We start from the raw sequence: 115,343 nt of genomic DNA on the forward strand, positions 1-115,343 counted from the left end.
ATAAACCCAAAAAAGGTCGATTTCTTAAAAAAATGAGTCGTTTGTAACATAAAAGTAATAGTACAGACATATTTTTGTGGTCTATATGTAACGGCACTCCCTCGTTTTGTCATGTATATTAATCTCAGTTAACAAACACGAAACAATGATGGAGGAGAAAATACATGATGAAACGGATGCTCGCAAGTGTTTTAACGGTCGTGTTAGCACTCAGTTCGTTCGCAGGTCTTCAAGCAGAGGCTGCAACTAAGAAAAGCGTCAAGTCAACAGTCGATAGCCTAGTCATTCGCCAGAAAGCTACTACTTCTTCGAAAAAGCTCGGTCTTCTATATAAGAACCAAACGTTATCATACAAAGCAAAAACAGGTAACTGGTACAAAGTAAGCTACAAAGGTAAAACAGCTTACCTTAGCGCAAGCTACTCGAAAGTCGTGACATCAAGCAGTTCGAAAAAACAATCGACAGGTGGTTGGAAAACAATCACGAACGTAAGCGCAACAGCTTACACACCGTATGATCCAGGTAGTGGTAATCTGACAGCAATCGGTTGGAACATTAAAAGCTCGAAAAAGAAAGTCGTAGCGGTTGATCCACGTGTCATTCCACTTCGTTCGACAGTGAAAGTGTATTACAAAGGGAAATTAAAAGGGACGTATACAGCTGCTGATACTGGTGGTGCCATCAAAGGGAAGAAGATGGATATCCTTTACTACTCTCGTTCAGAAGCATTCAACTGGGGTCGTCGTACGGTCACAGTAAAATACAAATGATTGCAAACCATCGGACATTGGTTCGATGGTTTTTTGATTAAGCAGGTCGTCAAAAAGAGGCTGACTCAAAAAAAGAATGATGCGTCTTTTCACGCCCTTTCCTCAGGCGAGACACAAGCCAGTTTTCCTGCTTCATTCAAGCAGGGAATCGGGTCTTGTTTGTCTCTGACAGCGCATAATGCGCTTTTTCCTATAGGAGTGGCGTGTGACGCGTCATTCTTTTTGTTACGAGATAAGGGTGGTAGATCATCATTCTGCCACCCTTATTTTTGTAGAGACTGACTTTTGAGTCAGCATCTTTTTATAGAAGAGTGATTCATAAACGGACGATCAAGACGTCACATTTTGCGTAACGCGTAATGCTTTCAGAGACACTACCGATGAAGAAACGCTCGACAGCGTTTAAACCAGTTGCGCCACAGATGATTAAATCGGCATCGTGATTAGGAGCAAGTTTTTTAGCGATCGTTACTTTAGGTGAACCGTATTCAATCGCTACTTCGACTTCCTGTACACCACGATCTTGAGCGGTCTTGACATATTCGTCTAGCAATTCCTTCGCGTAAGATTCGGCACGCTCCGTAATGGTGCGGTCATAGGCTTCTACTGTTGCGAATGTCCGTGTATCAATGACATGTGCGATGATCAATTTTGCGTCATTTCGCAATGAAACATCGATTGCCGTCTCGAAGGCACGTTCTGCCTCTTTTGAGCCATCTACTGCTACGAGTACATTATGATAGACGATTGCCATGATGAATCCATCCCTTCGTAATCGATATTATGAGTACACCCTAATTATACCATTCTCTTACTGGGAGCGGATGAAACATTCAGTGAGTTCTAAAAATTGTCCTTCCTTTCCGTTCCGTCGTAAGATGGAGTCAGTGAAAGGGGGCGATGCCAAGATGAGGCACGCGTTAATTACAGCAGGTACAAAAGGACTGGGAGAACGAGTGACGCGCCAGTTACTGGAAGAAGGTTGGAAAGTGACAGCGTTTCATCGTTCCGAACCCGAATTTACACATCCGAATCTTATAACGATTCAAGCCGATGTGACGAATCAAGAAGAATTGGAACGTGCAACCCAACAAGCAATCAATGAGCAAGGTCGGATTGATGCGTTGATACTTAATGCAGGACCTTATATATTCGAACGAAAAGCGTTAGTGGATTACACGGATCAGGAATGGAATGAAGTGATCACCGGAAATCTGACAGCTAGTTTTTGGCTGTTGCGTCAAGTATTGCCCGTCATGCGTAAGCAAGCCTACGGTCGAATCATTACGTACGGTTTCCCGGAAAGTGCAACAGCGCCAGGATGGGTATGCCGGGCAGCGTTCGCTGCTGCTAAAAGCGGGATGGTGAGTTTGACGAAGAGTGTAGCGCTTGAAGAAGCGGAACACGGCATCACGGTCAACATGGTCAACCCGGGAAACATCGTTGGTGACAATAAGACGAAGCAAATTTCTGAAGCGGAGCAAGATGAGGCGACGCCGGTCGGAAGAACGGGAGTCGGAGAAGATATCGCTCGCGCGATCTCCTTCTTGCTGGCAGAAGAATCAAGTATGATCACGGGAGCAATCCTCGATGTGACTGGTGGCGTCAATGTCGTCCATCAATCCCGTAAGTAAGAGAAAATGAGGTTGACTCAAAAAAGGATGACGCGTCTTTTCACGCCCTTTCCTCAGGCGAGACACAAGCCAGTTTTCCTGCTTCATTTAAGCAGGAAAGCGGGTCTTGTTCGTCTCTGGTAGCGCATCAATGCGCTTTTCCTGTAGGAGTGGCGTGTGACGCGTCATCCACGAGATAAGGGTGGCAGATTATCATTCTGCCACCCTTATCTTTGTAGAGACTGACTGTTGAGTCAGCTCCATTTTTCTTGAGTTAAGATGACGGAATGGATTGAAGATGTTTTGGTGTGCGAGTTAACGCAACTGGACCTTCCGCAGTGAGATGAATATCATCCTCGATGCGGACGCCACCGACACCTGGAACATAAATGCCTGGTTCGAGTGTGTAGACGATACCAGCTTCAGCCGTCAGTAAGTTGTTTGACGCGAGAGATGGGAATTCATGAACCTCGATTCCAAGTCCGTGACCGACACGGTGCGTGAAGTACTGCCCGTAGCCAGCGTTTGTAATAACGTCACGGGCTGCCTTATCTAACGAACCGAGTGTCGTGCCGATCTGACTCGCTTCTGTCGCGGCTTCAAGTGCTTGGCGAACTGTTTCATAGATCTTTTTCTGTTCTTCGTTCGCTTCGCCATAAATGAAGGTCCGTGTAATATCGGAACAGTAGCCTTTCCATACGACGCCGAGATCGAATAAGACGAAGTCGCCTTCTTGGATGACGCGGTCGCCGGGTACACCGTGCGGATCAGCGCTGTTTGCGCCAAATAGGACAAGCGTATCAAATGACATCTCACGAACACCTTTTTTCTTCATTTCATATTCGATTTCCGCAATGACTTCGATTTCCGTGATCCCTGGGCGGATCGCTTGTTTACCGATTTCGATTGCTTCGTCCGCAAGTGCTGCTGCTTCTTGAAGAATAGCGATTTCTTCCGGTGTTTTCTTCAGACGAAGTCCTTGTAAAGACTCACCGATATCAAGAATGGCTGCGTTTTCGAGACGTGAGCTTAGTTCCTGATAGCGACTGAACGTCATGTGTTCTCCTTCGATACCGATTCGGTTATTCGAGTGTTCGAATGTCGCGAATAATTCTGCTAATCGATCAAATGGGTTTTCGTGATCCTCATAGGTCACGACGTCTCCTTCCCAAGGACTCGCTGCAACGATACTTGCTTCGAGTGCCGGACAGAATAATACATGCTTACCGGTTACATCGACGAGAACCGCCATAACACGTTCGTGGGGTTCAGCGTAGACTCCTGAGAAATAAAAGACATTTGCCTTCGAAGTGACGACGGCTAAGTCGATTCCTTGTTCTTTCAGGAATTCACTGATTTGATTCGTACGTTCGCTCATATATGATTCCACCTCTCTACTCATTTTCTACATAAGTATATCATCGTCCGGTTCGAAAAACATTTATCGTAAATCAGACTAGTACACGTTTTCATCTTTAGAGTAGTACAGTATAATGACAGGAGAGTAGAAAAAAGGAAAAGAAGGGATACAGTATGCCTACGAAACACGAACAGATCATTCGACATATCGAAGATCTTGATGTCGGAACAAAGATTTCCGTCCGACAAATCGCGAAGGATTTGACCGTATCCGAGGGGACGGCTTATCGCGCCATTAAGGAAGCAGAAAATTTAGGGTTCGTTTCGACGATTGAGCGAGTTGGAACGATTCGGATTAAAAAGAAACAAAAAGAAAATATCGAGAAGCTGACATTCGCGGAAGTCGTGAACATCGTCGACGGTCAGGTGCTTGGTGGTCGAAATGGATTACACAAGACGCTGACGAAATTCGTCATTGGTGCAATGAAGCTCGAAGCCATGATGCGCTATATCGATGTCGATAGTCTCGTCATCATCGGAAACCGCGAAAAAGCACATGAACTCGTGCTTGAAGCAGGAGCTGCTGTATTGATTACCGGTGGCTTTGATACGACAGAAGATGCAAAACGACTGGCAGATGAAATGGAGTTGCCGATCATTTCGACGTCCTACGATACGTTCACGGTCGCGACGATGATCAACCGTGCGATTTATGATCGATTGATTAAAAAGGAGATTTTACTCGTTTCGGATATTTTAATTCCGTTGCATGATACGTTCTATTTACAGACGACGGATCCGATTTCACGCTGGCACGAGTTGAATGAGCAGACGAAACACAACCGTTATCCCGTCATCGATGAACAAATGAAGGTCGTCGGTGTCGTGACAGCGAAGGACATCATTGACCGCCCACATGACTGGGCTGTTGAAAAAGTCATGACCCGTCATCCGATCACGGTCGGTATTCGAACGAGTGTCACGAATTCTGCGCATCAGATGGTCTGGGAAGGAATCGAGATGCTGCCGGTCATCGACCAGTACGGTCGATTGCTCGGGATCATTAGTCGGCAAGATGTCCTCAAGGCACTGCAACTCGCGAATCGTCAGCCACAAGTCGGAGAGACGTTCGACGATCTAATTACAGGACAGATCAAGGCGGCAGAGGACGAACGGGGACCGTACTTATCGCTTGAGGTCTCGCCGCAAATGACGAACTTCATGGGGACTGCCTCGAGTGGGGTATTGACGACGCTTCTAGTCGAAGGAGCGACGCGAATGTTACGCCATATGAAAAAAGGTGATCTTGTCATCGAAAACGTCAGCATCTATTTCATTAAACCTGTTCAAATCGAGAGTACGGTAACGATTCGGGCGAATGTCTTTGACGTCGGTCGAAAATTCGGGAAAGTCGATGTCGAAATGTATCAAGGGACACAAATCGTTGCAAAGGCACTCGTGACATCCCAACTCATCGATCGTTAAATGAATCAAAAAGAACCGAAGTCAATGGACTTCGGTTCCTCTGAATCTAGCTCAGGATTGCTCCATCTCGCGGACGACATACGGATAAATCTTTTTGTAACGGATGAATCCGGCGATGAATGAAGCAACACCGACGATGATTAAAATGGAACAAACGATTTTCCCGACGAGTGTCGTTAATCCGTTTCCGGAAACGAACTGGTTGACGGCAAATAGGATGACGAACAAGCTCAACCAAATGCTCGCTTGCGTATTGAACAAGTATTTTCGGTTCGTGCTTTTCGTATGGAACGCGCGGCGTTTTGCTAACAAATACCCACCAAGCGAGAAAACGATGAGGGCGATGAGGATGAATTGCATGTTAAAAGGACCTCCTTTTTGTCTTCATCTCATATCATATCAAGATTAGAGGAGCTGTGCACAGTGAAAGAGCAAATCAAACAAATGATTGAAGTGGCAGATACAATCATCATTCATCGTCATGAACGTCCAGATCCCGATGCACTCGGTAGTCAATTCGGTTTGCAATTGACGTTACAACATCAATTCCCTAGCAAAACGGTATTAACGGCCGGAGAGATGGCGACATCATTGTCATTCATGGGAGAGCTCGATCAAGTAGACGATGAATTATACAAAGAGGCGTTAGTCGTGATTCTGGATACAGCGAATCAAGCGCGGATTGACGGGAAGGTCGCAATGACAGGAAAAGACGTCATTAAAATCGACCATCATCCGGATGAAGATCCATACGCACCAGTGCAACTCGTTGATACGACGATGAGTTCGACATCGGAATTGCTCGTTCATTTATTGAACGAATGGGGATACGAGATTCCAGCATCAGCTGCCATTCAATTCTACGCTGGAATCGTCGGTGACACGGGACGCTTCCAATTCCGTGGTACGACGAAACGAACATTTGAAGTCGCTGCACAATTGATTGATGCAGGAATCGATACGGACTGGTTGTATCGCAATATGTACGAAACAGAACTTGCGGCGCTTCACTTACAAGGATACGTCCTTCAACATATTCAATTGACGGATCAAGGTGTCGGTTATGTCGTATTGACACAAGATACGTTGAAGGAGTTTGGGGCGACGGTTGAGCAAGCATCGTTGCTCGTCAATAGTTTTGCCGGTTTAAAAGGTATGAAGTGTTGGGCATTGTTCCTTGAAACGGACACGGAGGTTCGCGTCCGGATTCGTTCGAAGGGTCCCGTCATCAATGAAGTAGCAAAAGAATTCAATGGTGGTGGACATCCGATGGCGTCTGGTGCAACGATTGGACAGTTGAGTGAAGTCGAACGTGTCATCCGTCGTCTGGACGAGGTCGCTGCTAACTTCCAGTTTTAAATGGAAAAAAGGCTGCTCGGTCTCACTCCTCTCATTGAGGAAGCGAAGCGAACAGCCTTTTTACGCTTATTGCGTTTTTGTTTCGTCTTGCGGAATGAACCAAACGCCACGATCTGTGTGATCTTCAATGACATTCAGTTGAAGTTCAGCGACAGATTTGCGAATCTTCTCAGCGATTTCTTCCGTTTCAGTAAAAGCGGTAACACCGAGCTTTAATTGTTCGACTTTTTCACGTGCGATTTGACTGCGATTCAAAATCATGAGAAACGCTCCTTCCGTACCCGTCATGATATTTCTATACTTATTGTATCGAATAATAAATCAGATGGCGAGTACTTGAGTCAGTTAGATATGAATGTTCTGAAAACTTTTAAAAACATCCATCAGAAGAGAAAGGAGAATGGAAGATGCATATAAATGTTCGAACGCAGTTTAGTCCATTGCAGAGTTTAGTTCGAATCGAGTCCTATCTTGATGAACTAGTCCGTCGACACATCGGACGAGCGGTCATCTGTGAGACGACATTGACAGGAGTTCCCGCATTCATCGATGCATGTCAGCGTCGAAATATGCAACCGATCGTCGGATGGGAGCAGCGAATCGAAGAAGAAGAATTTTGTATCTTATGGTTTGCTTTTTCTTCTGATGGACTGCGTCAACTGTATCGACTAGCCAGTCAACAAGGGGAGACTGAAGTTTCATCACTGATCGCGGTGCTCGTACCACTGCGTCAAGCCTCTGAAGATGCGACGCGTCTACGTCGTTCCTTCGTTCAATGGATGGGACACGTTCAAGGAGCGCGTACATATATGGGTGTGACCTCTAGCCGCTCAACGGTCGAACGAGAGAGTCGTGCGCGTTACCGCGAAGTAGCAGCAGCGCTTGGTGTTGAGACTGTTCCAGTCGATCCTGTTCGTTACATTCGTCGAGATGAAGCGCCAGCGTATCAAGCGATACGTGCGATTGGTGAAGCGACGACGTTCCAAGACCAAAAGACAGATCGTCTGATGCATTTAAAGACCCGGGAAGAGTTACTCGAAGACTTTACCGAGCGAGAAATTACGATGGCGGAGCAGTTTGCTACGACATCTGAACGCTTGGAATTACCGTTTCAACAACGTCCACTGCCGCGTGTCGCGGAAGACTCGAATGCGTTATTACGAAAACGTGCTGAGGAAGGATTACTGGCACATGGTCATGAAAGTAACGAAGCGCGTGAACGTCTCGCTTATGAACTATCAGTCATCGATAAGACGGGATTTGCCGATTATTTCTTAATCGTTGAAGAACTCGTACGTAGTGCGAAAGCCAAAGGCATCTTCGTTGGACCCGGTCGAGGCTCAGCAGCTGGATCACTTGTCAGCTATGCGCTTGGGATCACAACGGTGGATCCATTGAAATATGGATTACTATTCGAACGATTCTTAAATCCCGAGCGGATTTCGATGCCGGATATCGATATCGATATCGAAGATGAACGACGCGAAGAAGTATTAGAGGATCTCGTGATGCGTTACGGAAAAGATCACGTTGCTCAAATCGGTACATTGTCGACGCTCGGTGCCAAAGCCGCTCTGCGAGACGTCGGACGGACGCTGGAGTTTTCGAAGGATGAGTTAGATGCTGCGGTCAAACAGCTTGGAAAATCAACGACGTTACAAGGGATCGAACAAAATAAACAGACATATCGTTGGTTCTCTGGAAGTGAAAAGCGCCGGCAACTGTTGCAACTAGCGCAAGCGGTCGAGGGTCTCCCGCGACAACGTTCGGTTCACGCGGCCGGTGTCGTCATTGGATCTGAACAGCTCGTCGAAACGACACCCGTTGAAACCGGACCAAATGAACGGTATGTGACGCAGTTCTTGATGCAGGCGTTGGAACGTCAAGGATTGTTGAAAATCGACTTGTTAGGATTACGAAATCTCAGTCGTTTGCGTCGGATGGAAGAATTGATTCGTCGAGAACAGTCATCCTTTACGCTCACACAAATTCCGGAAGAAGACCGCGCGACATTTCAAGTCTTTGCCCGCGCCGAGACGGATGATATTTTCCAATTCGAGTCGACAGGTATGAAACAGACGTTGCGCGAAGTCAAACCGAATCGGTTCGAAGATTTGGTGGCAACGATGTCACTCTATCGTCCGGGGCCAATGAAATTCATTGATCTGTACGCGAAACGAAAAGCTGGTCAACCTTATCAAATGCTGCATCCCGTATTAGAAGACGTACTTGCACCAACGTATGGCATCATCGTCTATCAGGAGCAAGTCATGGAAATCACCCGTCGAGTGGCTGGATTTACACTCGCGCAAGCAGATTTATTACGACGTGCGATTTCTAAAAAAAGTACGGATTCGCTCGAACAGGAACGGGTTCGTTTTCTTGAAGGAGCGAAGTCGAACGGATTCGATGATGCGATCGCACAATCACTTTATGAACAAATTGAGCGATTCGCTGGGTATGGATTCAACCGAAGCCATGCGGTCGCCTATTCAAAGATTAGTTATGCCCTCGGATATATCAAAGCACATTTCCCGCACATTTTCTTACTCGTCTCGGTCGAACAACCGGAGCGTCTCGTCCGATTGATGCGCGAACGCCGTCTCCCGGTCCTATCGCCGGATGTCTGGATTTCGGATTACCGTTCTTCACTAGAAGGCAAAGGGATTCGACTGGGTATCCATGTAATTAAAGGTATTTCCGAGCGAGAGTTCGAGCGTGTGAAGGAAGCATCGAAGCACACGGCGACGATTGCTGATCTATTGACCCACGTTGGATGGGGCAAGAAGGAGCGCGCAAAAATTGAATTGTTACTATACAGTGGTGCGCTAGACCGAGCGACGCACGGCGATCGCGGACTCGCTGAACAAGAGGTGCTCGAGTATTTCACCGAGTCGTCGAATACATTACTTCCAGACGAGTTGGCAATTCTCGGGAAACGGCGGACACAGAAGTCATCGAAACGAAGTGATTCTGACTGGGCACGATTAGAACGGGAAGTGCTTGGATTCTGGTTGACGTATTCGCCGTTGACGACAGCAATGAAAGCTCCGGTTGAATCTGCTTATTTCCATGACCTTGGCGTCGGTTCGGAAACACATTATTTAGTCTGTTATATTGATCAGATCCGAGAGTTCAAGACGAAACGCGGTCAAACGATGGCGGTCATTCAGGCAGTCGATGGGTATTCGAATGAAGAGGTCGTCGTCTTCCCGAATCAATATGAACGATTCCGTCGATCACTTTATTTAGGGAACGTCTTACTGATTGAATTAAAGGTGCAGGATCGCGAAGGGGAGCGTCAGTTCATTTTGGAACGTCTTCGTCCGCTTGGACAAGATGTGCTATTCGTCAAGTTAACATCAAAAAATGAGCTGGCCGCACTCGAACAGTTGCTTGAAGCAGTACCAGGCGATATTCCAGTCGTCGTCCGCTACGCAGATTCACGCGAGACAAAATCGTTACCGCCGCTTTATGCAGTGCAACATGATGAGGAATTACTAGCTCGGCTACGTATTCGGTTTGGTGAGGATCATGTCGTCCTGAAAAATGTCCCCCGCTCAAACTAGTACTAGGTAATAAGATTTGTTATAATAAGGGGTAATTGGTCTGACCAATGCCACCGATTGAAGCAACCGACTGAAGGGTCAGAAAGGTGGTGCCGTATCGATATGGAGAAGAAACGAAATGCGTTTGAAGCCAATATCGCGGCGATTAAATTGATGATCGAACAAGATGGATTAGTTCCAGGAGACCGTATTCCATCGGAACGGGAACTGGCAGAACGACTATCCATCAGTCGACCGTCCGTACGAGAAGCATTACGGACGCTCGCTTATTTAGGGATCGTCGAGACACGACATGGAGGCGGAAGCTTTCTATTGAACCGTGACGATCATACCTATATTCAAATCATCGCTCAATTCTTAGTGACTGGCGATTCGAAGTTCGAAGACTTGGCAGGAACGCTCCGCTTGCTTGAGCAAGCAGCGCTCGCGCAGCTGGATGACCTTTCGGTGCTTGCACCAGTCGTATCATCCGATGCAGCGTTTCGTGAGACGTTGATTCAGACGGTCGATAACGATTTGTTTGAACGAATCTGGCGACAAGTCAATGCCTTCCATAAAAGCTTCGGTCAAGGGGAACTCTATACGCAGGCGGAACGGGAACAACTCTTGAACCGCCCATAGGATGACAAGGGGGAACTGAACGTGCAAGCATTTTTTCGAAAACCTAAAAAGTTCGTCACGCTGACTTCGAAGGAGCAGCGTGTCGATGTGCCAGTTGGCTTAATGACGAAATGTCCGAAATGTAAATTAATCCAATATACGAAACAACTGGAGGCGAACTTACGTGTCTGTTCATGTGGGTATCATCACCCGTTGACCGCGCAAGAACGTTTTACGCAATTATTCGATGAAGGTTCGGTGACGTATTTCGACTTACCGGCAGTCCAAGCGGATCCGCTCGGATTCCAGGATTACCCGGAAAAATTAAAAGGCGACCAAGTCAGAACGGGTCTTGAGGAAGCGATCGTCTGTGGCGTCGGGAATGTGAATGGTCACCCACTCGTCGCTTGTGTCATGGATGCACGATTCCGGATGGGCTCGATGGGTGCAGCGGTCGGTGCTGCGATTTCTGAAGCAGTTCGTTACGCAACGAAACATCGTCTACCTGTCACGATTTTCTCTGCTTCAGGTGGAGCACGGATGCAAGAGGGAATGGTAAGTCTCATGCAGATGGCGAAATCGAGTCTCTTCTTAAAACAGCATTCAGATGCTGGATTACTTTATATTTCTTGTATGACTCATCCGACAACCGGCGGGGTATCAGCAAGTTTTGCGATGCTCGGTGACTTTAATATCGCTGAACCGGGGGCGTTGATCGGGTTTGCAGGTCGCCGGATCATCGAACAAACGATTCGTGAGAAACTACCGGAAGATTTCCAAACAGCAGAATTCTTATTACAAGCAGGTCAACTGGACGATGTCGTATCACGACATGATCTGAAAACGTACTATACGCGAATCTTAAAGCTACATGCGGAGGGAACGAACCATGCAACCATTTGACCAACCAGTCATCGCGTTACGCGAAAAAATTCTTGAGCTCCATGATATGGCGGAAACACAAGGACTAGACTTCAAGGAAGAACTCCAACTTCTTGAGGAACGACTTCATCGGTTAGAACTTGATATTTACGGGAATATGAAAGCGTGGAATCGTGTTCAATTGGCACGTCATCCAGAACGTCCAACGACACTCGATTACATTGAATCCATTTGTGAAGACTTCATCGAACTACACGGCGATCGTCATGGATATGATGATGCGGCAATCGTCGGTGGAATCGGAACACTGAATGGTCGTCCGGTGACGATCATCGGTCATCAACGCGGGAAAGATACAAAAGAAAACATTCGTCGTAATTTCGGGATGCCACATCCGGAAGGGTATCGAAAAGCACTACGTCTCATGCAACAAGCGGAGAAATTCAATCGACCGATCATTACGTTCATCGACACGAAAGGGGCTTACCCAGGACGTGCAGCAGAAGAACGTGGTCAGAGTGAGGCCATCGCGAAAAACTTATTTGAGATGGCTGGTATGACGGTTCCAATCATCTCGATCGTCATCGGTGAAGGTGGATCAGGTGGTGCTTTAGGAATCGGAGTATGTGATCAACTCTTGATGCTCGAGAATTCAACGTATTCGGTCATCTCTCCTGAAGGTGCTGCAGCATTGTTATGGAAAGATGCAAGTCTCGCGGAGAAAGCGGCAGAATCGATGAAGATCACAGCACCTGATTTATTACGACTCGGGATCGCGGATGCCATCATTCCAGAAGTCGTCGGAGGGGCGCATCTCGATGTGTCACTACAGGCAGATAAATTAAAAACTGTATTGGTACAGAAGCTCGAATCATTGGTTCATCTGACCAAGGAAGAGCTCATCGATCAGCGGACCGAAAAATATCACCAAATTGGCACATAAGCACCATGTAATCGCTATCATGATTGATATTCCTCATTTCCGGAATCGATGATGAAAAAGCTAGTGAAAGTTTATGCAATCTGCCCTGTTGTAAAACAAGAAAACAACGTGCTATTTTAGATTCAGATTAATGGAGAGGTGATTAACGTGAGTTTAAAACGGATTGCTGTCTTAACGAGTGGCGGCGATGCACCAGGTATGAATGCCGCGGTGCGTGCTGTCACGCGTAAAGCGATTTTTCATGGCTTAGAAGTATTTGGTGTTTATAACGGCTATCAAGGATTAATCAACGGGGACATCGTCCAGTTGAACCTTGGATCAGTTGGTGACATCATTCAACGAGGCGGAACGTTCCTACGTTCAGCACGTTGCCCTGAGTTCCGTACAGAAGAAGGACGAGCAAAAGCGGTCGTCAATCTTAAGAAATTTGAAATTGATGCACTCGTCGTCGTAGGTGGAGACGGGTCGTATCGTGGTGCCCAAAAATTGACGGGACTTGGTTTCCCGACAATTGGACTTCCAGGTACGATCGATAACGATATCCCTGGAACGGACTATACGATCGGTTTTGATACAGCGCTCAACACGGCGCTTGAAGCGATCGATAAAATCCGTGATACGGCATCGTCGCATGAGCGGACGTATGTCATTGAAGTCATGGGACGCGATGCGGGTGATATCGCATTATATGCAGGACTTGCTGGTGGAGCAGAATCGATTCTTGTTCCCGAGCGTCCTGAAGATCTAACAGAAGTCCTCGATCGCATTCAAAGTGGTGTCAATCGTGGTAAGAAACACTCAATCGTTATCGTCGCTGAAGGCGCAGGTCGTGCTCAGGACGTTGGGGACGCTATCGCAAAAGAAACAGGTCTCGATACACGCGTCACGGTTCTTGGTCACGTTCAACGTGGGGGAGCACCAACGGCAGCGGACCGTGTACTTGCAAGTCGGATGGGGGCACATGCCGTCGAAATCCTACTTCAAGGAAAACAAGGACGTGTCGTAGGCGTGCGTGGTGGTAAGATGATCGATCTCGATATCGATGAGGCACTCGACGAAAATAAACATGAGCTGGACCTTGAAATCCTCGAGCTTTCAAAACAGCTTTCGATTTAACGAACGTCGATAGGATTGAAATGGGCAAGAGAACTTGGCCAAACACCGTAGGAGGTTTATGGAATATGCGTAGAACTAAAATTGTATGTACGATTGGACCGGCGTCAGAAAAACGTCTTCCAGAAATGATTGAAGCAGGTATGAACGTCGCTCGTTTGAACTTCTCACACGGCGATTATGAAGAACACGGTGCACGTATCACGGATATCCGTCGTGCAGCGAAAGAAGCAAACAAAATCGTTACGATTCTTCTTGATACGAAAGGACCAGAAATCCGGACACATTCGTTTGAAGAAGGAAAAGCGCTTCTCGCACGTGGTCAAGAAGTCATCATCGTCAGCGGAGACGCAAACGAAATCGTCGGAACGAAAGATAAATTCTCTGTCACATATGAAGGACTCTATGATGACGTCGAAGTTGGTTCGATGATCATGCTTGATGACGGTCTCATCGGTCTTCGTGTCACTGAAAAACTTCCGAACCGTGAGCTTCGTTGTTCAATCGAAAACGAAGGCGTCATCAAGACGAAAAAAGGCGTTAACTTGCCAAACGTAAAGGTTAACCTTCCTGCTTTGACAGAAAAAGATATTGCGGATATCGAGTTCGGTATCAAGAGCGATATCGATTTGATCGCGGCATCTTTCGTACGCCGTGCGTCAGACGTCGTTGCGATTCGTCAATTGCTTGAGAAAAACAACGCGAGCCACATCAAAATCTTCCCGAAAATCGAGAACCAAGAAGGTGTCGATAACATCGAAGAAATTCTTGCGATTTCGGACGGTTTGATGGTAGCGCGTGGTGACCTCGGTATCGAGATCCCAACGGAAGAAGTCACGCCAACTCAAAAAGACTTGATCAAGCTTTGTAACGACTTCGGTAAACCAGTCATTACAGCAACACAAATGCTTGATTCGATGCAACGTTTCCCACGTCCTACACGTGCTGAAGCATCAGACGTCGCGAACGCGATTCTTGATGGTACGGATGCAATCATGCTTTCAGGTGAGACAGCAGCAGGGGACTACCCAATCGAATCTGTCCAAATGATGCACTCGATCGCAAAACGTACAGAAAAAATGCTCGACTACAAGCTCTTGTTGAAAGATCGTCAGACACGTAGTGAGCACACAGTAACGGATGCAATCGCTCAAGCGGTTACGCATACTGCGATCAACTTGGACGCAAAAGCAATCTTGACTCCGACACAATCGGGTTACACGGCTGCACGTATCTCGAAATACCGTCCAGAGCCAAACATCGTTGCGGTTACACCAAGCGCACGTGTCGCACGTCAGTTGAACATCGTATGGGGCGTGTACCCAATCGTTGTTGATCATCTTTCAGACAACACGGATGACATGTTGACACTTGCTGCGGACACAGCAAAAGACGCTGGTTTCGTCACAGATGGTGATCTCGTCGTCATCTCAGCAGGTATCCCTGCTTTGACTGCTGGTACAACGAATATGTTGAAAATCCACATCGTCGGTAAAGAGATCGCAAACGGTCGTGGGATCGGTGAGCGTGGAGTCGTTGGCGAAGTTGTCATCGCAAACAACGCTGAAGAAGCAAACGCGAAAGCGAAGCCAGGCATGATCCTCGTTACGAACTCTACTGATCGTGACATGATGCCTGCAATCGAGATGGCTGCAGCGATGATCACAGTTGATGGCGGATTGACAAGCCATGCTGGAATCGTTGGACCATCACTCGGTAAACCAGTCATCGTTGGTGTCGAAGATGCATTGACAGTCTTCAAAGACGGTCAAATGATCTCAATCGATCCATTGACAGGTAAACTATATAACGCATAATCCATTCATGACGGACGTGACTTAGGTCATGTCCGTCTTTTTTTTGTATGAGGAGGACGTATGGAAGCTTATCTTTTTTTGATTGCCCTCGTCTTCATCGGGGTCATTGCACAAAATAAATCATTAATCATCGCTGCAGCCTTCCTGCTGATCATCAAGGCAATCGGGCTGGATGGTAGATTGTTTCCTTCCTTGCAGGCAAAAGGGATCACGTGGGGCGTCACATTGATCACGGCAGCGATCCTCGTACCGATTGCAGCAGGGGATATCGGATTTAAGGAGTTGCTCCAAAGTATTCGGGGACATATCGGCATCATCTCATTTTTATCAGGAATTTTTGTTGCAATCGTCGCGGCACACGGTGTTGGACTGATGAAAGAAGATCCACTCGTGACGACAGCCTTGCTAGCTGGAACGATTCTTGCAGTCGGACTTTTCCGAGGGGTACCGGTCGGACCATTGATTGGTGCTGGAATCGCGGCGCTCGTCATCGGAATGTGGGATGTCATCGCAAAAGCGTTCACAGGATAAGCCGAATCAGCAAAGTTACTGAATTAATTTTTTGATAATAGTATGCAAGTTCATTCACTTTTTGGGTATTTTTGTTTATACTAAGAACAGAAACAAGATGGTCTATTCAAGAGTACAGCGCTACAAGCATGGGGAACGGCTCTTGAGTGGACGTCTTTTTTTCAATACGGAAATGAAAGCGTTTTAAATTTCTGGGGGAAAAAGGGGGATTATTGTCATGACGCAAACTAAAGGTTTAGAAGGAATCGTCGCGACTTCATCGAAAATCAGTTCGATCATCGATGGTCAATTGACGTATGGCGGTTATACGATTGATGATTTGGCGGAGCACGCCTCATTTGAGGAAGTCGTCTTCTTATTGTGGAACGACCGTCTACCAAAAGAAGAGGAATTGAAGCAACTATCGGAAGCACTCATTTCCGAAGCAACGGTTGCGACTGCCGTTCTTGAAACGATGAAGGCAGCACCGAAGTCGGCGAATGCGATGGCAACGATTCGAACAGCGCTCTCTCAACTCGCGCTTTACGATGAGACATCGGAAGATATGTCGACTGAGGCGAATTACGCTAAAGCCATCAAATTACAGGCACAAATCGCAACACTCGTCACAGCTTACGCCCGTATCAAAAAAGGACAAGAGCCGATTGCACCTAAAACAGGTCTTTCATACGCAGGAAACTTCTTGTTCATGTTGACGGGTGAAGAGCCAACGGAAGTTGCAGAAAAAGCCTTCAACCAAGCGCTCGTTCTTCATGCTGACCACGAGTTGAACGCTTCGACGTTCACAGCACGCGTGTGTGTCGCGACACTCTCTGACGTCTACTCAGGTGTGACGGCAGCGATGGGCGCATTAAAAGGACCACTTCACGGTGGCGCGAACGAAGCCGTCATGAAGATGTTGTTAGAAATTGATTCGGTTGAAAAGGTTGACGAGTATGTTCATAATAAACTTGAGAACAAGCAAAAAATCATGGGCTTCGGTCACCGTGTCTACAAGGACGGCGACCCACGTGCGAAGCATCTTCAAGAAATGAGTCGTCAGCTGACTGCTCAAATCGGGGAGCCGAAATGGTATGAGATGTCAGTTAAGATTGACGAAATCGTCCAATCGGAAAAAGGATTGAAACCAAATGTTGATTTCTATTCTGCTTCTACGTACCATGCACTTGGACTTGATACAGAGCTATTCACTCCAATCTTTGCAGTAAGTCGGATGTCAGGTTGGTTGGCGCACATTTTAGAGCAGTATAGCGATAACCGTCTGATTCGCCCGCGTGCAGACTACACGGGTGAAACGCACCGGACATACGTGTCCATTCAAGAACGTTAAAAGGACGGGGAGGAGTAATCCTCTCCTGATTTTTGATGTAGATTACAATTACTTAAGGGGGATTTTTAGACATGGCTACACTTCAAGGCGAAAACATCACAGTAACTAACGGTACACTTCAAGTTCCAAACGCTCCAATCATTCCGTTCATCATTGGTGACGGAACAGGACCTGATATCTGGAACGCAGCTGTACGTGTGTTTGATGCAGCAGTTGAAAAAGCATACAACGGTGAGAAGAAAATCGAATGGAAAGAAGTCTACGCTGGTGAAAAAGCATTCAACAAAACAGGCAACTGGTTACCAGAAGAGACACTCGATCTCATCCGTGAGCACATCATCGCAATCAAAGGACCACTTACGACACCAGTCGGCGGCGGAATCCGTTCGTTGAACGTTGCTCTACGTCAAGAACTTGATTTGTACACATGTCTTCGTCCAGTTCGTTACTTCACAGGTGTTCCTTCACCGGTTAAACGCCCAGAAGATACAGACATGGTCATCTTCCGTGAAAATACTGAAGACATCTACGCAGGAATCGAATACGCAGAAGGTAGCGAAGGCGCTGCAAAACTGCTTGAGTTCCTTCAAAACGAAATGGGTGTCAATAAAATCCGCTTCCCTGAGACATCTGGTCTTGGAATCAAACCGATTTCAAAAGAGGGAACAGAACGCCTCGTTCGTGCAGCAATCGAATACGCACTTGAGCACAAGCGCGCTTCATTGACGCTCGTTCACAAAGGAAACATCATGAAGTTCACTGAGGGAGCTTTCAAAAACTGGGGTTATGAGCTTGCTGAGCGTGAATACGCAGAGCACGTCTTCACTTGGAACCAGTACGATCGCATCAAAGAAGAAGAAGGAACAGACGCTGCGAACAAAGCACAAGCAGACGCAGAAGCTGCTGGTAAGTTGATCGTGAAAGACTCAATCGCTGATATCTTCTTACAACAAATTTTGACTCGTCCAAAAGAGTTCGATGTCGTTGCGACAATGAACTTGAACGGTGACTACATCTCGGATGCACTTGCTGCACAAGTCGGTGGTATCGGAATCGCACCTGGAGCAAACATCAACTACATGACAGGTCATGCGATCTTTGAAGCCACTCACGGTACAGCACCGAAATACGCTGGACTTGATAAAGTCAACCCATCGTCTGTCATCTTGTCAGGTGAAATGATGTTCCGTCACCTCGGCTGGAACGAAGCGGCAGATCTCATCATCAAATCGATGGAAACATCGATTGAATCGAAAGTCGTCACATACGACTTCGCACGTCTCATGGATGGTGCGACTGAAGTGAAGTGTTCTGAATTCGCGGACGAACTCATCAAAAACATGTAATCCGATCAGGAGGAATGAGTCGATGAACAGACGGAAGAAGATCGCAGTCATAGGAAGTGGCTTTACGGGCGCAACGACAGCACTCTATCTTGCTCAGCGAGAGCTAGGAGATGTCGTCCTCGTCGACCGACCTGAGCAAGAGAATCCGACGAAAGGAAAGGCGCTCGATATGCAAGAGGCAGCGCCGATCCTCGGGTTTGATGCTTCAGTAAAAGGGACATCGAACTATGCCGACATCAACGGTGCGGATATCGTCGTCATCACTGCCGGTATCGCTCGGAAGCCGGGTATGAGCCGCGAGGACCTCGTGAGTACGAATGCTGCCGTCATGACAGCTGTGACGAAGGAAATCGTTGCGCATGCACCGGAATCGATCATCATCGTTTTGACGAATCCTGTCGATGCGATGACGTATACGGTCTATCAAGCATCTGGTTTTCCGAAAGAGCGTATCATCGGTCAATCCGGTGTCCTCGACACAGCACGCTTCCGGACATTCTTAGCAGAGGAACTGAACGTTTCTGTAAAGGATGTATCGGGATTCGTACTCGGCGGACACGGGGATGACATGGTGCCGCTACTGCGCTATTCTCAGGCGGGAGGCATTCCAATCGAGAAACTGATATCCAAGGAGCGGTTAGATGCGATCGTTGACCGAACACGTAAAGGCGGCGGTGAAATCGTTCAGTTACTCGGAAACGGTTCCGCTTACTACGCACCGGCAGCAGCAATTGCTGAGATGGTCGAGGCGATCTTGAAGGACCAGCGACGTATTCTACCTGCCATTGCTTATCTCGAAGGCGAATATGGATATGACGATATGTATTTCGGTGTACCGGTCATTCTTGGCGGAAACGGTGTCGAGCATGTCTATGAACTCGAACTGACGACTGAGGAGCAAGAGGCTTTGAATCGCTCTGCATCTACAGTCCGCTCTGTACTCGACTTATTAAAATCTTGATTCTAAAAAAAGACGAACTTGTCACTTTCGACAAGCTCGTCTTTTTTCATCTCGTCATAATCGATGGGGAGAAGCATAGTGCGATAACTTGGCATACCAAGGGCAGACCAGTATAAGAAGAAATGTCAGCCAAGGAATCAAGTATCCGATTCGAAGGAAGTAACCTTGGTGTTCCATATGTAGGTGTTGTGAGTTTTGACAATGTGGACAGGGCAGTCCGTGAGCAGACCAGATTAAACGATAGATTGTTCGAGCAGACCAGGATTGACGACAAACGGTGCATCGTGCCACGTAAGTGCCTCCTTTCATTCATAGGTTTATTTTGTAAAGTGTGTTTTTCACAACATACGATACACATAGGCGAAAAGTTCCAATTTTAATAAACATGTAGAAAAGATGATTGTATTAGGGTAAGGACAAAGGTACGTCATTTTATTCCACTAAGGGGGATGCCACATGCGCGCCGTAACGTACCAAGGAGCAAAAGATGTTCAAGTCAAACAAGTCCAGGATCCATCGATTGATAAAAACGATGATATCATCGTTAAAATCACATCGACTGCAATTTGTGGATCAGATTTACACATCTATCAAGGAAATATGCCGGCTCACAAAGATTATGTCATTGGTCATGAACCGATGGGCATCGTTGAAGAGGTTGGACCAGGTGTGACGAAGGTCAAGCGTGGCGACCGCGTCGTGTTACCGTTTAATGTTGCTTGTGGTCACTGTTTCTTTTGTGAACATGATATGGAGAGTCAATGTGATAACTCGAACGGAAATCCCCATGTCGATACAGGTGGGTACTTCGGTTTTACAGAAGAGTTTGGTGGACATCCCGGTGGTCAGGCGGAATATTTAAAAGTTCCGTTCGGGAATTTCATGCCACTCGTGATTCCTGAATCATGCGAATTAGAAGATGAGGCATTATTGTTCTTATCTGACGTTTTACCTACGGCGTATTGGAGTGTCCTGCATGCGGGTGTGAAAAAAGGAGATACAGTCGTCGTACTCGGATCAGGACCAGTTGGACTAATGACACAAAAATTTGCATGGATGCAAGGAGCAAAGCGAGTCATTGCGGTGGATGATCAAGTGTATCGATTAAATCATGCTAAAGTCACGAATAAAGTCGAGACAGTAAATTTCTCGGATCACGCAGAAAGTGGTGCGTATATTAAAGAGCTGACACAAGGTGGAGCAGACGTCGTAATTGATTGCGTCGGTTTTGATGGGAAGATGTCTCCTGTAGAAAAAATTGAACAAAAGATTGGTCTGCAAGGTGGAACGTTGAGTGCCATTGACATTGCAAAGGACGCTGTCCGGAAATTTGGTACTGTGCAGTTGACAGGCGTCTACGCTAAAAAATATAATCAGTTTCCGCTTGGCGATTTCTTTACCCGAAATATTACGCTGAAAATGGGACAAGCACCAGTCGTTCATTTGATGCCGGAACTGTTCCAGAAAATCATCAATCAAGAATTTGATCCGACGGATATCGTGACACACCGAGTGGCACTTGATGATGCTGCTTCTGCCTATCAGACATTTAATGATCGGACAGATGGATGTATCAAGGTCGTCTTGAAACCATAAGCTATATCATACTCAAACAGCCCATCCGATTTTTGGATGGGCTGTTGTACATCATAGGATTAAAAGAAGAAGACGGGCCACAGAATACCGACGGCTAGTCCGAGTAACAGACCGACGAACACCTGAAACTCGGTATGACCGACGAGCTCATTCAGGAGAGGGGTCTCGTGTCGGATCCCTTTAAAATAATCATTGAGTAATTTTGCCTGAACACCGACTGCTTGTCTGACACCCGTTGCGTCATACATGATGATCGTGGCAAATATAGCAGCTAGTGCGAAGAGTGAGGACGAGAAGCCTTCCTGAAAACCGATGACAACGGCTAAGGCGACGACAGTCGAGCTATGTGAACTAGGCATACCACCGGAAGCAAACATGATTTCCAGGTCGAACTTACGTGTCCGTACCAAACTCGTGACAAGCTTCGCTGCTTGAGCGATGAACCATGCCGTGATGGCTGCAAAAAGGGGATGGTTCCATTCCATACATTCTACCTCCTACAATTAACGATATGTATTGTTTCCCCGTTTTATTAGCTTTTACACGAACGATCTAGTTGGATTCGGCATCTCCTTTAAAGATTATGTAAAGAAACAGCAGAAAGATTTGTGATTTTCCTGTGAAAGTCGGTAAGATGAAGACAGACGAAGCGGATTCCACGGAATTCCTCATTCGAAAGAACGAAACTTGAGGGGGATGCAAGGTTTGAAAGATAAAATTATCGTGGTAGATGATGAATTGTCGATTGCAACACTATTGAAGTTTAATCTAGAACAGGCTGGTTTCGTTGTCGAAACGGCACATGATGGGATGTCAGGCTTAAAATTAGCGGAAAAACAAGATGCCGCACTGATCGTACTGGATCTCATGTTGCCGGAACTCGATGGTCTGGAAGTATGTAAACGGCTACGCCAACAGAAAATCAATACGCCGATCTTGATGCTGACGGCAAAGGATGATGAATTCGATAAAGTTCTTGGTCTTGAACTCGGTGCGGACGATTATCTGACAAAACCCTTTAGCCCACGTGAAGTCGTCGCCCGTGTGAAAGCAATTTTACGACGAATGAGTCATCAGACAACACCTTCGGAAGAAGTGACGGATGGGACGATTCTGATTGGTGATGTCAAGATCGTTCCAGATAACTACGAAGCTTTCAAAGCAGAAGAGCGTCTTGAACTGACACCTAAAGAATTCGAATTGCTCGTATATCTTGCTAAAAATAAGGGACGTGTCCTGACACGAGATCAACTGTTATCCGCAATCTGGAACTATGATTTCGTCGGCGATACACGAATCGTGGATGTGCACATTAGTCATGTCCGTGAAAAAATCGAGCCGAATACGAAAAAACCGATTTATATCAAAACGATTCGTGGTCTCGGGTATAAGATGGAGGAGCCGAAACCGGAATGAGTAAGTATCGCAAGCGATTCATCTTCAAAATGTTTTCGTTCATCAGTCTCGTGCTGATTGCACTCGGTTTCTTACTTGGACAATCCTTCAAAGAGTTCTATGTCCAAAATGAAAAAGAAAAATTGATGGATGAGACTTCTCTTGTCGAGACGATCTTACAAGGACGCGATATTTCGGAGATGGCCCAGTACGTGAATCAGTTGTACGCTGAATCGAACTTCGACATGATTTTATTCAATGGTCGGGGTGAGATCATTGCCGGTACACCGGTTGATGTGACGAAACTAAAAGTCGCGACCCTCAATTTTTCAGCGATTCCTGATGAGGGGACGTTTGAATCGAAAACAGATGACAGTGTCGTCCAATTCACGAAGCCTGTTCCGACAGCGGACGGTGGCGAGGTGTACGTCAGTTTCATTCGTTACGCAAAAGACTTAAACGTCATTTATTCACGGATTTGGACGGTCATCATCCTTTCTCTCGTTGCGTCGTTATTGGTTATATTCTTGACGATTTATCGGTCGACGAAACGATTCCTTCGACCGATCGCGGAGGCAACCGATGTCCTGCACGAACTGTCGCATGGAAATTACAAGTCACGCGTCTATGAGTTGTCGGCACCCGACGAATCACGCGATTTAGGGCGCTCCATCAATCTACTAGCGCGAAATCTCGAGAACGCATCGTCTGGTGAAGCGATGCAACGGGCACGTCTCGAATCCTTGATTGAATACATGGGAGCCGGTCTCATGTTGATTGATGAAAAAGGATACGTCCTGCTCGTCAACCGGACGTATCGGGAAATGTTCAATATTCATGAACCGTCTAGCGGGAAGCTGTACTATCGTGTATTGCCAAACGAAAAGATGAGCCAGGTGATTGAAGATGTTTATCTGACGGAAAAACCGAATCGAAAGCAGTCGAGTGTTCGATTCGGTATCAATAGTCGGACGTTCATGGTCAGTGCCGCTCCGATTTTCGATAAGAACGGTCGCGTGCAGGGAACGACCGTCGTCTTTAACGACATCACGGAAATCAAAAAGCTGGAACAGATGCGTAAAGACTTCGTCGCGAATGTCAGCCATGAATTAAAAACACCACTGACGTCCATCAAAGGGTTTGCGGAAACGTTACTTGATGGCGCGCAAGAGGTTCCGGAAATCCGTGAACAATTTTTACAAATCATTCATGACGAGTCGGAACGAATGCAGACATTAGTGGAAGACTTGCTTGAACTCTCTCGTCTGGAACAGGATAATTATCAGCTCGAGACCGCAATCGTTGATGTGACAAGTCTTGTTCGGGAAACGGCAGCACTCCTAGACCGACGAGCAACAGAAAAAGAGATGACGATTCATATCGAAACGGAAGAAGAAGTCTTCATTCGGGCAGATTTGAATCGATTAAAACAGGTCGTCGTCAACTTGGTAGCGAATGCGTTGAATTATACGCCAAATGGTGGCAACGTCTGGATTCAGCTCGAGGATGGAGAAGAGTCTGTCCAGCTCATCATCAAAGATGACGGAATTGGTATCCATCCGAAAGAAACCCAACGGATCTTCGAACGTTTCTATCGCGTCGATAAGGCACGAAGCCGTAATTCCGGGGGGACGGGTCTCGGACTAGCTATCGTCAAACACATCGTCGACCTTCATCATGGTGAAATCGAAGTCACTTCAGAAGAGCAGAAAGGAACGACATTTACGATTCGTTTACCAAAACATGGCTGAATTTCACAATGGATTCACATTTCCTTAATAGACGTATCTTATGATGAAAGTACCTTCTTCATCATCTGTATGGCGACTGGATCAGCTCCCATGTCGTCATGCCCTTGGCGATTGACTCCCTGCGAGTCAATCGTCTTTTTTTGGTCATTTTTAGCGAACAAATGTGTGTAGAGTGATACAATAGGAACAGAAAATCGATTAAAGGGGCGTAGATGATGGAAAATAAATTGCTATTGATTGATGGGAACTCGTTGACCTATCGGGCGTTTTTCGCCTTACCACCAATGACGGATGCGCAAGGACGAAATACGAACGCAGCTTATGGCTTTACGATGATGTTATTGAAGTTGCTCGAGGAAGAACAACCGACACATATGCTCGTTGCCTTCGATGCTTCGAGTGAAACATTCCGTCATGATGTCTATCAGGAGTATAAAGGGAGTCGGGAAAAGACACCGTCCGAACTACGTGAGCAATTCCCGATCGTCCGGGACATCTGTGAAGCGCTCGGTATTCAAATGATGGAACTCCATCGCTATGAGGCAGATGATTTGATTGGTACGCTCGCACGGACGATGCCGACGGATCGGACGCGGATCGTCACAGGTGATAAAGATTTACTTCAACTTGTCACGGATAAGGTCGAAGTCTTGATCACGAAGCGTGGGATCACGGACGTCCAGTGCATGACGGAAGAACTGTTCGCAGAGACATATGGTGGTCTCAAACCGATTCAAATGATTGACCTGAAGGGATTAATGGGGGATAAGTCGGATAATATTCCAGGGATTCCTGGGATTGGTGAAAAGACGGCGGTCAAATTGATTTCGGCATATGGTTCTGTCGAAGGACTGTATGAGCACGTTGAGGACTTAAAAGGGAAGCAGAAGGAAAAAGTCATCGCGAACGAAGAGCTAGCACGACTATCGAAAGAACTCGCGACGATTAAAGTCGATGTCCCGCTCGAGACGACACTAGAGGATTTGCAAATTCGCGACGTTGATACCCAAGTGCCGTATTCGTTGTTCCAGTCGCTTGGCTTCAAGTCGTTGACGAATCGATTCGCCCCTGTCGTCAAAGAAGAGGATAAAGAGCAGTTGAACGTCGTGACGATCACTTCACTTCCTGAAGACGTCACCGATGCGGTGTTGCTTGCTGAACAGCTGCGAGAGGATTACATGGAAGAAGACATCATCGGGTTTGCGATTGCAACGCCTGACAAGATCTATGTTGCTGCCCCAACGCTCGTCGAGGATCCGGCATTCCGCCAATGGATCGAGTCGGAACATCGGAAGATTTGTCTCGATGCCAAACAAGTCGCATTCGCATTGCGTAAACATGGCTTGACGTTGAATGGATACGAGGATCTGTTATTAGCGGGTTACTTATTGAACTTAAGTGGCGGCACGACGCTCGCTTCAATTGCTGGTCATTATGCATTGATGGCACCGAACGAAGAAGCAGTCCTCGGTAAGGGAGCCAAACGTCTAGCGCCAGCGGATGACGTATTACATCCTTACCTTGCAGAGAAAGCACGGATGATCGAATTATTGTTCCCGAAAGTCCGGGAAGAGTTGAAGGCGAATCAGCAATATGAGCTGTATGAAACACTAGAGCGCCCATTGTCAGGTGTCCTCGCTGAGATGGAGTGGACCGGGATTCGTGTCGACGTCGCGACGCTCCAATCGATGCAAGCAGATCTTGCCGGGCGTCTTACGGAACTTGAGACGTTGGTCTTTGAAGAGGCAGGTGAGTCGTTCAATATCAATTCACCGAAACAACTCGGTGTGATTCTGTTTGAAAAACTCGAACTGCCCGCCTTCAAGAAAACAAAGACCGGCTATTCGACTGCCGCAGACGTTCTTGAAAAACTACGCCCATTGCATCCGGTCATCGATCACATCATGTTATACCGGGAGCTCCAAAAATTACAGTCGACGTATGTCGAAGGTTTACAAAAAGTCATTAAGGAAGACGGAAAGATTCATACCCGTTTTGCTCAGACGATTGCTCAGACAGGCCGTTTAAGTTCGGTCAACCCGAACCTTCAGAATATCCCGATTCGGATCGAAGAAGGACGGAAGATTCGAAAAGCCTTCGTTCCGAGTGAAGCAGGCTGGTCACTGTACGCTGCCGATTATTCACAAATCGAATTACGTGTCATGGCCGATATGTCGCAGGATCAGACGCTTGTCGATGCATTCTTACATGATGAGGATATCCATACTCAAACGGCAAGTAGTGTCTTTGGTGTCGAACCGGAAGATGTCACAGGAAACATGCGGCGTCAGGCGAAAGCTGTCAACTTTGGTATCATTTACGGCATCAGCGATTATGGACTGTCGCAAAACTTGAACATCACGCGTAAGGAAGCACAATCGTTCATCGATCGTTATTTCGAGCTGTTCCCGCAAATCAAACAGTTCATGGATACGGCGATTGAGACGGCACGAGCAAATGGATTCGTCGAAACGTTGATGAACCGGCGCCGTAACATCCCGGATATCAATTCGAAAAACTTCAACTTACGTGGTTTTGCGGAACGTACGGCAATCAATACGCCGATTCAAGGTTCGGCGGCGGATATCATTAAAAAAGCGATGCTTGATGTGCATGCTGCCTTACAGGCATCTGATCTGAAAGCACGTTTGTTACTACAAGTACACGATGAATTGATTTTTGAAGCACCAGACGAAGAACTCGATGCGTTACAAGCGCTTGTCAAACAAGCGATGGAGCAGACCGTCGAACTATCCGTACCGCTACGCGTCGATGGGGGCGCAGGACATACGTGGTACGAAACGAAGTAAGCAAGGAGGAATAGACGTGCCTGAATTACCTGAAGTCGAGACCGTTCGCCGCAGTTTAGAACGTTCGGTCTCTGGAAAAACAGTCTCTTCCGTCAAAGTCTACCATCCGAAAATGATTCGGGGGATGGAAGTGGCACCATTTGCAGATGCCTTACATCAAGAACGGATCGAACGCGTCGAACGTCGCGGTAAGTTCCTACTCTTTGATTTTGATCGTTTTTATCTCGTCAGCCATTTGCGGATGGAAGGGAAGTACTTCCCGTATCCGCAACCGGTCGAGCGGGATAAACATACTCATGTCGTCTTCCGATTCACGGATGGTTCGGAGCTGCATTACAATGATGTCCGGAAGTTCGGAACGATGGAATTGCGTGATAAGGAAACAGCGATGCAGACTGCTCCACTGGCACAGCTGGAGCGTGAACCGTTTGATCCGGAGTTCACAGCAGAAGTGTTAGCGGAGAATTTAATTCGTAAAAAAAGAAGTCCAATCAAAACGGCACTGCTCGACCAATCGATTTTCCTTGGTCTCGGTAACATCTATGTCGATGAGACCCTTCATGCGGCACGCGTCCATCCATTAACGAAGGCTGGCGCCTTGACGCTTGATGATATCTCACGCATCCATCAAGCCGGTGTCGACGTCTTACGACAAGCGGTGGAAGCGGGAGGAAGTACGATCCGAAGTTATGTCTCACCTTCCGGAAAAGGTGAGTTCCAGCTTCAACTCGCGGTATACGGTCAAAAGGGCGAACCGTGTCCCCGTTGCGGCACTGCCATTGAAAAAATCAAAGTCGGTGGACGGGGAACACACTTCTGTCCAACGTGCCAACAGGTCGCCTTATGAGGGTTGGTCTGACGGGCAGTATCGCCACCGGTAAAAGTACGGTCTCTAGTTATCTGAAGCAAAAAGGAATAGCAGTCATCGATGCGGATCTCGTTGCGCGAGAAGTCGTTGAGCCAGGAGGGCGAGCCTATGAGGCAGTCAAGACGGTCTTCCCGGAAGCATTCGAAGAAGGACGTCTCGTTCGTCCAAAACTTGGACAAATCATTTTTCAGGATAGCGAAAAACGACAACAGCTGAATCAGTTGATGCACCCAAGTATTCGACGACAGATGCTTGATGAAGCAGATGCCTATGAACGTTCAGGACATGCGCTCGTCGTATTTGATATTCCGTTGTTACTCGAAGGCGATTGGCGGACGCTGTTCGACCGTGTCGTGGTCGTGTATTGTCCGGAGAGCATGCAGTTAAGACGATTGATGCAACGTAATGATCTATCTGAAGAAGAAGCATATGCACGTATTCATTCGCAACTTAGCATTGAACAGAAAAAAGAGCTTGCGGATGATGTGTTCTTCAATGATGGGAGTCTTGATTCGTTATATCAACAAATCGATAAATGGTTAGTATTATATGACACAGATAAGCATGAGAGTGGTGCGTGAAAAGTGTGAAGTGAGAGAAGTTTCCATCTTCTCTCACTTTTTTTAGAGAACATAATGAAATCGCTTACATTTCGTGATATAGTTCTATCTGTAAACGGAGCTACATCCGTCACATTGAAGGGGGATCCGCACATGGGAGTCAAGGTGGCAGTCAATGGTTTTGGTCGAATCGGTCGAATGGTCTTTCGACGTCTGATCGCTGAGGGGAAAAGCGAAGTCGTAGCAATCAATGCAAGTTATCCAGTCGAAACACTCGCACATTTAATCAAGTACGACACGGTACATGGGAAATTCAATTATCCGGTCGACATCATCGATGGGGCGTTGATGGTTGACGGAAGACAAATTCAAATCGTCAGTGAACGCAATCCTGAGCTATTGCCGTGGGGGGAACTCGGCATCGATATCGTCGTCGAAGCGACAGGAAAGTTCAACTCAGATACGGGTGCTGCGAAGCATTTGGTAGCAGGCGCAAAAAAGGTCGTCATCACGGCACCTGCTAAAGGGGATGTCCGGACGATCGTCATGGGTGTCAATGACGACATGTATGATCATGAAACGGATGCTATCGTCTCGAACGCATCGTGTACGACGAACTGTCTCGCACCTGTCGTGCAAGTCATCGACCGGGCATTCGGAATCGAATCGGGTCTCGTGACGACGGTTCACGCGTTTACGAACGATCAAAATAATATTGACAATCCACATAAGGATTTACGACGCGCCCGCGCATGTGGATCATCCATCATTCCAACATCGACAGGTGCGGCAAAGGCGATTTCTCTCGTCTTGCCTCACTTGGAAGGAAAATTGAATGGACTCGCGCTTCGTGTTCCGACACCAAACGTCTCACTCGTCGATCTCGTCGTTGAAGTCAGTCGCGATACGACAGTTGCTGAAGTGAACGAAGCGTTCACGAAAGCAGCGGACGGTGCGCTTGAAGGGATTCTCGGAATGACGATGGAACCGCTCGTTTCGATCGACTTCAACGGAGAAGAGCGTTCGACGGTCGTCGATGGACTCTCGACGATGGTCATGGGCGGTCGTCAGGTGAAGGTCCTCGCTTGGTACGATAATGAGTGGGGTTACTCCTGCCGCGTCGTCGACCTCGTACATCTTGTTTCGGCGCACTTAGAGGCAATGGGAACGGTTGAAAAAGAACTCGAATTGAATTAATGACAACGGGCAGATCCCAGTAACGACGGGATCTGTTCCGTTTTTTTTCTAGAAATGTATTAATTTTTGAAATTTATCCTTGTGTATCTTTTTGATACTCGCTATAATTCAAATCGTGAACTTCAATCGGTCTGGCAATCGCAGCTTAAAGGGTTAGGACCTCTCTGGACTAACTTTCCCCCGTGGGTGCGAACGACTCAGGCGCAAAGTAAGTGATCAACTACTTTGAAGACCATTGAATGTAGGGGGGATCCACAAATGGATACTATGGGAAGACACATTATTGCAGAACTTTGGGATTGTAATCCTGAAAAATTGAACGACATGGAATTCGTTGAACGACTTTTCGTTGACGCAGCACTTCAAGCAGGTGCAGAAGTACGAGAAGTAGCATTCCACAAGTTTGCACCACACGGCGTCAGTGGCGTCGTCATTATCTCTGAATCGCACTTGACGATTCACAGTTTCCCAGAGCACGGGTATGCATCGGTTGATGTCTTTACTTGTGGGGATCGGATCGATCCAGCCATCGCAGCGAACTACATTGCTGAAAAGCTCGATGCGAAAATCCGTGAAAATGTCGAAATTCCACGTGGTATGGGACCAGTTCAAGTTCCAGCGGCTACTGTCCAGCACGTCAACTGACAACACACACGAATTCGTCAAGCCCTCGTCGTTCAGACGAGGGCTTTTTAATATGTCTGACGTCTGTTATTCTTAATAGTAGAAGAAACAAAGAAAAGAGGATGACCATGGGACTGAAAGAACGCTTGCAAAAACAGCTAGAGACATCCGATACACATAAAAACGAAAATTTACGCACACACTACTATGCGGCAACAGTCGAGATGTTGTTTGCTGGTTTAGAAAATATCTTAAAGCAAGAGGGCGGAACGGTGCGTCGTGTTGACGCGGAACGTGGAGAACTCGCTTTTACATTAAAAGAAGTCGACGGACTCGCGACCGTCATCATGGTGGCGGGCGGACGTACGGCCGTCGATCTATTCTTACACCGTGAAAGTCTTCTCGGACCTGATCTCGAAAAACACATTGAGCGAATCTATGCATCACTTGATGCGGGATACCGATTAAAAATGATTGGAACAAAAGAAATCACCTGAACGGAGGTACGGCATGCGCTGTCCAGCCTGTAATTTTAACGGAACAAAAGTACTGGACTCAAGACCAGTCCAGGATTTCGGTTCGATTCGAAGAAGACGTGAATGTGAGTCTTGCGGCTATCGCTTTACGACTTTCGAAATGGTCGAACAGACCCCTTTAATCATCGTAAAGAAAGACGGAACGCGCGACGAGTTCAATCGTGATAAAATTTTGCGGGGACTAGTGCGTGCCTGTGAAAAACGACCGATTTCGATTGAACAGCTAGAAACAGTCGTCAGTCGGGTCGAAAAGGCATTACGGGCGACAGCTCAGCATGAGATTCCAAGTGAGCAGGTCGGACGTCTTGTGCTAAATGAATTAGCTTCCGTCGATGAAGTAGCATACGTCCGCTTTGCGAGTGTCTATAAACAATTCAAGGACATCAATGTCTTCTTCCAAGAGCTCTCTGAGCTGATGGAGCGACATCAAGAAAATGATCGTGAAAATTGAACGTGATATAAGAGAGGTCGTCTGTCCGGTCAGCGCACCTCTCTTTTTCTCCCTAAGGAAAGGACGAGTCAGATGGTAGAACGTGAACTTTCCGGTACCGATCTTTGCTTAGTGATGAGCAATGGTGTCGTCGACCGTGAAGCCTATCAATCTTTATATTATTTGTACCAGCCAATCATTGGTGTCAAAGCACTTGGACTCTATCAAACGTTTTGGAGCGAGATGATTCCTGGGAAAACAAAGTCCCAATACATCTCCCATGCAGAACTCGGAACGCTACTCGGTTTTTCCGTCGATGAGTTCAAGGAAGAGTTATTCAAGCTAGAAGGGATTGGGTTGATCCGGACGTTCGAAGCGCGCCAAGCCGCGTATCGCTACATTTATCAAATCCGGGTGCCGCTTGCGCCGAACACTTTCTTAAATGACGGGGTGTTATCGAGTCTGCTATTCTACCGTGTCGGTGAAATCCGGTTCCGCTCCCTCCAGCATCGTTTCCGGACAGAACCGCTTCCGAAGAACATCGTTGATCGGACGGTCCGGTTTGATCAAGTGTTCGATGTGAAAGCTGGTCTTGCTTCCGCGCATCAGCCGAAGGCCTATGCGAAACAGGAACGAGCAGTATATGAATTCGATTATTCGTTTGATTTAGAAGAGATGAAACGTCAAACCGATCGCTTTTTGCCACGCTCGTTTTATTCAAAGGCAATCGATCATCTGCTCGTAAAGCTTGCTTACGTCACGCAGTCGAATGAAGCATTGATGGCGGAACTGTTGAATGCCCGTTTCCGTCACGAAGCATATCTGCCGATGACCGATGCTGAGAAACAGGAACGTTGCAAACAGATGATGTTGTCAGCGAAACAAAAACTCAGCCGCGAGAAAAAAGCAAAAGTCGCCTCACTCGACACGATCGAGGTCGGAGACGTCGAAGCAACGGAGACGATGGAAAGTACCCATCCGAAGCATTATGTCGCGAAGTTGCGAAAAGTCAAAGCGCTGTCTGAACGAGATGAAGAGTTGATCCAGCAATTGATCATCGATTATGAAATGTCATCCGGGATTGTCAATGCCGCCTACTACTATGCGCTCGTCGTTAAAAAGGATAATCGCTTCAGTAAGAACTTCCTCTTATCGATTGTTGATGATTGGAAACAGAAGGGGTACGTGACAGCATCTGAGGCGCTGGCGAAGACGCAGGAGCAGGATGACTTGATTGCGAAGAAGCAGGAGCAAAAACAAGAACGCGCGCGTCAGACCGTTGGTGGACGTCGGGGACGGACAAGCAATACGAACGGTGGTCCGAATCCGAAGTGGTTGCAAGAAGAGAAGGCGAAACAGCAACAGTATGAAGCCTCTAAAAAAGCGAGTTTCGAAGCAGACGTTCCAGACGATGAAGAAATGGAACGAATCTTACGAGAACTGAAGGGGAACTAAAGGAGTCGGGACATGGAACATATCCAATCATCTATCGAAAAAATATTAAGTCGACCGGACGTCGCAGAATCGGTTCGAGCGATTCAACAACGGGTGTTGTCTCATCCGGGGGTCGTCATGTTCTTACGGACCCATCCAGAGATTGATCAACGGATGATCGAGCGGGGCATGCTCAAACTGAACGAATACGCGGAACAGATGGATGGGAATCGACTGATCGAAAGTAAAGCCGTCATCGAAGGATATCAGCCGATCCTGCACGTCGAAAAAGGACAAATCGTAGTTTCGTATGAGAAGTCACAAGCGCTCAAAGACCGAGAAGATGAACGTGCACTTGAGAAAAAGTTCAAGAGTCTGTTCCTGCCGGACGAAGTGCGCGATGCGAACTTCAGCGATTTCGACTTGTCGACGACGGACCGGAAGCTCGCTTTACGTGCGGCGTCGCAGTTCCTCAATCATTTGCGCTCAAAAGAGCATGTAAAGGGACTGTACCTGCACGGTAGCTTTGGTGTCGGGAAAACGTATCTCTTGGCTGCGATCGGGAATGCACTGAAGAAAGAACGGATTGCAACGATTCTCGTCCATGCCCCGGGATTCGTTGCTGAAGCGAAACGGCGGATCCGATCGGACTCGTTCGATACGTTCCTCGAAGGATTCCAAACGATTCCAGTCTTGTTGATTGACGATATCGGTGCAGAATCGATCAGTCCGTGGGTACGGGATGAATTGTTCGGAATCATTTTGCAATACCGCATGATGCATCGTCTCCCGACATTGTTCAGCTCAAACTTATCGTATGATGAACTTGAGCTCCATTTCGGGATTACGAACGACCAAGGTGATAAATTAAAGGCCGCACGACTGATGGAGCGGATCCGGACGACGACGCAACCAATTGAGTTCCTTGGTGAAAATAGACGTCGCTACTAATTTTCCTTGTCAAGGAAGCGACCGATTCGTTATACTAATGACACGTCAATAGACGATGCAACGATTGAGGATATGAAGTATGAAATGAACCAAACTAGCGAGAGAAGAACGGTGGAAGCTTCTCATGGCATCATTCATGTCTTTACTCCCTCATAGCACGAACGGGGCTAATCCGTTTGCGCCTCACGCCCGTTAACGCGTGTTCGAGCCGAACCAGCATATGGTCCGGGAACGAGGGTGGTACCACGAGATTAAGACTCGTCCCTTTTTAGGGATGAGTCTTTTTTATTTTGTTAAAGGGGGAAACAGTCATGTCAAACATCGCACTTACATTTCCAGATGGCGCCGTAAAGGAATTCGCAGCCGGCACGACAGCAGAAGAAGTCGCTGCATCAATCAGCCCAGGACTTCGTAAAAAAGCATTTGCTGCCAAACTAAACGGGCACGCCATCGATTACCGTCGTCCAATCGAAGAGGACGGCACAATCGAATTGATCATGCCGGATTCAGAAGAAGGGCTCGACTTGATTCGTCACTCTTCAGCTCACTTGATGGCACAAGCGATCAAACGTCTGTATCCAGATGAAACGATTCATCTTGGGATCGGACCGACAATCGAGAATGGTTTCTACTATGACATCGATATGGAACGTCGTCTGACAGAAGAAGACTTACCAGAAATCGAGAAAATGATGAATAAAATCGCGGGTGAGAACTTGCCGATCGAACGCGAAGTCGTTTCGCGTGACGAAGCACTTGCAATCTATAAAGAACTCAATGATCCGTTGAAAGTCGAATTGATCGAATCGATTCCTGCTGATCAGGATTTGACGATTTACCGTCAAGGCGAATTCTTCGATCTCTGCCGTGGACCACACGTTCCAGCAACAGCGAAGCTACAAGTCTTCAAATTGATGAGCATTGCTGGTGCTTACTGGCGTGGGGATTCAAAAAACAAGATGTTACAACGGATTTACGGTACAGCATGGGCGACAAAAGATCAGTTGAAACAACATCTCCACTTCCTTGCTGAAGCGAAAGAGCGGGATCACCGTAAACTCGGGAAGGAACTTGGCTTGTTCTTCACTTCTCAAGAAGTCGGTCAAGGACTCCCGATGTGGCTACCAAAAGGAGCAGCGATCCGTCGGACGGTCGAACGTTATATCGTCGATAAAGAACTCGAACTTGGATATGAGCACGTCTATACACCGGTTCTCGGTTCAGTCGATCTATACAAGACATCGGGTCACTGGGATCACTATCAAGATGACATGTTCCCGAAAATGGAGATGGACAATGAAGAACTCGTTCTTCGTCCGATGAACTGTCCACACCACATGATGGTCTACAAGAACGAACCGCGTTCGTACCGTGATTTACCGCTTCGTGTCGCGGAGCTTGGTGGTATGCACCGTTATGAGATGTCTGGTGCCTTGACTGGTCTTCAGCGTGTTCGTTATATGGTCCTTAACGATGGACATACGTTCGTCCGTCCTGACCAAATGAAAGATGAGTTCAAAGCCATCGTTCACCTCATTCAAGAAGTCTATGCTGACTTCGGAATCACGGATTACAAATTCCGTCTTTCGTACCGTGACCCAGCGGATAAAGAGAAGTACTTCGATAACGATGCGATTTGGGAAATGGCGCAACGTGAGTTGAAAGAAACAATGGATGAGCTCGAACTCGAATACTTCGAAGCAGAAGGCGAAGCTGCTTTCTACGGACCAAAGCTTGACGTGCAAGTTCGGACAGCACTTGGTAAAGATGAGACGCTTTCGACAGTCCAACTCGACTTCCTCTTACCAGAGCGATTCGAATTGACGTACAAAGGAAATGACGGACAAGATCACCGTCCGGTCGTCTTACACCGAGGTGTCGTTTCGACGATGGAACGATTCGTCGCATACTTGATCGAAGAATACAAAGGCGCGTTCCCAACATGGCTTGCACCGGTCCAGGTGAAATTGATTCCGGTTTCTAAAGTGCATGAAGACTATGCCCGTGAAATCAAAGCGATCTTGCTGAAAAAAGGAATTCGTGTCGAAACAGATTTCCGTGACGAGAAACTCGGATACCGGATTCGTGAAGCACAAGTCAACAAAGTACCAGTCATGCTCGTTTTAGGTGACAAAGAAGTCGAATCGCGCGAAGTCAACATTCGTCGCTACGGTTCAAAAGACTCAAGCAACGCATCACTTGAACAATTCGTCGCTGATTTAGAGCAAGAAATCGCGAACCGTTCAAAATAATTCTAGCCTCATGAAAGAGTTCGTCCTGCTACTGTAGGGCGGACTTTTTTTGTGATGTGATACTAAAAAGAAGGAAGCGGTATGCCGATGACAAAGGTAGATCATTCAGCTGAATCTATTCAACATAACCGAAAATTATTTTTCCTTTAATTGGATAAATGCTATAATAAACCTTCATTGGATGGAATGTTTTGAAGGATAGGAAGGAAGTTGCAAAAAATGAAACAGACGACTCTTGCTGTGTTCATCGCCTCTTCACTTGTAATCGGTATTCATCCGGGTGAAGCAGATGCGGCGACGACTAAAAAGACGTACCGGATCACACCAAAAACAGAAGCGATTGACCCGACGATTCGTAAATATACGACCTATAATGCAAAGACGCGCAACCATTATACGATGCGCTCTTATTTGGAGCGCCTTGAAAAAGAGGGTGGCGGGACACTTGTCTTGACGAAAGGAACATATCTGTCTCCACTACGTGTCGGTATTCCTTCCAATACGACGGTGATCTTGGAAGATGGCGTCATCATCAAGAAGACGACGGAGACAGGAACGACGAAGATTAGTTCAACGACCAGTGTATTTGATCTTGTTGCTCCATCCGTGTTGCGTTTGAACAAAAAGGTCGGAAAGTATGATGGCTCACAGAACGTTAAAATCATCGGGAAAGGGAATGCGCAAATCGACTTGAATCGATATACGCGTGGTTCAGCGTTCGCCATTGCTCATAATCAAAACTTGTATATTGGTGGCATCACAGTACGGAATCAAAAGGGTTCACATGCAATGGAACTTGATGCGACGAAAAAGGCAGTCATCGAAAACATGAAATTCGTCGACGCCGTCATGATACCGAATACAGGTCCGAATGAATCGATTAATCTCGATACACCAGACCCAATCACGAAGGGGTTCAACTGGAAGTGGTCGAAACAAGATGGAACTCCGAATGCAGATATCACGATTCGTAATAACTTGTTCCGTAACATCAACGTGGCAATTGGCACACATCAATACACAGAAAATCGATTACACACGAATGTGCGGATCGAAAAAAATACGATTGATGGAACAAAGGATTATGCGATTTCGATGATGAACTGGAAGAATCCAACGGTCCGTTACAATACGATTCGAAACGTGCACCGGGCGGATGGAAAAGCGATGACGATTCTCGGTAGAGGAGTTGTCGGAGGAACGATTCGCTACAACCGATTTGAAGACGCGGATCGGGCGATTCAAATGCAACCGTTCCAAAGCAATGGCTATGCTCCGATCTATAATACGTTCACGGCAGAGCAAAAACGTTACATGCAACAAAATACAGTCAAGCAGGTTGGACTCGATCAAATCGTCCTATTTAAAAAACTCAATGAGTTCACGTACAAGACGGCAGAACGCTACGATTTCATCCCATACTAAGGCATAAAAAAAGCACCCAAGACTAGCGTCGAGGGTGCTTGTGCCATATTATGAACGCATTTGTTGCAAGAACGGTTCGATATCGACTTGAAGCGCTTCTGATAGTTTCTGACCGAGTGAAGCATCAGCACGGTAGAAGTTGCAGATTGCGAGCAAGACCGTGTTCTCATGACGAACCTGCTCGAGATCATTGACGAGGTTCTTCAGAAGAGCTGCTTGCTCGTCTTCTGTCAGACGACGGTATACTTCGCCGGCTTGACCGAAGTTGTTCGTCTTCTCGATTTCGAGACGGCCGTGTTTATCATCAAGTAACGGTTGGTTTTCTTCCGTATACTCTGGTGTTTCTTTTGGTTCTTCTTGATAACGGTTCGGTTCGTAGTTCACCGGACTCGTTTGCTGACCGACTGGCATTGCACCATCACGTTGGTAGTTGTTCACTTGTGCGAACGGACAGTTGATCGGAAGTTGTTGGTAGTTCGTTCCGATACGGTAGCGTTGTGTGTCCGAGTAAGAGAACAGACGACCTTGTAACAACTTATCTTCAGATGGTAACATCCCTGGAATCAAGACACCTGGGTTGAAGCCGACAGATTCTGTTTCAGCGAAGTAGTTGTCGACGTTTTTGTTCAGTGTCATCGTACCGACGTGTTGGAACGGGATGACATCTTCAAACCAATCCTTTGTTGCATCGAGCGGATCGAAATCGAACTGATCGACGTCAGCCGGATCAAGCACCTGTACGAACAGATCCCATTCCGGATAATCTCCGTCTTCAATCGCTTGGAACGTATCGTTTGAAGCGTGGTTAAAGTCTTTTCCTTGAATCTCCGTTGCTTCTTCTGCTGAGAGATTATGAATGCCAGCTTTCGGTACCCAGCGTAGTTTAACGTAAACCGTATTGCCATGAGCGTTCACCCATTTGAATGAATGGACGGAAGAACCACGCATTTTACGGTAGCTTGCAGGAATGCCCTCATCCGTAAAGAGATGCATGAGCATGTTCGTCGATTCCGGACGAAGTGTCATGAAGTCCCAGTAGCGGTCAGGATCTTGAATGTTCGTGCGTGGATCTGGTTTAAGTGAATGGACCATATCCGGGAACTTCATAGCGTCACGAATGAAGAAGACAGGAAGGTTGTTCCCGACGAAATCCCAGTTTCCTTCTTCTGTATAGAACTTGACAGAGAATCCACGTGGATCGCGGAGTGTCTCTGGAGAATGCGTGCCGTGAATAACAGTCGAGAAACGGGCGAAAACAGGAACTTCTGTCCCTTCTTCTTGTAAAAACGCAGCTTTCGTGTACTTTTTCATTGAGTTTTTGACAGTGAAGACACCGTGAGCACCGAATCCACGAGCGTGTACGACACGCTCAGGTATACGTTCCCGGTCGAAATGGGCCATCTTTTCAATTAATTGATAGTCTTCTAATAGCGTTGGTCCGCGACGTCCAGCCGTACGTGAATTCTGGTTGTCTCCGATTGGTACACCTTGGTTGGTCGTTAATCGTTTTTCAGTCATCTGTTATTCTCCCCCTTATGTAAGATTAAATTGATTATAAAACAATAATCATTCTAAATAAACAATTTTGCTTGCGAATGTTCTGAATCTTTTTTTCCATGTTAAGAGTGTACCCGTGAAAAACAGGTTAGAAACTTCTTGCTTATCCGTTAAAGGATTGCTATTATAATCAAGTATGTGAGCAACGTTCTGTAAGAACATAGAAAGCGGCTTGACATCACGGGAAAACAAGTGCTATGATAGCAAAGTGAAATGACAACAAAGCAGAAGCATCCCGCTTCTCACCATGTATGACGACTCGTACTGGTTCATCATGAAGATACGCAACGTGTAGCGACTGCTATGCTTTGACGTTCCTTATGAGTGTGGGCGGGAAGAACTGCCGACGCTTTTTTTATAGCGTTTTCTATCATTCATTTTTCGTGCAATGCACGATGGAGGTGCTAACCATTAGCAAAGATCTGTTAATCAATGAAAGCATCCGTGCCCGGGAAGTTCGTCTTATCGGAGCGGATGGTGCTCAACTAGGTGTCCAATCACGCAACGAAGCGCTACGTCTCGCAGAGGAAGCGGAACTTGACCTCGTCATGGTCGCTCCACAAGCGACGCCGCCAGTTTGTAAGATCATGGACTACGGTAAATACCGTTTCGAGATGCAAAAGAAGGACAAAGAAACTCGGAAGAATCAGAAAGTGATTCAGATGAAAGAAGTTCGTCTTAGCCCGACGATCGAGGAGAACGACTTCCAAACGAAATTCCGTAATGCGAAGAAATTCTTGGAGAATGGTAACAAAGTGAAAGCGAGCATTCGTTTCCGCGGTCGTGCCATCACTCACTCGGAAATCGGTAAACGCGTTCTCGAACGCCTCGCAACGGATTTAAGTGAGTTCGGTGTTGTGGAACAGAGACCGAAGATGGAAGGACGCAGCATGTTCCTCGTGCTTGCTCCTAAGAAAGAAGACTAATCGAATCGAAGTAGGAGGGAATCTCTCATGCCTAAAATGAAATCGCACCGCGGTGCTTCTAAACGTTTCAAACGTACTGCTTCTGGCAAATTGAAACGTGGTCGTGCTTACACAAGCCACTTGTTCGGTAACAAATCAACAAAAGCGAAACGTAAATTACGTAAAGCTAGCATGGTATCTACGGGTGACTTCAAACGCATCCGTCACATGATCGCGAAGTAATTTATCCAATCGTATACAGATTTAGGAGGGAATTTATATGCCACGCGTAAAAGGCGGATATACGACTCGTCAACGTCGTAAAAAACAACTCAAATTAGCTAAGGGCTACTACGGCTCGAAACATACACTCTTCAAGGTTGCGAAACAGCAAGTCATGAAATCTCTCATGTACGCTTACCGTGACCGTCGTCAAAAGAAACGTGACTTCCGTCGCCTCTGGATCACTCGGATCAATGCGGCAGCACGTATCAACGGTCTTTCTTACAGCCGCATGATGCATGGTCTTAAATTAGCAGGTATCGACGTTAACCGTAAGATGCTCGCTGACCTCGCAGTTACAGATGCAACTGCATTTGCTTCACTTGCTGACACAGCAAAAGCAAAATTGAACGCTTAAGTTCTACAATTCGTCGGGGAATTTAATTCTCCGACGTTTTTTTCGATTTAATGATAAAATAAGAAGGCACGTCGATGAGACGGTCATATGATTTTTTTAGATAGAAGGAGAATTAAAGATGGATTGGTTGACACTTTTTGAGATGCAAGAACAGTTGGATAAACGGATTCAGTCAGAACATCAATTGACAGGCAATCAATTCGACGAGCGTCTGCTCGCCTTATTGGTCGAACTCGGTGAACTTGCGAACGAGACACGTTGCTTTAAGTTCTGGTCGAAGAAGGGACCATCCGCTCAAGTCACAATTCTTGAGGAATATGTCGATGGCGTCCATTTTCTACTCTCACTAGGTCTAGCACTTGATTACAAGAAAAGTCATTTTACAGAAGGTGACTTCTATTTGACAGCAACAGATGCTTTTTTAGACGTCTATAACAAAACGAACGTCTTTGCGATTTCGCGGACGGAACAAAGTTATGATGTTCTGATTGGTGCATACCTTGCATTAGGTGCTACACTAGGCTTTACACAGGATATGATTTTCAAGGCTTACATTTCTAAAAATGAAGCAAACCATGTGCGACAAGACAACGGTTACTAAGGAGGAAATCAGATGAACGAACAATTACATATGCTAAAACGTCTCACGGACGCAACAGGTGTACCGGGGAACGAAAAAGAAGTCCGGAGTCTCATGCGTGAATATCTAGAACCTCATGCAGAAGCATTCCACCAGGATGGTCTCGGTAGTCTCTTTGCTGAACATAAAGGCGCAGGCGAAGATGCACCACGTGTATTGATTGCGGGTCACATGGATGAAGTCGGATTCATGGTCACGAAGATTGATGAAAAAGGATTCCTTCGTTTCCAACCACTCGGCGGTTGGTGGGGTCAGGTCCTCTTGGCACAGCGTATGAATATTGTGACGTCATCTGGTGAAGTCATTCCAGGTGTAATCGGTGCAAAACCACCTCATGTTTTACCACCGGAAGCGCGCAATAAGCCGGTCGACATTAAAGACATGTTCATCGATATCGGTGCTTCATCAAAAGAAGAAGTCGACGGTTGGGGAATTCGTCCAGGTGATACGGTCGTTCCGCATTGCGAATTTACTGTGATGAAAAATGAGAACTTCTTGATGGCAAAAGCGTGGGACAATCGGATTGGTTGTGCCATCGCAATTGAAGCAATCAAGCGCTTAAAAGCAGACGGACATCCGAACACGATTTTCGCGGGTGCGACTGTTCAGGAAGAAGTCGGGTTACGTGGGGCTCAAACTGTCGCACACCTGCTCAAACCATCGATTGCCTTTGCTGTCGATACAGGTATCCCGGGTGACACGCCAGGAATGACCGATCGTGAAGCATTGTCGAAATTAGGTGAAGGCGTTCAAGTCATCATGTTCGATGCAACGATGATCGCGCATCGTGGATTGATCGATTTCGTGACGAAAGTCGCAACAGAAGAAAATATCAAGTATCAACTGGACTTAACACCAGGTGGCGGAACGGATGCAGCGAAGTTCCACTTATCGAATACAGGGGTTCCATCACTTGCCTTGACTGTACCGATCCGTTACCTGCATACGAACGTCTCAATCATGCATAAAGCCGATTTCGAAGCAGCCGTCGATTTAGTCGTTGCTGTGACAAAACGTCTGGATGCGGAGACTGTCCAAGCGATCTACGAGGGGTAATAATATAATGAAGCACATCGCATCAGCAAAGAACGAAATCGTTAAACAATGGAAAAAACTCTTAACGAAAAAAGGACGTCTGCAGACGAACCGTTTCTTGATTGAAGGAGAACATCTGATTGAAGAAGCTGTTCGCGCCGGAATCGTCAAAGAATTGATCGTGCGTGAATCGTACCAAGTACCCGGTTCTTGGAAACGAAATGCCGATGTCTTTACGATCGATGAAGCCGTCATCAAAGTACTGGCTGAAACGGAAACGTCGCAAGGCATCTTCGCTGTCTGTGAGATGAAACAAGCTTCGGCACAATTAGAGCGAGGACGCTATTTGTTGCTCGATCGTCTGCAAGATCCAGGGAACGTCGGGACGATGATTCGGACAGCTGACGCAGCTGGATTCGATGGGGTCGTCGTCGGACCGGGAACAGTTGACGTCTATAACGGAAAAGTCATCCGTGCGACGCAAGGATCGCTGTTCCACTTACCAGTCATCTCCATGCCACTCGAAGAGGCAGTCAATGCCCTGCACGAACAAGGAATTGCGGTAATCGGCACAGCGTTAGAAGGAGCGACGTCTTATCAAGCGATCGCACCGATGGATGCACTCGGTTTAATCATCGGGAACGAAGCGCAAGGCGTTGCGCCAGAATTGCTCTCTTACTGTGATGAGCGTGCCTACATCCCGATTCGTGGTAAAGCGGAGTCATTGAATGCGGCAGTAGCGGCGGGCATTTTGCTCTATCATTTTGCAAGCGTGGATTGAAACCGGCAAGCGTTCATGCTAAAGTGAACATCAGGAATACATCATGGACGTTGATGGAACAGAGTACGTTAGGGAACGATTCAATCAGGGAGAAGCGGTCGTAGACTGAAAACTGCTTCGTGAATCTGCTAACCGAATTCACTCCGGAGTCGCACGAGAGATCGTGACGGGATGCGCCCGTTATCGCGCAATTGGAGGACTTTTCGATTGAAAAGTCAAACAAGGGTGGTACCACGGTGTTTACATCGTCCCTTCGGCATTTGCCGGAGGGGCGTTTTTTTATATCTTCAACTAAAGGAGTGGGAAAGATGCGCGAGCAATTAGAAGCATTACGCGATGAAGCGTTGACATTAGTCGATCAGGCAACAACTCAAAAAGATCTCAATGACGTCCGAGTCAAGTATCTCGGGAAAAAGGGACCGATCACAGAAGTATTACGAGGAATGGGAAAGTTATCAGCGGAAGAACGACCAGTCGTCGGTGAAATCGCAAATACGGTCCGTCAAGCGATCCAAGAGCAATTGGAACAACGTCTGGCAGCTGTCAAACAACAAGAAATGGATGCGAAACTGGCAGCGGAAGCAATTGACGTCACGTTACCAGGACGTCCGAAAAAGGTCGGTCATGCGCACCTCTTGCAACAGGTGACGGATGAGATCGAAGACATCTTCGTCGGACTCGGTTATACGATTGCGGAAGGTCCAGAAGTCGAGCAAGATCTGTTCAACTTCGAGATGTTGAATTTACCGAAGGATCACCCGGCACGTGATATGCAAGACTCGTTCTACATCACGGAAGAAATTTTGATGCGAACGCATACGTCACCGGTCCAAGCACGGACGATGCTCGCTTCTAAAGGTGAACCGATCCGCATTCTCTGCCCAGGTAAAGTCTATCGTCGAGACGAAGATGATGCGACGCACTCGCACCAATTCATGCAAGTCGAAGGACTCGTCGTCGGAGAATCGATTTCGATGGCAGACTTAAAAGGAACGCTTGAAGCCTTCGCGAAGCAGATGTTCGGTGAAGCACGTGAAGTCCGCTTACGCCCAAGTTTCTTCCCGTTCACAGAGCCGTCTGTCGAAGTCGACGTCTCGTGCTTCAAATGTGGTGGTAAAGGATGCAACATCTGTAAACAGACAGGCTGGATTGAAATTCTGGGTGCGGGAATGGTTCATCCTCACGTTCTCGAAATGGCTGAGTATGATAGCACGAAAATGTCAGGCTTCGCATTCGGGATGGGGATCGAACGGATTGCCATGTTGAAATACGGTGTCGATGATATTCGTCACTTCTATACGAATGACGTTCGCTTCAGCGAACAGTTTTAAGGGGGAACGCAGATGTTAGTCTCAAAACAATGGTTGAACGAATATGTGGATGTCAGTCATACATCAGGACAAGACTTGGCTGATTTGATTACAAAGAGCGGAATCGAAGTCGAAGGCGTCGATGTCCGGGATGAAGCGTTAAACAACATCGTCGTCGGACGTGTGTTAACGAAAGAAAAACATCCAGAAGCAGATAAATTGAACGTCACGACGGTCGATATCGGACAAGACGAACCGGTCCAAATCGTATGTGGTGCACCGAACGTCGAAGCCGGACAAGATGTCATCGTCGCGCGCGTCGGAGCTCGCCTGCCAGGTATTAAAATCAAACGTGCCAAATTGCGCGGTGTCGTCTCGGAAGGGATGATCTGTTCACTCGAAGAACTCGGATTCGAAAAGAAATACATCCGAGAAGATGAGCAGGACGGGATCCATACATTCCGTGAACCAGTCACACCGGGACAAGATGTTCTAGAATTACTCGGTCTACGCGATGAAATCCTCGAACTTGGGTTAACGCCGAACCGGTCAGACTGTCTTAGCATGTATGGTGTCGCACACGAAGTGGCGGCGCTTTATGATACGACACCGACTTTCCCGGTCGTTGAAGTCAAAGAAGCAGAAACTGCGACGACAGTCGACGTGACGCTTGATTCAGAGGACTGCCCGTTCTATGCGGCACGAGAAATTCAAGGCGTGACGATTCAAGAATCACCGACTTGGTTAAAAAACCGCTTGATCGCGAACGGCATTCGTCCGATCAACAACGTCGTCGACGTTACGAACTTCGTCTTACTCGAGACAGGTCAACCGCTGCATTCGTTCGATGCTGAAAAACTCGGAAAACGGATTGTCGTGCGTCAAGCGCGCGCAGGGGAATCGTTCACGACACTCGATGAAGTCGAACGGACGCTCGATTCTTCGATGCTCGTCATCACAGACGGGGAACGTCCGGTCGCGCTTGCTGGTGTCATGGGTGGAGCGAATACTGAAGTTGACGGAAAAACGACATCGATCATTTTAGAATCAGCTTATTTCGCACCGATTTCCGTCCGGAAGACGAGCCGTGTTCTTGGACTCCGTTCGGACTCGAGTGCCCGTTTCGAAAAGGGTGTTGATCCACGTCGTGTCTTGTTAGCCCTCGATCGGGCTGCAACTTTGATTGCTGAACTCTCGGGTGGAACGGTTCAGGCTGGCATCGCTCAAGCAGGAACGCTCGAGCTTGATGATCACTTGATTGAAGCGAGTGTCTCGTACATCAATCACCGTCTTGGTATGGAAATCGAAGGAACGGTCATGCAAACGTTACTCGAACGGCTTGGTCTCGGTGTTGAGTTATCGGGTGATGCCTTGACGGTCAGCGTACCGACTCGTCGTCAAGACTTGAAAATTCCAGCAGATTTAGCGGAAGAAGTGGCACGTCTTTATGGATATGATGCCCTGACTTCAAGCTTACCGTCTGAAGCGAGCCGTGGTTTCTTACCAAAACGGAACATCCACCGTCGTCATTTACGCCGGACATTGCAGGGAGCGGGTCTTTCGCAAGCGATTACGTATTCATTGACGAGCGAACAACGCGCGATGCAATTCAATGAACGGGAAGATTTGCATCCGGTCAAACTGGCGATGCCAATCAGTGAAGCACGTTCGACACTGCGGACGTCACTCATTCCGGGACTCCTTGAAGTCGCGCAGCATAACGTCGCACGACAGCATGCCGATGTCGCGTTTTATGAACTCGGCAGTGTTTATCTGCAACGGGATGCGTCACTTGAAACGCTCCCGATTGAACAAGAAATGATCGGTGGCGTCGCAGTTGGTGTATCAGAACAACATCGAGCCCATGGAACACTTGTCAAAACGGATTTCTTCGTCATGAAAGGAATTGTCGAGACACTCGCTTCTGCAGTCGGTGTCACGTTGGCGTTCGAGGCAGCGAACATTCCATCGATGCACCCAGGACGGACGGCGCGCATTTTGCTTGACGGAGAAGCAATTGGGTTCGTCGGTCAAGTGCATCCTGGTCTGTCAAAAGAACAGTATGGTCTAAAAGAAGTGTACGTCTTCGAATTAGAGGCGATGGCACTACGTTCGAAAGAAGAGCATGTCTACTCGGAAATCTCACGTTTCCCATCAATGACACGCGACTTAGCAATCGTCGTCGAGCGATCAGTGACGGCACAATCCATCGTCGATGTCATGACGGAAGCAGCCGGTCCACTTCTACAGACGATCGAATTGTTCGATGTCTACACGGGTGAGAACGTCGGAGAGAATGAAAAATCATTCGCGTTCTCCCTCCGTTATCAAAACAAGGAACGGACGTTAGTCGATGAAGAAATCACGACAGCGCAACAGCGAGTCGTAGATGCAGTGAAAGAAACATTCAATGCGGAACTTCGCGCATAATCAGGATAAACAAACAGCCGCTTTCCTTTCAGAGGAAGGCGGCTGTTTTCGTTTGACGACTGATTCAAGAAGCAAGTTCTTCTGTTTCAGATGACGCAGCTTGTCGTTTCGTAAAGGTGAAATACAGTAGACCACTTACGAGAACGATCAGACTACAGGACAAGAACATATTGGAATAGCCGATACCGCTTGCGACCGTAGCGAGAATCAAGGCACCGATTCCGAAACCTGTGTCGTAAGCAAGGAAAAAGGTCGAGATGGCTTTCCCTTTCTGTGCAGGAGGTGCGAAATTCAAGAGGACCGTTTGAAGACCCGGGAAGATGGACGCAGAACCGATACCAATGATGACGGCAGCAGTCAATAAACCGGCAAACGAAGGATACATGCCGAGAATGACAAAGCCAATCATATAAAGGGCGTACGAGGGCAACAACACGAATGCAGCCCCTCGCTGGTCGAACAGTTTCCCAGCAATCGGTCGAATCGCGACCATTCCGAGAGCGACTAACGCATAAAAATAAGAAGCATATGCGATATGTCCGATCGAGTCCGTATACAGTGAGATGAACGCTGACGTACTAGAAATCGCGACGCCTGCCAACAGAGTCGCCACCAACAAAAGCGGACGCGATAAGAAGAGGGATTGGCTTAGACGAAACGCGGACGTGCTTGGAATATGTTGGCTCGTCAGCGGTAGACGCGTCATTAACAAGAAAGCAATGATTGCTAGGACGGCGACCGTCACGAAGTACAGAACGAATGCTTTTTCTTGAATAAAGGCAAGACCGATGACAGGACCAAGGACGGATGCCAAGTTCATCGAAAGGACGAAATACCCCATACCTTCGCCTTGACGTGTTTTTGGAATCAATGTCGTGACGGCGAGGCTGATCGAAGAAGATAACATCCCGAAACTAAATCCGTGGATGATACGGATAATGATTAGATAGAAAAATGATTCCAAAGGTAGGACGAGCATGTAGCAGATACTCATGACTGTAAAGAGACTTGCAGAGATCATCAAGACGCGCTTTAAGTCGTAACGATCTAACCAGTGACCAATCAATGGACGAGAACAGACGGTTGCCAGGATGAAACTCGTCACGATCCACCCGAGTGCTGAAGCGGAGACTGGAAACTGTTTAGCAGCGAGTAAAGGAAGTGAGGCATTGAGTAGATAAAACGTGATGAAGAGCAATAGGTTAATGATCAGCGTCATGACATAATGACGCGAGAATAACCGAGCGGTCATGAAGATTCCTCCTGTCGATGTAGAGTAAGTAGGTGCGTCATCCATTCACCAAGCTGTTGCTGATCGGTAAGGGAGAAGGAGGCGAGTAAGCGTTGGTGGGTCTCTTGGACCGCAGCATCGATTTGGTCGAACCGTTCAATGGCTAAAGGTGTCAACGAGACAAAGTGTGTTCGTCCTTCTTTTATCCGAGTGATGAAACCAAGCGTCTCAAGACGTGAGACGGTTTTCGTCACAGCTGGTTTTTCAATGATTAAATAATCGGCCAGTTGGACTTGTGAAACAGGTTGTAGTAATGCGACTGCTTTTATTAGTGCCCATTGACCCGTATGTAACGAGTAGGGAAGCAAGGTAGCATCAATTTCTCGTTTAACGAGACGTGAGACTTTTGATAGTTGTCCGAGTACATCTTCTTGTGTGTAGAGCATCCTATTTCTCCTTTTAGTTAACTAGTTAACTTTAAGAGTGTATCAAAGCTGATTAAGAGGTGCAAGGGAAGAAACACTCGTTTCGTGCATTGAAGAGAATAATTTTCTAGCATGATAAAAGATTAAGCAAGTCTTAAAGCGGGTATGTTCCGTAAAAGAGTATTTGATTTACTTGAAACAGTGGATACAACTGCTGATGTGATCGGTTGACTAATTCATCTTGACATAGAGAAGAGACAAGAAGGGAAGAGTACATCATGAATCGACTAGCGAAGCTCCTGACTGAACTATTACCATTCACTATAAAGGAAGCAATCAATCCACTCATTTCGAATATCGCAACCGATTCGCGACAAATCACACCTGGCGGATTATTCATCTGTATCAACGGCTACACGGTTGATGGTCACGATTATATCAATCAGGCAATCGAAAACGGGGCTGTGGCGATTTTAGCTGAACGATCGTTTCTGGATTGCCCGATTCCCGTCATTACTGTGCCGGATACGAAACGACTTGCAGGTCAAGTCGCGAATCGCTTTTACGATCAACCGAGTCAAAAAATGCGCGTCTACGGTGTAACCGGAACGAACGGAAAAACGACGACGACGAAATTGGCGTATGATCTCTTTCGAGCAACAGGTATAAAAGCCGGCATGATCAGCACGGTCGGTGCACGAATTGATGAGGAACTCATTGAGACGCCGAATACGACGCCTGAAGCCATCATCTTACATCGACTGTTGTATGAAATGGTTGAAAAAGGCGTGACGGATTGCATCATTGAAGTGTCCTCTCACGCATTAGCTGAAGGTCGAGTCGAAGGAGTGTCTTTCCACTCGGCGGCATTTACGAACCTGACGCATGATCATCTGGATTACCACCATTCAATGGAGGATTACGCCAAGACGAAAGCGTTGTTGTTTCAACAAGTCGCTGCGTCAAATGGTCGGACTATCGTCTTGAATCGAGAAGATGGTTGGAGTCGCGTCATGCGGGAAGCTGCGCCTTTACAACCTGTCATCTGGTATACGACGCAACCACATCGGACGTCACAAATCGCGGTCGAATGGTTAACAGACACCGTCAATGTGCGGATCGACGAGACGACGACACGTGTGCCGACAGCTTTACTAGGTGAATTCAATGCAGCGAATTTAGCGGCGGCGATGGGATTATTGCGGGCAGGCGATGCCAATCTCTATAATTTGATTCGTCATATTCCAGAACTGGAATTGCCGAAAGGACGACTCGAACGACTGGACTGGGCACCTTGTGAGATTTATATCGATTATGCCCATACACCGGATGGTCTGGAAAAATGTTTACAGGCACTCACTTCTTCCGGAGACTCGCTATCGGTCGTCTTAAGTGCAGCTGGAGAGCGTGATCGAACAAAACGAGCGGAGATGGGGCGGATTGCAAGCAAATATTGTGAACACATCATCGCAACGGTCCATGATGCGAGGACAGAGAATCCGGATCGAATCATCGAAGAGCTAATCGTCGATATTCCACGTGAACAGTTGGTAGGGTGTCATACATCCCGTCACGAAGCGCTCGTACAAGCAGCGCATCTGGCGCACGAAGGAAAACGCATCGTCATCGTCGGGAAAGGTCATGATGAGGTAGAACGAATCGGTACAAAAACGATTCCTTTTAATGAAAAACACATACTGCTTGCGGAACTAGAACGGTTGTCTGAAGGGAAGTCCGTCATTTAAAAAACCGACCATTCCGTTAAGGTCATGGTCGGTTTCGTTTCGCAGCCAGTTGTTGTGCCTTTTTCGTATTTGCAAAATGGGCTTTCGTCCAGTCACGAAGTTTGTCAGCTCCATAACGTAAAATCAGTGAAGCGGCGACTTGATCGACCTTGGCACCAGCACCTTTCGGAATGACGACACCTGTTGTTTCACTCAACTTGTCCATTTCCTTCAAAAAGATGGCGCGAGCAATGATCGAGGAGGCAGCGACGGCGACATGAAGTTGTTCCGCCTTGGTCGAGAAGTAGACATTTTCTCGAACGGGATTGACGACACCAGACAAGTGTTTGTAGTAAACGTTCTTTTCAGCGAACTGATCAATCAAGATCGCTTCTGGTTGCGTCTCCAGTTGGTCAAGTAGCCGCTGCAGGACATCATTATGCATCAGGGCAGTCATCTTTCCTTGTGTCATCGTGCGTTGCATTTGATTGTATTCTGGATTGTGTAGGATACGATATGTGTACGGAATGACAGCATGGAGATCACGGGCGATCTTTCGAATCTCCGTGTCATTCAAGTGCTTGGAGTCACGTACACCCAGCTCCTGAAGAAGTGCAATCTGCTTTCGATCAACGAAGGAAGCGACGACGACGAGTGGACCGAAGAAATCGCCTTTTCCGACTTCGTCACTGCCGGCAACGGACCATTCTGCAAAACCATTTGGTAACGTTGAAACAAGTGGTTCCTTCGATTTAGTCGGTGTAGCCGTGCCGAAGCGTGAAGCGATGGTTTCAGCTTCGGTTCCTTGAAACATCACTTTTCCAGAATTGTAAATCGTGATGACACATCCAGGTACTTTGGCGGCGAAACGGGCATACGGTGGACTCTTCGTCTGTCCTTGTTTAAACTCTTGTATGACGAGGTCTTGCTTTTCTTTAGATAAGCGTAAAACGGTAGTTCCCACGAGATAACCTCCCTTTCCGGGATTAAGCATACCATCCTTAAGACCGATGGGGGACTTCTTTTCCTAAAACGAAAATGATGGTACTATATGAAAGAAGCAAAGTATGAGGAGGACAGAAAAATGGCTGATTCAGAAGGGTTGAACCGGACGACGATTCATATCGCAGGCAATGATTATACGATTGTCGGAACGGAGTCGCCAGAACACGTACGCGAAGTGGGTCTCCTCGTCGATACGAAAATTCGAGAAATCCGAGAACAAGCACCACAACTCGACGTTCGTCAAATCGCCGTCCTAGCGGCGCTTAATATTGGTAGTGATTACGTAAAAATAAAAAAGAATTTGGGTGAACTATAAACTATGATTTCTTTCGTTATCTTATTACTTCTCGCCTTAGGCGTCATGACGGGTGTCCGACGGGGAGTCGTATTGCAGGCCGGGCATTTGCTCAGCCTGATCATTTCCTTCATCGTCGCCTTGTCGTTCTATGAGGAACTGGCGACGAAATTCCGTTTGTGGGTTCCATATCCGTCGACACTGGATGATGCGGGAATCGACTTGACGATGTTCGCAATTCCAAGTTCAGCACGACTCGATGAGGTGTTCTACAAAGCCTTTTGGTTCGTCGTCCTGTTCTTCGGTACAAAAATCATCTTAGCAATCTTGTTATCGATGTTTGATTCGTTGACGAACATTCCGGTTTTAAAACAAGTCAAAGGATTATTAGGTGGCGTCTTTGGCTTCATCGAGATGTACATCTTCATTTTCTTACTCTTGTTCTTAGCGGCATTCGTTCCGATTCAGTCGATACAGGATGCCATCGCAGACTCGAGTTTGGCAAGCTTCATCATCCAACATACACCGCTCCTTGCGAATTGGCTGATGGATCAAGTTGGATTGATAAAATAAACATGCTCCCGCTAAATGGGAGCTTTTTTTGAGGGGAGAATTGCAGATGCGTACGATTCAAGATGCAATGCGTCACTTGGAACGAATCTCAGTCTATCTAGAGGTGAAAGGGGAAAATCCGTTTAAGATCAATGCTTTCCGAAAAGCAGCAAGTATCCTCGAGGCATCGGATGCTGACTTCATGGCAATCGACGATTTTACGGCGATGAAGGGGATTGGTAAAGGAACGGCCGCTGTTCTTGAGGAGTACCGGGAAACGGGAACGAGTACGACACTGACGGAACTCGAACAAGAAGTACCGGAAGGACTGATTGCTTTACTGAAGATCCCGGGTCTTGGTGGGAAGAAACTTGCTAAATTACATGAAGTCGGCGTTATTGATGCGGATTCCTTTGCAGAGAAATTAGCGGATGGTACAGTCGAAGCGATGCCTGGATTCGGTAAGAAGACGGTCGAAAAGTATGTCAAAGCGCTCGAAACGTTTGAAACACGACCGGAACGATTACCCTATGGTGTCATGCGGAAGGTCGTTGCGGAATTAAATCAGACCCTTGCGTCGTTCGATGAAATCATTCGCTTCGAAGTCGGTGGAAGTTTCCGCCGAGCAGAAGAGACGTGCAAGGATCTTGATTTCATCCTCTCGACAAACGAACCGGAACGGATCAAGGAGCAACTCTTGGAACTGTCGCTCATCGATGAAGTCATCGCTGCCGGCAGCACGAAAGTATCACTCGTCTTAAAACGAGACATCCATTATATCGCGGTTGATTTCCGAATCGTCGATGACGCGGCGTACGCATCCACATTACATCACTTCACGGGTTCGAAGGATCACAATGTCCGGATGCGTCAGCTCGCCAAAGAACGGGGAGAGAGCATTTCTGAATATGGCGTTGAGACCGAGCAAGGATTAGTGCAGCCGAAGACGGAAGAAGAATTGTTTGCGCGGTACGACTTACCGTTCATCGCACCTGAATTACGAGCAGGGCGTCAAGAGTTCGAACAGGATTTGTCACGCCTTTTGACGGAACAGGATATTCAAGCAGATGTGCACATGCATACGACATGGTCAGATGGCACATTATCTGTTGAAGAACTGGTCGATGCGTGTGCTGCACGAGGGTATACATGGATGGCGATCACCGACCATAGTAAATATATGAAGTTCGTCAATGGATTGACGGAAGAACGTCTACGTGCGCAACGTGTCGAAATCGAAGCAGCACGCAAGAAACATCCCGAGATGACGATTTTATGTGGCGTCGAGATGGATATCTTGCCTGATGGGTCGCTCGATTATGAAGATGATTTCTTAAAAGAGATGGATTACGTCATTGCCTCGATTCACTCGAAATTCGATCAGACGGAAGAAGAGATCATGCAACGGCTAGAGAATGCGTGTCGTAATCCTTACGTTTCTCTGATTGCCCATCCGACAGGACGAATCATTGGTAGACGTGAAGGGTATGCGGTTAACGTCGATCGCTTGATCGAACTAGCAGCCGAGACAGGAACAGCGCTTGAGATGAATGCAAACCCGGCACGATTTGATTTGACGGCAAGTTCCCTAGCAAAAGCGAAGGCTGCTGGTGTGAAAATTTTAATCAATACGGATACACACCGACCAGAAATGTTAGAAGATATGAAACTTGGAGTCCTCCATGCACGTAAAGCCTATTTGGAGGCGTCTGATGTCATCAATACGTGGAGCGCTGAAGCAGCACTTGCCTTCTTCGGTCGAAAACGTTTAGGAGTGGATTAAATGAATGCCAACGCATTACGCGTCTTAGAATATGAGAAGTTAAAAGAAAACATGTTATCGTTCACGGCAAGCTCACTTGGAGCACAGTTCGTTCGAGCGATGCGCCCAGCGGAAGAGTTCGAGCAGGTCAAGGAATTATTGGCTGTCACGACGGAAGCAACGACGGTTTACCGGTTGCGTGACCGTTATCCGTTCGGTGGATTGACAGATGTCCGCAGTGAAGTGAAACGGGCAGAGATTGGTTCGGTCCTCTCGACGAGTGAACTCTTAGCCGTTGCAGACGTCGTTTATTCAGGACGTCAAGTGAAGGCGTTCCAAGAACGATTGCATGAAGATCATCCGGATTTACGATTACCACGACTCGATAGCCGCATCGAACAGATTACGAAGCTCGTCGAGATCGAACAGGGGATTCGTCATGCCATTGACGACCAAGGAACTGTCCAAGATTCAGCAAGTGATAAATTACGAGCGTTACGTAGTCAGTTGCGTTCGCTCGAAGGACAAGTTCGTTCGAAAATCGATAGTGTCTTACGCAGTAAAGCGAAAATGCTGTCTGACGCCATCGTGACGATGCGAAATGATCGCTACTGTGTCCCGGTCAAACAAGAATATCGTCAAGCGTTCGGTGGGATCGTCCACGATCAGTCGGCGTCCGGTGCGACGTTGTTCATCGAACCACAAGCCGTCGTTTCTGCGAACAACGAGATTCAAGAAGCGCGTTTGAAAGAACGGGCGGAAATCGAACGAATCCTCGCCCAATTATCAGCACTTGTCGGGAGTGTCGGTGACTCGCTGCGCATCAATCTTGATGTATTAGCAGAACTTGATTTCATCATGGCGAAAGCGTTGTATGGTCATCAAATCGGAGCAGTCGAACCACGCTTGAATGAAAATCGCCATATCATTCTGAAGGAAGCACGACATCCCTTCATTCCAAAAGAAGAGGTCGTACCAATCACTGTCTCACTGGGTGGCGATTTTACATCACTCGTCATCACCGGACCGAACACCGGTGGTAAGACGGTTACCTTAAAGACGATCGGTCTTCTGCAATTGATGGTGCAATCAGGACTATACGTACCGGCAGCAGATGAGACGGAGCTCAGTGTCTTCGATGCGATTTATGCCGATATCGGGGATGAACAGTCGATTGAACAAAACTTGTCGACGTTCAGCTCGCATATGACGAACATCGTCTCGATGATGGAGAAAATCGATTTCATGAGTTTAGTGCTGTTTGATGAATTAGGTGCGGGAACGGATCCGACAGAAGGGGCTGCCCTAGCGATCGCGATTCTTGATGAAGTGAAACGCCGCGGAGCACGTGTTGCAGCGACGACGCACTATTCGGAGTTAAAAGCGTACGGCTATAATCGAGAAGGAGTCGTTAACGCGTCGATGGAATTCGATGTTGAATCCCTCAGTCCGACGTATCGCTTACTCATCGGCGTGCCGGGACGCTCGAACGCGTTCGAGATTTCAAAACGTCTTGGACTCGAAGACCGGATTATCGATGCAGCACGTGGTCAAATTGGTAGCGACGCACAGTCTGTCGAAACGATGATCGAACGACTGGAAGAGGCGAAACAGCGTGCTGAAACGTTAGAGGCTCAGTTGCTAGAAGAGAAGAAACGACTCGTTGCAGAGCGTGAGCAATTTGAGCAAGAACAAGCAGAAATTCAAGAAGAGAAAAATGAGATTCTAGCAAAAGCGGAAGAAAAAGCAGCGCGTGCAGTCGAACGTGCCCAAAAAGAAGCGGAAGGCGTCATTAAACGTCTGAAGGAATTACGAGACGCTGGTGCCGTCAAAGAGCATGAATTGATCGAGGCACGTAAAAAACTTGAAGATGCGAAGCCGAGTCTGCAAGAGAAACGGATCGCTAAAGTAAAAGCAAAATACGATCAAACGCCACGGTTTGATAAAGGGGAAGAAGTTAAAGTCACGACCTTCAATCAAAAAGGCTATATCATCAACCAACAGGCGAACGGCGAGTACACCGTTCAAGTCGGCATCATGAAAGTGAATGTCAAACCGGAAGATCTTGCGAAGATCGGCAGTACTCCAAAACGTCCTCAAACAAAAGGGCGTTCTGGTGGTACGAGTGTGACGAAACAATCGGCGCCTTCAGCTGAACTGGATTTACGTGGCGTCCGTGTTGAAGAAGGATTATCGAAGCTCGAACGCTTCATGGACCAAGCTTTGTTATCGAACTACGACCATATTCGTGTCATTCATGGTTTGGGTACGGGAGCGATGCGTCAAGGTGTCCAAGAATTCTTGAAAGGTCATCGTCACGTCAAAGGTCACCGTTTAGGTGGTCAAGGTGAAGGCGGACACGGTGTGACGATCATCGAACTGAAATGAGGAAAGCAGGATGAACATTTTTGAGAACGTCTATGTCTATACGACAGCGCTCTATTCGGTCGCGGGATTACTGATCATTTTAGGACTTGCACTTTTTGAGTTGACAACCCGGTATAAAAACTGGGAACATATCAAGAGTGGCAACATCGCCGTTGCGTTAGCAACAGGTGGAAAAATCATCGGACTCGCCAATATCGTTCATTTCGCTGTTCAAGGGGAAGAACGAGTCGGGTCGATATTTCTTGAAAGTGCTTTTGGCTTCTTACTGTTGATATCGACATACTGGATCTTTGAATTCCTGACACCGAATTTGCCGGTAGACCGTGAAATCGAGAACGGCAACATTGCTGTCGGTATTATTTCATGTGCCTTATCGATCGGCATGTCCTACGTCATCGGATCAGCGTTAGTGGGGTGAATCCGTGTTAGAACGTTTAGCGAAAATCATGTTCGGGGTTTCGATCGCCTTTTTGGTCGTCGGTATCCTCTGGATTGTATTTAATTAAAAGAACCGGTCTTACCGTGTGATCATTCCGTACTGACATCGTTTCAGTACGGAATTTTTATTGGAAGCCACGCCTAATCAAAAAAGGAGGAACGCATATGAACGTACGAAAAACATCAACAACGACAGAAACGAGACGCCGTGCTTTTGAGGCGATGCAATTGATTTCTTGGAAGGATATCTTCTGGGTCATCATCGGGTCGGCGATTCTCGCCTTTGGAATCAACTACTTTACGATTCCGAACGATTTATCTGAAGGTGGATTGATCGGGATTACGGTCATCTTCTACTATCTCTATGGCTGGGATACGGGACTTGTTTCCCTGATTGCGAACGCCTTGCTGTTCGTCGTCGGTTATCGATTCCTCAGTCGGAAGACGATGCTTTACTCCGTCATTTCGGTCGCCGTCACATCATTTGTCCTCTCTTCGACTGCTAGTCTAGCGACATCATCAGACAGCCGTTTAATCGGTACGGTCTATGCGGGAATTCTGATTGGCGTCGGAATCGGACTTGTCATTCGTGCTGGAGGAACGACGGGCGGGGGAGTCATCATCGCTCGACTGATGAATAAGTACTTGAATCTCAGTATCGCGGTCTCGATGTTCATCATCGACGTCGCGGTCGTCGGTGCATCAGGATTTCTGTTCGGAGAAGAGACGATGTTATACACGCTGATTGCGATCATCATCGGCTCGTATTTGATTGATCTCGTCAGTGAAGGATTGAATGTCCGCGAAGCGGTCACGATCATCAGTCATCGCCAAGAGGAAATTGCGACGATCCTGACAGAGACGCTTGGTCGTAGCGCGACGGTCATCCACAGTCACGGTCATTTCACGAAACAAAAGAATGATATGTTGTATATGATCGTCGATAAACGACAACTGGCACCGTTGAAACAAATCGTCGAAGCAGCGGATCCCCGCGCCTTCGTCGTCATTCATAAAGTGCGCGAAGTCATTGGAGAAGGATTCACGTATCCATCCCGGTGATGTCTATTAAAAAGCAGTGCTGCTTCTTTTTCGGAAACGAGAAAGGGAGGTGCTGCTTTTTTGTATGATGATCTCGGATGAAAGAATAGAAAAAAACAAGCAGATTTGATTTCTTTTTTTGGATTTTACTGGCATGTCGAATTCGATTCAACGTATAATAAAAATGAATAGTAATTCATTATCTGGGAGGGAAACGTATGGAATCCGTTTGGTTATCTGATTATCCCGAGCAAGTGCCCGCATCGATTGATTATCGAGAATTACCTCTTTATGAGGCACTCGATGAGGCGGCGACCGATTTTCCAGAACAACGTGCCTTGAGTTTCTTAGGAAAACGTATGACGTTTCGTGAAGTACGTGACGAGGCCCGCGCACTTGGGAGCCTATTACAAGAGCACGGACTAAAAAAAGGGGATCGCGTCGGACTGATGTTACCGAACTGTCCCCAGTATATGATCAGTTATTATGCGGTTCTCTATGCAGGTGGCATCGTCGTCCAAGTGAACCCACTCTATACGGATCGTGAACTGGAACAGATTCTCGTTGATTCAGGAGCACATCTACTCGTAACGCTCGATCTACTTTATCCGAAAGCGTCACGTGTCAAGGCGTCGACGACACTTAAGACGGTCGTGACGACAAGTATCGCGGATTATCTTCCCTTCCCTAAAAATAAACTGTATCCGATTAAAGCACGGAAAGATAACAACATCATCATCGATACGACAGGTTCGATTCCGTTTTTATCTTTGCGGGGGTATGAGCCGATTACACCAGTCGCGATTCAACCGAAGGAGGACGTCGCGGTTCTTCAATATACGGGTGGAACGACAGGCGCACCCAAAGGTGTCATGTTGACACACTTCAATTTGAGTGCAAACGTCGAACAGATTGACAACTGGTTCTATAAATATAATCGAGGAGATGGACGGAAGCTGTTAGCAGTCGTTCCTTATTTCCATGTCTATGGCATGACGTGTAACCTCAATTTCGGCATATTTAATGCCTATGAACAAATCATCGTTCCAAAATTCGATATCGAACAGGTACTCAAGACGATTCATAAGGAAAAACCGAATCTGTTCCCAGGTGCTCCGACGATGTATGTCGGTCTATTGAATCATCCGAAGCTGAAGAAGTATGATCTCTCTTCGATTGAAGCCTGTATTTCTGGTTCAGCTCCACTACCAGTCGAAGTGCAGGAAAAATTCGAAGCACTGACAGGCGGACGGATCGTTGAAGGATACGGTCTATCTGAAACGAGTCCGGTGACGCATACGAATTGTATCTGGGATCGTCGGATTCCTGGGACGGTCGGTATTCCGGTACCCGATACGCAAGCGAAAATCGTCCAAGCAGACGGAGAGACACCAGCTGCTCCAGGTGAGATTGGTGAGATCATCGTCACAGGTCCGCAAGTCATGAAAGGATACTGGAAACGACCAGAAGATACGCAAGCGGTTCTGCGAAACGGTTGGTTGCATACAGGAGACCTTGGATATATCGGTGAGGATCATTATTTCCGAATCGTCGATCGGAAAAAAGATTTAATCATTGCTTCTGGATTCAACATTTATCCACGTGAAGTCGAAGAAATCCTATATGAACACCCAGCCGTCAAAGAAGCGGTCGTCATCGGTGTTCCGGATGTCTACCGCGGAGAGACCGTCAAGGCGTTCATCGTCGTCAAGGATGAGATGACGATCACGGAAGAAGAACTCGATCAATTCTGTCGTAAACAGTTAGCATCGTTCAAAGTGCCGAAGCAGTATGAATTCCGGCAAGAGCTACCGAAGACGTTCGTGGGTAAGATTCTCCGCCGTGTTCTCGTTGAAGAAGAACGTGCCAAACAACTCGAAGAAAGCAGTTGACAGGATAAAATGGCATGATAGAATAAATATGAATGAACCATCATTCATTTTATGCGTTAGGAGATAGTGGAATGAAACGAACAATGTCAAAGAGTGACCGCATCATTGATGCCGCCGTAAAAGTCATCGCTAAGAACGGCTACCATGGAGCGAAAGTGACTGCCATTGCAAAGGAAGCCGGAGTTGCGGATGGAACGATTTATCTATACTTCAAGAATAAAGAACATCTCTTGATTTCGCTCTTCCAAGCGAAAATGGGAAGCTTTATCGAATATTCCGAAGGACAAATCGCGAGCCATACGTCAGCAACGGAACAATTGGCAGCATTGATCGAGGCACACCTCGAGCAATTATCCGTCGACTATGATTTAGCGGTCGTCACGCAGATCGAATTGCGTCAATCGAACCAAGACATGCGTCAAAACATCGCTGCCGTCTTGAAACCGTACTTGCATCTGATTGACCGAGTCGTCAAGCACGGGATGACGACAGGTGAGTTTTCAAACGAACTCGATTATCGATTAGCACGTCAGATGATTTTCGGAACGATCGATGAGGTCGTGACGAGCTGGATGGCAAGTGGATTCAAATATGAGTTGCTTGAGACACGTGACGGGATTCATCGGATGTTGATCAAAGGGCTGAGTTAAGCCCTTTTCATGACAACAATCATGTAAGCGGATACAAAGAATGATGGTGAATAGACGACAAGGGGGAGCATGAGATGGAAATCTATGTACTGTTGAAACGCACGTTTGATACGGAAGAAGCAATCCAACTCGAGAATGGTCAAATCGATGAGGATGGCGCTGAGTTCATCATTAACCCGTACGATGAGTATGCGGTGGAAGAAGCGATTCGTGTCCGTGATGCACAAGGGGGAACGGTGACGGTCGTGACGGTCGGACCGGAAGATGCGGACAAGGAATTACGAACAGCACTCGCAATGGGAGCGGATCAAGCAGTTCGCATCTCGATTGAAGATGATATCGAAGAGGCAGACCATTTCACGATTTCTGAAGTGCTCGCTGGTTATTTGAAGGAACAGACGGTTGATCTCGTCATCGCCGGAAACGTCGCAGTCGATGGCGGAAGTGGTCAAGTGGCACCGCGCGTCGCAGAATTACTCGATATCCCTTACGTGACGACGATCACGAAACTAGAGCTCGACGGTACGAAAGCTGTCGTGACACGCGACGCTGAAGGGGATACGGAGACGATCGAAACAACACTTCCGTTACTCGTCACTGCGCAACAAGGGTTGAACGAACCACGTTACCCAAGTCTTCCGGGGATCATGAAAGCGAAGAAAAAGCCGCTAGAAGAACTCGAACTCGATGATCTCGAACTGGATGAAGACGAACTCGCACCACGTCTAGAGACGATTGAGCGTTTCTTACCACCGAACAAAGCAGCCGGTAAGATCCTTGAAGGTGAACTGAACGAGCAAGTCGCACAGCTCGCATCATTATTACGCAACGAAGCAAAAGTGGTCTAAGGGGGAGAAACGAATGACAAAAGCATTAGTACTCGCAGAATCACGGGATGGCAGTTTACGGAATGTGTCGTTTGAGGCAATCGCAGCAGCGCGACGTGTCGCTGACGAAGTCATCGCAGTCCTGATTGGACACGATGTCACAAAGGATGCGGACGCTCTAGCATCACGCGGAGCGGACCAGGTACTCGTCGTTGAGGATGAGCGTCTTCTACACTACACGCCAGACGGTTACGGACAAGTCTTCCTCGAGTTGATGAATCGGACGTCACCTGATGTGCTCGTCTTCGGACATACGTCGCTCGGTAAAGATCTATCACCAAAAATCGCGGCGAAATTGCAAGCCGGTTTGATCAGTGACGTGACAGCGATTGAAGGAGAAGGCGTGGATGCGTCATTCATTCGCCCGATCTACTCGGGGAAAGCGTTTGAAAAAGTCAAAGTCGCAGAAGGCAAGACACTCTTTACGGTCCGTCCGAACAACATCGACCCACTCGAAGCAGGTAGTTCACAAGGAACGGTCGAGTCGGTCACGGTCGAACTGAAGGATTTACGGACGATCGTCGCAGACATCGTACGCAAAGCAACAGGCGGCGTTGATTTATCAGAGGCGAAAGTCATCGTCGCAGGTGGACGAGGCGTCAAAAGCTCGGATGGCTTCGCACCGTTACAAGAACTAGCAGATGTCCTCGGAGGAGCAGTCGGTGCTTCACGTGGTGCTTGTGATGCAGACTACTGCGATTATGCGCTTCAAATCGGTCAGACAGGTAAAGTCGTTACACCGGATCTTTATATCGCGTGTGGGATCTCAGGAGCGATTCAACACTTAGCAGGGATGTCAAATGCGAAAGTGATCGTTGCGATCAATAAAGACCCGGAAGCGAATATCTTCTCGGTCGCTGACTACGGGATTGTCGGAGATTTGTTCGACGTCGTGCCATTATTGACAGCTGAATTCAAAAAAATGCTCGTTCACGGATAAGTTTGAAGACCGGTACCATTATCATGGTGCCGGTTGTTTTTGCGGATTTTTCGCGTGAGCAGTTTCGTTTGTTGGAAGAGACTGCTATGATATACTCGAATCAATAAAGAGATCACCCATTTTTTTACCGGGTCGATCTACTCATTAGGAGGTTATGATCAATGGCAATCGTACACGCAACTAGCCAATCATTTAAAGAAGAAACACAAGAAGGACTCGTCCTTGTTGATTTTTGGGCAACATGGTGTGGACCATGTCGTATGCTCGCACCTGTTCTTGAAGAACTCGATGCTGACATGCAAGATGTAAAAATCGTCAAAGTCGACGTAGATGCAAACCCAGAAGTAGCTGGAGCATTCCAAGTTCAAAGTATCCCGACACTCGTTCTCTTCAAAGATGGACAACCTGTCAACAAAACAATGGGCTTCATGCCAAAAGACGCACTTAAAGAATTCGTTGAAACATCTAACTAATTCTTTCCTGCATATCAAAACAGACCGTTCTGCAGAGGCAGAACGGTCTGTTTTTTTTAGATTACATTGGCGTACAAAGTTCAATCAGGTGACCATCGGGGTCGAGGACATAGGCGACGACTTGCCCCCATGGTTTTTGAGTAGGAGCGAGGACGGTCTCATATCCTGCCTCCACCACCTTCTGAAAAAGAGTTGGGACGTCATCCGTGATGAAACCAATCTCTAACGTCTGTTGTGTTTTTCCGCTTGGTATCGGGTAATCCGGAATCAACTGTTGCACGTCTTCACGCGTATTGAAGGCGAGTGTCGTCTGACCGGTCTCGAACTCGATGTAGCTCCCGTGCTCCGCCTTGACGGGTAGTCCAAGAACGTCTCGATAGAATGCCAGCGTCCGTGCAGTGTCTTCAACGTATAAAATCGTATAGCCGTATTTAATCATCCAAAAGCCTCCTGTCAATCCTCGAATAACGAAGCGATGTCTGAAGCAGGTGTCGGGTAAGCGAATCCAGTCTGCTGCATCGAAGTACTTGGAATCCGGTGTTGCATCGCAAACGAGAAATAGTTTGCTAGTTCCGCTGCATTGACACCGATGAAGTGTGCGCCGAGGACTTGATCATCTTCCCCGACGAGCACTTTCGCCCGAGCAAAACTGTCCTTGATCCGTGCGTTCGTTTGCCAAGCGGACGTATCAATCAAGCGACCACGATAAGGAGTACCTGCTTTTTTCAAAGCAGCTTCCGTCTCACCGACGAGAGCGAGGTTCGGCGCGGTGAATACGACGCTAGGTACAGGGAGCAGTTCTAGTTTCCGATTGTTCCCTTCGAGCATGTTATCGGCAGCGAGTCGTCCTTCGGTTCCAGCGAACGGCGTCAACGCTGGATTCCCGCTGACAGCAACATCTCCTGCGGCATAGATATGTTCGACGGAAGACTGAAGGTACGCATTGACATGAATTCCTTTTTCATTATGCGCAACGCCAATGGCTTCGAGACCAAGCTGATCGATACTTGCGATACGTCCAGTCGCATTCAAGACGACATCCGTCTTCAAGACGTCACCGTTCGATAGATGAAGGGATTCCTCTTCATAAGCGACGACCTCTGCTTCTTTGATGATCGAGATACCAAGTGCCCGTGTGGCTTCTAACAGCACATCGACCAATTCGCTCTCGAATTGTTTTAAAGGACTAGAACGTAAGACGATCGTGACGTCTGCGCCAGCAATACGAGCGAGATGGGCGAATTCGAACGAGATATAACCGCCACCGATGCAGACGAGTCGGCGTGGAAGTTCTTTCAGTTCAAGAAACTCATTACTTGTTATGAAACGCTCACTACCGGGTACAGATAATTCGCGAGGTCTTAGACCGGTTGCAATTAAAAACTGTTTCCCTTCGATTTCTTCTTCACCAATTCGAAGGCGATGTGAAGACACGAAATGCGGTTCTCCATGGAAATAGTCGATGTCCGTTTCCGCGTACCGCTTTCGAGTTTGCTCCGGGATGGCGCGTGTGTATTCATTCTTTCGCTCCATCAATTGGCGCCAATCAATCGAAACCAGACCCTTTACACCGTATCCGAGCAATCGCTCGACAGCGTCTTTCGTCTCACTACCTGTCAGTAAGATTTTTTTTGCGTCACACCCACGTTGTGCGCATGTGCCACCTGGAGTGAAGTTCTCCACGATAGCAACACGTAGCCCTTTTTCAGCGAATTTATAAGCCGCTTGATTTCCAGCGGAACCTGTTCCGATCACAATGCAATCATATGTACGCATTTTTCATCCTCCGTATGTCATAATCAATGTATGGTATTTACCCGAACGAATAAAACTAAAAACGGTGAAAGGAGACATTTATTTGGGACATCAAGAACATATCAAAGCAAAACTATCCCTTTTGCCTGATGAGCCAGGATGTTATCTGCACAAAAATGAATTCGGCGAAATCATCTATGTCGGAAAAGCAAAAAATCTCAAGAACCGAGTCCGCTCCTATTTCACGGGAGCACATGATATTAAAACGGAACGTCTCGTCGCGGAAGTCCGTGACTTCGAATACATCATCACAGCCAGTGAACTAGAAGCGTTGTTGCTTGAGATGACACTAATTAAGAAACATGATCCGAAGTACAATATCATGTTGAAGGATGATAAGTCGTATCCGTACTTGAAAATTACGAATGAGACCTATCCTCGCTTGATCACGACGCGTAAGTTAAAAAAGGATGGTGGTCATTATTTTGGTCCTTATCCGAATGCGTATGCGGCGAACGAGACGAAACGTCTGTTAGATCGTTTATATCCGCTGCGTAAATGCCAACCGATGCCGAAAAAACTTTGTCTGTACTACCACATCGGTCAGTGTCTCGGTCCATGCGAAATCCCGAATCTCGAGTCGGAACAAAAAGCGCTCGTTTCGGAAATCCGACGTTTCTTGTCGGGCGACACGAAAGAGCTTGTCGAAGACTTGAAACAGAAGATGGCGGACGCGGCCGAAACGATGGAATTTGAACGTGCCGGAGAATTGCGCGATCAAGTACGGGCGATCGAGTCGATCATGAACAAACAAAACATGATCACAGCGGATTTGACGTCACGCGACGTATTCGGAATCCATGTCGATAAAGGTTGGATGTGTGTCCAAGTCTTCTTCCTTCGCGGCGGAAAGATGATTGAACGTGATGTCTCGCTTTTCCCGATCTATGGTACACCAGCAGAAGAGCTCGAGAGTTTCATCGTCCAGTTCTATGAAAAGAACATCAAGCCAAGTGAAGTCTATGTACCGCCACTCGTCAATCAGCTGTTGCTCAAAGAAGCGCTCTCGATTAAAATTCACGTTCCGGTCCGAGGATCAAAACGGAAATTACTTGATTTAGCGACGAAGAATGCTGAAAATGCGATCTCGGAACGTTTCGAGTTGTTAGCGAAAGATGAGAAACGGACCGTTCAAGCAGTCGACGAACTCGCTGATGCAATCGACGTTCATCCATTGTCCCGAATCGAGATCATCGATAACGCGAACATTCAAGGGGCGGATGCCGTTTCGGCGCTCGTCGTCTTTGAAGACGGTAAACCACTGAAAAAAGAATACCGAAAGTTCAAGATCCGGACCGTTCAAGGACCGGACGACTATGAATCGATGCGGGAAATCGTGCGTCGGCGTTATCGACGGTTGTTACTCGAAGGAGCGCGCCTTCCGGACCTCGTCCTGATTGACGGAGGAGTCGGACAGTTGAATGCTGCTTTAGAAGTCATTCAAGATGAACTCGGCTTATCCCTGCCGGTCGGCTCATTAAAAAAAGATGACAAACACCGGACGAGTCAATTGTTGTTTGGAGAAGATGCCCGTCTCGTCGAACTAAGTCCGCGTTCGAGTGCGTTTTATTTGCTCCAACGCATGCAAGATGAAGTCCACCGGTTCGCGATCACGTTCCACCGCTCGCTCCGCTCGAAAGGGATGACCCGTTCCTTGCTCGATGAGATTCCAGGAGTCGGACCGAAACGACGCCAGCAGTTGATTCGTCATTTCGGATCGATGCGCAGCCTGCGACGCGCAACGATCGAACAGTTGGCGGAAGCAGGATTACCTGTCAAGTTAGCGGAAACCGTCGCTGAATATTTAAGCCAAGCGAATGAAGAATGAAAAAATGCCGTCCTCTTGAAGAGGGCGGCATTTTAAAATAATTAGTTGTTGATGTACTTCTCGTAGTATGAACCGAAGTCACGCTGGTTCCACTGATGGTAGTGACCTTGTAGCCACTCGAAGGATTGTTCAGACAACTCCTTGAATGTTTGCGGTACGTTCATATCACCTTGACGAAGTCCGCCGAGAATCGTGACCGAATGATTCAATGAGCTGTTTGCGAACTCGAGCATCTTTTGTCCTTCATACTGTTTTTCAGCAATAGCAAGAAGTGTTTTGTAAAGATCCTTCACATGTTCGAGTTGTTTCTTATCGACGTCGATCGAGTAATGTTTGCCACCGATCTCGAATTTAATCTCGACATCAAGATCGACCGTTCCCGCCGTTTCGAACATGACGTGGCGAATCGGATAGTGTGCGTACGGATAGCGATACAAGACGCGTTTTGAACTGACGGCACTTTCGCCATCGAGGTGAATCAACGCCAGATTCGTAAAGCAATACTCGTCAGATTTAGATTTGATCAAGAAGTAGATTTTCTCGCCGTCTTCATGCAAGACATAATCATCAGCGGCTGCCTTGTCGAAATCATCAGGATGAATGACTTGTCCAATATCACTGAATCCCGTTAAATCTGCTGCTAGTTTTTTGAACATGTGAAGTTCCTCCTCGCGATTTGTGTACGAATGATTTTACGAGCACTTACTGCAAAAGGTTTCATGAATCTATTTCGATGTTGAAAATTAAGATTCCTGTCACGTTCTATGTAAATTTCACTTGAGTGGTTCAAGTGGATCTTTAGGATCGATTTGAACCGTGATTTGAACGAGCTCTTTAGTTAACTCGGCATATCCTTCCGCGACACATCCGTTAAAACGGGAGAACTGTTCAGCGAGGAACCCTGCTTCGAGTTGGAAGTACCCTTGTGGTCGTTCGTCTCTCGTCGTATCAGGAGGAGACAGCACGAATGAGATGACCGTTCCTTTACGTTTCTTGATTTCGAGCGTTCCCCAACCTGCTTGTTCAAAAAATGAGGCTAATTCAGATTCATCTACGACAGGGAATTGACGCGCTAGACGTTTACCTGCCCAGTAGATGACTTGCCGATAATCCGATCCGAGAAGATCGGTCAGCACATAATCTCGGATTAATTCGATACCGAAAAGTGGTGTTTGATTTGGTGTAGCATCCATCATGATTCACTCCTATCTGTGAACCATTATACCGAGATGATTCTTGTCGGTCATTGTTTTCCTAAAAAAATTTGCAGTTAAATGCAACGGCTCGGGTTGTCTTCTAAAAAGGACAGGAGTAGAATAAGTGATGAAAAGACGAATTTCCTTATGAAAGCGCTTTTCTACCAAAATGCGCCAACGGTTGATTGGCAAACAAAAGGGGGGATTTGGATGGCGAATCATCGTGATTTCGTGAGTCGTAAGATACACTCACTGCTCGGCGTCATTCCAATCGGGTTATTTTTACTTTCGCACTTAACGACGAACTACTTCATCGTACGTGGTGAGGAAGACTTCAATAAGGCCGCGGAATTCGTGGGGAGCGTTCCGTATCGATTGTTCTTAGAGATTTTTGTCATCTTCATTCCAATCATCTTGCATGGTGTCTACGGTGTGTACATCGCATTCACCGGTTCTGCGAACACGGGACGATATACATACTTCCGGAACTGGATGTATGTACTGCAACGGTTCAGCGGTGTATTCCTTGTCGTGTTCATCACATGGCACGTTTGGGAGACGCGGATTGCCGCTGCGATGGGAACAGAAGTTGATGCAAGCATGATGCAGAACATCGTCGATAACGGATTCATGCTCGCGTTTTATATCGTCGGGATCTTGGCGACGACATTCCACCTTGCGAACGGACTTTGGACGTTCTGCATCACATGGGGAATCACGCAGTCACCAGCATCTCAACGGGCGATGTCTTACGTAGCAGCACTCGTATTCATCGGTTTATCGTTTGTAGGCGTACGCTCGATCTTAACGTTTGCAGGCGTGTTGTAAGGAAAGGGGAACTGACAACATGGCGAACAAGAATCTTGTCATCATCGGCGGAGGGCTTGCCGGTCTGATGGCTACGATAAAAGCAGCAGAGCAAGGCGTACCAGTTAAATTATTCTCACTCGTACCCGTCAAACGCTCACATTCTGTTTGTGCACAAGGTGGCATCAACGGAGCGGTCAATACAAAAGGGGAAGGCGATTCACCATACCAGCATTTCGATGATACGGTATACGGTGGGGACTTCCTCGCAAATCAACCACCTGTTCAAAAAATGGCGGAAGCAGCGCCGAAAATCATTCATATGTTCGACCGAATGGGCGTCATGTTCAACCGGACACCGGAAGGCTTACTCGACTTCCGACGTTTCGGAGGAACGTTGCATCACCGGACGGCATACGCTGGGGCAACGACAGGACAACAACTGTTGTACGCATTAGATGAACAGGTTCGTAAGTTCGAAGCGCAAGGTTTGGTAGAAAAATATGAAGGATGGGAGTTTCTTCGTGCCATCATCGATGACAATGGCATTTGTCGTGGAGCAGTTTGTCAAAACCTCCGGACGATGGAAATCGAGGCATTTGCCGCGGATTCTGTCATCCTCGCGACAGGTGGTCCTGGGGTCATCTTCGGAAAATCGACGAACTCGGTCATCAACACAGGACAAGCAGCAGCAGCTGTCTATCGTCAAGGAGCAATCTATGCGAACGGTGAATTCATCCAAATTCACCCGACAGCGATTCCTGGAGACGATAAGCTACGTCTCATGAGTGAATCAGCACGTGGTGAGGGCGGTCGCGTCTGGACGTATAAAGATGGTAAGCCTTGGTACTTCCTCGAAGAAAAATATCCAGCGTACGGAAACCTTGTTCCACGAGATATCGCGACACGCGAGATTTTCGATGTCTGTGTCAATCAAAAACTCGGCGTCAACGGGGAGAACATGGTCTATCTGGATCTATCGCATAAAGACGCAAAAGAACTCGACGTCAAACTCGGTGGGATCCTTGAAATCTACGAGAAGTTCGTCGGTGATGATCCACGAAAAGTACCGATGAAGATCTTCCCAGCTGTTCACTACTCAATGGGTGGACTATGGGTCGACTACGATCAAATGACGAACATCCCTGGATTGTTCGCAGCGGGTGAATGTGATTATTCGATGCATGGTGGTAACCGTCTCGGAGCGAACTCACTTCTCTCTGCGGTATACGGCGGAATGGTCGCTGGACCATCAGCCATCGCTTATATGAATGAACTCGAGACATCGGTTCATGAGATGAGCGAGGACGTCGTCGAAGCGCATAAGATTGAAGAGATCAACCGTTTCAACGATATCTTATCAATGGAAGGTACGGAAAACGCGTATCAAATCCACCGTGAGCTTGGAGAAATCATGACGGACAACGTCACGGTCGTCCGGTACAACGATAAGCTCGAAGAGACACTGACGAAAATCAAGGAACTCCGCGATCGGTTCACGCGTATCTCGGCTACGGATACAGCACGTTGGAGCAACCAAGGGGCATCGTTCATCCGTCAGCTCGATCACATGCTTGATTTAGCTGAAGCGATCACACTCGGTGCCTTGAAACGTGACGAGAGTCGCGGAGCGCACTACAAACCGGAATTCCCGGAACGTAATGATGAACAGTTCTTGAAGACGACGATGGCGCGTTATACGAATGGTCATCCAGAAATCTTCTATGAAGACGTCGACACGTCGTTGATTCCACCACGGAAACGCGACTACAGCAAGAAGTCGAAGAAAGAGGTGAAAGCATAATGGCGACACCACTCGAATCATCTACTACGCAAAAATCGGTTCAATTCATCGTTCAACGTCAAGATGGACCTGATGGTAAACCGTATGATGAAGCGTTTGAAATTCCGTACCGTCCGAACATGAACGTCATCTCTGCTTTAATGGAGATTCGCCGGAATCCTGTGAATGCAGCCGGTGAAAAAACGACACCAATCAACTGGGACATGGGTTGTCTAGAAGAAGTCTGTGGCGCTTGTTCGATGGTCATCAACGGTACACCACGTCAGTCGTGTACGGCACTCGTCGATAAACTCGAACAACCGATCCGTCTTCAACCGATGCAGACGTTCCCGATCGTTCGCGACCTTCAAGTCGACCGTCAACGCATGTTCGATGCGTTGAAAAAGGTCAAAGCATGGGTACCAATCGATGGAACGTACGATTTAGGACCAGGACCGCGGATGCCAGAAAACAAACGCCAATGGGCATATGAGTTATCGAAATGTATGACGTGTGGCGTGTGTCTCGAGGCATGTCCGAACGTCAACGATCGTTCGACATTCATCGGACCAGCATCGATTTCACAAGTTCGTCTATTCAACTCGCATCCAACAGGTGCCTTCCACAAGGAAGAACGCCTTGAAGCGTTGATGGAAGACGGTGGGATCATGCAGTGTGGTAACGCTCAAAACTGTGTCGAGGTTTGTCCGAAAGGGATTCCACTGACGACTTCAATCGCAGCGATGAACCGTCAGACGACACTACATTCATTCAAGAAGTTCTTCGGCAGTGATGAAGGACGGACAGGTGAAGCCGTTAGTTCATGATTTATCAAAGAAGGAGCTTGCTCCTTCTTTTTTCATTCAGACAGGAGGAACTCATTGTGCGCGTACCAGCTTATATTCCAGAACTTGAATCATGGCTTGAACAGATGAGACATGGCACACGACTCGACGTCGCTGTTCGTTTCGCGGAGACGGATGCCTATGGTCATATGAATAACCGGGTACCGTTCGTCTATTTTGAGGACGTTCGGACATTGATGTTAGAGGAAACAGGATATTCGCTTGCAGAAGACGGCATCATCGTCGTTGCGGATGCCCAGTGTAACTATATTCGCCAAGTCTACCCACGGGCACGTCTCGCTGTCTATGCGTACCCGGTACATGTCGGTAGTGCCTCGTGTGACGTCCACTATGCGGCATTTGATGAGCAAGGTGAACTGATGTTCACAGGACGGACATCGATGGTACAAATCGACCGTGCCGGGAAAGCATTCCCGTGGAGTGAAGCATATAAAAATTCCTTGCAGAATCGATTCGAATCCGTTATCATTTGATAATGAGTTCACATATTCGAAAACGACTCACTAGTACGTTATTAGTGAAGGGAGATTTCTTAATCATGGAAAAAACATTCAAAGTCATCGCGGATTCAGGCATTCACGCTCGTCCGGCTACTCAGCTCGTCAACACAGCTTCTAAATTCCAATCAGACATCAACTTGGAATACAACGGGAAGACTGTCAACTTGAAGTCAATCATGGGTGTTCTTTCACTCGGAATCGCGAAAGATTCAGATATCAAAATCGTTGCAAACGGTGACGATGCTTCTGAAGCAATCACGACTCTTTCAGATATGCTGACTAGCGAAGGTCTTGCTCAGTAATCCTGTAATCGTACATTCTCGGACGCCGGTCTTGCACCGTCGTCCTTTTTTGTTACCATAGGAATGAGAGAAAGAGGTGGAGAAGAGTGAATCGAGCGATTGGAGTACTGGATTCCGGAGTCGGTGGGTTGACGGTCGCACGTGAATTGATGCGACAGTTGCCCCATGAGCGAATCATCTATGTCGGGGATACATTACGGTGTCCGTATGGTCCTCGCCCAGAAGAGGAGATTCGTGAGTTTACGTGGGAGATGATTGATTATCTCGTGCAACAAGATGTGAAATTGATCGTGATCGCCTGTAACACAGCCACGGCTGTCGTCCTAAAAGAAGCGCGAGAACGTTTAAATATACCTGTCATCGGTGTCATTGATCCTGGGGCCCGTGCGGCAGTCAAGGTGACGCGTACGAAACGAATCGGTGTCATCGGAACGAAGATGACGATTACAAGTAATTCCTACGAGAAGGCGTTACGCCACGTCGAAGGACAAGTCGTCGTCGAATCGTTAGCGTGCCCGCCATTCGTTCCGCTCGTCGAGTCGATGCAGACAGACGGTGCGTACGTCGAACGTGTCGTTGCCAATACATTACGACCATTGATGAATTACGATATGGATACATTGATCCTCGGGTGCACTCATTACCCGCTCCTAGCAGATGTGATTGGACGGGTCATCGGACCAGGCGTCCAGCTAATCTCTTCAGGAGACGAGACAGCGCTCGAGGTAGCAGCACTACTTGATTACAATACGATTTCAGCAGATGTGACACAAATTCCGGAACATCGTTATTACGCGACAGGCGATATCCGCTCATTTGATCAGATTGCGACGGACTGGCTCGATCAGACCATCCATGCGGAGCGCATCGTGCTTGGAACGGAGGAAGATTAAATGCGGATAGACCAACGAACGGCGGATCATCTCCGTCCTGTTCAATTATCGATTGATGTCAATAAACACGCAGAAGGTTCTGTCTTGATTGAACTGGGCGATACGAAAGTCCTCTGTACGGCGACCGTCGAGGAGAAGGTGCCACCGTTCCTTCGCGGTAAACGCCAGGGCTGGATCAATGCGGAATATTCGATGTTGCCACGTGCGACGGCTCAACGGACCGCACGAGAAGCCGTCCGCGGCAAGCAGACGGGACGGACGATGGAAATCCAACGTCTCATCAGCCGCTCGCTTCGAGCCGTCATTGATTTAGAGAAGCTCGGGGAACGAACGATCTGGATCGATTGTGACGTTATTCAGGCAGATGGCGGTACACGAACGGCATCGATCACTGGTGGTTTTTTGGCACTCGTCCGAGCAGTCGATCAATTGATTCAAGCGGGAAAACTGACAGATACACCGATCAAAGAGGGCATCGCAGCCATCTCGGTTGGAATCGTCGAGTCGAATGTCTTGCTCGATCTATGCTATGAAGAGGACGCTGCGGCGGAAGTCGACTTCAATCTCGTCATGACCTCATCGGGTAAAATCGTCGAGATGCAAGCAACAGGAGAAGAGTCGACATTTTCCCGTCAAGAGATGCTCGATATGCTCGAACTTGGGGAAAAAGGAATTAAGGAGCTGATTGATGCTGGTCGTGAGGCACTCGGTGTCTCTTGGTGGTATGTAGGAGAAGAAGTGGGGGAACATAGATGAAAGTCATCGTCGCAACACACAATGCAGGTAAAGTGAAGGAACTTGAAAGCATGCTGGGTCGTCTCGGTTATTTGGTCGAATCGTTACTCGATCACGCTGATGCTCCGGAAACGGATGAAACAGGTGAGACATTCGAGGAGAATGCACTTTTAAAAGCAACAGAGGCAGCAGCCTACTTTGGTCACGCGGTACTTGCTGATGATTCAGGTCTTGAAGTCGATGCTTTAGATGGCGCTCCCGGCGTCTACTCGGCACGCTTCGCGGGTCTTGAAAAGTCGGATGCGGCGAACAATGCTCTACTACTGGAAAAGTTAGAAGGTGTTCCGGAGGAAGAGCGGACGGCGCGCTTCGTTTGTGTACTCGCGCTAGCGAAACCAACGGGTGAGACATTGACGGTTCGTGGGACGATGGAAGGGCGAATCGGTTTTGAAGCGTCGGGTTCGAACGGGTTCGGTTATGATCCATTGTTCGTCACAGAAAGCGGACAGACGGCTGCTGAATTGACGAAAGAAGAAAAAGCGATGATTAGTCATCGTGGCAATGCATTGCGTAAGCTCGAACAGGACTTAACTACTTTCTTAGGAGTGTGATGAAGATGAGAGCGTTGATCGTTAGTGATAGCCATGGACTAGAACAAGAACTGCTTACGATATTCGAACGTCATCAAGACGTGGATGCGGCATTTCATTGTGGGGACTCCCAATTGACGCGCGACATCGAATCATTATATCCATATCGTGTTGTGCGAGGGAATTGTGATTACGGACACGATTTTCCGGAAGAAGTCGTATCGGAAATGGACGGTCATACCATCCTTTGTGTCCACGGACATCGTCAGGACGTCAAATACAGTCTAGATGTCTTACAGCATCATGCGAAGGAAAAGCAGGCGGACATCGTCTTATATGGTCATTCCCATGTGGCGAAGGCTGAATATCGGGACGGCGTGTTATTCATCAATCCAGGTTCAATCCGGATGCCACGTCACCGACCAGACAAGACGTATGCGATTCTTGAAGTGGATCAAAACCGTTATTCTGTCGATTTTCTTGATGTGAATGGCGATCGAGTGAATGCCCTGCATCTGGACGGAACATTTTTGTAATAAAATAAATGCAATGTTTGTAATGTGATTGACACGAAAGAATTGTTCTAGTATAGTTTATTCGTGTTGACACGTCCCAATAGCTCAGCAGGATAGAGCAACGGCCTTCTAAGCCGTCGGTCGGGGGTTCGAATCCCTCTTGGGACGCTATAATTAAAATAGAGACTGCCCTTACGAGGGTGGTCTCTTTTTTTTATTCCGATTTTCGATTATAATTAAGGTATCATGAACTCGAAAGGGATGAACGCAATGTGGAAGGAAGTTGGAGCAGTCCTCGTGCTAAGTACGTTTCTTGCTGGATGTAGTGAGATTTCAAATACAATCGACGATGCAAAACAACAAGTCAACGATGTAAAAAATAGTGTCGATTACGCTGGAGAACTTCAAGGCATTGCAAAAGATACAGCACAAGTCACGTCAGATTTGTCAGCTTCCTTGAATGAGGCAGCTACGACAGCGCGTGAATCTGCAAACCCTGAACAGGCACTCGATCAACAAATCGAAAAGTTGAAGGAAAACGGAACGATTGATCAGTTCAATCAAGAACTGGATCAAATCGATCAACGATTAGCGGGACTTGAAAATCCGCCGCAAGAATTGCAAAATTTAAGTGCAAAACTCGAGCAGTACGTGAATCAATCGGAAGACATCGCTCGATTACTTGAAGCTGACGTCTCATTAGATACATTGAATCGATTAGGAATCGAGCAGGCAGGACAACTTCAAGAAGCGATTACGAACTGGACGTCTTTACTCGATCCATTTACGAAATAAGAAGTTGAACATGAAGGAGTGCCGGAATATGGGGACATCGCGCTGGATGGAACATGAACTAGAAGTAGAGCGAGCGCGCATTCTTCGTTTGCCCGCTTCTAAACAAGAACAATTAATTATGGAATTAGAGACTGACCAATTGACAGGAGAAGATGTCTTACACCGGCTCTATGTCATTCAACCACTCTTAATGCATGACCGGGAACGATTTGAAACAGTGGCAGAACGTTTTCTTGAAGTCGAGGGTGTCGAGCAAGTGCTCGCACTCTTTCTTTATGAACTCGGAGAACGTTATCCGATGAAACTCGCCTTGCGCTCGGCGTCACCGTATCTGCCGTATGGGCTCGCGCTTCGATTAGACGAAATCAAACAACAGATGCGTGTTCGCGAACAAAAGCCGGCAGTTCAAAACAATCCTGTTGCGCAACGTGAGGTAACATCAGCAACGAAATTGATACATGTGTTGCGACACGGCAGTTGGGTCGAACAAATGCGCCAATTGACCGGTAGAGAATTCGAACGGACATCTGAGCTCATTGCATACATCACACAAAAATACTTACAGGCGCAAGAGACAGAACATCAAAGTTTACTCGTCATTGATCAGTTATTAGGAAGCGTGCTTCATCACGTGTCCTATCCGGTAAGCATTCATGTGCCACACGTAGATGTAGACTGGACGATCTCGTCACGTGAAGAGTTAGAAGAAATCCTGCTAGTACATCAACAGGAGCAACAAGCGTTACTGGCATCGATGCATACGTTAGAGCGAATGGATCCGTTTCGAGCGTTGCTCGTCCTGCGATCGGATCAATTGATCCATCTTGAAGAGCGAGAACGAATCGGATCAGACATGGAGAAGTGGCTCGCAGCATGCGAAGAACTCGCAGGTCTGACATTTGAACGTGAAGAACCGGAACGTATCCTCAGTCCGCTGGCGAAGCAGTTATATCGAGCGGCACATATCCTTTATCCGGAAGTCATCGCATTCGAGCAGATTTACTTCGATTGAGACATCTGGAAACGATTCGTTCAACAGTGGTAATCGTCAGAACGATTGTGCTATAATGTGACTTGTTGTACACACATGTACGCTAATTGACAATTTTGGAGGGACTCAGCATGACTGCAAAATGGGAAAAACAATCAGGTAGCCTCGGCGTCCTCACGTATGAAGCGCCTGCTGAAGCATTTGATAAAGCGGTAGACCAAGCGTTCAAGAAAGTCGTTAAGACTTTGAACACACCTGGTTTCCGTAAAGGAAAAATGCCACGCGCAATGTTCAACAAAATGTACGGTGAAGAAGCACTGTACCAAGATGCACTCGATATCCTTTACAAGGACACAATCGAAGGTGCAGTCGTCGAATCAGGAATCGAGCCAATCGCGCTTGAGAACATCGACGTTGAAACACTCGAAAAAGGCAAGCCAGTCGAATTCAAAATCACGTTCGTCATCGAGCCAGAAGCTACACTTGGTGAGTACAAAGGTCTTGAGTACACAGCAGTTGAAACGAACGTTACTGACGAAGACGTCGACGCTGAACTCAAAACATTACAAGAACGCGGTGCAGAACTCGTCGTTAAAGAAGATGGCGTCATCGAGAATGGCGATACAGTCGTATTCGACTTCGCAGGTTTCGATGGGGAAAACCAATTCGACGGCGGAACTGCTGAGAACTACTCACTCGTCATCGGTTCTGGAAACTTCATTCCTGGATTCGAAGAGCAAATGGTCGGTTTAAAAACTGGCGAGCAAAAAGATCTTGAAGTGACATTCCCAGAGGAATACCACGAAGCATCACTCGCTGGAAAACCAGTTACATTCAAAGTAACGATCCACGAAGTTAAAGCACAAGAGCTCCCTGAATTGACAGATGAGTTCGCAAAAGAAATGGATGAAGAAGTTTCTTCACTCGACGAGTTGAAAACAAAAATCCGTACGCGTCTCGAAAACACACGCAAACAAGAAGCTGATGCTTCAATGCGCGATGAGTTAGTCGAAGCGGCTACGAAAAACGCGACAGTTGATCTTCCAGAAGTCATGGTCGAAAACGAAGTCGAGCGTATGGTTCAAGAGTTCACACAACGTATTCAATCACAAGGCATCGACCTCAACATGTACTTCCAGTTGACTGGAACGACAGAAGAGGCAATGCGTTCTGAAATGAAAGAGCAAGCGGAAGAGCGCGTTAAAGCACGTCTCGTCCTCAAGCAAATCGTTGCTGACGAAAAAATCGAAGTAACAGATGAGGAAACTCAAGCTGAACTTCAATCAATGTCAGAACTCTACAACATCCCTGCGGATCAACTTGAAACGATGCTTGCACCACAAGGTGGTCTTGAAACGCTTAAAGGCGATCTTCAATTCCGTAAAGCTATCGATGTTCTCGTCGACAACGCAAAAGCAAAATAAGCCATTTCATGGTTTTCGATCGACTTCAAGCCCAATTTCTGGTCTTGGAGTCGATTTTTTTGTACGATAGGTCAAACAAGGACAAACGATCCTTGGTTCAGAACATCAAACTGTAAATCGTTCGTCCAGGATTTGAAAGACTTTCCTTGTTCATGCTACAATCATAAATAGTAAAACGTGAGACGGGATGCTACAGGCGTCCATACAATTTCCACGTTAAAGGGGTGGACCTTTATGTTTAAATTTAACGAAGAAAAAGGTCAGCTAAAATGTTCTTTCTGTGGAAAGACACAAGAACAAGTACGCAAACTTGTTGCTGGACCTGGCGTTTACATTTGCGACGAGTGTATCGAACTCTGCAATGAAATCGTAGAGGAAGAACTCGGTACTGAAGAAGAAGTCGAGCTGAAGAATGTTCCGAAACCGCATGAAATTCGTACGACACTTGACGATTATGTCATCGGTCAAGAGAAAGCGAAGAAATCGTTGTCTGTAGCGATGTACAATCACTACAAACGAATCAATGCTGGTGGTCGCGCAGATGATGTCGAGCTCTCAAAATCGAACATCGTCATGATTGGACCAACAGGTAGCGGTAAGACACTTCTTGCCCAAACGATGGCACGTATCTTGAACGTACCGTTTGCGATTGCAGATGCAACAAGTTTGACGGAAGCCGGTTATGTCGGTGAAGACGTCGAGAACATCCTATTGAAACTCATCCAAGCTGCGGATTACGATGTCGAGAAGGCTGAAAAAGGAATCATCTACATTGATGAAATCGATAAGATTGCTCGTAAATCAGAAAACCCGTCGATTACACGTGACGTATCTGGTGAGGGTGTCCAACAAGCCTTGCTGAAGATTTTGGAAGGAACGGTTGCGAGTGTACCGCCACAAGGTGGACGGAAACACCCACACCAAGAATTCATCCAAATCGATACGACGAACATCTTGTTCATCGTCGGTGGCGCATTCGATGGTATCGATCAGTCGATTAAACGTCGTCTTGGTAAAAAAGTCATCGGATTCGGAAACGATTCAGAGAACCGTAACCTTACACAAAAAGAAATTCTGGCAGCTGCATTACCAGAAGATCTTCAAAAGTTCGGTTTGATTCCGGAGTTCATCGGTCGTTTGCCGGTCATGGCGACGCTCGAGCCACTTGATGAAGAGGCACTCGTTCAAATCTTGACGAAACCGAAAAACGCCCTCGTGAAACAATATAAGAAAATGCTTCAACTCGATGATGTCGAACTCGACTTCACGGAAGATGCACTTCTTGAGATTGCAAAACTTGCAATCGAACGTAAAACAGGTGCGCGTGGTCTTCGTTCGATCATCGAAGAAACTATGCTTGATATCATGTTCGAAATCCCATCACGTGAAGACATCGCGAAAGTCATCATTACAGCAGAAACGTTGACTGGTAAACGCGGTCCAACGCTTGAGTTGAAAGATGGTACAATTGAACATGGGAAAGAAAAAGAAACGGCGTAACACCGTGACAAATCGGCTCGGAGGCTACTTGTACGCCTTTCCGAGTCTTTTTGTTTAGGAGGAATTCGAATGAAGAAAAAACAATATCCACTTTTACCGTTACGCGGTGTCGTCGCGTATCCGTTGATCGGATTGACGATTGATGTAGGGCGTCCGGTATCCTTAAAAGCCTTACTTGCATCAAAGGAACACGAAATCGATCTCGTCGTCGTCACGCAACGTGATCCAGAGGCAGAGCCGTCTGTTGACGGGTTGCATCAGGTTGGGACGCTCGTTCAAATCGCGAAGATGAGTGAACTCGGGAATGATACGGTCCGTGTCCGCGTCATCGGGAAGGAACGTGTCCGGATCGAAAACGTCGAAGAGACGGACGAGGGTTATCAAGCCGTCATCGAACCAATCGAGAAGATGGACATCAAAGGAGCGAAACAAGAAGCGCTCGTTCGTCTCATCAAAGAACAGTTCGGTCAGCTCGTCTCTCGGATCAAAGGAATCGGAACGGATGAACGTCGCCGATTTGAGACATACGAACGCCTCGATTCATTGACGGACTATATTACGTCGAAGCTACCAATCGATATTTCGAAGAAACAGGAGTTCCTCGAACAACAGGATCCGGTCGAACGAGGATTGATGTTGCTTGATGTCATGAAACACGAATATGAAGTCGTCGAACTCGAACGTGAGATGCGTGAACGGACGAAGAAGACGATTGAACAATCGCAACGCGAGTATTACTTGCGGGAACAATTGAAGACGATTCAACAAGAACTCGGTGGCGAATCAGCTTCTGTTGAAAGCGATGCGACGAAATACCGGGAGCAGCTTGCGATGCTTGATTTACCAGAAACGACGGTTGCGAACGTCGAGAAGGAAATCAGTCGTTTAGCGGTCGTACCGGCGACGAGTCCCGAACATGGGGTCATTCGCAACTATCTCGAATGGTTCTTCTCGTTGCCGTGGAATGAAGCAACCGATGATTTCTTGAACGTCTCGGCTGCTTCGGAACAGCTTGAAAAGGACCATTACGGTCTAGAGAAGGTCAAAGAACGAATCCTTGAGTATCTTGCCGTTCGTCAATTGACGGACTCATTGCGCGGACCGATTCTCTGTCTATCTGGTCCTCCGGGAGTCGGGAAAACGTCGCTTGCCCGTTCGATTGCCACAGCACTTGAGCGGAAGTTCGTACGCGTTTCACTTGGTGGCGTGCGCGATGAAGCGGAGATCCGTGGACATCGCCGGACATATATCGGTGCGATGCCAGGACGGATCATCCGTGGTTTAAAACAAGCAGGAACGAACAACCCGGTCTTCCTGCTCGATGAGATCGATAAGATGTCAAATGACTTCCGTGGTGACCCGTCATCCGCAATGCTTGAAGTTCTTGATCCGGAACAAAACAACAGCTTTTCCGATCACTATATCGAAGAACCATTCGATTTATCGAATGTCCTGTTCATCGCGACAGCGAACGATGTCTCGAACATCCCCGGACCGTTGCTCGATCGGATGGAACTGATTCAAATCGGTGGCTATACGGAACAAGAGAAGACGGAAATTGCCGTTCGTCATCTCTTATCGAAGCAACTGGCTGAACATGGTCTGAAAAAGAGTCAATTGACGGTCAAAGCAGACGCGCTAGAAGAAGTCGTCCGTCGTTATACACGAGAAGCCGGTGTACGGAATCTCGAACGTGTCCTCGGCTCACTTTGCCGGAAAGCAGCGAAACAAATCGCGATGGGTGAGAAGAAACGGGTGACGGTGACGAAGCGCAATCTGGACGATTTCCTAGGCAAACCGATCTACCGCTATGGTCAAGGCGAGCTCGAAGATATGATTGGCGCGGTGACTGGTTTAGCGTATACTGCTTTTGGGGGCGATACGTTGACGATCGAAGTCAGCCTTGCTCCGGGTAAAGGGAAATTGCAGTTAACCGGGAAACTCGGTGATGTCATGCAAGAGTCGGCTCAGACCGCGTACAGCTTCGTCCGAGCGAATGCGACGTCCCTTGGCATCGAACCGAACTTCTACGAAACGCAAGACATCCACATCCACGTTCCTGAGGGTGCCGTACCGAAAGATGGTCCATCTGCTGGGATCACACTCGCGACAGCATTGATTTCCGCTTTAACAAAACGTCCGGTTCGCCGAGACGTCGGAATGACGGGTGAAATCACGTTGCGTGGACGTGTCTTACCAATCGGTGGACTAAAGGAGAAGTCACTCGCAGCACACCGTGCGGGCTTGACGACCGTTCTGCTGCCGCAAGACAATACGCGGGACATCGATGATATCCCGGAAAGCGTCCGCGCAGGAATGGAATTCATTCCGGTCGCGACGATGGAGCAAGTGCTCGAACATGCATTAAAAGGAGAGTAACATGAAAATTTATAAAGCTGATTTTATTACGAGTGGCGTCAATCCGGAACATTATCCGGAGCCATTGTTGCCAGAAGTGGCACTCGCAGGGCGATCGAACGTCGGAAAGTCCTCTTTCATCAATAAACTGGTACAGCGTAAAGCACTCGCGCGGACATCTTCGAAACCAGGTAAAACGCAAACCTTGAACTTCTTCAACATCAATGATGAAGTCATGTTCGTCGATGTACCGGGTTATGGATATGCGAAAGTCTCGAAGACGGAGCGTGAAGCGTGGGGCAAAATGATGGAGAAGTACTTCACACAACGGGAAATCCTCAAAGGTGTCGTACAGCTCGTCGACATCCGACACGATCCGTCTGCGGATGATGTGACGATGTATGATTTCTTGAAGTATTACGATCTACCGGTCATCGTCGTCGCGACAAAACTCGATAAGATCAAAAAGAGTCAACGTGATAAACATATCGCGGCAATCAAGCGTAAATTGCAATTTGACGGTCAAGATACCTTGATTCCCTTCTCATCTGAGACAGGAGAAGGCGTCGATGCGGCATGGGAAGCGATTTATCGTCTTCTGTAAAAAACGAAACGTTCTGTTCTCCGACAAAAGAGAACGGAACGTTTTTTTGTTAGGGGTAAAGTAATATAAAAGTAGCATCTAATCATTTCCTTCCATCATATTTGATTTCCAATATATGAACATCATTTGATTCACGTTACAATGATAGGAACAAATTGTTCTAGTGGGAGGCTATGCCAATATGAGACGTTATAAATGGACGTTCGCAATCGTCGTCTTACTCATTCTGACACCATTTGCCATTTGGTTCTTGAAACAGGAAAAGACATTAAACATTGCACTATTTGATTACACGAACGGAACGGAGGAGCGAGAGCATGCCGGAACGACGTGGTTATTGAATCACTTAAAGATCCGAAATACGCAAGGGCAGGATTATGCATATTCGGACTACATCAACCGTTATGACGGTACACAAGGTGAAAACATGTTACAACAAGCCTCTAAAGCAGATGTGCTGTTGTTTACGGATACGTATGGAAAGTCATATGACGTCAACGGAAAAGAAGAACATCGTGGTGGCTTGACGACGGAAGACGTCGAGCTCGCGACCGAAGCCATTTCGCAAGGGAAAACGGTCGTGGCGGAGTTCAATACGGCGGCAAGTCCGACGTCAGTCGAACGGTCCAATGCGTTCCGTCAATTGTTCGGAACCGCTTGGACAGGATGGATCGGTCGTTTTTTCCCGGATTTAACAAAGTTGCAAGGTCTTGAGAAGAACGTCGTAGCTCAATTAAAAGCGCAGGCGAAAGAAAAAGAATTCAAACTATCTGGTCCAGGTTATGTCTTCATCAATGACTCAACGGAAAAAGCTTTTTTCGTCAATGATGACACACCATTACTTTATAAATGGGATAAAAACAAGGGCAGTGCAAAAGATGAGGTCCGGTATAACTACTGGTTCGAGATTTTAGAGCTAGATGGTGGCGAGCAACAAGCGCATTTTTCTTGGAAACCGTCAAAGCAGACACAAGCGATGCTTCGGAAGTATCAGTTGCCGCTTGAGTTCCCAGCGTATGTCATGCAAGGAAGTGGTCACTATTTTGCTGGTGACTACACCGACGTCGCGGATATCCCGCGCTACTATCGATACAGTGGTCTTGACTGGTTCCGTAAACAGTTCATCCTCGATAGTGCAGAGAGTGAATCAGCATTCTTTTGGAAGATTTATGCCCCGACCCTGACACGAATTCTAGAAGATACAAAACGTGTCTCGACACAGGCTGCGAAAGTCAAACCACTTTCTCAAACGAAAGTTGGTAATCAAGAGTTGCGGACACGAGCGCGTGAAGGACAGGACACGCTTGAGATGTATCAAGATGGCGAATGGAAGCCGTATTTCGTCAAAGGCGTTAACGTCGGGCTCGGTCGACCGGGGGCATTTCCCGGGGAACATGCCATCAGTCGGAATGAATACGATCGTTGGCTAAAGGAAATCGGCGAGTTGGGTGTCAATACGATTCGCGTGTATACATTACATCCTCCTGCTTTTTACGATGCATTAAAAGCATATAACGAACGGGCGAAGCAACCGATTTATTTGATGCAAGGTATGTGGGTTGAGGAAAAACCATTTGAAGAGTTGAAGAATGCTTTTGAGCCAGACTTCTTGAAGATGACCGATACAGAAGCCAAACGAATGGTTGATGTCATTCATGGTAACGCCGTCGTCAAGGAAGTCGTCGGTCATGCTTCTGGAACATATACATCGGACGTCTCGCAATACGTTTCAGCATTCGTCTTCGGAATCGAATGGTTACCGGAAGCTGTCATTGAGACGAATAAAAAGAACAAAGGCACACGTTTCGAAGGGAAATACGTGACGACGACAAAAGAGGCGTCCCCGTTCGAATCGTGGCTTGCTGGTCGAATGGATACAGCGACAGCACACGAAATCAAAGAGTATGGCACGACTCGACCGATTGGTTCGACGAACTGGCCGACGACGGATCCGTTAAAACACCCGAAAGAAGTTGAAGAAGAGCAAGATCTCGTCTCTATTGACTTCAATCATTTAAAAGCAACGAAGGATTTCCCGGGCGGCTTGTTTGCGTCTTACCACATCTATCCGTACTATCCTTCGTTCATTAAAGAAGAATACAGTCAAAAAGCTGATAAGGGTTCTGAATCCTATGCTCGTTATCTAAAAGAAATGAAAGATTATCATGATATGCCGTTGCTCGTATCAGAATTCGGAATTCCAAGTTCACGCGGGAAGACACACCTTGGACCGAATGGTTTCGATCAAGGACATGTCAGTGAGAAGAAACAAGGTGAACTTGTCGCACAGCTCTATCAAGACATCAAGGACGTCAAGACAGCCGGTGGACTCGTCTTCATCTGGCAAGATGAATGGTTCAAACGGACGTGGAATACGATGGATTATGATGATGCGGATACGCGTCCACGCTGGTCGAATGTCCAGACGAGTGAGCAACATTTCGGGATGCTTGGTTTCCTTCGTTCAGATATCGTCATTGACGGAAAACTGGATGACTGGAAAGGGTATGCTCCAGTTGCTGAAAATAAGGATCAAGCGATTTATATGACTTCTGACGAGGCGTATCTCTACTTGCGCATCGACCGGAAGAAAGCGGAGCCGACGACACTTGCACTATCGACGAAACCGAATGACGGGAATACGAAAGTCGGTCCATTGACGCTTGAGGAAGGAGCCGAATACCGTTTGACAATTGATCAGACAGCGCGTATCGATGTCGATGCTCGCTATGACATCTTCCGTTATCATTACGGTCTGAAGATGCCGTTTGAGATGGTGAAACCGCCATCTGATCAAAAAGACAGCGGCAAGTTCGTTCCAATCTATCAAATGCTCGATTATGCAAGACGAGACCCGGTGACGAAAAAAATCGTCAAACCAGCTGTCAAATGGGACACAGGTGTTTTACATGAAGGAGAGCCGGATGACATCTTGACGGATATCTCAGATGTCACGAAACCAACCGTTGAACTTCGTATTCCATGGATGGTCTTGAATATGCGTGATCCAAGTAAACATGAAATCATCGGAGACTTCTGGAAAGATGGACTCGAAGCGAAGATGATCACGGAAGGAATCGAAGTTACAGGTCAAATCGGTGAGACACGTATTCCAGAGAAGGATCGGGGTTTCTATAACTGGGCCGAGTGGACGAACCCACAACAACGGGAAGAATTAAAACCGGTCTATCATACGATGAAAAAAGCATTCACTGAGGGAGGAAACTAAATGCGACGTGAAGAGATGTGGAAGTTGATCCACCAGTCGTTTGAAGCAACAACTCAAGATCGTGAGGTCAGTTCGACGATCGAATGGACGGAAGAGGCTGTCCGTGAATCAACAGCGAATACCTTGTTCGTACACACGGTCGGACAAATGCCGGAGACGATCAATGGTCTGATCGAGGAAGGGTGGTGCGTGCGGACGGACATTTCTTATGCGGATGTCGTTCTCGCAAGCAAACCCGTCATCGAGGAGCGGATTCCCGTCGTCTACTTTAATACGGAACCTTCTTTCTATGGATTAGAGAATGCACGTGAAGTGCTACCGGCGACGCTGTCGCGGGAGCTTGTTCTCGATCGCCTTGCGCGTTATAAGAAAATCCATCATATCGCAGACGTCGTCGTCGTAACGGAAGATCCGCATATTCGTCGGATGATGGAACGGGAACTGACCGACCGCTTCGAACGCTTCGTGACGTTCGAGCGAGCGGAGACGTTTCTCGATGAGTATGTGGCATCCCGTCCGTACCTACTCGTGTTCACGTCCGCGTTGCCGCGAGCGGATGGACTGGAACTGCTGCTGCGAGCGAAACAACAGAGTGTCGCACCATTCCAATCGATGATGATCTCGATGTATAACCGCGAACGTGATCATGTCCTAGCGATTGATCGTGGTGTTGATTACATCATGACGCTTCCACTGAAAATCGAAGAGTTCCGTGCGTGGATTCGCAAAGTCGAGGACGGCCGATGATGCAAGCGATTCTAGTATTCATCGTCGTACTCATCTTCTTACAAGGTGGAGCGTTGATCTATCTTGTCGTTCAAAAACGAAAACGCGCCAATCGTGAGCATGCGCGTCGCGATTGGCAGCTTGCCTTTCGAGATGACATCTATGACTATGCGACAAGTGAACGTCAAGACATGCCAACGATTCAAAAAGGAAACGAAGATTTAGCGGAGCTTGAATTGTTCGCGTTGTCCAACTTGACGGCAACGCCGGTGCATCTTGAACGTATACAAGCTTTCGTCGCCTCTAATATGCAAGCGTATTATGAGCAACAATTGAAGCATCGGCGGATCGACCGCCGTTTGAACGCCTATGAAGCCGTTTCACAATTCCGTTTGGTTGCAGTCGCACCAATGATTCATGCGCGTTGGGGGAAGGCAATTGAAAAAGAGGAGAGCGATGTCATCGTCCGGACACTTGTCTCCTTATCCCCGCAAGATGCGATTGCGATTGCTAAACAAGAAAATGAGATTAGCTTCTTTGGCGCTATCCTTGCTGTCGGTCGTAGTCAAGATTTGACGGAGTGGGTGACTGCTTTTGAAGAATTGACGTTATCGTTTAAGTTAGCGATTCTACAGCTGATCTTTGATCGAGATGAGACCCGTTATATCGCACTTGTCCGTGACAAGACAACGGATGAAAATCCGGAAATCCGAAAACGTGCCCTTCGCGCGCTCACTCGGATTGGACTTGAGGAAGACTGGAAATTGTATGTCCCTTACTTGGAAGAAGAATCAAGTTGGGTCGAGCAGATGCTTGCCCTTCGTTTCTTAGAGCACGTCGTTCCAGACGATGCGATACCAGCGATCCTGCCGTTCGTCGGTAGTCGCTCTTGGTGGGTCCGGACGGCAGCCTTTGATGCACTACTTGCTTGTGGTGGAATCGAACAGTTGGCGAAGGTATCAAGTACACATCCCGACCGCTATGCGCGTCAAAAAGCTACAGAACGGTTGGCAAAGGAGATGAAGCATCATGTCGTCTGAGACAATCCAAGCCATTATTGAAGTCCTTTCCTGGACCGTATTGATTTATATGTTACTCGTCATCGTATTCTATTCGACACTTTATTTGATTTCTGCTCAGATGGTGCGTCGGCAACGTTTCCGCCGGAAAGAAAGTTCTTATTTACCGTTGATGCGGTCTCTCTATACACGACCGGTCAGTATCCTTGTTCCGGCCTATAATGAAGAATATACGATTGTCTCAAGTGTCCAGGCCTTGCTAGCGCTTGACTATCCGGAGCATGAGGTACTCGTCATTAACGATGGTTCAAAGGACGGAACGATGGATGAACTGTTTCGTGCGTATGAGTTAGAGAAAGAAATCCAGTATCCACGTATCTTGATCGGTTCAAAACCAATCAAGCAGGTCTATCGATCCCGGATTGACAGTCGTTTGATCGTCATCGATAAAGAGAATGGTGGAAAGGCAGATGCCTTGAATGCCGGTATCGACCACTCGAGTTATCCGTATTTCTGTTCACTCGACGCAGATTCGATTTTAGAGCGTGATGCGTTGTTGAAAGTCATGAAGCCAATCGTCGAGTCAGATGAAGAAGTCGTCGCGACATGTGGTTCGATCTTCCTCGTTAACGGATGTACGATCGAAGGCGGCGAAATCGTCGAGATTCGGACACCGAAGCAACGAATCGTCCTGATGCAGATGATTGAATATTTCCGGGCATTCTTGTTCGGTCGCCTTGGTCTTAGTCGCTTCAACATCTTGTTGATCGTCTCCGGTGCCTTCGGATTGTTCCAAAAGAGCATCGTCGTTAAGGCGGGGGGATATAAAGAAGGGCTCGTCGGTGAGGACATGGAGCTTGTCGTCCGTTTGCACCGGTACATGAAGGAAAATAAACTCGATAAACGGATCGAGTATGTTCCAGCACCAGTTTGTTGGACACAAGCTCCAGAATCGATGGAAGTGTTACGTTCACAGCGAACACGTTGGCATCGTGGTCTTGCTGAGACGCTGTGGACGCATAAACGGATGATTGGCAATCCGAAATATGGTTCTGTTGGTAGCGTCTCGATGTTGTATTTCTTTTTGATTGAACTACTCGGACCAATCGTCGAACTGATCGGTTATTTCATCATTCCGCTTAACCTACTCGTCGGTACACTCAACTTTGAATTTGGGATCGTCTTGCTGGTAGTCGCTTTACTCTATGGTTCCTTATTGTCAGCAGGTGCCGTATTATTGGAAGAGTGGACGATGCACCGATTCAAGAACGTCAAGGAATTGATTCGGTTGTATCTATGGTCCTTAACCGAGTCGTTCTGGTACCGTCCGATTCTCGTCTTCTTCAAGCTAGGAGGATTGATTCAATTCTTGACTGGTCGAGGACACTGGGGGCAGATGGAGCGCCAACGTCTCGAAGACGTCACCGAGGAAAAAGTCGGCTGACGAATAGGTATGAGGGGGATAAGTTAGGTGGAGTTGTTACGAAACAAGTGGTTTAAAGCATTGATCTGGATATTAGTGATTTTTCTCGTCATCTGGGTTGGAACGAAAATTTCATTTTTATTCCAGCCGATTCGTGTCATGTTGGCCTTGATTTTCCCGCCATTGATCATCGCAGGGATTTTCTATTATTTTACGCTTGGCATCGTGGACGCACTACAAAAACGGGTTAAGAAGCGTGGGCTTGCTGTCTTAATCGTCCTGCTTGGTTTCATTACGATCCTGACGATTGCGGTCGCATCCATCGGACCAATCTTAGTCGAGCAGGTGACGGATTTTGCGACAAGCATTCCGACACTCGTCGTTGAATTGCGCGATCAGACGTTAAATTTACGCGATCAGTTGATGAACAATCGTTTCATCTCGACATGGGTTCACGAGAATACGGACTTGTTTGACAAGTGGACGAATGAAGCAACGTCGTATATCGGTACCGTCTTTAAGTCTGTCTCGACGTCTGTCGGAACGATTTTTGGTGTCATCTCTTCGACCGTTTTAATCATCGTCTTAGTGCCGTTCATCTTAGTTTATATGTTGCTTGACGGCTATAAGTTTCCGGATTCCGTTGTGAAGCTGTTGCCGAAAAGCTATGAAACAGAAACGCGTAAAATCTTGCACGACATGCATGTGACAGTGAAGCATTATGTCAATGGACAAGTCATCGTCTCGATCTGTGTCGGTCTTATGTCATTGATTGGCTTCTTCATTTCAGATATTCAATATGCGTTACTGCTTGCCTTATTCTGTACGGTCACGAACATCATTCCGTATCTTGGTCCCTACATTGGTGCCGTACCGGCGGTCATCGTCGGGTTCATCGATGATCCGATCAAAGCCGTCTATGCGATCATCACGATCGTCGTCGCGCAGCAAATCGAGTCGAACTTGATTTCTCCTTATGTCCAAGGGAAAACACTCAAGGTTCATCCGCTGACGATCATCATCGTCTTACTCGTTGCTGGGAAAATCGGTGGGATCATCGGTGTCATCCTAGCAGTTCCGACCTATGCGGTAACAAAAGTCGTCGTTCAAAATATCGTTCGGATCTATCGTTTACGTCAGCAACGTCTTGACGTACCGGACGTGACGGTATCACCTGAATCCTTGAAGTAAAGTGTAACCCTCTGACCTTTTTAGGAGCAGAGGGTTTGTGATTTTCATGAGAGAGGGATAAGGTAGAAGAAGAGAAAAAATGAAGAAGATTTCACAACTTCGACTCATTTTAGTTTATAAATTGATTGGAATCTTTTTTATAATGGTTATAATGTAGGATAGAGAACGAAAAGATAGATCGGAACGAAATTTTTGGACGTAAGGGGTAGAGCGCATGCATATCGTAGTGGTCGGCTTGAACAACAAAACAGCGCCTGTATCAATACGCGAACAAGTCTCATTTGGGGAGCATGAGATGAAGGGAGCGGTCGTCGCATTGCGCGATGAAAAAAGTATTTTTGAGAGTGTCATCGTCTCGACATGTAACCGGACGGAACTGTACGTCGTGACGGATCAGCCACATACAGGACGGTATTATACGAAACGTTTCCTTGCAAACTGGTTCGGATTGACGATGGAGGAACTGGAGCCGTATCTCTTCATCCATGAAGGGTTTGATGCGATGAAACATCTGTTCCGCGTCACGAGTGGACTTGATTCGATGATTGTCGGTGAAACGCAGATTCTTGGTCAAGTCAAGACAAGCTTCTTCATGGCTCAGAAGCTTGAAACGACAGGAACGGTCTTCAATAAACTCTTCAAAGAAGCGGTCACGCTCGCCAAACGGGCTCACGCAGAAACTGGAATCGGTGAAAATGCCGTTTCTGTCAGTGCTGCCGCTGTCACGCTTGCCGAACAGTTACTCGGATCGCTTGAAGATAAATCAATCGTCGTCATCGGTGCGGGAGAAACTGGCGAATTGACGACGCTTAACCTATATGAAGCAGGGGCACGCGATATCACGGTCTTTAACCGGACGTTAGCTAAAGCAGAAGAGGTCGCGAATCGGTTCGAAGGATCGGCACATTCGATTAACGAGATGCAGTGCGGTTTGCTTCGGGCAGACATCGTCATCTCTTCAACGGGTGCAAAACGTGCCATCATCAAACGGGAAGACATCGCGGCAGCACAGCTGTTCCGTCACGATCGTCCATTCCTCTTGATCGACATCGCCGTACCACGCGACATTGAACCGACCGTCGGTGACTTGCCAGGTGTTCATTTGTACGATGTCGATGATTTGACATCAATCGTCCAACAAAACATGGCGGAACGCATGAAGGAAGCAGCGAAGATCGAACAACGGATCGAAGCAGCAATCGCTGAGTTCGAAGGTTGGATGACGACACTTGGTGTCGTACCGATCATCACGGAATTACGCGACCAGGCGTTACGCATTCAACAAGAAACGATGCAAAGCTTGGAACGGAAATTACCGGATATGTCAAAACGCGAAAAAACCGTTATTGGCAAACACATGAAATCAATCATCAATCAGTTGTTGCGTGAGCCGTTGTCTTATATTAAAGATGCGGCAGCGAAGCCAGATGCCGATGAGCGGATTGCGCAGTTCATGGATACGTTTGCATTAAACGAAGACTTGTTTGAAGGACTCGAAGATGACGTCATGACATCAGAAGAGACGACACCTTCCGCAAAAGCTGTGAACCGGTGAACAAAGCACGATTTGTGTTACAATAGAAAATGCATGGGGCGGACTTGTGCCGCCCCTTTATCATTGTACAGGGGGATTTTAGCATGCGAAAAATCATTGTTGGATCGCGAAGCTCGAAGCTAGCGATGACACAGACGAAATGGGTCATTGACCAGTTGAAACAAGCCGGCGCGCCGTATGAGTTCGAAATCAAGAACATCATCACAAAAGGGGACCGCATTTTGGATGTGACGCTCTCGAAAGTCGGCGGTAAAGGATTATTCGTAAAAGAGATCGAGCAACAGATGATTGACGAAGAAATCGATTTTGCTGTTCACAGCATGAAGGATTTACCTTCTGAATTACCGGATGGTCTCATCATCGGTGCCACACCAGCGCGTGTCGATGCGCGTGATGCCTTGATCACGAAAACAGGCGAAGGTCTTGCTTCCTTGCCAGAAGGTGCAGTTGTCGGCACGAGTAGCTTACGTCGTGGGTCGCAATTGCTAAAACTCCGCCCTGATTTAAAAATCGAATCGATTCGCGGAAACATCGACACACGACTCGATAAATTAAAGAATGGTCCGTTTGACGGGATCCTGCTCGCAGCAGCTGGTCTAAAGCGGATGGGTTGGTCTGAAGACGTCGTCTCGGAATATCTCTCGACAGATGACATGATTCCAGCCGTCGGTCAAGGAATCCTCGGTATCGAATGTCGCGAACATGACCAAGAAGTACGTGACCTCTTGCACCTGATCCATGATCAGATCACGGAAAAAGTAGCTTACGCCGAGCGCGCTTTCTTAGCAGCGATCGAAGGTAGCTGTCACGTTCCGGTCGGTGGATTCGCAACGATCAATGAAGACATGTCAACGACACTCGTCGGATTCATTGGATCCGTTGATGGAGAGCAAATCCTACTCGAGCGCGAATCAGGTCTTGACCCGATGCAACTCGGTCAAGACGTTGCCGAACGTCTGCTTTCTTCGGGCGGTCGTGAGATTCTCGCGACACTTCCGGATGACTTGTAAGCAGGTACTCTTCACGGGCAGCCGACCACCGACGACCGAGCAAATCGCGCGACTGCGCGCCGTTGCGATCGAGTCAGTGCACTATCCTGTCATTGAAACGAGACCGGTTTCGTTTAGATTGCCGAAGGGAATTGATTGGCTGATCGTGACGAGTCCGAATGGTGTCCACCGGATTGCTGATGCGCTGCCTGAATTAGCAGCAACGCGTATCGCGGTCGTCGGACGAAAGACGGCAGACGCACTTGCGAAGTACGGTCGAACAGCCGACTTCTGTCCGTCGACCTTTACAGGAGACGCGCTCGTCGCAGAACTCGGACCACACTTGTCTGACGGCAATCATATCGTTTTTGCGCGAGGGAACCGATCGCGGCAAGCGCCGGTCGATCAGTTACGAAACCTGAATCGATATACGATCGAAGATATCATCACCTATGAAACCGTCACTCGTCGGCTACCTGAAGCACTTGTCAGAACTGCCGCCTATATTGGACTGCAGAGTCCTTCCGCTGTCGAAGCGATTGCTCCACTAGCCCCGCAGACGACGTTCATCGTCATTGGAACGATTACGGAGCAAGCAGCAAAAGCAGCCGGACTTCAACCGATCCATGTCGCCCGTGAATTCACGGTGGACGGCATGATTGATCGTATCATTGAGGAGGAATCAGCATGAATACTTTAGAATACGCACGTCACCGTCGTTTACGTCATACCGCATCACTCCGGTCACTCGTTCGCGAGAACCAGTTGCATAAATCAGATTTGATTTATCCGATTTTTGTCGCTGAAGGCGAAGACATTAAACGCGAAGTCAGTTCGATGCCTGGCGTCTTCAACTTATCACTTGATCATCTGACGGCTGAGATTGAAGAAGTCGTCGCACTCGGAATCGAATCTGTCATCTTGTTCGGTGTCCCGCACGACCACTTGAAAGACGAGCAAGGATCAGGTGCGTTTCACGATCACGGAATCGTTCAAGAAGCGACACGTCTCGTCAAGAAGGTTGCCCCGCAGCTAACGGTCATCGCCGACACATGCTTATGTGAATATACGTCGACAGGTCATTGTGGGATCGTCGCCGACGGTACGGTCGATAATGATGCGTCATTACCGCTTCACGTCAAGACAGCGATCTCACAAGCCCGAGCAGGTGCCGACGTCATCGCTCCATCATCGATGATGGACGGATTTGTCGCAGCCATTCGTCAAGGATTAGACGAGAACGGCTTCAGCCACATTCCGGTCATGAGCTATGGTGTTAAATATGCGTCTGCTTATTACGGTCCATTCCGTGATGCGGCGAACTCGGCACCGGGAGAGGGCGACCGGAAAGGTTATCAAATGGATCCAGCAAACCGTCGTGAAGCGTTCCGCGAAGCAACAGCGGACGTCGATCAAGGAGCTGACTTCATGATTGTTAAACCTGCGCTTGCGTTCATGGATATTATTCGTGATGTGCGCGAGCGGATTGACTTACCAATCGTTGCGTATAACGTATCGGGTGAGTATGCGATGGTCAAAGCTGCTGCCTTGAACGGCTGGATTGACGAAGAACGAATCGTCCTTGAGACGATGCTTGGCTTTAAACGAGCAGGCGCTGATTTAATCATCACCTATTTCGCAAAAGACATTTGTCGTTACCTGGAGGGGTCGAAATGAGCTTAATTAACCAGAATTCAAAATCAAAAGAAGCATTCGAGCGGGCACTCCCGCTCATGCCGGGTGGTGTCAACAGCCCGGTCCGTGCTTATAAATCGGTCGGGATGACACCGATTTTCGCAGATCATGCAAAAGGATCGAAGCTCTATGACATCGACGGAAAAGAGTATATCGATTACGTCTTGTCATGGGGACCAATGATTCTTGGTCATGCCGATCCAAGCGTCACGTCAGCGATTCAAGAACAAGCGACACGTGGCTGGAGCTACGGGACACCAACGGAAATCGAATCAGCGATGGCAGAAGTCGTCATCAGCCGGGTGCCGTCGGTCGAAGTCGTCCGGATGGTCAACTCAGGGACAGAAGCGACGATGGCAGCCCTTCGTCTCGCGCGCGGCTATACAGGTCGGACGAAAATCCTCAAGTTCGAAGGCTGTTACCATGGTCACGGTGACTCGCTCTTGATCAAAGCAGGTTCAGGTGTCGCGACACTCGGATTACCAGATTCACCAGGCGTTCCGGCGCAAATCGCGAGCATGACGCTGACGGTTCCATATAACGATTTGGACGCTGTCCGAATCGCGTTCGAAAAACACGGCGACGATATCGCTGGTGTCATCGTCGAACCGGCTGCTGGGAACATGGGCTTCGTGCCACCAGAACCGGGCTTCCTCGAAGGCTTACGGGAAATCACGTCGGAAAACGGCGCCTTATTGATCTTTGACGAAGTCATGACCGGCTTCCGTGTCGGATTCCACTGTGCCCAAGGACATTTCGGTGTCACACCGGACATCACGTGTCTCGGTAAAGTCATCGGTGGCGGCATGCCGGTCGGTGCTTACGGTGGACGTCGTGACATCATGGAGCAGATCGCACCACAAGGTCCAATCTATCAAGCGGGTACGTTATCCGGAAACCCACTCGCGATGGCAGCAGGTCTAGCGACATTGACACAATTGAAACCAGAACACTATCAAGAGTTCGACCGGAAAGCGAGCCGTTTGTCGGAAGGCTACCTGAACGCTGCAGCGAAATACAACATTCCGCTGACGACGAACCGTGCAGGCGCGATGTTCGGTGTCTTCTTCACGGATGAACGTGTCACGAACTTCGAAAAAGCGAAAACGTCGAACCTTGAGATGTTCCGTTCGTATTATCAAAAGATGGCGGCGCGTGGTGTCTTCTTACCACCGTCACAATTCGAAGGTCTCTTCCTGTCGATCGCCCATACGGATGAAGACATCGAGCGGACGATCGAAGCCGTCGAATTGACGTTTAAGGAACTCCAAGTTGAATTTGGTCGTTAAGCAGTTCTTGACGATTACTTGAACTCTCGGCTAAAATGAGTAAAGAAGAAAATGGCAACAGCGATGACGGGAAGAGTAATCCTGTATTCGTACCGATGTAGAGAACACATCCTTGGCTGAAAGATGTGACGGGCGAACAGGAGGAAGGTCACCCCACGAGCTGGTATCGTGAGTTTTACGAGCGATATCCGTCCTCCACACGTTACGTGGCTCGAGGGCATCCGATTTTGGATGAACTAAGGTGGTACCGCGGAAAAAAGCAACGGCTTTCTTTCGTCCTTAGCATAGGACGAGAGAAGCCGTTTTTATTATGGACAAAAAGGGAGCGATCAGGATGCAGGAATTATCAATGCCAACGAAGTATGATCCGCAGGCAACGGAAGAAAAATGGTACGACTTTTGGGTGAAAGGTGACTATTTCAAAGCCGATCAGGATCCAGAGAAAGAGCCATACACGATCGTCATTCCACCACCGAACGTCACAGGTAAATTACACCTTGGTCACGCGTGGGACACGACGTTACAAGACATGCTGACACGGATGAAGCGGATGCAAGGATTCGACGTCCTTTACCTACCAGGAATGGACCATGCCGGTATCGCGACGCAAGCAAAAGTCGAACAAAAACTGCGGGCAGAAGGACAATCACGTCTTGAAATGGGTCGTGAGAAATTCCTCGAGCAATCATGGGCATGGAAAGAAGAGTACGCGTCAACGATCCGTGCACAATGGGCAAAACTTGGTCTTGGACTCGATTATTCGCGTGAACGCTTCACGCTTGATGAAGGATTGTCAGAAGCGGTTCAAGAAGTCTTTGTGAAACTTTACGAAAAAGGTTTGATCTACCGCGGCGAATACATCGTTAACTGGGACCCGGCGACGAAAACAGCGATCTCGGATATCGAGGTCATCTACAAGGATATCGAAGGTGCGTTCTATCACTTCAGCTATCCACTGACGGACGGTTCAGGTCACGTTGAACTCGCGACGACACGTCCGGAGACGATGCTCGGTGATACAGCGATCGCCGTGAACCCGAAGGATGAGCGTTATGCTCACCTCGTCGGAAAAACGATCACGTTACCAATCGTTGGTCGCGAGATTCCGATCGTTGCCGATGACTATGTCGACATGGAGTTCGGTACAGGTGTCGTTAAGATTACACCAGCCCACGACCCGAACGACTTCGAGGTCGGTAACCGTCACGATTTACCACGTGTCCTCGTCATGAATGAAGATGGAACGATGAACGAGAACGCAGGGAAATACGAAGGCATGGATCGTTTCGAATGCCGGAAGCAAATCGTTGAAGATTTAAAAGCAGAAGGTGTTCTAATCAAAATCGAACCACACTTGCACTCTGTCGGTCACTCAGAACGTTCAGATGCGATCGTCGAGCCGTATCTTTCACTCCAATGGTTCGTTAAAATGGAGCCACTCGCGCAAAAAGCACTCGAGGAGCAACAAGGGCCAGACAAGGTCAACTTCGTTCCACAACGCTTTGAAAACACGTACGTTCGCTGGATGGAAAATATCCGTGACTGGTGTGTCAGCCGTCAACTGTGGTGGGGACACCGGATTCCGGCTTGGTATCATAAAGAAACAGGTGAAGTCTACGTTGGCAAGGAAGCACCAGCCGATATCGAGAACTGGGAGCAAGACAACGATGTCCTTGATACGTGGTTCTCTTCAGCGCTCTGGCCGTTCTCAACGATGGGGTGGCCGAACACGGACGCTGCTGATTATCAAAAATACTTCCCGACATCGACACTCGTTACGGGTTATGACATCATCGCTTTCTGGGTCTCACGGATGATCTTCCAATCGTACGAATTCACAGGACAACGTCCATTCCAAGACGTCTTGATCCACGGATTGATTCGTGATTCGGAAGGACGCAAGATGTCGAAATCACTCGGTAACGGAATTGACCCGATGGATGTCATCGAGAAGTATGGTGCTGACTCGCTCCGTTGGTTCTTAACGACAGGATCGACGCCAGGGAACGATCTCCGTTTCTATTGGGAGAAGATTGAAGCAACATGGAACTTCTCGAACAAACTGTGGAACGCAAGCCGTTTTGCCTTAATGAACATGGATGGTCTAACGTTTGATCAAATCGATTTGACAGGTGAGAAATCACTCGCAGATAAATGGATCCTGACACGTTTACAGACGACGATTGACGATGTGACACGTCTGTCGGACAAATATGAATTTGGTGAAGCGGGACGAATTCTTTATCACTTCATCTGGGAAGACTTCTGTAACTGGTATATCGAGATGGCAAAATTACCACTCAACGGGGAAGATGAAGCAGCGAAACAGACGACGCGTTCGGTTCTTGCCTATACGCTCGACCGGATCATGCGTCTGATGCATCCATTCATGCCGTTCATCACGGAAGAGATCTGGCAACACTTACCGCATGAAGGTGAAACGATCACACGTGCTGCATGGCCAACACGCGAGACGTCACTCGACTTCCCGGAAGCTGTTCCAGCATTCGAAGCGGTTCAGAACGTCATCCGTTCGGTTCGTAACATCCGTGCGGAAGTGAACGCACCGATGTCGAAACAGATCCAACTGTTCATCTCGACGAATGACGCACGTGTTCAAGACGACTTGTCGTCAAACAGCTCGTACTTGCAAAAGTTCACGAACGCGTCTGAACTCCGAATCGAAGAGCAGATGCCGGCGCCAGAAAAAGCAATGAGTGCGATCGTAACGGGAGCAGAATTGTTCATCCCACTCGCTGACTTGATCAACATCGAGGAAGAAATCGCGCGCTTGAATAAAGAACTCGTCAAGTATACGAAAGAAGTCGAACGGGTCGAGAAAAAACTCAACAACCCTGGCTTCGTCGGCAAAGCACCAGCACATGTCATTGATGAAGAAAAAGCGAAGGCACTTGATTACACGGAAAAACGTCAAGCGGTCGAAGCACGCATCAACGAACTCTCACACTAATTACAGCAGTGGCTCAAGTCTCCTTGAGCCACTTTTTTTAAAGGAGCGAACAGCATGAGGACGCGAGAAGATGTATTGGATTGGTTATCGAGCTTACTAGCATTCGGTGTCAAACCGGGTCTTGAACGGATGCAGGCGATGTTACTGGAATTACAGATTGACCCGGACGCGATTCCGACGATTCATGTCGCTGGCACGAACGGAAAAGGATCGACGGTTGCGTTCTTACGTGAGATGGGAATTGCGGAAGGATTACGAATCGGGACGTTCACGTCGCCGTATATCATTCAGTTCGAGGAACGAATCATGTTGAACGGGGTACCGATTGCAGAAGATGATCTCGTCACAGCTGCGATTGCCGTTCAAGCGGCCATCGGGCGCATCGATCCGGCACTCGGTACGGTCACCGAGTTCGAGGCATTGACGGGGCTTGCCTTCTACTACTTTGATCAGATTCGCCCGGATTTCGTCATTTATGAAGTCGGACTCGGTGGGTTGTATGATTCGACGAACGTCTTCAAGAAGCCGGTCGCAGCGATCATCACGTCGATCGGACACGATCACCAAGCGATTCTCGGAGATACGCTCCAAGAGATTGCCTTACAGAAGTTCGGCATCATCAAACAAGGGACACCGGTCATCGCCGGAAAACTGCAGGAAGAGCTGACGGTGCCGTTAATGGCGTATTGCGGGGACCGGAATGCGACGTTGAAATGGAGTCAAGAAGCCATCATTCGTTACCGATTAAAAGAGACGGGTACCTGGGCGACATATGATGGGATTCCGGAGACGCGCTTAGGTCTCGAAGGCCATCATCAAGTCCATAATGCGGCAAACGCAGTCATCTGTGCGCGGCGACTCGGCTGGTCGAAGGCGGCGATCCGAAAAGGACTACGGGAAGCAAAACATCCGGGACGATTTGAGATCATCTCCCGCAAACCCCGGATCATTCTCGATGGTGCCCATAACCCGGAAGGCATCACGGCACTGGTTGAACGGTTAAAAGAGGAATCTAAACCTGTGACGTTGCTCTGTTCGATCTTGCGTGACAAAGACCGGACGGCGATGCTAACGCAGTTACGTAGCATTACACCAGATATTTATGAGACGACATTTGATTTTCCACGAGCACGGACACTCGATGAGTTAAAACAAGATGGGGCTAATGTAACGACGGTCGAAGCACTCTTCGAGCAATTAAGTGCAGAGCGAACATATGTCGTGACGGGGTCACTCTATTTCATTAGTGAAGTGCGTCACTACTTCGCTTCTTCTTTTACAAAAAAGGGGAAATTCTGATTCTCTCGTTATAATGAAATGGGGGAGTATAGTCCCATATTCCAATGACACGATGAGGAGACGATAAATGATGAAACAGTGGGTCCGTCTAGCCTTAGCCATCTTACTGATTTTTTCAAGTTTTACGTATATACATGAACCGCATTCCAAAGCGGCAACGGGTGAAAAGTTTAAGATTTTAGAGATTCGCGATGACTGGTCGACGACGAATCGGATTGATCCAGGAACGACCATTACATCATTGTCACTGTTAAAAGACTTGGATACCAGTCAATATGAAATCAAGATGATGACGGTCAAAGAGCTAAATGCGTCTCGTTTTCCACTTGATGGTGCATTTGATGCGATTGTTTTTGATCCGTCTATTTTTACTGGAACAGACCGTTATTCGATTACAGTATCTGATACATCCAAAAAACATAATACGAGTAAAATTGAGAATGATATTACGCAGTTAAAAGCGAATGAGATTTTGACGAACTATATTCAAAAAGGATTACCCGTCTTTTTACACGCTGATGTGTTAACACATGCGACTAGTAATTTCACTTCGGTTTTTAAGCACAGTATGACATCAGGTGCTGCGATTGCCTACACGGATTCGAAACAAGTCGTCCTCCGACTGAAATCTGAAAAAATCGAGCGACCTCGTTTGAGCAAAGTAGCAGTTTCGCAAGCTGGTCAATCGTTAACATCGGTAGATAAAGCAGCACCTGCTTCACCAGATAAACCAATTGATTTTAATTTTACACTTGATCAAACTACAGCTAATACACGTGTCCAGTTGTATATTGACTTTAATAGTAACGACCAATTCGATGAGTCGGAGAAAGTCGATGAGAAAGTAGCTACAGTTTCTGGTTCAGTATCGTATCGCTTTGATGCGCCAAGCTATACGGGACCACGAAACTGGATGATTCGACTCGTAAGCGAAGACGGATTAACGGATTATAAAACAGGTAGCTTCTTGATGCAGGACCAAGAAGCAAAAGCAAAAATTTTACAAGTCACGCGTTCCGGAACGACCGGTTCAATCAACGGTTTTATGAACTCAGGAACTTTACTAAAACAAGATGGGTTATATGACTTTAATGTAGAAGTCATTTCTGCGGACACGTTTAACAAAACGTATGCCAGTAAAAATATAAATACATCCTATGATATGCTAATCTTCGGTTTTCAGGATTCGTATGGTGCAGCTTCACTCAGTGACCCTGCATCAGATGCTATTCTTAACTTCACGAATACGGGGCAAGGATTGATGCTGACACATGATACGATCTTTAGACCGGCACAATCCAGTAAACCAGAGCTGTTCTGGGAAACAAAGTTTGCAGATCTCGCAGGTCAAAAGAACTTTACGAACATGGGATATGGAGCGCAGCGGACATCGGGTCAAGCCGTCAAACAAAATGCAGGCGTCATGACTTCCTATCCATTTGCCTTAGCTGATACGGTTGCTATCGCAACGACACACAATCAATACTTTGGTCTGGATCTTGAACAACCGGATTTGATTCCATGGTATAACATCCGTGAAAACAACCTTAGTAGTTCGAATCAGGCTGCCGGAAGAACAATCGGTGATGCACGTAACCACTATTATATGTATACCAAAGGAAACGTTACGTATTCCGGAGCAGGGCATACTTCGAGCTTTAATCAACAACAAGAAAAAGAGTTATTCTCAAACACGATGTACCGCGCGTTCATTGGTGCGAACCATAAGCCTTTAATCAAGAACATCTTACCAACGGATAAATCAAGTTACCTCGAGAACGAACCGTTAACGATCTCGTATCAAGTCAACGACTACGACCTACAAGATCGCGAGTTGAAGACACGCATCTATATTGATGATGAGAAAGTCTTTGAAAACAATAAGTTGAAAAACAACTCGTTCGTCAGTCAATCGTTCGAATCGAAGCTCAAAGGCAAAACGAGCGTGACGATTCGAATTGAAGCAGAAGATCAACGAGGTGCCAAAACAATTGAGACGCGGACCGTTCAAGTCGTTCGTCCAGCTGCGTCTATGCCTTTCGTCCTTTCACGCTCGATTGACCCAGCTACGATTCCAAAAGGGGAAACAGCGGATATCACCTACACCGTCAAAACGTCTCCGATGATGCAAAAGGATGCCATTGGTAACAACGGATACATCATGGGACAATTCTCGGTGACGATGGAGAATATCCTGTTCAACGAACAATTTCCGAGTAATCTTGAAATTTTATCAACGACTGGTCTGACTGGAGCGAATATTACAGGACAGACGATTAAAGGGAAACTCCCGGATATCGAATACGATGAGGCGATTTCAGGTGTTCATAAAGGGGAATGGATCGCAGATCAATCAGAAGTGACATTCACTGTCAAAGTACGTGCCAAAGATACTGCAGGCGTTCATGTACTTGATAAAAAAGATAATACTCTGACATCAACGAAAAACGTCTATCGGGATAAGAAGAATGGAAAAGATAAATCAACAACTGTCACCAATGATCCACAAGCTTTTCCGACGATTGGTTATGCACTGACACCATCCTATGCGACAAGTGCGAAAATTCCGTCCGTCAAGATGGATATCACGACACCATCATATAAAGTTTTACCAGAAATCAGCCCTATAGGTAGTCAGTACGGCACGTTAAAATGGTCAATCGTAGATTCAGAAATCGCATCCATCGATGAAGCTGGTGTCATCAAGCCGAAAAAAGTCGGGACGACACAAATTAAACTCGTCGTACCAGTCGGAAACGGTAAAGAGTTGACGGCGACTTCTGAACTTGTCATCAATGATGTGTTCGGAGGACTCATCGTCCGAAACGTTCCAGATACGTTATATGTCGGCGAAACAAAATCAATGACAGGAATCGCTTCGATGGTATCGGGAAGCAATACGCCGATTCAGTGGATCATAACGAACGATTCGCGTGTTACGACAAGTGGCTTAACTAAGAATACGTTGGAGTTGACAGGAAAGACACCAGGCACAGTCACGGTCAAAGCGGTCGTACCTGCAACAGTCGGAAGCTCGACTTATCTTGCCCAATCAACGACGTATACGATTCAAGTGAAGTTGCCGGAATTATCCGTTTCCCCAAGTAATCTGGAACTGTGGGTTGGATCGAATCAAGATGTAACAGCGACATTTAATCCGAACTATCCATTACCATTTACGACTTCAACTGTTAGTAATGCAATTGAATTGAAACAGACGGCATCGGGTTATACGATTACGGGTAAAACCGGTACACCAAACGGACCGGTCGAAGCGTTACTCACATTGACAGATTTCCCAGATACAGTCGCGAAGACGCTCGTACGGGTACGTGAGAACCCACTTAATCTGACAGCCGATGATATCGCAATGACGATGAAAGATGACAAAAAATCACCGATTCTGCGCTGGTTCCCAGTGACGGCGACGGAACGCTTCTATCGGTTGGAAGTGCTTCAGGGTAAGGAATACGTCAAAATTGATCCGACAGGACAAGCGCTACAACCACTTCGTCCAGGTGTAGCACGCATCAAAGTAACGGCATTAAAAGAAAACAAAGATGTGCTCGAAGTCATGAAAGACAATCAAAAAACACCACTAACGACGACATTCAAGGTGACGATCGGTTCTGAGTCTGGAACGTCAGACTTGGATGGAGATGTTTATTAAGAAGTGGGGACGCTATCTATGAAACGCAGACGAATCATTGTCGTCCTCTTGATTTTAATCATTATTGGAATCGGGGGGGCGGTATATGTTACGAAATCAAATCAACAAGCAGCACTGGAACAAGGACTGCGTTCAGAAAAACCAGAACAACTTGCGAACGCATTAAAAGATGCTTCTTTATCAACAAAGGAGAAAAATCGTTACATCCGTCGCTTCCAGGAAACACTCGCTTTTGACAAAGCAAACATCCTTCTTGATGAGCAGACCGTAAAAAATAAAGCGAACTGGTTTTATGCGGCGCAATTTGCGCCGCGTAGCACGGTCGCTGAATGGTTGGCAGAAGGTGCAAAAATCAGTCAACTGAATGCGCAAGGTCAGTCGGTTCTTCATGTGGCAACGAGTGTGAATCGATCGATTGATGCGTATGCTCTTTTGATAAAAAAAGCGTCGAAAAAAGAGCTTAATCGGATCGATGACTTTGGTCATACGCCACTCTTTTATGCGACACTAGATCAAAATGAGGCAGCGATTGAACTGTTGTTAGAAGCAGGAGCTGACTCGAATCGTGGGAAAGAGAAACCGGTCTATGAAACGGTCAAACAAAATCGAAAAGATTTGTACGCCATGTTAGAACAGAACGGTGCAACGGTAGAAAGCAAAAAGGTGAAAAAGCTCGCTAAGGAATACCGAGCAACAAAATTCTAGTCAAAAAAGAGTCATTCGTCGCAAGCGAATGACTCTTTTTTATATGTGTTACGGTTGAACGCGTTTTGGTGTTTCGACATACAATTGGACTGCTCGATTGAGTGGAAGTAAGGCTGTTGGATTTTTTAATACCGTCGCATCATACGCCATACGTAGACGGGATGCTTCAAAGTCAGATGATTTGTTAGCGACCATCAGTTTTTCGAGTTCTTTTACGTTTGCAGGATACGCATTTTCAGGTAAGTCCAATTTTCCACGATAGGCGTTGACTTCTAGATTACCCTTCGTAAAAATGCCACCGCGTACATTCATCGTCGAACCTACAGAGTAAATCGTATTTTTTTGATTGTCATCACTATATAGAAAGGCATTTAAATCAGGTGTAGTCGTTTGGGGCGTCGAAAATTTATTGACGCGGTTAATGACAAGATTTCCTTTACTGAGTAAAATCAATGTATTTTGTTTAGCTGTTGAAGTCAGCCCTTGAATGTTTGCGTCATCCAGACGACTTGTTCCGGTCGCATAAATCGTCGTTGCGAATCCAACATTTCCTCGAATCAGTAAGTTGCCAAGAACGACGAGAGGACGCTTGATCTCAAGCGGCTGGGTCAAAGGATTCAAGGAAGAGATCGTTAAGTTCCCGTTAATGATTAAAGGTTCGAGTGTTTCTTGAACAAGATCGTCTGTCAATGTCACGGTATTGCCTGTATTTAATGCTGGACTAATCATTTGTCGCTTTGTATCAAGTTCCGTTAAAAAAGGTCCCGTTAATATAGATTGTGGAATCGAGGAATTTTTTAATGTAGACGCGACTTGTGTAAGAGGCGTATTCACCGGTAGTTTCAGAAAGTCATTCAACGCATAATCAAAATCGAACGGAACGAGTGTTTCTTTCGTTGATACTAACTCTGTTGCACCTTTCGGATCAAAAATCGTTTTATCACACACAAGGTAATCTCCGCACTTCAGTAATGGCTGATTCTTCTCTTGAAAAACGCGTACCTGACCTGCGATATAAGGAAGTGCTTTGGTATTAGTGAAGATTCCATCCTCATCGTTGTATTTAAATATCGGGGTCGCAGTTGCTTGCAGAGCGTTGCGGGAAAAAATATTACCTTCGATCAAGGGAGCACCATTTAAGATGACTTGATCATCTGAACCTAACGTATAGTACAAAAAACTAGGAATCGCAGACAAATAGACACGTTGTCGATACGTTTTTTTGATTGCCGGCTGATCGCCTTTTTGTTTTGAAACTGTCGCTGTTAAATCAAGCGCTTTGACACGAACGTTCGATGCGGCTTCATTTAGCTTGACGGTCACGTTCGGAACGATTGTTTTTAAAGGTAAGACGATAGAGCTGTCGAGATTCTCAAACAATGCTTGAGAAGAAGTCGTTGGTGAAGTTCCAGTCGTCTTTGAAACGATGTTTTGGAGGGAGGCGACTGCTAAATCAAGATCATTTTGTGTCGTCGTCTCGACATCGATATCCGTCTCGCGGATTTCGGTTAGGCGAGTTGACTGTAAACTGATGCCAATCGTCGCAACAGCGAGGACAGACAGGACGGTTAAAGTCACAAGAACGAAAAGTAATGTATAGCCTTGTTCGGATTTACGCATACCGTGTTCCTTTCTGAGTTAAAATCCAATCGTACTCGTGAAGGTCTGGACTTCTTCTTGATCTGTCGATTGAATTGTAGTTGTAATCGTTAAAATACCGTGAATGACGTAGCGCCCCGGATATGTTCCTGATGTAATGGTTTGATACTCGGGACTCGATAACTTGAACGTTTGAAGTAATTCCGTTTGGTCGTCGATCGACTGTGGTGTCGATTCGTATGTTAGTTCGGTGCTGTCTAAAGTTTGTTCTGCGAACGTATAACGAACGGGTGTCACTTCCTTCTCTGAAGAAGATGCTTCTTCTGTTGCGTTAAAAGGTTCAAATCCACTGGCACGCTCAAGTAACCCAGTGTCGGCATTCAAAACAGGGAGTGTTCTTTTATAAAACGATAACTGCTTTTCTTTATCGATCCGGATCGCATCAAATCCACCGATTTCATTTAATATGATACCGACGCGGCTATCAGCTTCACTACGAAGTTCACTGATGATTCCTGTTGCCCGAAAGCTTTTCGTACCAGAGATGAACACAGTCAGGATGACAGCACTGAAAATCGAGGCAATGACGATGGCGACGAGTAGTTCGACGAGCGAGAAGCCGTCATTTTGTTGTCGGAAAACTTTGATTGAGCGTCGCATTCGTAATCGATCCTTTCAATGATGTAATCGGTTCAGTTGTTCCTTCTATGTAGACGAATACATGGAGGTCAAGAAGATTCGGATTAACGACTCCTTCGAGTTTCCGAGGGGTCACACTGTATTTGACTTCAAAGGCAATATTATTGATTTCAGGATTAGTAAAGATTGATGAGCAAATAGCCGATAGTTCACAAGAAGGAGACGTAGGCTCTGGAATGACATATTTTCCATTCAGATAAGTAGCTTTGTCTGCCTGTTTTGATAAAGAACTGAAGGCGAAGGGTTCGTCACTTGTCGCTTCTAAAGCTTCTCGCTTGATATAAGAGGTTGCGTTTTTTGCCAGATAATTCGCAAACGTCAACTCCGTACTGTCGCGTGAGGCAGCTAGTGACTGAGAAAAAATGCTGATCAGAGAGACCGATATGATAGATAAGATCGTAATACTGACTAATACTTCGATTAGCGAAAAACCGCCTTGCGCGCGTTGCATGGATTCACCTCTACTTCATGATAGATGAGGATGAAAGATCCTAACTGATTTTTCTAGAAAATCAAAAACAGCACCTATTCACAGATCATGAAAGGATTTGTCAGGATAGGACTTATGTTTCATCATAATATTCATTATAATGGAAATACTAGGCACCTGAAATGATTAAATTCATACAGAAAGGAAACAGATGATGATTAATCCGAAGCGTTTTGCTATACATACACTTTTGCTACTTGTACTGGTAGCCCTGATTTACGTACCATCGTTTGCCTTGATTTCCTTTACCGGTAAAGCAACGGCACCTACGACGTTTTCTGAGACGGCACGGATTGGATCGGTTCCAGTCAGCGGCATGGATCGAAAGGAAGCACAATCGAAAGTTGAGAAAGCGATTACGGAGTGGACGAAGAAAACGCCGCTGACGACTGGAACGGGAGAAGAGACGACACCGATTCCAACAGAAGTCGTGACGATCAACGCCGCTGATTCTGTTCAAAAAGCTTCTCTGAAAAAAGGTGGAGACTTGATGGTTGCAGTAGACGAGGCAGCGCTTGAGAATTTTTTAGCGACACAGCCAATCAGTTACTCGGATGAGCAACTCGTTGCCTTTAAGACATGGTTAATCGATACGAGCAAAACATTACAGGAAGGGAACTTTGATCCTGCTCAATCGGAAGCTGCAGTCGATCCAACAGGGGAGGTCGTTTCAACGGTTTCGTTCTCGACGCGTTCTGCTGCTGAAGAACAGATGATCACGGCAATGATGAATGTGGAAATCAAGCCGGGACAATTGATGAATGTCAAGACGTACGGTATGGATGCAGTCGCAGGATCGTATGTCGGTAGCAAGTTATACGAACTGTTTGCAAAGACACCATTTGAAATCGTCGAACGGATGCCGCATGCGGCATTACCAGACGGCATCACATTGGGATACGATGTCAAAATTGACGAAAAAACAGATTTTGCTGTTCGTAATACACAAGCATCCATCTATCGTGTCATTGCGACCCAAAACGGAAGCGATGTCACGCTTGAATTGCGAGGCACACCGTTCAAGGAAACGGTCACGACCGTTCTTGAAGGCGAAAAAACGATTCCATTCCGGACGATTACACGTTATTCTGCAACGCTTACAGCAGGAACGACGAGCGATACACAAGCGGGAGAAGAAGGGAAATCGATTGAAGTCTATCGCGTGACGAAGACGGCTCAAGGGCAGAAAAAGCAGTTATTGTCTCTTGATTTTTACGCAGCCATCCCAGCAATCGTGACAAAGAGTAGTCAAGAAGAACAAGCACCAGTCGTCGTACCTGAACCGGAAGATGACACGAACTCCGATGATTCGACGGATCCGAATGATTCCAATGATTCAACGGATACAAATAATGACCAAACGACGGATGAACCGCAGACAGATGGCGTCGAGACGCCAGATACACCAACATCTCCGACAAGTCCGACGTCACCTGATACACCTGATAGTAACGAAACGGGTGATCCTGCTTCACCAGTAGAAGGTGAAACAACAGGAGAACCTGTCGGATAAGAAGGAGGAAACAAGATGAACTGGACGACGATAGCAATTGAACTCGGTATCATCATCGGTCTAGCGACAATCATCTGCGGTCTGATGTTTGCGGTGACGATCCCTTACGTGACGACTGTGACAACAAAAGCGATTTTATCCGTTGCGGCGATCTTGATCGTGACGTTGATCTACTTTAGCATCCAGCTCGACTGGATTACGAACCCACTCGTTTTAGTCGGAATTGTCGTCTTATGTCTGTTGACGGCAGCAGTGACGAGTGTAATGGATGAAAAACATCAAAAACCGGATGTGTTAGAGGAAGAAGAAACATGGCACGCGGAAGGATGACATGTTAAATGGCAATGAAACGAAAACGTTTAGGGGAAATGTTGATCGAAGAAAGCCTCGTGACGGAGCAACAAGTCGAAGAGGCGTTGATGGTCAAACGATCGACCGAAAAACTCGGGGATGCACTGCTTCGACTTGGTCACTTGACGGAACAACAATTACTAGAGGCGCTACACCATCAATTGAAGATTCCAATCATCCAACTGTACAACTATCCAGTTGACGTCGCTGTCACGAAACTGATTTCAAAAGACCTCGCACAGCGACATACGCTCGTTCCGGTCTACCGCGAAGGAAATCGTCTATTCATCGCCATGGCAGACCCGATGGATTTGATCGCGATTGATGATTTGCGGATGCAGACCGGTCTATCCATTGATGTCGGAATCGCGACGCGTGACGAAATCAGACGAACAATCCTGAAATACTATGATATTGATTCGTCGTTACGGGAGCTACTCGAATCCGACGACATGATGGAGTCGGATCAATCCCGTGATGTCGTGACGCGTGAAGATGCACCCATCATCCGGCTCGTCAATCAAATTCTAGAGAACGCGATTGCCCAGCGTGCATCGGATATTCATATGGATCCGCAGGAAACGTCGATGACGATCCGGATTCGGATTGATGGAGAATTACGAACGGAGAACAATTATCCGAAGCAGATCCAAAGCATTCTGACGACCCGGATCAAAGTCATGAGTGAACTCGATATCACTGAGTCACGCTTGCCACAGGATGGACGGATTAAATATGTCTTTAACGGATTACCATATGATTTCCGTGTCTCGACCTTGCCGACCGTTTACGGTGAGAAGGTCGTTATCCGGATTCTTGACAGCTCGAACTCGAACATCTCGATTTCAAAAATCGGTTTTAGTTCGCGGAATGAATCACAGTTCCGGGAGATGCTGAAGCGTCCGAACGGCATCATCTTGATCACCGGTCCGACCGGTTCCGGGAAATCATCGACGTTGTATGCTGCGTTAAATGAGCTGAACGACGAGTCACGCAACATCATCACTGTTGAAGATCCGGTCGAGTACCAGGTCGATGGGATTAACCAGGTCCAAGTCAACGCGAAGATTGGGTTGACGTTTGCGAGTGGTCTTCGCTCGATCCTTCGTCAGGATCCGAACGTCGTCATGGTCGGGGAGATTCGCGACATCGAGACGGCTGAGATTTCGATTCGTGCTTCGCTAACAGGACACTTGGTTCTTTCGACTTTGCACACGAACTCTGCCGTTAGTTCGATCACGCGATTGATTGACATGGGGGTCGAACCGTTCCTTGTTGCTGCTTCTGTCAGTGGATTGATTGCACAACGACTTGTTCGCCGTGTCTGCCGTGATTGTGGCGAAGTCCATCCGATTTCGAAACGAGAACAAGAGTTATTTGATCAAGAAGGAATCGAAGCGACGACGGTCATGCGTGGACGTGGTTGCTCATCTTGTAATATGACGGGGTACCGTGGACGGGTTGCGATTCAAGAGGTCATCATGGTTGACGAAGTGTTACGCCGGATGATCATGAACCAATCGACGGAAAGTGATATCACAGCGTACGTCAAGGAACAAGGTCAACGATTCCTGCTTGCAGATGGTCTATCAAAAGTCGCGGACGGGATTACGACGACAGAAGAGATTTTACGGACGGTGATTTCAGAATGAACAGTACGATGGAACGGGCACAAATCGAAGATATCTTACGCTCGTCAAAAGAACGAGGAGCGTCCGATGTTCACTTAACAGCAGGATCACCACCCGTCTTTCGAATCAACGGAACGTTGACACCGTTTGGAACAGAAAAGATGAAACCAATCATCATTGATGGATTTGTGCAGTCATTGATCACGGAAGAGATGTATCAACAACTGAAACAGGACCGGGACATCGACTTTTCGTTCGGTGTGACCGGTGTCGCCCGGTACCGGGTCAACTGTTTTTACCAACGGGGCGCTTTGTCGATGGCGTTTCGAACGATTCCGACCGAGGTGCCGACGCTTGAGCAATTAGCGTTACCGCCTGTCTTGAAACGATTCTTAACGAAACCACACGGCTTGATTCTCGTGACAGGTCCGACAGGTTCCGGAAAATCGACGACGCTTGCGGCGATGATCAATGAAATCAATCAGACGATGTATAAACGGATCATTACGCTGGAAGATCCGATTGAGTATTTACATAGTCATCATAAAAGTCTGATTGATCAGCGAGAAATCGGAATTGACGCACCGCGCTTTGCAACTGGGTTACGGTCAGCGCTCCGTCAAGATCCGGATGTTATTTTGCTCGGAGAGATGCGAGACCTTGAAACGATCGCGACCGCCGTGACAGCAGCAGAGACAGGTCACCTCGTTTTTGCAACGGTCCATACGTCGACGGCTGCCTCGACAGTCAGCCGAATCATCGATGTTTTCCCGTCAGAGCAACAAGACCAGATTCGGGCTCAGCTCGCGAACGTTCTTGCGGGCGTCGTCTCGCAACGCCTGATGCCGCGTTCAGACGGTACAGGACGCGTCGCAGCCCTTGAAATCATGGTCGATACACCAGCTGTCTCGAACTTAATTCGGACCGGTAAGGAATATCAGATTCAATCCGTCCTGCAGACGGGTAAACAATACGGCATGCAGACGATGCAGATGGCATTGCAGGATCTCGTCAGTCGGGGATTGATTCCGGCTTCTGCTGCATCACCGTACATATCGGGGTGAACACATGGCAGTATTCATTTATGAAGGTCGGACGATTGCCGGCAAACGAAAGAAAGGCAAGATTACAGCACTAACGAAACGAGAAGCCGCAGAACGGTTGCGGACGGATCAGATTGCTGTGACTTCGCTTGAAAAACAAGAATCGAAAGGGTTGAACACTGAGATTACGTTCCTCAGTGCAAAACCAAAAATCGAACATCTCGTCATGTATGCGCGTCAGTTCGCGACTCTCGTACGGTCCGGTGTCTCGATCGTCAAGGCGACGGAAATTCTCCGGAAGCAGACGGAATCGAAACCACTCGAACGGGCACTCGTTGAGGTCGAAGATGACTTGCGGAGCGGCATCCAGTTTTCGCAAGCGATTGAAAAACATCCGCGCGTCTTTGATACGTTTTTCGTCAGTATGGCGATGGCGGGAGAGGCGAGTGGTAATCTTGAGGAAGCGCTCGATAACATCGTCACTCAACTTGAAAAACAATATGAAATCAAACGGAAGGTCATCTCGGCATTGATCTACCCAGCGGTCGTTTCACTTGTTGCAGTTGGCGTCGTCGTCTTCTTGATGATGAACGTCGTGCCGACGTTTGCGTCGATTTTCGATCAGCTCGGGAGTGAACTACCGTTAATCACGAAACTTGTCGTCGCCGTATCCGACTTCTTCGTCGCTTATTGGTGGGTGATGCTGTTGATTGCATTCGGATTGATTGGCTTACTGTATTTCAATTTGAAAAATGAGCGACAGCGTGTATTCTTTGATCGCTTCTTGTTAATGATTCCAGTCTTTGGTCCATTGATTCAAAAATCGCAAATCGCTTTGATGACGCGTGGACTATCGGTATTGTTGAACGCTTCGGTCCCGATCCTGGCATCGCTTGACATTACGGAACGGATCGTCACAAATCGGATCATCCGAAAGGGGATTGCCGGTGCCAATGAAGCGATGTCCCGCGGGATTCCGATGCATGAGCCGCTTGAGAAAAACAAATATTTTCCACCTCTCGTCACGCAGATGATTGCGATTGGGGAAGAATCTGGGCGTCTTGATACGATGTTGACAGAAGTCGCGAACTTTTATGAGACGGAAGTTGAGACAACGACGGACCGATTAAAGTCGATTATTGAACCACTCTTGATCGTTGTTTTAGCAGCAATCGTTGGTGTCATCGTCATTGCCGTCGTCGTACCGATGTTTAAAATTTACTCGGATATTCAAGCAAGTTGACAATTGTAAAAACATTTACCTGTTGTGAAAAAAAGACATAATCTACAAAAAATATGGTGCTACTATAATAGTATTCGTCTGGATAGTATTACCTACTAGCCAAGAACAGTCAAAAAGTACTAGGGAGGCATAATGAAATGGTAGAACGGTTAAAAGAAATCTGGTTAGATGCAAAACAAATGCGCGATGAGCGCGGACTGACGTTGATCGAGTTACTCGTCGTCGTCGTTATCTTAGGAATCATTGCAGCAATCGCTGTCGTCGCAATCGGTGGATTGATCGAGAACTCACGTAAGGATGCGCAAGTATCAAATGCAAAACAACTTATCAGTGCAGCAAAATTATATGCTTCACAAAATCCGATTGCTTCTGGTGAGACAATCGAAGTTGGATTAAGAAAAGGTTCTAATGATATTGCAGATACACCAGCGACAACAGGAACTAACGCTACTAATAAGTTAGCATCATTAGATAAATTTGTTGATTCTTTAAAAGATCCGATGGATGACGATGCTACATATAAAAATGCATACGTCAAAATCGTTGAAAACGGTGGTAAATATACTTATACAGTCTTCTTAGAAGGTGAAAAAGTATACTTTAACAATGCTGCTCCAGATTATTTGAAACGAAGTAATGTATCTAAAGCAACTACTACAACTAATTAAAAAGTCTCATTCCCCCTCCTCGGGGGTTTTTTTCTGAACTTTTTTGAAAGGGAGGTCGTGACATGACAATCGTCTTCACGGTTTATTTTTTCTTGTTAGGCTTACTCATCACGTCGTTTACGAACGTCGTCGGTCTGCGCGTCCCGGTCGGGGAGTCGATCGTTCATCCGCGCTCCCATTGTCCGACGTGTGGACATGTTCTTGGACCGCTCGAACTGACGCCAGTGCTCGGCTATGCTGTGCTCGGTGGGAAGTGTCGCTCTTGCGGACAGTCGATCTCAATCAAGTATCCAGCGCTTGAACTACTCGGAGGAATTCTTTACGCCTATGCCTTCTGGCAGTTCGGTTGGTCGATGGAACTCGCGTTGACACTCGTCCTGACGAGCTTGCTGTTCATCCTGACGATGTCGGACTTAGCTTACATGCTGATCCCGAATAAAATTTTACTCATCTTTTTGCCGATTGCCTTGATTGTGCGCTACCTTTCTCCACTCGAAAACTGGTATAATCCAATTATTGGTGGAATCGTCGGGTTCGTTCTATTGTTCGTCATCTTTCTTGCTTCCCGGCGTGGTATGGGGGCAGGGGATGTCAAGCTGTTCGGACTGCTCGGAATCTTCCTCGGACCGCTTCACGTCGTCATTGCTTTGTTCGTCTCGGCATTCGTTGGTTCCGTTCTTGGCTTAACGTTACTGGGACTCGGACGCGTGAAACGGAAACAACCAATTCCCTTCGTTCCGTCGATTGCCGTCGGGACATTACTGACATATTATTTTGCGGATGATTGGGTGTCGTGGTACCTCGATTTACTGCTTTAAGAAAGGAAGAACGTACATATGGCGCAACGGCGTAAAGGTACTTATATCTACTTTAATTTCACCGATGTCGCAATTTTCGGTGCAGTCGTCAAAAAAGGCGTCATTAAACGCCGGGCAGTCGTCGCGCTGCCGCCGGGAACACTACAAGGAGGCTGGTTACAGCCGGAAGCTTCGCTTGATTTCATCTTTGACGGACTACTGACGAAACTGAAAGTACCGCGTGGCTCGCAAGCCGTGTTGGCGCTTGACGGGTCACTCGTCCTCGCCCGGAAACTCGATATTCCGGAAACGATCGAGACGAATCAAATCCGTGGCTACTTGTTCATGGAAATCGGACATAGCATCGTCTTACCGTTTGAAGAACCGTATTTTGATTACACGGTTCTGGAAGAAGACGGGAAACGAGAAATCATGCTCTATGCCGCGCCAAACGAGGCACTGAAGCAATATACGCAACTGTTCAAACAAAAACACCTACGACTAGTTGCAGCTGAACCACAGCCGCTTGCGACCTACTTCGGGATTGAAGCTCATCATCCGGTCGCAACGGAAGCCGATACGTTATTGATCTGGAATGCGAATGCAACGAACCATCAGCTGATCATCATCGAAGATCATGTGCCGCGTTTGATTCGCTCCGTTGATACGTTTGCAGCTGACGCGTGGGATGTTGATGTCATCGACGATCAACTGCATTACCGTTACCGTTCGGATGATCCTACGGTCGAACTCGTTTTAGACGAGATGTTACTCGAGTTCTCACGTGTGCTCGATTTCTATCGTTTTTCGCTCGCGCGCGAAGGACGGGAGATCACGAACGTCGTCCTTGCCGGCGACTTCCCGTTCCGAGATGAACTGGCGACGCGATTCCGGTCGAACTTTGATTTAAGCCTTGATGAGATTCCTGACATGATGACGATCGACGGACAGTCAATTCCACGGGCCTACTTACCGCTTGCTGGTCTTGCTTCACCACGAAAAGACCGCATCAACTTGTTACCGGAAAACGATGAAGCACCGAAGTATCCACTCGTCGCTTCATTGATTCTCTTATTGTTCGGGGGACTCGCCGGTGGTTATCTCTACTGGCAAACCGATCAATTCGCGGACCGAGTCGAATCGACGAACGATCAAATCCAGATCGTCCGTCAGTTGCAGTCGGAATCGGATCAATCAGCGAAACAAGAAGTCGCACAACTCAAACAGACAGTCGAAGGACTCGAAACGACGCCTCGTCCTGCTGTACCAACACTTGAGCGGATTACCCGTTATCTCCCGGAACGCGGTTACATTCTTCAATTCGCCTATGGGGCAGATCATGCGGTGACGATGACGACACAATTCGAGACGCTCGATGAACTGAACGATTTTTATCGCGAGCTGTTGACGGATAAAGTCTTCTCAGGAACGAATCTTGCGAGCGTGACGACACGAACGATGAATGAAAAGGCAGACGTCGTCACGACAACGACGGTTGATCCGACGACCGGACAAGAAGTCCCGACGACGGAAATTAC

At 47.3% G+C, this 115,343-nt stretch carries 102 protein-coding genes, 1 tRNA gene and 1 other annotated feature (1 of these 104 cut by a window edge); of the genes, 87 read left to right on the top strand and 16 right to left on the bottom strand.

The window, feature by feature from the left end; genetic code table 11:
* Positions 1-164 precede the first annotated feature (164 nt).
* Entirely contained in the window at positions 165-770 is a 606-nt protein-coding gene (locus ITJ88_RS02835) for a 3D domain-containing protein (RefSeq protein ID WP_050678579.1), read from the top strand.
* A 316-nt stretch (positions 771-1,086) separates the two neighbouring features.
* On the opposite strand, the gene ITJ88_RS02840 is transcribed toward ITJ88_RS02835, so the two are convergent.
* Positions 1,087-1,524 (bottom strand): universal stress protein, encoded by a 438-nt coding sequence (locus ITJ88_RS02840; RefSeq protein WP_029342342.1) that lies wholly within the window; start codon positions 1,522-1,524, stop codon positions 1,087-1,089.
* A 154-nt stretch (positions 1,525-1,678) separates the two neighbouring features.
* Between ITJ88_RS02840 and ITJ88_RS02845 the strand changes: the two genes are divergently transcribed.
* The gene (locus ITJ88_RS02845) at positions 1,679-2,404 is read left to right on the top strand and encodes an SDR family oxidoreductase (RefSeq protein WP_195864613.1); all 726 of its coding nucleotides are present in this window, start codon (positions 1,679-1,681) and stop codon (positions 2,402-2,404) included.
* Positions 2,405-2,657: 253 nt separating this feature from the next.
* Here ITJ88_RS02845 and ITJ88_RS02850 read toward each other — a convergent pair whose 3' ends face one another.
* Positions 2,658-3,761 carry a M24 family metallopeptidase gene (locus ITJ88_RS02850; RefSeq protein WP_195864614.1) on the bottom strand — a complete coding sequence of 368 codons (1,104 nt, stop codon included), beginning with the start codon at positions 3,759-3,761 and terminating at the stop codon, positions 2,658-2,660.
* A 155-nt stretch (positions 3,762-3,916) separates the two neighbouring features.
* On the opposite strand from ITJ88_RS02850, the gene ITJ88_RS02855 reads away from it, so the two are divergent.
* On the top strand, positions 3,917-5,227 hold the full coding sequence (locus ITJ88_RS02855; protein ID WP_023469046.1) for a DRTGG domain-containing protein: 1,311 nt from the start codon (positions 3,917-3,919) through the stop codon (positions 5,225-5,227).
* 51 nt (positions 5,228-5,278) lie between these two features.
* On the opposite strand, the gene ITJ88_RS02860 is transcribed toward ITJ88_RS02855, so the two are convergent.
* Positions 5,279-5,587: a YtpI family protein gene (locus ITJ88_RS02860; RefSeq protein ID WP_023469045.1), complete on the bottom strand. Its 309-nt coding sequence runs from the start codon at positions 5,585-5,587 to the stop codon at positions 5,279-5,281.
* A 63-nt stretch (positions 5,588-5,650) separates the two neighbouring features.
* Between ITJ88_RS02860 and ITJ88_RS02865 the strand changes: the two genes are divergently transcribed.
* On the top strand, positions 5,651-6,586 hold the full coding sequence (locus ITJ88_RS02865) for a DHH family phosphoesterase (protein WP_195864615.1): 936 nt from the start codon (positions 5,651-5,653) through the stop codon (positions 6,584-6,586).
* A 66-nt stretch (positions 6,587-6,652) separates the two neighbouring features.
* Here ITJ88_RS02865 and ITJ88_RS02870 read toward each other — a convergent pair whose 3' ends face one another.
* Positions 6,653-6,847, bottom strand: coding sequence for a YtzJ family protein (locus ITJ88_RS02870; RefSeq protein WP_023469043.1), 195 nt, complete (start codon positions 6,845-6,847; stop codon positions 6,653-6,655).
* 146 nt (positions 6,848-6,993) lie between these two features.
* On the opposite strand from ITJ88_RS02870, the gene dnaE reads away from it, so the two are divergent.
* From dnaE to ITJ88_RS02925, 11 genes are all read left to right on the top strand, one after another.
* Positions 6,994-10,155, top strand: a complete 3,162-nt coding sequence (dnaE, locus tag ITJ88_RS02875; protein ID WP_195864616.1) for a DNA polymerase III subunit alpha — start codon at positions 6,994-6,996, stop codon at positions 10,153-10,155.
* Positions 10,156-10,257: 102 nt separating this feature from the next.
* On the top strand, positions 10,258-10,776 hold the full coding sequence (locus ITJ88_RS02880; RefSeq protein ID WP_050677654.1) for a FadR/GntR family transcriptional regulator: 519 nt from the start codon (positions 10,258-10,260) through the stop codon (positions 10,774-10,776).
* A gap of 21 nt (positions 10,777-10,797) precedes the next feature.
* A complete protein-coding gene (gene accD, locus ITJ88_RS02885; protein ID WP_023469040.1) occupies positions 10,798-11,658 on the top strand; it encodes an acetyl-CoA carboxylase, carboxyltransferase subunit beta in 861 nt (286 codons plus the stop codon).
* Positions 11,645-12,580: an acetyl-CoA carboxylase carboxyl transferase subunit alpha gene (gene accA / locus ITJ88_RS02890; RefSeq protein ID WP_023469039.1), complete on the top strand. Its 936-nt coding sequence runs from the start codon at positions 11,645-11,647 to the stop codon at positions 12,578-12,580. The genes accD and accA overlap by 14 nt, the downstream gene beginning before the upstream one ends.
* Positions 12,581-12,727: 147 nt before the next feature.
* Positions 12,728-13,696, top strand: coding sequence for a 6-phosphofructokinase (gene pfkA, locus ITJ88_RS02895; RefSeq protein ID WP_195864617.1), 969 nt, complete (start codon positions 12,728-12,730; stop codon positions 13,694-13,696).
* Between the two features lie 65 nt (positions 13,697-13,761).
* The gene (gene pyk, locus ITJ88_RS02900) at positions 13,762-15,510 is read left to right on the top strand and encodes a pyruvate kinase (RefSeq protein WP_058264723.1); all 1,749 of its coding nucleotides are present in this window, start codon (positions 13,762-13,764) and stop codon (positions 15,508-15,510) included.
* 60 nt (positions 15,511-15,570) lie between these two features.
* Positions 15,571-16,041 carry a DUF441 domain-containing protein gene (locus ITJ88_RS02905; RefSeq protein WP_023469036.1) on the top strand — a complete coding sequence of 157 codons (471 nt, stop codon included), beginning with the start codon at positions 15,571-15,573 and terminating at the stop codon, positions 16,039-16,041.
* A gap of 217 nt (positions 16,042-16,258) precedes the next feature.
* On the top strand, positions 16,259-17,371 hold the full coding sequence (gene citZ / locus ITJ88_RS02910) for a citrate synthase (protein ID WP_023469035.1): 1,113 nt from the start codon (positions 16,259-16,261) through the stop codon (positions 17,369-17,371).
* 71 nt (positions 17,372-17,442) lie between these two features.
* Positions 17,443-18,717, top strand: coding sequence for an NADP-dependent isocitrate dehydrogenase (gene icd, locus ITJ88_RS02915; protein WP_058703891.1), 1,275 nt, complete (start codon positions 17,443-17,445; stop codon positions 18,715-18,717).
* Between the two features lie 22 nt (positions 18,718-18,739).
* Positions 18,740-19,678, top strand: a complete 939-nt coding sequence (mdh, locus tag ITJ88_RS02920) for a malate dehydrogenase (RefSeq protein ID WP_195864618.1) — start codon at positions 18,740-18,742, stop codon at positions 19,676-19,678.
* Positions 19,679-20,134: 456 nt separating this feature from the next.
* Positions 20,135-21,274, top strand: a complete 1,140-nt coding sequence (locus tag ITJ88_RS02925) for a zinc-dependent alcohol dehydrogenase (protein WP_035396552.1) — start codon at positions 20,135-20,137, stop codon at positions 21,272-21,274.
* A gap of 59 nt (positions 21,275-21,333) precedes the next feature.
* On the opposite strand, the gene ITJ88_RS02930 is transcribed toward ITJ88_RS02925, so the two are convergent.
* Entirely contained in the window at positions 21,334-21,759 is a 426-nt protein-coding gene (locus ITJ88_RS02930; RefSeq protein WP_035406299.1) for a divergent PAP2 family protein, read from the bottom strand.
* A 211-nt stretch (positions 21,760-21,970) separates the two neighbouring features.
* Between ITJ88_RS02930 and ITJ88_RS02935 the strand changes: the two genes are divergently transcribed.
* The 13 genes from ITJ88_RS02935 to ITJ88_RS02995 all read left to right on the top strand — a co-directional run bounded on the left by ITJ88_RS02935 (position 21,971) and on the right by ITJ88_RS02995 (position 37,507).
* Positions 21,971-22,690, top strand: a complete 720-nt coding sequence (locus tag ITJ88_RS02935; protein WP_370567751.1) for a response regulator — start codon at positions 21,971-21,973, stop codon at positions 22,688-22,690.
* Entirely contained in the window at positions 22,687-24,420 is a 1,734-nt protein-coding gene (pnpS, locus tag ITJ88_RS02940; RefSeq protein ID WP_195864619.1) for a two-component system histidine kinase PnpS, read from the top strand. The genes ITJ88_RS02935 and pnpS overlap by 4 nt, the downstream gene beginning before the upstream one ends.
* Positions 24,421-24,632: 212 nt before the next feature.
* Positions 24,633-27,230, top strand: coding sequence for a DNA polymerase I (polA, locus tag ITJ88_RS02945; RefSeq protein ID WP_195864620.1), 2,598 nt, complete (start codon positions 24,633-24,635; stop codon positions 27,228-27,230).
* 16 nt (positions 27,231-27,246) lie between these two features.
* Positions 27,247-28,077: a DNA-formamidopyrimidine glycosylase gene (gene mutM, locus ITJ88_RS02950; RefSeq protein WP_035396555.1), complete on the top strand. Its 831-nt coding sequence runs from the start codon at positions 27,247-27,249 to the stop codon at positions 28,075-28,077.
* Positions 28,056-28,679: a dephospho-CoA kinase gene (gene coaE, locus ITJ88_RS02955; RefSeq protein WP_370567752.1), complete on the top strand. Its 624-nt coding sequence runs from the start codon at positions 28,056-28,058 to the stop codon at positions 28,677-28,679. The genes mutM and coaE overlap by 22 nt, the downstream gene beginning before the upstream one ends.
* A gap of 132 nt (positions 28,680-28,811) precedes the next feature.
* Positions 28,812-29,855 (top strand): glyceraldehyde-3-phosphate dehydrogenase, encoded by a 1,044-nt coding sequence (locus tag ITJ88_RS02960; protein WP_023469025.1) that lies wholly within the window; start codon positions 28,812-28,814, stop codon positions 29,853-29,855.
* Between the two features lie 258 nt (positions 29,856-30,113).
* A complete protein-coding gene (speD, locus tag ITJ88_RS02965) occupies positions 30,114-30,500 on the top strand; it encodes an adenosylmethionine decarboxylase (RefSeq protein ID WP_023469024.1) in 387 nt (128 codons plus the stop codon).
* A 107-nt stretch (positions 30,501-30,607) separates the two neighbouring features.
* Positions 30,608-30,976 carry a hypothetical protein gene (locus tag ITJ88_RS02970; protein ID WP_023469023.1) on the top strand — a complete coding sequence of 123 codons (369 nt, stop codon included), beginning with the start codon at positions 30,608-30,610 and terminating at the stop codon, positions 30,974-30,976.
* 13 nt (positions 30,977-30,989) lie between these two features.
* Positions 30,990-31,466 carry a transcriptional regulator NrdR gene (gene nrdR, locus ITJ88_RS02975; RefSeq protein ID WP_023469022.1) on the top strand — a complete coding sequence of 159 codons (477 nt, stop codon included), beginning with the start codon at positions 30,990-30,992 and terminating at the stop codon, positions 31,464-31,466.
* Between the two features lie 72 nt (positions 31,467-31,538).
* Positions 31,539-32,900: a replication initiation and membrane attachment family protein gene (locus ITJ88_RS02980; RefSeq protein WP_064299518.1), complete on the top strand. Its 1,362-nt coding sequence runs from the start codon at positions 31,539-31,541 to the stop codon at positions 32,898-32,900.
* 12 nt (positions 32,901-32,912) lie between these two features.
* Entirely contained in the window at positions 32,913-33,830 is a 918-nt protein-coding gene (gene dnaI / locus ITJ88_RS02985) for a primosomal protein DnaI (protein ID WP_023469020.1), read from the top strand.
* Between the two features lie 311 nt (positions 33,831-34,141).
* Complete coding sequence (gene thrS / locus ITJ88_RS02990) at positions 34,142-36,082, top strand: threonine--tRNA ligase (RefSeq protein ID WP_087681223.1); 1,941 nt, start codon at positions 34,142-34,144, stop codon at positions 36,080-36,082.
* A 219-nt stretch (positions 36,083-36,301) separates the two neighbouring features.
* Complete coding sequence (locus ITJ88_RS02995) at positions 36,302-37,507, top strand: glycoside hydrolase family protein (protein WP_195864622.1); 1,206 nt, start codon at positions 36,302-36,304, stop codon at positions 37,505-37,507.
* Between the two features lie 48 nt (positions 37,508-37,555).
* On the opposite strand, the gene ITJ88_RS03000 is transcribed toward ITJ88_RS02995, so the two are convergent.
* Positions 37,556-39,025: a catalase gene (locus ITJ88_RS03000; RefSeq protein WP_195864623.1), complete on the bottom strand. Its 1,470-nt coding sequence runs from the start codon at positions 39,023-39,025 to the stop codon at positions 37,556-37,558.
* Between the two features lie 434 nt (positions 39,026-39,459).
* On the opposite strand from ITJ88_RS03000, the gene infC reads away from it, so the two are divergent.
* The 8 genes from infC to pheT all read left to right on the top strand — a co-directional run bounded on the left by infC (position 39,460) and on the right by pheT (position 46,805).
* On the top strand, positions 39,460-39,990 hold the full coding sequence (gene infC / locus ITJ88_RS03005; protein WP_029342318.1) for a translation initiation factor IF-3: 531 nt from the start codon (positions 39,460-39,462) through the stop codon (positions 39,988-39,990).
* Between the two features lie 27 nt (positions 39,991-40,017).
* Positions 40,018-40,212, top strand: a complete 195-nt coding sequence (rpmI, locus tag ITJ88_RS03010) for a 50S ribosomal protein L35 (protein ID WP_023469015.1) — start codon at positions 40,018-40,020, stop codon at positions 40,210-40,212.
* A gap of 37 nt (positions 40,213-40,249) precedes the next feature.
* Positions 40,250-40,609 (top strand): 50S ribosomal protein L20, encoded by a 360-nt coding sequence (rplT, locus tag ITJ88_RS03015; RefSeq protein WP_012371057.1) that lies wholly within the window; start codon positions 40,250-40,252, stop codon positions 40,607-40,609.
* A gap of 118 nt (positions 40,610-40,727) precedes the next feature.
* The gene (locus ITJ88_RS03020; protein ID WP_023469014.1) at positions 40,728-41,210 is read left to right on the top strand and encodes a dUTP diphosphatase; all 483 of its coding nucleotides are present in this window, start codon (positions 40,728-40,730) and stop codon (positions 41,208-41,210) included.
* Positions 41,211-41,222: 12 nt separating this feature from the next.
* Positions 41,223-42,305 (top strand): M42 family metallopeptidase, encoded by a 1,083-nt coding sequence (locus tag ITJ88_RS03025; protein ID WP_029342316.1) that lies wholly within the window; start codon positions 41,223-41,225, stop codon positions 42,303-42,305.
* The gene (locus tag ITJ88_RS03030) at positions 42,280-43,065 is read left to right on the top strand and encodes a TrmH family RNA methyltransferase (protein WP_370567788.1); all 786 of its coding nucleotides are present in this window, start codon (positions 42,280-42,282) and stop codon (positions 43,063-43,065) included. Before ITJ88_RS03025 ends, ITJ88_RS03030 begins: the two co-directional genes overlap by 26 nt.
* A gap of 308 nt (positions 43,066-43,373) precedes the next feature.
* A complete protein-coding gene (gene pheS, locus ITJ88_RS03035) occupies positions 43,374-44,396 on the top strand; it encodes a phenylalanine--tRNA ligase subunit alpha (protein WP_195864625.1) in 1,023 nt (340 codons plus the stop codon).
* A gap of 12 nt (positions 44,397-44,408) precedes the next feature.
* Positions 44,409-46,805: a phenylalanine--tRNA ligase subunit beta gene (gene pheT / locus ITJ88_RS03040; protein ID WP_195864626.1), complete on the top strand. Its 2,397-nt coding sequence runs from the start codon at positions 44,409-44,411 to the stop codon at positions 46,803-46,805.
* Positions 46,806-46,869: 64 nt separating this feature from the next.
* On the opposite strand, the gene ITJ88_RS03045 is transcribed toward pheT, so the two are convergent.
* The gene (locus ITJ88_RS03045; protein WP_195864627.1) at positions 46,870-48,057 is read right to left on the bottom strand and encodes an MFS transporter; all 1,188 of its coding nucleotides are present in this window, start codon (positions 48,055-48,057) and stop codon (positions 46,870-46,872) included.
* Entirely contained in the window at positions 48,054-48,482 is a 429-nt protein-coding gene (locus tag ITJ88_RS03050; protein WP_023469008.1) for a MarR family winged helix-turn-helix transcriptional regulator, read from the bottom strand. Before ITJ88_RS03050 ends, ITJ88_RS03045 begins: the two co-directional genes overlap by 4 nt.
* Before the next feature lie 257 nt (positions 48,483-48,739).
* Here ITJ88_RS03050 and ITJ88_RS03055 point away from each other — a divergent pair, with 257 nt between their 5' ends.
* A complete protein-coding gene (locus tag ITJ88_RS03055) occupies positions 48,740-50,206 on the top strand; it encodes a UDP-N-acetylmuramoyl-L-alanyl-D-glutamate--2,6-diaminopimelate ligase (RefSeq protein ID WP_195864628.1) in 1,467 nt (488 codons plus the stop codon).
* Positions 50,207-50,228: 22 nt separating this feature from the next.
* On the opposite strand, the gene rnhC is transcribed toward ITJ88_RS03055, so the two are convergent.
* The gene (rnhC, locus tag ITJ88_RS03060) at positions 50,229-51,149 is read right to left on the bottom strand and encodes a ribonuclease HIII (protein ID WP_195864629.1); all 921 of its coding nucleotides are present in this window, start codon (positions 51,147-51,149) and stop codon (positions 50,229-50,231) included.
* Positions 51,150-51,269: 120 nt separating this feature from the next.
* On the opposite strand from rnhC, the gene zapA reads away from it, so the two are divergent.
* The 11 genes from zapA (at position 51,270) to trxA (ending at position 62,508) form a co-directional block, all read left to right on the top strand.
* Complete coding sequence (gene zapA / locus ITJ88_RS03065) at positions 51,270-51,506, top strand: cell division protein ZapA (protein ID WP_029342308.1); 237 nt, start codon at positions 51,270-51,272, stop codon at positions 51,504-51,506.
* A gap of 3 nt (positions 51,507-51,509) precedes the next feature.
* Positions 51,510-52,058: a CvpA family protein gene (locus ITJ88_RS03070; RefSeq protein WP_195864630.1), complete on the top strand. Its 549-nt coding sequence runs from the start codon at positions 51,510-51,512 to the stop codon at positions 52,056-52,058.
* Between the two features lie 46 nt (positions 52,059-52,104).
* Positions 52,105-53,820: a DNA polymerase/3'-5' exonuclease PolX gene (gene polX / locus ITJ88_RS03075; RefSeq protein ID WP_195864631.1), complete on the top strand. Its 1,716-nt coding sequence runs from the start codon at positions 52,105-52,107 to the stop codon at positions 53,818-53,820.
* Positions 53,821-56,187, top strand: coding sequence for an endonuclease MutS2 (locus ITJ88_RS03080; RefSeq protein WP_195864632.1), 2,367 nt, complete (start codon positions 53,821-53,823; stop codon positions 56,185-56,187).
* Positions 56,188-56,197: 10 nt separating this feature from the next.
* Positions 56,198-56,605, top strand: a complete 408-nt coding sequence (locus tag ITJ88_RS03085; RefSeq protein ID WP_023469001.1) for a DUF350 domain-containing protein — start codon at positions 56,198-56,200, stop codon at positions 56,603-56,605.
* Positions 56,606-56,790: 185 nt separating this feature from the next.
* Positions 56,791-57,687, top strand: a complete 897-nt coding sequence (locus tag ITJ88_RS03090) for a YitT family protein (RefSeq protein WP_050677634.1) — start codon at positions 56,791-56,793, stop codon at positions 57,685-57,687.
* Positions 57,688-57,884: 197 nt separating this feature from the next.
* Positions 57,885-59,558 carry an AMP-binding protein gene (locus tag ITJ88_RS03095; protein WP_195864633.1) on the top strand — a complete coding sequence of 558 codons (1,674 nt, stop codon included), beginning with the start codon at positions 57,885-57,887 and terminating at the stop codon, positions 59,556-59,558.
* Between the two features lie 71 nt (positions 59,559-59,629).
* Positions 59,630-60,208, top strand: a complete 579-nt coding sequence (gene fadR, locus ITJ88_RS03100) for a fatty acid metabolism transcriptional regulator FadR (RefSeq protein ID WP_023468997.1) — start codon at positions 59,630-59,632, stop codon at positions 60,206-60,208.
* Positions 60,209-60,282: 74 nt separating this feature from the next.
* The gene (locus ITJ88_RS03105; protein ID WP_050677631.1) at positions 60,283-61,056 is read left to right on the top strand and encodes an electron transfer flavoprotein subunit beta/FixA family protein; all 774 of its coding nucleotides are present in this window, start codon (positions 60,283-60,285) and stop codon (positions 61,054-61,056) included.
* A gap of 13 nt (positions 61,057-61,069) precedes the next feature.
* The gene (locus ITJ88_RS03110) at positions 61,070-62,035 is read left to right on the top strand and encodes an electron transfer flavoprotein subunit alpha/FixB family protein (protein ID WP_195864634.1); all 966 of its coding nucleotides are present in this window, start codon (positions 61,070-61,072) and stop codon (positions 62,033-62,035) included.
* Between the two features lie 161 nt (positions 62,036-62,196).
* On the top strand, positions 62,197-62,508 hold the full coding sequence (gene trxA / locus ITJ88_RS03115; protein WP_023468994.1) for a thioredoxin: 312 nt from the start codon (positions 62,197-62,199) through the stop codon (positions 62,506-62,508).
* A 61-nt stretch (positions 62,509-62,569) separates the two neighbouring features.
* Here trxA and ITJ88_RS03120 read toward each other — a convergent pair whose 3' ends face one another.
* A complete protein-coding gene (locus tag ITJ88_RS03120) occupies positions 62,570-62,947 on the bottom strand; it encodes a VOC family protein (protein WP_195864635.1) in 378 nt (125 codons plus the stop codon).
* 14 nt (positions 62,948-62,961) lie between these two features.
* Positions 62,962-64,284, bottom strand: coding sequence for a dihydrolipoyl dehydrogenase family protein (locus ITJ88_RS03125; RefSeq protein WP_195864636.1), 1,323 nt, complete (start codon positions 64,282-64,284; stop codon positions 62,962-62,964).
* An 82-nt stretch (positions 64,285-64,366) separates the two neighbouring features.
* Between ITJ88_RS03125 and uvrC the strand changes: the two genes are divergently transcribed.
* A complete protein-coding gene (uvrC, locus tag ITJ88_RS03130) occupies positions 64,367-66,151 on the top strand; it encodes an excinuclease ABC subunit UvrC (protein ID WP_195864637.1) in 1,785 nt (594 codons plus the stop codon).
* Positions 66,152-66,192: 41 nt separating this feature from the next.
* On the opposite strand, the gene ITJ88_RS03135 is transcribed toward uvrC, so the two are convergent.
* Positions 66,193-66,807 carry a PH domain-containing protein gene (locus ITJ88_RS03135; protein WP_023468990.1) on the bottom strand — a complete coding sequence of 205 codons (615 nt, stop codon included), beginning with the start codon at positions 66,805-66,807 and terminating at the stop codon, positions 66,193-66,195.
* Between the two features lie 117 nt (positions 66,808-66,924).
* The gene (locus ITJ88_RS03140) at positions 66,925-67,344 is read right to left on the bottom strand and encodes a YslB family protein (protein ID WP_195864638.1); all 420 of its coding nucleotides are present in this window, start codon (positions 67,342-67,344) and stop codon (positions 66,925-66,927) included.
* 213 nt (positions 67,345-67,557) lie between these two features.
* On the opposite strand from ITJ88_RS03140, the gene ITJ88_RS03145 reads away from it, so the two are divergent.
* From ITJ88_RS03145 to ITJ88_RS03290, 30 genes are all read left to right on the top strand, one after another.
* A complete protein-coding gene (locus tag ITJ88_RS03145; protein ID WP_035406385.1) occupies positions 67,558-68,175 on the top strand; it encodes a succinate dehydrogenase cytochrome b558 subunit in 618 nt (205 codons plus the stop codon).
* 19 nt (positions 68,176-68,194) lie between these two features.
* Positions 68,195-69,958, top strand: coding sequence for a succinate dehydrogenase flavoprotein subunit (gene sdhA / locus ITJ88_RS03150; RefSeq protein WP_195864639.1), 1,764 nt, complete (start codon positions 68,195-68,197; stop codon positions 69,956-69,958).
* The gene (sdhB, locus tag ITJ88_RS03155; protein ID WP_023468986.1) at positions 69,958-70,764 is read left to right on the top strand and encodes a succinate dehydrogenase iron-sulfur subunit; all 807 of its coding nucleotides are present in this window, start codon (positions 69,958-69,960) and stop codon (positions 70,762-70,764) included. The genes sdhA and sdhB overlap by 1 nt, the downstream gene beginning before the upstream one ends.
* A gap of 56 nt (positions 70,765-70,820) precedes the next feature.
* Positions 70,821-71,276, top strand: coding sequence for an acyl-CoA thioesterase (locus ITJ88_RS03160; protein WP_195864640.1), 456 nt, complete (start codon positions 70,821-70,823; stop codon positions 71,274-71,276).
* Between the two features lie 65 nt (positions 71,277-71,341).
* Positions 71,342-71,605: a phosphocarrier protein HPr gene (locus ITJ88_RS03165; RefSeq protein WP_012371023.1), complete on the top strand. Its 264-nt coding sequence runs from the start codon at positions 71,342-71,344 to the stop codon at positions 71,603-71,605.
* A gap of 86 nt (positions 71,606-71,691) precedes the next feature.
* Positions 71,692-72,498, top strand: a complete 807-nt coding sequence (gene racE / locus ITJ88_RS03170; RefSeq protein WP_023468984.1) for a glutamate racemase — start codon at positions 71,692-71,694, stop codon at positions 72,496-72,498.
* Complete coding sequence (gene rph / locus ITJ88_RS03175) at positions 72,499-73,254, top strand: ribonuclease PH (protein ID WP_195864641.1); 756 nt, start codon at positions 72,499-72,501, stop codon at positions 73,252-73,254.
* Positions 73,251-73,844 (top strand): XTP/dITP diphosphatase, encoded by a 594-nt coding sequence (locus ITJ88_RS03180; RefSeq protein ID WP_195864642.1) that lies wholly within the window; start codon positions 73,251-73,253, stop codon positions 73,842-73,844. The genes rph and ITJ88_RS03180 overlap by 4 nt, the downstream gene beginning before the upstream one ends.
* A gap of 5 nt (positions 73,845-73,849) precedes the next feature.
* Positions 73,850-74,359 carry a metallophosphoesterase family protein gene (locus tag ITJ88_RS03185; RefSeq protein WP_195864643.1) on the top strand — a complete coding sequence of 170 codons (510 nt, stop codon included), beginning with the start codon at positions 73,850-73,852 and terminating at the stop codon, positions 74,357-74,359.
* Between the two features lie 73 nt (positions 74,360-74,432).
* Positions 74,433-74,506: transfer RNA gene (locus ITJ88_RS03190), tRNA-Arg, on the top strand.
* Between the two features lie 93 nt (positions 74,507-74,599).
* On the top strand, positions 74,600-75,133 hold the full coding sequence (locus ITJ88_RS03195; protein WP_230088510.1) for a hypothetical protein: 534 nt from the start codon (positions 74,600-74,602) through the stop codon (positions 75,131-75,133).
* Between the two features lie 28 nt (positions 75,134-75,161).
* Entirely contained in the window at positions 75,162-76,145 is a 984-nt protein-coding gene (locus tag ITJ88_RS03200) for a hypothetical protein (RefSeq protein ID WP_195864645.1), read from the top strand.
* A 110-nt stretch (positions 76,146-76,255) separates the two neighbouring features.
* Positions 76,256-77,548, top strand: coding sequence for a trigger factor (tig, locus tag ITJ88_RS03205; protein ID WP_029342286.1), 1,293 nt, complete (start codon positions 76,256-76,258; stop codon positions 77,546-77,548).
* A gap of 234 nt (positions 77,549-77,782) precedes the next feature.
* Positions 77,783-79,048 (top strand): ATP-dependent protease ATP-binding subunit ClpX, encoded by a 1,266-nt coding sequence (gene clpX / locus ITJ88_RS03210; RefSeq protein WP_023468977.1) that lies wholly within the window; start codon positions 77,783-77,785, stop codon positions 79,046-79,048.
* A gap of 69 nt (positions 79,049-79,117) precedes the next feature.
* Positions 79,118-81,427, top strand: coding sequence for an endopeptidase La (lon, locus tag ITJ88_RS03215; RefSeq protein WP_023468976.1), 2,310 nt, complete (start codon positions 79,118-79,120; stop codon positions 81,425-81,427).
* Between the two features lies 1 nt (position 81,428).
* Entirely contained in the window at positions 81,429-82,010 is a 582-nt protein-coding gene (gene yihA, locus ITJ88_RS03220) for a ribosome biogenesis GTP-binding protein YihA/YsxC (protein WP_023468975.1), read from the top strand.
* 181 nt (positions 82,011-82,191) lie between these two features.
* Positions 82,192-85,239, top strand: coding sequence for a hypothetical protein (locus ITJ88_RS03225; protein WP_230088511.1), 3,048 nt, complete (start codon positions 82,192-82,194; stop codon positions 85,237-85,239).
* Complete coding sequence (locus tag ITJ88_RS03230) at positions 85,240-85,986, top strand: response regulator (RefSeq protein WP_195864646.1); 747 nt, start codon at positions 85,240-85,242, stop codon at positions 85,984-85,986. It abuts the gene before it with no gap.
* A complete protein-coding gene (locus ITJ88_RS03235) occupies positions 85,986-87,005 on the top strand; it encodes a HEAT repeat domain-containing protein (RefSeq protein WP_195864647.1) in 1,020 nt (339 codons plus the stop codon). The genes ITJ88_RS03230 and ITJ88_RS03235 overlap by 1 nt, the downstream gene beginning before the upstream one ends.
* Positions 86,995-88,428 (top strand): glycosyltransferase family 2 protein, encoded by a 1,434-nt coding sequence (locus tag ITJ88_RS03240; RefSeq protein WP_195864648.1) that lies wholly within the window; start codon positions 86,995-86,997, stop codon positions 88,426-88,428. Before ITJ88_RS03235 ends, ITJ88_RS03240 begins: the two co-directional genes overlap by 11 nt.
* Before the next feature lie 27 nt (positions 88,429-88,455).
* A complete protein-coding gene (locus ITJ88_RS03245) occupies positions 88,456-89,598 on the top strand; it encodes an AI-2E family transporter (protein WP_195864649.1) in 1,143 nt (380 codons plus the stop codon).
* Between the two features lie 214 nt (positions 89,599-89,812).
* The gene (gene hemA, locus ITJ88_RS03250; protein WP_035396598.1) at positions 89,813-91,153 is read left to right on the top strand and encodes a glutamyl-tRNA reductase; all 1,341 of its coding nucleotides are present in this window, start codon (positions 89,813-89,815) and stop codon (positions 91,151-91,153) included.
* An 83-nt stretch (positions 91,154-91,236) separates the two neighbouring features.
* Positions 91,237-92,163, top strand: coding sequence for a hydroxymethylbilane synthase (hemC, locus tag ITJ88_RS03255; RefSeq protein WP_195864650.1), 927 nt, complete (start codon positions 91,237-91,239; stop codon positions 92,161-92,163).
* Positions 92,153-92,833, top strand: a complete 681-nt coding sequence (locus ITJ88_RS03260; RefSeq protein WP_195864651.1) for a uroporphyrinogen-III synthase — start codon at positions 92,153-92,155, stop codon at positions 92,831-92,833. The genes hemC and ITJ88_RS03260 overlap by 11 nt, the downstream gene beginning before the upstream one ends.
* The gene (gene hemB, locus ITJ88_RS03265) at positions 92,830-93,819 is read left to right on the top strand and encodes a porphobilinogen synthase (RefSeq protein WP_023468970.1); all 990 of its coding nucleotides are present in this window, start codon (positions 92,830-92,832) and stop codon (positions 93,817-93,819) included. Before ITJ88_RS03260 ends, hemB begins: the two co-directional genes overlap by 4 nt.
* Positions 93,816-95,126 (top strand): glutamate-1-semialdehyde 2,1-aminomutase, encoded by a 1,311-nt coding sequence (hemL, locus tag ITJ88_RS03270; protein WP_195864652.1) that lies wholly within the window; start codon positions 93,816-93,818, stop codon positions 95,124-95,126. Before hemB ends, hemL begins: the two co-directional genes overlap by 4 nt.
* A gap of 54 nt (positions 95,127-95,180) precedes the next feature.
* Positions 95,181-95,410, top strand: a binding site (T-box leader).
* Positions 95,411-95,460: 50 nt separating this feature from the next.
* The gene (locus ITJ88_RS03275) at positions 95,461-98,097 is read left to right on the top strand and encodes a valine--tRNA ligase (protein ID WP_370567753.1); all 2,637 of its coding nucleotides are present in this window, start codon (positions 95,461-95,463) and stop codon (positions 98,095-98,097) included.
* Between the two features lie 54 nt (positions 98,098-98,151).
* Positions 98,152-99,396, top strand: coding sequence for a bifunctional folylpolyglutamate synthase/dihydrofolate synthase (locus ITJ88_RS03280; RefSeq protein WP_195864653.1), 1,245 nt, complete (start codon positions 98,152-98,154; stop codon positions 99,394-99,396).
* 70 nt (positions 99,397-99,466) lie between these two features.
* Positions 99,467-103,066 (top strand): GEVED domain-containing protein, encoded by a 3,600-nt coding sequence (locus ITJ88_RS03285; RefSeq protein ID WP_195864654.1) that lies wholly within the window; start codon positions 99,467-99,469, stop codon positions 103,064-103,066.
* An 18-nt stretch (positions 103,067-103,084) separates the two neighbouring features.
* Positions 103,085-103,771, top strand: coding sequence for an ankyrin repeat domain-containing protein (locus tag ITJ88_RS03290; RefSeq protein WP_195864655.1), 687 nt, complete (start codon positions 103,085-103,087; stop codon positions 103,769-103,771).
* A 48-nt stretch (positions 103,772-103,819) separates the two neighbouring features.
* Here ITJ88_RS03290 and ITJ88_RS03295 read toward each other — a convergent pair whose 3' ends face one another.
* The 3 genes from ITJ88_RS03295 to ITJ88_RS03305 are packed head-to-tail and all read right to left on the bottom strand — an operon-like array spanning position 103,820 to position 106,520.
* Positions 103,820-105,391, bottom strand: coding sequence for a type IV pilus modification PilV family protein (locus ITJ88_RS03295; protein WP_195864656.1), 1,572 nt, complete (start codon positions 105,389-105,391; stop codon positions 103,820-103,822).
* An 18-nt stretch (positions 105,392-105,409) separates the two neighbouring features.
* A complete protein-coding gene (locus ITJ88_RS03300) occupies positions 105,410-106,030 on the bottom strand; it encodes a prepilin-type N-terminal cleavage/methylation domain-containing protein (RefSeq protein WP_195864657.1) in 621 nt (206 codons plus the stop codon).
* Complete coding sequence (locus ITJ88_RS03305) at positions 105,993-106,520, bottom strand: type IV pilus modification PilV family protein (protein WP_195864658.1); 528 nt, start codon at positions 106,518-106,520, stop codon at positions 105,993-105,995. Before ITJ88_RS03305 ends, ITJ88_RS03300 begins: the two co-directional genes overlap by 38 nt.
* Positions 106,521-106,749: 229 nt before the next feature.
* Between ITJ88_RS03305 and ITJ88_RS03310 the strand changes: the two genes are divergently transcribed.
* From ITJ88_RS03310 to ITJ88_RS03345, 8 genes are all read left to right on the top strand, one after another.
* A complete protein-coding gene (locus ITJ88_RS03310) occupies positions 106,750-108,072 on the top strand; it encodes a G5 domain-containing protein (protein WP_230088513.1) in 1,323 nt (440 codons plus the stop codon).
* Between the two features lie 15 nt (positions 108,073-108,087).
* Positions 108,088-108,402 (top strand): hypothetical protein, encoded by a 315-nt coding sequence (locus tag ITJ88_RS03315; RefSeq protein ID WP_029342268.1) that lies wholly within the window; start codon positions 108,088-108,090, stop codon positions 108,400-108,402.
* An 8-nt stretch (positions 108,403-108,410) separates the two neighbouring features.
* Positions 108,411-110,075, top strand: a complete 1,665-nt coding sequence (locus ITJ88_RS03320) for a GspE/PulE family protein (RefSeq protein WP_195864660.1) — start codon at positions 108,411-108,413, stop codon at positions 110,073-110,075.
* Complete coding sequence (locus tag ITJ88_RS03325) at positions 110,072-111,118, top strand: type IV pilus twitching motility protein PilT (protein ID WP_149427679.1); 1,047 nt, start codon at positions 110,072-110,074, stop codon at positions 111,116-111,118. Before ITJ88_RS03320 ends, ITJ88_RS03325 begins: the two co-directional genes overlap by 4 nt.
* Before the next feature lie 4 nt (positions 111,119-111,122).
* Positions 111,123-112,340 carry a type II secretion system F family protein gene (locus ITJ88_RS03330; protein WP_047393618.1) on the top strand — a complete coding sequence of 406 codons (1,218 nt, stop codon included), beginning with the start codon at positions 111,123-111,125 and terminating at the stop codon, positions 112,338-112,340.
* Positions 112,341-112,477: 137 nt separating this feature from the next.
* Positions 112,478-113,008, top strand: a complete 531-nt coding sequence (locus ITJ88_RS03335) for a type II secretion system protein (RefSeq protein WP_195864661.1) — start codon at positions 112,478-112,480, stop codon at positions 113,006-113,008.
* Positions 113,009-113,070: 62 nt separating this feature from the next.
* A complete protein-coding gene (locus ITJ88_RS03340) occupies positions 113,071-113,826 on the top strand; it encodes a prepilin peptidase (RefSeq protein ID WP_035406466.1) in 756 nt (251 codons plus the stop codon).
* An 18-nt stretch (positions 113,827-113,844) separates the two neighbouring features.
* A protein-coding gene (locus ITJ88_RS03345) for a type IV pilus biogenesis protein PilM (RefSeq protein ID WP_195864662.1) crosses the window boundary here: on the top strand, positions 113,845-115,343 show its 5' portion. It continues 238 nt past the right edge of the window; the window shows 1,499 of its 1,737 coding nt (coding positions 1-1,499); it begins with the start codon at positions 113,845-113,847; its stop codon lies off the right edge, out of view.

Origin of the sequence: Exiguobacterium abrahamii, assembly GCF_015645365.1 — a bacterium.
In the GTDB taxonomy this organism is placed as follows: domain Bacteria; phylum Bacillota; class Bacilli; order Exiguobacteriales; family Exiguobacteriaceae; genus Exiguobacterium_A; species Exiguobacterium_A abrahamii.

Bases quoted from the DNA above. Each gene is read 5' to 3' on its own strand.
- hemC (WP_195864650.1), top strand. From the start codon at position 91,237: ATGCGAAAAATCATTGTTGGATCGCGAAGCTCGAAGCTAGCGATGACA.
- ITJ88_RS03260 (WP_195864651.1), top strand. From the start codon at position 92,153: ATGACTTGTAAGCAGGTACTCTTCACGGGCAGCCGACCACCGACGACC.
- ITJ88_RS03085 (WP_023469001.1), top strand. From the start codon at position 56,198: ATGAACATTTTTGAGAACGTCTATGTCTATACGACAGCGCTCTATTCG.
- hemB (WP_023468970.1), top strand. From the start codon at position 92,830: ATGAATACTTTAGAATACGCACGTCACCGTCGTTTACGTCATACCGCA.
- ITJ88_RS02835 (WP_050678579.1), top strand. From the start codon at position 165: ATGATGAAACGGATGCTCGCAAGTGTTTTAACGGTCGTGTTAGCACTC.
- polX (WP_195864631.1), top strand. From the start codon at position 52,105: ATGCGTACGATTCAAGATGCAATGCGTCACTTGGAACGAATCTCAGTC.
- ITJ88_RS03145 (WP_035406385.1), top strand. From the start codon at position 67,558: ATGGCGAATCATCGTGATTTCGTGAGTCGTAAGATACACTCACTGCTC.
- speD (WP_023469024.1), top strand. From the start codon at position 30,114: ATGGATACTATGGGAAGACACATTATTGCAGAACTTTGGGATTGTAAT.
- ITJ88_RS02850 (WP_195864614.1), bottom strand. From the start codon at position 3,761: ATGAGCGAACGTACGAATCAAATCAGTGAATTCCTGAAAGAACAAGGA.
- ITJ88_RS03275 (WP_370567753.1), top strand. From the start codon at position 95,461: ATGCAGGAATTATCAATGCCAACGAAGTATGATCCGCAGGCAACGGAA.
- sdhA (WP_195864639.1), top strand. From the start codon at position 68,195: ATGGCGAACAAGAATCTTGTCATCATCGGCGGAGGGCTTGCCGGTCTG.
- pheT (WP_195864626.1), top strand. From the start codon at position 44,409: ATGTTAGTCTCAAAACAATGGTTGAACGAATATGTGGATGTCAGTCAT.
- ITJ88_RS02980 (WP_064299518.1), top strand. From the start codon at position 31,539: ATGGTAGAACGTGAACTTTCCGGTACCGATCTTTGCTTAGTGATGAGC.
- ITJ88_RS02840 (WP_029342342.1), bottom strand. From the start codon at position 1,524: ATGGCAATCGTCTATCATAATGTACTCGTAGCAGTAGATGGCTCAAAA.
- ITJ88_RS03180 (WP_195864642.1), top strand. From the start codon at position 73,251: ATGAAAGTCATCGTCGCAACACACAATGCAGGTAAAGTGAAGGAACTT.
- ITJ88_RS03080 (WP_195864632.1), top strand. From the start codon at position 53,821: ATGAATGCCAACGCATTACGCGTCTTAGAATATGAGAAGTTAAAAGAA.
- ITJ88_RS03340 (WP_035406466.1), top strand. From the start codon at position 113,071: ATGACAATCGTCTTCACGGTTTATTTTTTCTTGTTAGGCTTACTCATC.
- nrdR (WP_023469022.1), top strand. From the start codon at position 30,990: ATGCGCTGTCCAGCCTGTAATTTTAACGGAACAAAAGTACTGGACTCA.
- ITJ88_RS03330 (WP_047393618.1), top strand. From the start codon at position 111,123: ATGGCAGTATTCATTTATGAAGGTCGGACGATTGCCGGCAAACGAAAG.
- ITJ88_RS02860 (WP_023469045.1), bottom strand. From the start codon at position 5,587: ATGCAATTCATCCTCATCGCCCTCATCGTTTTCTCGCTTGGTGGGTAT.
- ITJ88_RS02930 (WP_035406299.1), bottom strand. From the start codon at position 21,759: ATGGAATGGAACCATCCCCTTTTTGCAGCCATCACGGCATGGTTCATC.
- sdhB (WP_023468986.1), top strand. From the start codon at position 69,958: ATGGCGACACCACTCGAATCATCTACTACGCAAAAATCGGTTCAATTC.
- ITJ88_RS02845 (WP_195864613.1), top strand. From the start codon at position 1,679: ATGAGGCACGCGTTAATTACAGCAGGTACAAAAGGACTGGGAGAACGA.
- ITJ88_RS03105 (WP_050677631.1), top strand. From the start codon at position 60,283: ATGGAAATCTATGTACTGTTGAAACGCACGTTTGATACGGAAGAAGCA.
- ITJ88_RS02870 (WP_023469043.1), bottom strand. From the start codon at position 6,847: ATGATTTTGAATCGCAGTCAAATCGCACGTGAAAAAGTCGAACAATTA.
- hemA (WP_035396598.1), top strand. From the start codon at position 89,813: ATGCATATCGTAGTGGTCGGCTTGAACAACAAAACAGCGCCTGTATCA.
- ITJ88_RS03025 (WP_029342316.1), top strand. From the start codon at position 41,223: ATGAACGAACAATTACATATGCTAAAACGTCTCACGGACGCAACAGGT.
- infC (WP_029342318.1), top strand. From the start codon at position 39,460: ATGGAGGTGCTAACCATTAGCAAAGATCTGTTAATCAATGAAAGCATC.
- ITJ88_RS02995 (WP_195864622.1), top strand. From the start codon at position 36,302: ATGAAACAGACGACTCTTGCTGTGTTCATCGCCTCTTCACTTGTAATC.
- ITJ88_RS03230 (WP_195864646.1), top strand. From the start codon at position 85,240: ATGCGACGTGAAGAGATGTGGAAGTTGATCCACCAGTCGTTTGAAGCA.
- ITJ88_RS03045 (WP_195864627.1), bottom strand. From the start codon at position 48,057: ATGACCGCTCGGTTATTCTCGCGTCATTATGTCATGACGCTGATCATT.
- ITJ88_RS03135 (WP_023468990.1), bottom strand. From the start codon at position 66,807: ATGTTCAAAAAACTAGCAGCAGATTTAACGGGATTCAGTGATATTGGA.
- pnpS (WP_195864619.1), top strand. From the start codon at position 22,687: ATGAGTAAGTATCGCAAGCGATTCATCTTCAAAATGTTTTCGTTCATC.
- ITJ88_RS03055 (WP_195864628.1), top strand. From the start codon at position 48,740: ATGAATCGACTAGCGAAGCTCCTGACTGAACTATTACCATTCACTATA.
- ITJ88_RS03165 (WP_012371023.1), top strand. From the start codon at position 71,342: ATGGAAAAAACATTCAAAGTCATCGCGGATTCAGGCATTCACGCTCGT.
- accA (WP_023469039.1), top strand. From the start codon at position 11,645: ATGCAACCATTTGACCAACCAGTCATCGCGTTACGCGAAAAAATTCTT.
- polA (WP_195864620.1), top strand. From the start codon at position 24,633: ATGATGGAAAATAAATTGCTATTGATTGATGGGAACTCGTTGACCTAT.
- ITJ88_RS03110 (WP_195864634.1), top strand. From the start codon at position 61,070: ATGACAAAAGCATTAGTACTCGCAGAATCACGGGATGGCAGTTTACGG.
- ITJ88_RS02880 (WP_050677654.1), top strand. From the start codon at position 10,258: ATGGAGAAGAAACGAAATGCGTTTGAAGCCAATATCGCGGCGATTAAA.
- hemL (WP_195864652.1), top strand. From the start codon at position 93,816: ATGAGCTTAATTAACCAGAATTCAAAATCAAAAGAAGCATTCGAGCGG.
- rph (WP_195864641.1), top strand. From the start codon at position 72,499: ATGCGGATAGACCAACGAACGGCGGATCATCTCCGTCCTGTTCAATTA.
- ITJ88_RS03295 (WP_195864656.1), bottom strand. From the start codon at position 105,391: ATGCGTAAATCCGAACAAGGCTATACATTACTTTTCGTTCTTGTGACT.
- ITJ88_RS03000 (WP_195864623.1), bottom strand. From the start codon at position 39,025: ATGACTGAAAAACGATTAACGACCAACCAAGGTGTACCAATCGGAGAC.
- ITJ88_RS03050 (WP_023469008.1), bottom strand. From the start codon at position 48,482: ATGCTCTACACACAAGAAGATGTACTCGGACAACTATCAAAAGTCTCA.
- ITJ88_RS03195 (WP_230088510.1), top strand. From the start codon at position 74,600: ATGAACGCAATGTGGAAGGAAGTTGGAGCAGTCCTCGTGCTAAGTACG.
- ITJ88_RS02905 (WP_023469036.1), top strand. From the start codon at position 15,571: ATGGAAGCTTATCTTTTTTTGATTGCCCTCGTCTTCATCGGGGTCATT.
- ITJ88_RS03280 (WP_195864653.1), top strand. From the start codon at position 98,152: ATGAGGACGCGAGAAGATGTATTGGATTGGTTATCGAGCTTACTAGCA.
- icd (WP_058703891.1), top strand. From the start codon at position 17,443: ATGGCTACACTTCAAGGCGAAAACATCACAGTAACTAACGGTACACTT.
- pheS (WP_195864625.1), top strand. From the start codon at position 43,374: ATGCGCGAGCAATTAGAAGCATTACGCGATGAAGCGTTGACATTAGTC.
- ITJ88_RS03300 (WP_195864657.1), bottom strand. From the start codon at position 106,030: ATGCGACGCTCAATCAAAGTTTTCCGACAACAAAATGACGGCTTCTCG.
- ITJ88_RS03070 (WP_195864630.1), top strand. From the start codon at position 51,510: ATGATTTCTTTCGTTATCTTATTACTTCTCGCCTTAGGCGTCATGACG.
- clpX (WP_023468977.1), top strand. From the start codon at position 77,783: ATGTTTAAATTTAACGAAGAAAAAGGTCAGCTAAAATGTTCTTTCTGT.
- ITJ88_RS03335 (WP_195864661.1), top strand. From the start codon at position 112,478: ATGGTAGAACGGTTAAAAGAAATCTGGTTAGATGCAAAACAAATGCGC.
- zapA (WP_029342308.1), top strand. From the start codon at position 51,270: ATGGCTGATTCAGAAGGGTTGAACCGGACGACGATTCATATCGCAGGC.
- ITJ88_RS02970 (WP_023469023.1), top strand. From the start codon at position 30,608: ATGGGACTGAAAGAACGCTTGCAAAAACAGCTAGAGACATCCGATACA.
- ITJ88_RS03140 (WP_195864638.1), bottom strand. From the start codon at position 67,344: ATGGATGCTACACCAAATCAAACACCACTTTTCGGTATCGAATTAATC.
- pyk (WP_058264723.1), top strand. From the start codon at position 13,762: ATGCGTAGAACTAAAATTGTATGTACGATTGGACCGGCGTCAGAAAAA.
- ITJ88_RS03125 (WP_195864636.1), bottom strand. From the start codon at position 64,284: ATGCGTACATATGATTGCATTGTGATCGGAACAGGTTCCGCTGGAAAT.
- ITJ88_RS03120 (WP_195864635.1), bottom strand. From the start codon at position 62,947: ATGATTAAATACGGCTATACGATTTTATACGTTGAAGACACTGCACGG.
- ITJ88_RS03225 (WP_230088511.1), top strand. From the start codon at position 82,192: ATGAGACGTTATAAATGGACGTTCGCAATCGTCGTCTTACTCATTCTG.
- ITJ88_RS03320 (WP_195864660.1), top strand. From the start codon at position 108,411: ATGGCAATGAAACGAAAACGTTTAGGGGAAATGTTGATCGAAGAAAGC.
- ITJ88_RS03325 (WP_149427679.1), top strand. From the start codon at position 110,072: ATGAACAGTACGATGGAACGGGCACAAATCGAAGATATCTTACGCTCG.
- rpmI (WP_023469015.1), top strand. From the start codon at position 40,018: ATGCCTAAAATGAAATCGCACCGCGGTGCTTCTAAACGTTTCAAACGT.
- thrS (WP_087681223.1), top strand. From the start codon at position 34,142: ATGTCAAACATCGCACTTACATTTCCAGATGGCGCCGTAAAGGAATTC.
- ITJ88_RS03020 (WP_023469014.1), top strand. From the start codon at position 40,728: ATGGATTGGTTGACACTTTTTGAGATGCAAGAACAGTTGGATAAACGG.
- ITJ88_RS02925 (WP_035396552.1), top strand. From the start codon at position 20,135: ATGCGCGCCGTAACGTACCAAGGAGCAAAAGATGTTCAAGTCAAACAA.
- ITJ88_RS03235 (WP_195864647.1), top strand. From the start codon at position 85,986: ATGCAAGCGATTCTAGTATTCATCGTCGTACTCATCTTCTTACAAGGT.
- dnaE (WP_195864616.1), top strand. From the start codon at position 6,994: ATGCATATAAATGTTCGAACGCAGTTTAGTCCATTGCAGAGTTTAGTT.
- lon (WP_023468976.1), top strand. From the start codon at position 79,118: ATGAAGAAAAAACAATATCCACTTTTACCGTTACGCGGTGTCGTCGCG.
- trxA (WP_023468994.1), top strand. From the start codon at position 62,197: ATGGCAATCGTACACGCAACTAGCCAATCATTTAAAGAAGAAACACAA.
- ITJ88_RS02855 (WP_023469046.1), top strand. From the start codon at position 3,917: ATGCCTACGAAACACGAACAGATCATTCGACATATCGAAGATCTTGAT.
- ITJ88_RS03095 (WP_195864633.1), top strand. From the start codon at position 57,885: ATGGAATCCGTTTGGTTATCTGATTATCCCGAGCAAGTGCCCGCATCG.
- yihA (WP_023468975.1), top strand. From the start codon at position 81,429: ATGAAAATTTATAAAGCTGATTTTATTACGAGTGGCGTCAATCCGGAA.
- ITJ88_RS03185 (WP_195864643.1), top strand. From the start codon at position 73,850: ATGAGAGCGTTGATCGTTAGTGATAGCCATGGACTAGAACAAGAACTG.
- ITJ88_RS02935 (WP_370567751.1), top strand. From the start codon at position 21,971: ATGCAAGGTTTGAAAGATAAAATTATCGTGGTAGATGATGAATTGTCG.
- ITJ88_RS03200 (WP_195864645.1), top strand. From the start codon at position 75,162: ATGGGGACATCGCGCTGGATGGAACATGAACTAGAAGTAGAGCGAGCG.
- mdh (WP_195864618.1), top strand. From the start codon at position 18,740: ATGAACAGACGGAAGAAGATCGCAGTCATAGGAAGTGGCTTTACGGGC.
- ITJ88_RS03285 (WP_195864654.1), top strand. From the start codon at position 99,467: ATGAAACAGTGGGTCCGTCTAGCCTTAGCCATCTTACTGATTTTTTCA.
- ITJ88_RS03315 (WP_029342268.1), top strand. From the start codon at position 108,088: ATGAACTGGACGACGATAGCAATTGAACTCGGTATCATCATCGGTCTA.
- rplT (WP_012371057.1), top strand. From the start codon at position 40,250: ATGCCACGCGTAAAAGGCGGATATACGACTCGTCAACGTCGTAAAAAA.
- ITJ88_RS03090 (WP_050677634.1), top strand. From the start codon at position 56,791: ATGAACGTACGAAAAACATCAACAACGACAGAAACGAGACGCCGTGCT.
- ITJ88_RS03305 (WP_195864658.1), bottom strand. From the start codon at position 106,520: ATGCAACGCGCGCAAGGCGGTTTTTCGCTAATCGAAGTATTAGTCAGT.
- tig (WP_029342286.1), top strand. From the start codon at position 76,256: ATGACTGCAAAATGGGAAAAACAATCAGGTAGCCTCGGCGTCCTCACG.
- citZ (WP_023469035.1), top strand. From the start codon at position 16,259: ATGACGCAAACTAAAGGTTTAGAAGGAATCGTCGCGACTTCATCGAAA.
- dnaI (WP_023469020.1), top strand. From the start codon at position 32,913: ATGGAACATATCCAATCATCTATCGAAAAAATATTAAGTCGACCGGAC.
- fadR (WP_023468997.1), top strand. From the start codon at position 59,630: ATGAAACGAACAATGTCAAAGAGTGACCGCATCATTGATGCCGCCGTA.
- ITJ88_RS03240 (WP_195864648.1), top strand. From the start codon at position 86,995: ATGTCGTCTGAGACAATCCAAGCCATTATTGAAGTCCTTTCCTGGACC.
- ITJ88_RS02960 (WP_023469025.1), top strand. From the start codon at position 28,812: ATGGGAGTCAAGGTGGCAGTCAATGGTTTTGGTCGAATCGGTCGAATG.
- ITJ88_RS03290 (WP_195864655.1), top strand. From the start codon at position 103,085: ATGAAACGCAGACGAATCATTGTCGTCCTCTTGATTTTAATCATTATT.